The sequence below is a fragment of the Streptomyces bauhiniae genome, assembly GCF_004784475.1.
GTDB lineage: Bacteria > Actinomycetota > Actinomycetes > Streptomycetales > Streptomycetaceae > Streptomyces > Streptomyces seoulensis.
The window spans coordinates 287,017-400,826 of the sequence record NZ_SRRT01000006.1 but is presented as its reverse complement, the minus strand read 5'-3'; the positions used below and the strand labels follow the sequence as shown (position 1 = coordinate 400,826).

The 113,810-nt window shown below is 71.0% G+C and carries 95 protein-coding genes, 1 tRNA gene and 2 pseudogenes (1 of these 98 running past the window's edge); 41 read left to right on the top strand and 57 right to left on the bottom strand.

Annotation, left to right across the window (positions count from 1 at the left end; translation table 11 throughout):
• Positions 1 to 335 precede the first annotated feature (335 nt).
• Positions 336 to 1,762 (top strand): annotated as a pseudogene (locus E5083_RS21600) (glycosyltransferase family 39 protein).
• Positions 1,763 to 1,777: 15 nt separating this feature from the next.
• A complete protein-coding gene (locus E5083_RS21595) occupies positions 1,778 to 2,197 on the top strand; it encodes a DUF3151 domain-containing protein (protein WP_135787337.1) in 420 nt (139 codons plus the stop codon).
• Between the two features lie 205 nt (positions 2,198 to 2,402).
• Here E5083_RS21595 and E5083_RS21590 read toward each other — a convergent pair whose 3' ends face one another.
• The 10 genes from E5083_RS21590 to E5083_RS21545 form a co-directional block, all read right to left on the bottom strand.
• Positions 2,403 to 4,733, bottom strand: coding sequence for a tetratricopeptide repeat protein (locus E5083_RS21590; RefSeq protein ID WP_135787336.1), 2,331 nt, complete (start codon positions 4,731 to 4,733; stop codon positions 2,403 to 2,405).
• On the bottom strand, positions 4,730 to 7,165 hold the full coding sequence (locus E5083_RS21585) for a tetratricopeptide repeat protein (RefSeq protein WP_167513597.1): 2,436 nt from the start codon (positions 7,163 to 7,165) through the stop codon (positions 4,730 to 4,732). The genes E5083_RS21590 and E5083_RS21585 overlap by 4 nt, the downstream gene beginning before the upstream one ends.
• A 28-nt stretch (positions 7,166 to 7,193) precedes the next feature.
• On the bottom strand, positions 7,194 to 7,703 hold the full coding sequence (locus E5083_RS21580) for a hypothetical protein (protein WP_135787334.1): 510 nt from the start codon (positions 7,701 to 7,703) through the stop codon (positions 7,194 to 7,196).
• Between the two features lie 124 nt (positions 7,704 to 7,827).
• Complete coding sequence (locus E5083_RS21575) at positions 7,828 to 9,300, bottom strand: MFS transporter (protein ID WP_135787333.1); 1,473 nt, start codon at positions 9,298 to 9,300, stop codon at positions 7,828 to 7,830.
• A gap of 85 nt (positions 9,301 to 9,385) precedes the next feature.
• Positions 9,386 to 10,408: a class II fructose-bisphosphate aldolase gene (gene fbaA / locus E5083_RS21570; RefSeq protein WP_135787332.1), complete on the bottom strand. Its 1,023-nt coding sequence runs from the start codon at positions 10,406 to 10,408 to the stop codon at positions 9,386 to 9,388.
• A gap of 151 nt (positions 10,409 to 10,559) precedes the next feature.
• Positions 10,560 to 11,108, bottom strand: coding sequence for an orotate phosphoribosyltransferase (gene pyrE / locus E5083_RS21565; RefSeq protein WP_135787331.1), 549 nt, complete (start codon positions 11,106 to 11,108; stop codon positions 10,560 to 10,562).
• A gap of 10 nt (positions 11,109 to 11,118) precedes the next feature.
• A complete protein-coding gene (locus E5083_RS21560) occupies positions 11,119 to 11,907 on the bottom strand; it encodes an aldose epimerase family protein (RefSeq protein WP_135787330.1) in 789 nt (262 codons plus the stop codon).
• 670 nt (positions 11,908 to 12,577) lie between these two features.
• A complete protein-coding gene (locus tag E5083_RS21555) occupies positions 12,578 to 13,888 on the bottom strand; it encodes an SRPBCC domain-containing protein (protein WP_135787329.1) in 1,311 nt (436 codons plus the stop codon).
• 586 nt (positions 13,889 to 14,474) lie between these two features.
• The gene (locus E5083_RS21550; protein ID WP_135787328.1) at positions 14,475 to 16,121 is read right to left on the bottom strand and encodes a polyamine aminopropyltransferase; all 1,647 of its coding nucleotides are present in this window, start codon (positions 16,119 to 16,121) and stop codon (positions 14,475 to 14,477) included.
• Between the two features lie 80 nt (positions 16,122 to 16,201).
• Complete coding sequence (locus E5083_RS21545; RefSeq protein WP_135787327.1) at positions 16,202 to 16,729, bottom strand: DUF2617 family protein; 528 nt, start codon at positions 16,727 to 16,729, stop codon at positions 16,202 to 16,204.
• 1,281 nt (positions 16,730 to 18,010) lie between these two features.
• Here E5083_RS21545 and E5083_RS21535 point away from each other — a divergent pair.
• Both E5083_RS21535 and E5083_RS21530 read left to right on the top strand, forming a co-directional pair.
• Positions 18,011 to 18,484 carry an RICIN domain-containing protein gene (locus E5083_RS21535; RefSeq protein WP_135787325.1) on the top strand — a complete coding sequence of 158 codons (474 nt, stop codon included), beginning with the start codon at positions 18,011 to 18,013 and terminating at the stop codon, positions 18,482 to 18,484.
• Between the two features lie 384 nt (positions 18,485 to 18,868).
• Positions 18,869 to 20,056, top strand: coding sequence for a pyridoxal phosphate-dependent aminotransferase (locus tag E5083_RS21530; RefSeq protein ID WP_135787324.1), 1,188 nt, complete (start codon positions 18,869 to 18,871; stop codon positions 20,054 to 20,056).
• 88 nt (positions 20,057 to 20,144) lie between these two features.
• Here E5083_RS21530 and E5083_RS21525 read toward each other — a convergent pair whose 3' ends face one another.
• The 4 genes from E5083_RS21525 to clpB form a co-directional block, all read right to left on the bottom strand.
• Positions 20,145 to 20,675 carry a type III secretion system chaperone family protein gene (locus E5083_RS21525; RefSeq protein ID WP_135787323.1) on the bottom strand — a complete coding sequence of 177 codons (531 nt, stop codon included), beginning with the start codon at positions 20,673 to 20,675 and terminating at the stop codon, positions 20,145 to 20,147.
• 134 nt (positions 20,676 to 20,809) lie between these two features.
• Positions 20,810 to 21,400, bottom strand: a complete 591-nt coding sequence (locus E5083_RS21520) for an RloB family protein (protein ID WP_135787322.1) — start codon at positions 21,398 to 21,400, stop codon at positions 20,810 to 20,812.
• Positions 21,378 to 22,664, bottom strand: coding sequence for an AAA family ATPase (locus E5083_RS21515; RefSeq protein WP_135787321.1), 1,287 nt, complete (start codon positions 22,662 to 22,664; stop codon positions 21,378 to 21,380). The genes E5083_RS21520 and E5083_RS21515 overlap by 23 nt, the downstream gene beginning before the upstream one ends.
• A gap of 151 nt (positions 22,665 to 22,815) precedes the next feature.
• Positions 22,816 to 25,413: an ATP-dependent chaperone ClpB gene (gene clpB, locus E5083_RS21510; RefSeq protein WP_135787526.1), complete on the bottom strand. Its 2,598-nt coding sequence runs from the start codon at positions 25,411 to 25,413 to the stop codon at positions 22,816 to 22,818.
• A 115-nt stretch (positions 25,414 to 25,528) separates the two neighbouring features.
• Between clpB and E5083_RS21505 the strand changes: the two genes are divergently transcribed.
• Complete coding sequence (locus tag E5083_RS21505; protein ID WP_135787320.1) at positions 25,529 to 25,942, top strand: pyridoxamine 5'-phosphate oxidase family protein; 414 nt, start codon at positions 25,529 to 25,531, stop codon at positions 25,940 to 25,942.
• Between the two features lie 139 nt (positions 25,943 to 26,081).
• Here E5083_RS21505 and E5083_RS21500 read toward each other — a convergent pair whose 3' ends face one another.
• Positions 26,082 to 26,417: a Rieske (2Fe-2S) protein gene (locus tag E5083_RS21500; RefSeq protein WP_030816552.1), complete on the bottom strand. Its 336-nt coding sequence runs from the start codon at positions 26,415 to 26,417 to the stop codon at positions 26,082 to 26,084.
• Between the two features lie 349 nt (positions 26,418 to 26,766).
• Here E5083_RS21500 and E5083_RS21490 point away from each other — a divergent pair, with 349 nt between their 5' ends.
• Positions 26,767 to 27,780, top strand: coding sequence for a helix-turn-helix transcriptional regulator (locus E5083_RS21490; protein ID WP_167513596.1), 1,014 nt, complete (start codon positions 26,767 to 26,769; stop codon positions 27,778 to 27,780).
• Between the two features lie 9 nt (positions 27,781 to 27,789).
• Here E5083_RS21490 and E5083_RS21485 read toward each other — a convergent pair whose 3' ends face one another.
• The 6 genes from E5083_RS21485 to dnaK all read right to left on the bottom strand — a co-directional run bounded on the left by E5083_RS21485 (position 27,790) and on the right by dnaK (position 34,627).
• Positions 27,790 to 28,818 (bottom strand): helix-turn-helix transcriptional regulator, encoded by a 1,029-nt coding sequence (locus tag E5083_RS21485; RefSeq protein ID WP_135787318.1) that lies wholly within the window; start codon positions 28,816 to 28,818, stop codon positions 27,790 to 27,792.
• A gap of 219 nt (positions 28,819 to 29,037) precedes the next feature.
• A complete protein-coding gene (locus E5083_RS21480) occupies positions 29,038 to 30,144 on the bottom strand; it encodes a sugar ABC transporter substrate-binding protein (protein ID WP_135787317.1) in 1,107 nt (368 codons plus the stop codon).
• Positions 30,145 to 30,447: 303 nt separating this feature from the next.
• Entirely contained in the window at positions 30,448 to 30,906 is a 459-nt protein-coding gene (locus tag E5083_RS21475) for a heat shock protein transcriptional repressor HspR (RefSeq protein ID WP_030816557.1), read from the bottom strand.
• A 5-nt stretch (positions 30,907 to 30,911) separates the two neighbouring features.
• A complete protein-coding gene (dnaJ, locus tag E5083_RS21470) occupies positions 30,912 to 32,093 on the bottom strand; it encodes a molecular chaperone DnaJ (RefSeq protein WP_130338079.1) in 1,182 nt (393 codons plus the stop codon).
• A gap of 45 nt (positions 32,094 to 32,138) precedes the next feature.
• Positions 32,139 to 32,789 (bottom strand): nucleotide exchange factor GrpE, encoded by a 651-nt coding sequence (gene grpE, locus E5083_RS21465; RefSeq protein WP_130338077.1) that lies wholly within the window; start codon positions 32,787 to 32,789, stop codon positions 32,139 to 32,141.
• Positions 32,786 to 34,627, bottom strand: coding sequence for a molecular chaperone DnaK (dnaK, locus tag E5083_RS21460; RefSeq protein WP_086692773.1), 1,842 nt, complete (start codon positions 34,625 to 34,627; stop codon positions 32,786 to 32,788). Before dnaK ends, grpE begins: the two co-directional genes overlap by 4 nt.
• Before the next feature lie 296 nt (positions 34,628 to 34,923).
• Between dnaK and E5083_RS21455 the strand changes: the two genes are divergently transcribed.
• Positions 34,924 to 37,206, top strand: a complete 2,283-nt coding sequence (locus tag E5083_RS21455) for a (Fe-S)-binding protein (protein WP_135787316.1) — start codon at positions 34,924 to 34,926, stop codon at positions 37,204 to 37,206.
• A gap of 97 nt (positions 37,207 to 37,303) precedes the next feature.
• Here E5083_RS21455 and E5083_RS21450 read toward each other — a convergent pair whose 3' ends face one another.
• Positions 37,304 to 37,630, bottom strand: a complete 327-nt coding sequence (locus tag E5083_RS21450) for an antibiotic biosynthesis monooxygenase family protein (protein WP_030816562.1) — start codon at positions 37,628 to 37,630, stop codon at positions 37,304 to 37,306.
• 205 nt (positions 37,631 to 37,835) lie between these two features.
• On the opposite strand from E5083_RS21450, the gene E5083_RS21445 reads away from it, so the two are divergent.
• Positions 37,836 to 39,320 (top strand): FG-GAP and VCBS repeat-containing protein, encoded by a 1,485-nt coding sequence (locus tag E5083_RS21445; RefSeq protein WP_135787315.1) that lies wholly within the window; start codon positions 37,836 to 37,838, stop codon positions 39,318 to 39,320.
• A 157-nt stretch (positions 39,321 to 39,477) separates the two neighbouring features.
• Positions 39,478 to 40,362: a Yip1 family protein gene (locus tag E5083_RS21440; RefSeq protein WP_135787314.1), complete on the top strand. Its 885-nt coding sequence runs from the start codon at positions 39,478 to 39,480 to the stop codon at positions 40,360 to 40,362.
• 83 nt (positions 40,363 to 40,445) lie between these two features.
• Here E5083_RS21440 and E5083_RS21435 read toward each other — a convergent pair whose 3' ends face one another.
• A complete protein-coding gene (locus E5083_RS21435) occupies positions 40,446 to 40,892 on the bottom strand; it encodes a hypothetical protein (protein WP_135787313.1) in 447 nt (148 codons plus the stop codon).
• 167 nt (positions 40,893 to 41,059) lie between these two features.
• Between E5083_RS21435 and E5083_RS21430 the strand changes: the two genes are divergently transcribed.
• Entirely contained in the window at positions 41,060 to 42,028 is a 969-nt protein-coding gene (locus E5083_RS21430; protein ID WP_135787312.1) for a hypothetical protein, read from the top strand.
• The gene (locus E5083_RS32050; RefSeq protein ID WP_135787311.1) at positions 42,028 to 44,616 is read left to right on the top strand and encodes a helix-turn-helix transcriptional regulator; all 2,589 of its coding nucleotides are present in this window, start codon (positions 42,028 to 42,030) and stop codon (positions 44,614 to 44,616) included. Before E5083_RS21430 ends, E5083_RS32050 begins: the two co-directional genes overlap by 1 nt.
• 342 nt (positions 44,617 to 44,958) lie before the next feature.
• On the opposite strand, the gene E5083_RS21420 is transcribed toward E5083_RS32050, so the two are convergent.
• From E5083_RS21420 to E5083_RS31260, 3 genes are all read right to left on the bottom strand, one after another.
• Complete coding sequence (locus tag E5083_RS21420; protein ID WP_135787310.1) at positions 44,959 to 45,468, bottom strand: phosphoribosyltransferase; 510 nt, start codon at positions 45,466 to 45,468, stop codon at positions 44,959 to 44,961.
• A 13-nt stretch (positions 45,469 to 45,481) separates the two neighbouring features.
• Positions 45,482 to 46,057 carry a dCTP deaminase gene (gene dcd / locus E5083_RS21415; protein ID WP_135787309.1) on the bottom strand — a complete coding sequence of 192 codons (576 nt, stop codon included), beginning with the start codon at positions 46,055 to 46,057 and terminating at the stop codon, positions 45,482 to 45,484.
• An 83-nt stretch (positions 46,058 to 46,140) separates the two neighbouring features.
• Positions 46,141 to 46,299 (bottom strand): hypothetical protein, encoded by a 159-nt coding sequence (locus tag E5083_RS31260; protein WP_165507348.1) that lies wholly within the window; start codon positions 46,297 to 46,299, stop codon positions 46,141 to 46,143.
• A 184-nt stretch (positions 46,300 to 46,483) separates the two neighbouring features.
• Between E5083_RS31260 and E5083_RS21410 the strand changes: the two genes are divergently transcribed.
• Positions 46,484 to 46,557: transfer RNA gene (locus E5083_RS21410), tRNA-Gly, on the top strand.
• Between the two features lie 77 nt (positions 46,558 to 46,634).
• Here the strand turns inward: E5083_RS21410 and E5083_RS21405 are convergent.
• Positions 46,635 to 46,844, bottom strand: a pseudogene (locus E5083_RS21405) (tyrosine-type recombinase/integrase); the annotation flags it as partial.
• A gap of 267 nt (positions 46,845 to 47,111) precedes the next feature.
• On the opposite strand from E5083_RS21405, the gene E5083_RS21400 reads away from it, so the two are divergent.
• Complete coding sequence (locus E5083_RS21400) at positions 47,112 to 47,411, top strand: hypothetical protein (RefSeq protein WP_135787308.1); 300 nt, start codon at positions 47,112 to 47,114, stop codon at positions 47,409 to 47,411.
• A gap of 148 nt (positions 47,412 to 47,559) precedes the next feature.
• On the opposite strand, the gene E5083_RS21395 is transcribed toward E5083_RS21400, so the two are convergent.
• On the bottom strand, positions 47,560 to 48,162 hold the full coding sequence (locus E5083_RS21395) for a hypothetical protein (protein ID WP_135787307.1): 603 nt from the start codon (positions 48,160 to 48,162) through the stop codon (positions 47,560 to 47,562).
• A 76-nt stretch (positions 48,163 to 48,238) separates the two neighbouring features.
• Positions 48,239 to 48,508, bottom strand: coding sequence for a barstar family protein (locus E5083_RS21390; protein ID WP_135787306.1), 270 nt, complete (start codon positions 48,506 to 48,508; stop codon positions 48,239 to 48,241).
• A gap of 138 nt (positions 48,509 to 48,646) precedes the next feature.
• Between E5083_RS21390 and E5083_RS31785 the strand changes: the two genes are divergently transcribed.
• Positions 48,647 to 50,044: a PA14 domain-containing protein gene (locus E5083_RS31785; protein ID WP_244317597.1), complete on the top strand. Its 1,398-nt coding sequence runs from the start codon at positions 48,647 to 48,649 to the stop codon at positions 50,042 to 50,044.
• A gap of 70 nt (positions 50,045 to 50,114) precedes the next feature.
• Here E5083_RS31785 and E5083_RS21375 read toward each other — a convergent pair whose 3' ends face one another.
• Positions 50,115 to 51,176 carry a helix-turn-helix domain-containing protein gene (locus E5083_RS21375; protein WP_244317596.1) on the bottom strand — a complete coding sequence of 354 codons (1,062 nt, stop codon included), beginning with the start codon at positions 51,174 to 51,176 and terminating at the stop codon, positions 50,115 to 50,117.
• A 239-nt stretch (positions 51,177 to 51,415) separates the two neighbouring features.
• Here E5083_RS21375 and E5083_RS21370 point away from each other — a divergent pair, with 239 nt between their 5' ends.
• The 3 genes from E5083_RS21370 to E5083_RS21360 all read left to right on the top strand — a co-directional run bounded on the left by E5083_RS21370 (position 51,416) and on the right by E5083_RS21360 (position 53,397).
• Positions 51,416 to 51,934, top strand: a complete 519-nt coding sequence (locus E5083_RS21370; protein ID WP_167513595.1) for a DUF4232 domain-containing protein — start codon at positions 51,416 to 51,418, stop codon at positions 51,932 to 51,934.
• Positions 51,935 to 52,063: 129 nt separating this feature from the next.
• Positions 52,064 to 52,822, top strand: coding sequence for a polysaccharide deacetylase family protein (locus tag E5083_RS21365; protein ID WP_135787303.1), 759 nt, complete (start codon positions 52,064 to 52,066; stop codon positions 52,820 to 52,822).
• Positions 52,823 to 52,857: 35 nt separating this feature from the next.
• The gene (locus tag E5083_RS21360) at positions 52,858 to 53,397 is read left to right on the top strand and encodes a hypothetical protein (protein WP_135787302.1); all 540 of its coding nucleotides are present in this window, start codon (positions 52,858 to 52,860) and stop codon (positions 53,395 to 53,397) included.
• A 19-nt stretch (positions 53,398 to 53,416) separates the two neighbouring features.
• On the opposite strand, the gene E5083_RS21355 is transcribed toward E5083_RS21360, so the two are convergent.
• The 3 genes from E5083_RS21355 to E5083_RS21345 all read right to left on the bottom strand — a co-directional run bounded on the left by E5083_RS21355 (position 53,417) and on the right by E5083_RS21345 (position 57,042).
• On the bottom strand, positions 53,417 to 54,796 hold the full coding sequence (locus E5083_RS21355; protein WP_135787301.1) for a phosphatase PAP2 family protein: 1,380 nt from the start codon (positions 54,794 to 54,796) through the stop codon (positions 53,417 to 53,419).
• 168 nt (positions 54,797 to 54,964) lie between these two features.
• Entirely contained in the window at positions 54,965 to 56,011 is a 1,047-nt protein-coding gene (locus E5083_RS32045; RefSeq protein WP_135787300.1) for an LAETG motif-containing sortase-dependent surface protein, read from the bottom strand.
• Positions 56,012 to 56,169: 158 nt separating this feature from the next.
• Positions 56,170 to 57,042 (bottom strand): PhzF family phenazine biosynthesis isomerase, encoded by an 873-nt coding sequence (locus tag E5083_RS21345; RefSeq protein ID WP_135787299.1) that lies wholly within the window; start codon positions 57,040 to 57,042, stop codon positions 56,170 to 56,172.
• Positions 57,043 to 57,134: 92 nt separating this feature from the next.
• Here E5083_RS21345 and E5083_RS21340 point away from each other — a divergent pair, with 92 nt between their 5' ends.
• Positions 57,135 to 58,019 carry a LysR family transcriptional regulator gene (locus E5083_RS21340; protein ID WP_135787298.1) on the top strand — a complete coding sequence of 295 codons (885 nt, stop codon included), beginning with the start codon at positions 57,135 to 57,137 and terminating at the stop codon, positions 58,017 to 58,019.
• Positions 58,020 to 58,036: 17 nt separating this feature from the next.
• On the opposite strand, the gene E5083_RS21335 is transcribed toward E5083_RS21340, so the two are convergent.
• Positions 58,037 to 59,971 (bottom strand): TerD family protein, encoded by a 1,935-nt coding sequence (locus E5083_RS21335; RefSeq protein ID WP_135787297.1) that lies wholly within the window; start codon positions 59,969 to 59,971, stop codon positions 58,037 to 58,039.
• 380 nt (positions 59,972 to 60,351) lie between these two features.
• Between E5083_RS21335 and E5083_RS21330 the strand changes: the two genes are divergently transcribed.
• On the top strand, positions 60,352 to 60,999 hold the full coding sequence (locus tag E5083_RS21330; RefSeq protein ID WP_244317595.1) for a GltA: 648 nt from the start codon (positions 60,352 to 60,354) through the stop codon (positions 60,997 to 60,999).
• Positions 61,000 to 61,042: 43 nt separating this feature from the next.
• Here E5083_RS21330 and E5083_RS21325 read toward each other — a convergent pair whose 3' ends face one another.
• The 5 genes from E5083_RS21325 to E5083_RS21305 all read right to left on the bottom strand — a co-directional run bounded on the left by E5083_RS21325 (position 61,043) and on the right by E5083_RS21305 (position 66,678).
• Positions 61,043 to 63,088, bottom strand: a complete 2,046-nt coding sequence (locus E5083_RS21325; RefSeq protein ID WP_341869879.1) for an AAA family ATPase — start codon at positions 63,086 to 63,088, stop codon at positions 61,043 to 61,045.
• Positions 63,089 to 63,486: 398 nt separating this feature from the next.
• Positions 63,487 to 64,494 (bottom strand): MIP/aquaporin family protein, encoded by a 1,008-nt coding sequence (locus tag E5083_RS21320; protein ID WP_135787294.1) that lies wholly within the window; start codon positions 64,492 to 64,494, stop codon positions 63,487 to 63,489.
• A 135-nt stretch (positions 64,495 to 64,629) separates the two neighbouring features.
• Positions 64,630 to 65,289 (bottom strand): DUF4328 domain-containing protein, encoded by a 660-nt coding sequence (locus tag E5083_RS21315; protein ID WP_244317623.1) that lies wholly within the window; start codon positions 65,287 to 65,289, stop codon positions 64,630 to 64,632.
• 138 nt (positions 65,290 to 65,427) lie between these two features.
• Positions 65,428 to 65,847 (bottom strand): DUF7144 family membrane protein, encoded by a 420-nt coding sequence (locus E5083_RS21310; RefSeq protein ID WP_135787292.1) that lies wholly within the window; start codon positions 65,845 to 65,847, stop codon positions 65,428 to 65,430.
• A 144-nt stretch (positions 65,848 to 65,991) separates the two neighbouring features.
• The gene (locus E5083_RS21305) at positions 65,992 to 66,678 is read right to left on the bottom strand and encodes a DUF6445 family protein (RefSeq protein WP_135787291.1); all 687 of its coding nucleotides are present in this window, start codon (positions 66,676 to 66,678) and stop codon (positions 65,992 to 65,994) included.
• A 303-nt stretch (positions 66,679 to 66,981) separates the two neighbouring features.
• Here E5083_RS21305 and E5083_RS21300 point away from each other — a divergent pair, with 303 nt between their 5' ends.
• Positions 66,982 to 67,728 (top strand): DUF4142 domain-containing protein, encoded by a 747-nt coding sequence (locus E5083_RS21300; RefSeq protein ID WP_244317594.1) that lies wholly within the window; start codon positions 66,982 to 66,984, stop codon positions 67,726 to 67,728.
• Here E5083_RS21300 and E5083_RS21295 read toward each other — a convergent pair.
• Both E5083_RS21295 and E5083_RS21290 read right to left on the bottom strand, forming a co-directional pair.
• Positions 67,725 to 69,371, bottom strand: coding sequence for a glycoside hydrolase family 13 protein (locus E5083_RS21295; RefSeq protein ID WP_135787290.1), 1,647 nt, complete (start codon positions 69,369 to 69,371; stop codon positions 67,725 to 67,727). The two genes, E5083_RS21300 and E5083_RS21295, sit on opposite strands and share 4 nt — an antisense overlap.
• A gap of 73 nt (positions 69,372 to 69,444) precedes the next feature.
• On the bottom strand, positions 69,445 to 70,392 hold the full coding sequence (locus E5083_RS21290; RefSeq protein ID WP_244317622.1) for a nucleoside hydrolase: 948 nt from the start codon (positions 70,390 to 70,392) through the stop codon (positions 69,445 to 69,447).
• A gap of 348 nt (positions 70,393 to 70,740) precedes the next feature.
• Between E5083_RS21290 and E5083_RS21285 the strand changes: the two genes are divergently transcribed.
• The gene (locus E5083_RS21285) at positions 70,741 to 71,529 is read left to right on the top strand and encodes a hypothetical protein (RefSeq protein ID WP_135787288.1); all 789 of its coding nucleotides are present in this window, start codon (positions 70,741 to 70,743) and stop codon (positions 71,527 to 71,529) included.
• Here E5083_RS21285 and E5083_RS21280 read toward each other — a convergent pair.
• On the bottom strand, positions 71,526 to 72,869 hold the full coding sequence (locus E5083_RS21280) for a helix-turn-helix domain-containing protein (RefSeq protein ID WP_135787287.1): 1,344 nt from the start codon (positions 72,867 to 72,869) through the stop codon (positions 71,526 to 71,528). The genes E5083_RS21285 and E5083_RS21280 overlap by 4 nt on opposite strands.
• 110 nt (positions 72,870 to 72,979) lie before the next feature.
• Here E5083_RS21280 and E5083_RS21275 point away from each other — a divergent pair, with 110 nt between their 5' ends.
• The 3 genes from E5083_RS21275 (at position 72,980) to E5083_RS21265 (ending at position 77,131) form a co-directional block, all read left to right on the top strand.
• On the top strand, positions 72,980 to 73,183 hold the full coding sequence (locus E5083_RS21275; protein WP_135787286.1) for a hypothetical protein: 204 nt from the start codon (positions 72,980 to 72,982) through the stop codon (positions 73,181 to 73,183).
• Between the two features lie 272 nt (positions 73,184 to 73,455).
• Positions 73,456 to 75,003, top strand: coding sequence for an LCP family protein (locus tag E5083_RS21270; protein ID WP_208754116.1), 1,548 nt, complete (start codon positions 73,456 to 73,458; stop codon positions 75,001 to 75,003).
• Positions 75,004 to 75,166: 163 nt separating this feature from the next.
• On the top strand, positions 75,167 to 77,131 hold the full coding sequence (locus tag E5083_RS21265; protein WP_135787521.1) for a YncE family protein: 1,965 nt from the start codon (positions 75,167 to 75,169) through the stop codon (positions 77,129 to 77,131).
• 2 nt (positions 77,132 to 77,133) lie between these two features.
• Here E5083_RS21265 and E5083_RS21260 read toward each other — a convergent pair whose 3' ends face one another.
• Positions 77,134 to 78,186: a hypothetical protein gene (locus E5083_RS21260; protein WP_135787285.1), complete on the bottom strand. Its 1,053-nt coding sequence runs from the start codon at positions 78,184 to 78,186 to the stop codon at positions 77,134 to 77,136.
• An 81-nt stretch (positions 78,187 to 78,267) separates the two neighbouring features.
• Complete coding sequence (locus E5083_RS21255; RefSeq protein WP_244317621.1) at positions 78,268 to 79,455, bottom strand: PP2C family protein-serine/threonine phosphatase; 1,188 nt, start codon at positions 79,453 to 79,455, stop codon at positions 78,268 to 78,270.
• 211 nt (positions 79,456 to 79,666) lie between these two features.
• On the opposite strand from E5083_RS21255, the gene E5083_RS21250 reads away from it, so the two are divergent.
• The 7 genes from E5083_RS21250 to E5083_RS21220 all read left to right on the top strand — a co-directional run bounded on the left by E5083_RS21250 (position 79,667) and on the right by E5083_RS21220 (position 88,558).
• Complete coding sequence (locus tag E5083_RS21250; RefSeq protein WP_208754114.1) at positions 79,667 to 80,134, top strand: hypothetical protein; 468 nt, start codon at positions 79,667 to 79,669, stop codon at positions 80,132 to 80,134.
• A gap of 66 nt (positions 80,135 to 80,200) precedes the next feature.
• Positions 80,201 to 81,124, top strand: a complete 924-nt coding sequence (locus E5083_RS21245) for a hypothetical protein (protein ID WP_135787283.1) — start codon at positions 80,201 to 80,203, stop codon at positions 81,122 to 81,124.
• 92 nt (positions 81,125 to 81,216) lie between these two features.
• A complete protein-coding gene (locus tag E5083_RS21240) occupies positions 81,217 to 83,148 on the top strand; it encodes an FUSC family protein (RefSeq protein WP_135787282.1) in 1,932 nt (643 codons plus the stop codon).
• Positions 83,149 to 83,615: 467 nt separating this feature from the next.
• Positions 83,616 to 84,977, top strand: a complete 1,362-nt coding sequence (locus E5083_RS21235; RefSeq protein WP_341869878.1) for a VWA domain-containing protein — start codon at positions 83,616 to 83,618, stop codon at positions 84,975 to 84,977.
• Between the two features lie 119 nt (positions 84,978 to 85,096).
• Positions 85,097 to 86,812, top strand: coding sequence for a methionine--tRNA ligase (metG, locus tag E5083_RS21230; protein ID WP_135787280.1), 1,716 nt, complete (start codon positions 85,097 to 85,099; stop codon positions 86,810 to 86,812).
• A gap of 136 nt (positions 86,813 to 86,948) precedes the next feature.
• The gene (locus tag E5083_RS21225) at positions 86,949 to 87,845 is read left to right on the top strand and encodes a hypothetical protein (protein ID WP_244317593.1); all 897 of its coding nucleotides are present in this window, start codon (positions 86,949 to 86,951) and stop codon (positions 87,843 to 87,845) included.
• A gap of 32 nt (positions 87,846 to 87,877) precedes the next feature.
• Positions 87,878 to 88,558 (top strand): nucleotidyl transferase AbiEii/AbiGii toxin family protein, encoded by a 681-nt coding sequence (locus E5083_RS21220; protein ID WP_135787279.1) that lies wholly within the window; start codon positions 87,878 to 87,880, stop codon positions 88,556 to 88,558.
• A gap of 50 nt (positions 88,559 to 88,608) precedes the next feature.
• On the opposite strand, the gene aspS is transcribed toward E5083_RS21220, so the two are convergent.
• Positions 88,609 to 90,372 carry an aspartate--tRNA ligase gene (gene aspS / locus E5083_RS21215; RefSeq protein ID WP_135787278.1) on the bottom strand — a complete coding sequence of 588 codons (1,764 nt, stop codon included), beginning with the start codon at positions 90,370 to 90,372 and terminating at the stop codon, positions 88,609 to 88,611.
• Between the two features lie 176 nt (positions 90,373 to 90,548).
• Between aspS and E5083_RS21210 the strand changes: the two genes are divergently transcribed.
• A complete protein-coding gene (locus tag E5083_RS21210) occupies positions 90,549 to 92,738 on the top strand; it encodes an ATP-binding SpoIIE family protein phosphatase (RefSeq protein WP_135787277.1) in 2,190 nt (729 codons plus the stop codon).
• Here the strand turns inward: E5083_RS21210 and E5083_RS21205 are convergent.
• From E5083_RS21205 to E5083_RS21190, 4 genes are all read right to left on the bottom strand, one after another.
• Entirely contained in the window at positions 92,735 to 93,778 is a 1,044-nt protein-coding gene (locus tag E5083_RS21205) for an AI-2E family transporter (RefSeq protein ID WP_135787276.1), read from the bottom strand. The genes E5083_RS21210 and E5083_RS21205 overlap by 4 nt on opposite strands.
• 171 nt (positions 93,779 to 93,949) lie before the next feature.
• Positions 93,950 to 94,927 (bottom strand): pirin family protein, encoded by a 978-nt coding sequence (locus tag E5083_RS21200; RefSeq protein ID WP_135787275.1) that lies wholly within the window; start codon positions 94,925 to 94,927, stop codon positions 93,950 to 93,952.
• A gap of 112 nt (positions 94,928 to 95,039) precedes the next feature.
• Positions 95,040 to 95,510 carry an SseB family protein gene (locus E5083_RS21195; RefSeq protein ID WP_135787274.1) on the bottom strand — a complete coding sequence of 157 codons (471 nt, stop codon included), beginning with the start codon at positions 95,508 to 95,510 and terminating at the stop codon, positions 95,040 to 95,042.
• Positions 95,511 to 95,546: 36 nt separating this feature from the next.
• On the bottom strand, positions 95,547 to 95,975 hold the full coding sequence (locus E5083_RS21190; RefSeq protein ID WP_135787273.1) for a BP74-related protein: 429 nt from the start codon (positions 95,973 to 95,975) through the stop codon (positions 95,547 to 95,549).
• Positions 95,976 to 96,238: 263 nt separating this feature from the next.
• Here E5083_RS21190 and E5083_RS21185 point away from each other — a divergent pair, with 263 nt between their 5' ends.
• The 3 genes from E5083_RS21185 to E5083_RS21175 all read left to right on the top strand — a co-directional run bounded on the left by E5083_RS21185 (position 96,239) and on the right by E5083_RS21175 (position 99,802).
• The gene (locus E5083_RS21185; protein ID WP_135787272.1) at positions 96,239 to 98,065 is read left to right on the top strand and encodes an acyl-CoA dehydrogenase; all 1,827 of its coding nucleotides are present in this window, start codon (positions 96,239 to 96,241) and stop codon (positions 98,063 to 98,065) included.
• Between the two features lie 86 nt (positions 98,066 to 98,151).
• Complete coding sequence (locus tag E5083_RS21180) at positions 98,152 to 99,462, top strand: M18 family aminopeptidase (protein WP_135787271.1); 1,311 nt, start codon at positions 98,152 to 98,154, stop codon at positions 99,460 to 99,462.
• 94 nt (positions 99,463 to 99,556) lie between these two features.
• On the top strand, positions 99,557 to 99,802 hold the full coding sequence (locus tag E5083_RS21175; RefSeq protein ID WP_135787270.1) for a DUF6458 family protein: 246 nt from the start codon (positions 99,557 to 99,559) through the stop codon (positions 99,800 to 99,802).
• A gap of 1 nt (position 99,803) precedes the next feature.
• Here E5083_RS21175 and E5083_RS21170 read toward each other — a convergent pair whose 3' ends face one another.
• The gene (locus E5083_RS21170) at positions 99,804 to 101,642 is read right to left on the bottom strand and encodes a thioredoxin-like domain-containing protein (RefSeq protein WP_135787269.1); all 1,839 of its coding nucleotides are present in this window, start codon (positions 101,640 to 101,642) and stop codon (positions 99,804 to 99,806) included.
• 31 nt (positions 101,643 to 101,673) lie between these two features.
• Positions 101,674 to 102,069: a cupin domain-containing protein gene (locus tag E5083_RS21165; RefSeq protein WP_135787268.1), complete on the bottom strand. Its 396-nt coding sequence runs from the start codon at positions 102,067 to 102,069 to the stop codon at positions 101,674 to 101,676.
• 52 nt (positions 102,070 to 102,121) lie between these two features.
• Here E5083_RS21165 and E5083_RS21160 point away from each other — a divergent pair, with 52 nt between their 5' ends.
• Entirely contained in the window at positions 102,122 to 103,111 is a 990-nt protein-coding gene (locus tag E5083_RS21160; RefSeq protein WP_135787267.1) for a helix-turn-helix domain-containing protein, read from the top strand.
• 32 nt (positions 103,112 to 103,143) lie between these two features.
• A complete protein-coding gene (locus E5083_RS21155) occupies positions 103,144 to 103,638 on the top strand; it encodes an LURP-one-related/scramblase family protein (RefSeq protein ID WP_135787266.1) in 495 nt (164 codons plus the stop codon).
• Positions 103,639 to 103,669: 31 nt separating this feature from the next.
• Here E5083_RS21155 and E5083_RS21150 read toward each other — a convergent pair whose 3' ends face one another.
• Complete coding sequence (locus tag E5083_RS21150) at positions 103,670 to 104,464, bottom strand: carbon-nitrogen family hydrolase (RefSeq protein WP_135787265.1); 795 nt, start codon at positions 104,462 to 104,464, stop codon at positions 103,670 to 103,672.
• A gap of 199 nt (positions 104,465 to 104,663) precedes the next feature.
• On the opposite strand from E5083_RS21150, the gene E5083_RS21145 reads away from it, so the two are divergent.
• A complete protein-coding gene (locus tag E5083_RS21145) occupies positions 104,664 to 105,488 on the top strand; it encodes a maleylpyruvate isomerase family mycothiol-dependent enzyme (protein ID WP_135787264.1) in 825 nt (274 codons plus the stop codon).
• Positions 105,489 to 105,555: 67 nt separating this feature from the next.
• Positions 105,556 to 106,281 (top strand): SAM-dependent methyltransferase, encoded by a 726-nt coding sequence (locus E5083_RS21140; protein WP_135787263.1) that lies wholly within the window; start codon positions 105,556 to 105,558, stop codon positions 106,279 to 106,281.
• A gap of 7 nt (positions 106,282 to 106,288) precedes the next feature.
• Here E5083_RS21140 and E5083_RS21135 read toward each other — a convergent pair whose 3' ends face one another.
• Positions 106,289 to 107,593 carry an MFS transporter gene (locus E5083_RS21135; protein WP_135787262.1) on the bottom strand — a complete coding sequence of 435 codons (1,305 nt, stop codon included), beginning with the start codon at positions 107,591 to 107,593 and terminating at the stop codon, positions 106,289 to 106,291.
• A complete protein-coding gene (locus E5083_RS21130) occupies positions 107,590 to 108,240 on the bottom strand; it encodes a GntR family transcriptional regulator (protein WP_130337965.1) in 651 nt (216 codons plus the stop codon). The genes E5083_RS21135 and E5083_RS21130 overlap by 4 nt, the downstream gene beginning before the upstream one ends.
• A 212-nt stretch (positions 108,241 to 108,452) precedes the next feature.
• On the opposite strand from E5083_RS21130, the gene E5083_RS21125 reads away from it, so the two are divergent.
• Both E5083_RS21125 and E5083_RS21120 read left to right on the top strand, forming a co-directional pair.
• On the top strand, positions 108,453 to 109,349 hold the full coding sequence (locus E5083_RS21125) for a D-alanyl-D-alanine carboxypeptidase family protein (RefSeq protein WP_135787261.1): 897 nt from the start codon (positions 108,453 to 108,455) through the stop codon (positions 109,347 to 109,349).
• A 206-nt stretch (positions 109,350 to 109,555) separates the two neighbouring features.
• The gene (locus E5083_RS21120) at positions 109,556 to 110,446 is read left to right on the top strand and encodes a BRO-N domain-containing protein (RefSeq protein WP_135787260.1); all 891 of its coding nucleotides are present in this window, start codon (positions 109,556 to 109,558) and stop codon (positions 110,444 to 110,446) included.
• A gap of 85 nt (positions 110,447 to 110,531) precedes the next feature.
• Here the strand turns inward: E5083_RS21120 and E5083_RS21115 are convergent, their stop codons facing one another.
• The 3 genes in view from E5083_RS21115 to pdhA are tightly spaced (at most 10 nt apart) and all read right to left on the bottom strand, a layout consistent with a single transcriptional unit that may run on beyond the window.
• On the bottom strand, positions 110,532 to 111,917 hold the full coding sequence (locus E5083_RS21115; RefSeq protein ID WP_135787259.1) for a dihydrolipoamide acetyltransferase family protein: 1,386 nt from the start codon (positions 111,915 to 111,917) through the stop codon (positions 110,532 to 110,534).
• Between the two features lie 10 nt (positions 111,918 to 111,927).
• On the bottom strand, positions 111,928 to 112,905 hold the full coding sequence (locus tag E5083_RS21110; RefSeq protein WP_135787258.1) for an alpha-ketoacid dehydrogenase subunit beta: 978 nt from the start codon (positions 112,903 to 112,905) through the stop codon (positions 111,928 to 111,930).
• 1 nt (position 112,906) lies between these two features.
• A protein-coding gene (gene pdhA, locus E5083_RS21105; protein WP_135787257.1) for a pyruvate dehydrogenase (acetyl-transferring) E1 component subunit alpha crosses the window boundary here: on the bottom strand, positions 112,907 to 113,810 show its 3' portion. The gene runs 287 nt beyond the window's last position; 904 of the gene's 1,191 nt are visible here — the last part of the coding sequence; the start codon falls outside the window, past its right edge; it ends in the stop codon at positions 112,907 to 112,909.

The window sequence follows — 113,810 nt, the reverse complement described above, 5'->3', positions numbered from 1 at the left end:
GGGGGCCCCGGTCCCCACGCTGAATCCTCCGCAATCCCATGGGATACGGCAAGCGGCGACGCTGCGCCGGCCTTGGCGGGGGGGGGTGGGCTCAGCGGGGTGCCGGGCTGATGACCGTAAGCGACCGTTCTCTTCCTGGGTGAGATCACCTAGGGTCGCCCGTGGGGCGTGAGTGACCGTTGGTGTCATGGGGGCACGGGGGATTGCGGGCTCGCGCGTATCGGGGGAGGGGTGCGGGCTGTGCTGTGCGCGTTTTCGGGGGCGGGGTCGTGACCTCGGTGGAGGTCCGGGCGCGACTTACGGGGGTTCCCGTACGGGCCCCTAGGGGTGGGCCCCTGTGGGTCGTGCCAGTGGTGTGGACCGTCGGGCTCGGGCTGTGGGGGCTGTCGCGGGAGAACAGCGTGTGGCGGGACGAGGCGGCTACCTGGCAGGTGGCCCGGCGTTCCACGGCCGACATATGGCATCTGCTCGGGCAGGTCGACGTCGTGCACGGCCTGTACTACCTGCTGATGCACGCCCTCTTCACCTGCTTCGGCGCCGGCACCACCACCCTCCGCCTGCCCTCCGTACTGGCCGTCGCGGTCGCCGCGGGCTGCGTGACGGTCATCGGACAACGCCTTGCCGGGAACTGGGCCGGCCTGGGCGCCGGCATGGCCCTCGGGCTGCTTCCGGCCGTGCAGTTCCACCTCCAGGAGGGCCGGCCGTACGCGCTGGTCATGGCGGGCGCGGCGGTCTCGACGCTGCTGCTGGTCGTACTGCTGGAGCGCCCCGCCTCCTGGCGCTGGGCCGCGTACGGCGTGACGGTACTGCTGGCCGCGCTGCTGAACTGGTTCGCGCTGCTGGTGCTGGTCGCACACGCGGTGACGCTGTGCTGGACGCGGGCCGGGCGGGGTACGTGGGTCCGCTGGGCGTCGGCTGCCGGGGGCGCCGTCGCGGGTACGGCACCGCTGATCCTCTTCAGCCAGGGCCAGTCCGAGCAGATCTCCTGGATACCGCCCCTGACCTGGCACATGCTGATCGGTCCGGCGATCCTGCTGGCGATCGGCACCCTGGGGGCCCTACTGGACCGCCCCCTCCCCGGCAGCCCCTCACTCGCCTCGGTCGCCCTCCCCCTACTGGCGGTCCCCCTCCTGGCCCTGACAGGGATATCCCTGATCAAGCCCCTCTTCCTGGACCGCTACATCCTCTTCGGCCACCTCGGCCTGACCCTCCTGATCGGCACGGCACTGGGCCGGGCGATCACCGCCACGGCCCCCCGCTTCCCGAGGACCGCCCGCCTGATCCTCCCCCTGGCACTCCTGTCGGCCCTGGGCGCCCTCCTCCCCAATCCCTGGCCGAACGCTCCCCCGAGAGCCGCGTCGACGACGTCCTCTCGGCCGCCGACCGGGTTCACCACCTGAAGCACCCCGGCGACGCGGTCCTCTTCATCCCGTCCGCCCGCCGGGACACGGCCCTGGTCTCCCCCGACGCGTTCGCAGGGCTGCGGGACGTAGCGCTGACGGAGACCCCGGTGTCCTCCGGCACCCTCAAGGGCGTGGAATCCGAGCCCGCCGCCATCACGGCCAAGATCCCGCACTGCACCCGAATTCTCCTGGTCACCGACGCGCCAGGCGTGGCCAAGCGGGACTCGGCCCACCGCGACAAGGCCAAGAGGGCCGCCCTGCGGAGGTACTTCACCCCGGTCGCGGACGAGACGGTACGGGGCCGCCGGGTGACGGTGTACGAACGCCTCCCGGACCCCCGTCCGGGGCCCAACCCCTAGTGGCAGACTTCACCCATGACTACGCACAAGAACCTGCTCGGCGGCCCGGACCCGACGCTCCTGCCCGAGAACGAAGAGGCGTACCGCCTGCTGGGCGAGGACTCCCAGGCCCCGGCGGAGGTCGTGGCGAAGTACCCCACGTTCTCCCTGGCCTGGGCGATGCTCGCGGACGACGCCTTCGAGGCCGGCCGCGTGGTCGAGTCGTACGCCTACGCCCGCACCGGCTACCACCGCGGCCTCGACGCCCTGCGCCGCGCCGGCTGGAAGGGCCACGGCCCCATCCCCTGGTCCCACCGCCCCAACCAGGGCTTCCTCCGCTGCCTCGCCGCCCTCGCCCGAGCGGCCGACGCCATCAACGAAAAGGCAGAGGCCGACCGCTGCTGGCAGTTCTTGCAGGACAGCAGCGAAGAGGCTTACGCGGAGCTGCGCCGCTAGGTTCTGCCGGGCCGGCCGGGGGGAATCCGGCCGGTGGGCTGGCCTCCGGCCGGACGACGGGATGTGTAACCGAGTGGGTCGGCTTCAGCCGGAGCGTCCTATGGGGCCGACCCCGGCTGGACGGCTCGGCCACCCCTTGAGGAAGTCGAAGCCATGCGCGTTGACGGACTGCATGCGCCGACTCGCCCCTGCCGACGTAAGGCTGTCAGCCGACACCCGGCCTCAAGCGCTCTGCGGGTAGGCGCATGTGGTCCCAGTCTTGCGATGAATGTACGAACGCCAACTTCGAAGCGCTCACAGCCCGCTTCTGCCACGCCGAGGTATAGGCACGTTGACTCTTTGCGGTCAGCCGGTGATCGGGCCCAAAACGCTCGAGACCTAGAGCTACGTTCTGCCGGAGCAACGTAACGGCGTGATCAAGGTTGCCTACGAGGCGGTGTACGTAGGCCAGGTTGTTACGGGTGGTAAGGGTGTTCGGGTCGTCCGGACCGAGGACCCGGGAGCGGACATCGAGAGTCTCTTCGAGCAGCGTGACGGCGCGGGCAAGGTCGCCAGCCGTCAGGTAGGCGCCAGCAAGGTTGTTGCCGGTGGTAAGGGTGTTCGGGTGGTCGGGACCGAGGACCCGAGTACGGTCCTCCAGGTTCTGCTGATGCAAGGAGATGGCACGGGCAGCGTCGCCGGCAGCCAGATACGCGCTGGCAAGGTTGTTCCGGGCGGTGAAGGTGTTCGGGTGGTCCGGGCCAAGGACCCGAGTACGGTCCTCCAGGTTCTGCTGATGCAAGGAGATGGCACGGGCAGCGTCGCCGGCAGCCAGATACGCGCTGGCAAGGTTGTTCCGCGAGGTGAGGATGTTCGGGTGGTCCGGGCCAAGGACCCGGATACGGTCCTCCAGGTTCTGCTGATGCAAGGAGATGGCACGGGCAGCATCACCGGCAACCAAGTACGCGCTGGCAAGGTTGTTCCGCGAGGTGAGGGTGTGAGGGTGGTCGGGACCGAGGACCCGGATACGGTCCTCCAGGTTCTGCCGATGCAAGGAGATGGCACGGGCAGCATCACCGGCGACCTGGTACGCGTTGGCGAGGTTGTTGCGGGCAGTGAGGGTGCTCGGATCATCGGGGCCCAGAGCCCGTTCAGAGCTGGTGTGGGCACGTTGAAGAATCCAGAGGGCGCGCGCAATGAGGCCCTGATCCTTCAGGTAGTTCCCGGTTTCGTTGAAAATACGGCCGGTGATGGCTGTGTCGGTATCCTCGTTGGCATGTTGGGCGAGGGCCTCGATGTGAGCAAGGAGAGCACGCCAGCGGGGCCAGCTAACCGGGTCGTCTCCCTGCTGAGGCAAAGCGGCGTTGAGGTTGGCGGTAGCTCTCTCGCGAGCCTGGTCGATCAGGTCGGTGCGGCGGTGGGGGTTGGCCGGGTCGGGGGTGCGAGCAAGGGCTTGGACCAAGCGGTGGACGGCGATCGTTCCAGTGGCCGGGTCCAGGGTGGTCATGCTGTAGGCGCTGAGTAGGCCCAGTGCCGTGTCCAGGGCGAGTTGATCCGCGAGGCCCGTGCACAGGTGGAGGGGGATGTCCTCGGGGGCGTACCAGGCAAGGGCGCGCAGGAGGTCGATGGCTTCGGGCTGTTGGGTGGCGATGCGGTCGAGGGTGATGTCCCAGACCCGGGCCACGGTGCGTTCCGCGCGGGTGGTCACGCCTCCGCGCTCGTACATCTTCGCGGGGTGATCGGCGAGAAGTTGGAGGTAGGTGCGCGGGGTGGTGAAGGGGTTTTGGGCGATGTAGGCGCCGGCCTGTTCGACGGCCAGGGGGAGATGCCCAAGCTCCTCGCACAGCTCCGCGGCGCCGTCCAGGTCGCGCGGCCCCTTGCGAGTGATGATCGAGGTGATCAGGTCCAGGGATTCGTCGGCGTCCAGGACATCGAGCCGGACCAGGGCCACGTCCCCTTCCCATCCCTCGGCGAGTCGGCTGGTGATCAGGAAGCGTCCGCCCGGTACCCGGTCGAGCAAGGGGGCTATGTCGGCCGGGTCGTTGACGTTGTCGAGGACGACCAGCCAGCCGGTGTGGCTGGCCAGCCACTGCAACCCCCACTCGGCCAGCGCTTCGACCGGCAGCACCTTGGACGCCGGCTGGAGAGACACGGCCAGTTCCACGAGCCCCTGCGCGACACCGGCGGGGCTGTCGGCGGTGAACCAGCGCACCGGCTGACAGCCGTGCTCGCGGGTCTCCGCCCAGTACGCGGCGAGCGTGCTCTTGCCGACCCCGCCCAGCCCGTGCAGGGCCTGCACCAGCACCGCGCCCGGTCGGCTCAAGGCTCCGTCCAGGCGGTCGAGTTCATCCTTACGTCCGACGAAGCTGGTCCGGTGGCGGGGGAGGTTACTCATCCCCTCCTGAGCCGGCACCTGCGACGGCGGGCGCAGCGCGTCGGCCGGCAACTCCACGCGGGGGGTGTAGTTACCGGAGACGGCCATGCTGTGGGGCCCGATTGCCGTGGCGTCACCGGTGCCCGAAGCGACCGGTCCCGCGCCGTCGAAGTCCGCGCTCATAAGCACCCCCCCTTGTGGCCTGTGGCCGCACGTCCGAACTCCAGCTTCGGTCCGCTCACAGCCCGCTTCTCCCACGCCAGGCTGTAGACACGCTGAGCCTTTCTGGTCAGCGGGTGGTCGGCCCCGAACCGCTCCAGGCACAGCGCCAAGCTCTCGTGGAGCAGCGTGACAGCGTGATCCAGGTCGCCCATCAAGCGGTGGGCGAACGCGAGGTTGTTGCGGGTGGTGAGGGTGTTTGGGTGGTCGGGGCCGAGGATCCTCGCGGAGGCATCAAGGGTTCGCTGCATGAGAGGAATGGCGCGTCTGAGGTCGCGGGCGTTCACATACGCACCTGCGAGGTTGTTATGGGTGATGAGGGTGTCGGGGTGGTCGGGACCGAGGATCCGAACGCGATCCTTGAAATTCTGCTCGTGGAGAGTGATGGCGCGAGCGGATTCACCGATGGCCTGATAGGCGCTTGCAAGGTTGTTGCGGCTGGTGAGGGTACTCGGGTGGTCGGGGCCGAGGATCCTTACGTAGTCATCAAGGGTCTGCTCCATAAGAGGAATGGCACGTCTGGGGTCGCGGGCGTTCACATACGCACCGGCGAGGTTATTGCGGCTGCTGAGGGTATCGGGGTGATTAGAACCGAGGATCCGGTTGCGGTCCTCGAGATTCTGCTCGTGAAGGGTAATAGCGCGCCCGGGGTCACCGACGTCCTCGTATGCTCCGGCGAGGTTGTTGCGAGTGGTGAGGACGTCGGGGTGATCATTGCCGAGGAGCCGGATGCGATCCTCGAGATTCTGCTCGTGGAGGGCGACGGCGCGAGCGGGGTCGCCTGCAGCCTGGTAGGCACTGGCTAGGTTGTTGCGAGTGACGAGGGTATTCGGGTGGTCGGGGCCAAGGATCCGGACTCGGTCCTCGAGATTCTGCTCGTGGAGGGTAATGGCGCGGGTCGGATCGCCGACGGCCTCGTAGGCATTGGCAAGGTTGTTGCGGCTGGTGAGGGTGCTGGGGTCGCTGTCTCCCAGGATCCGTTCATAGCCGGTGTAGGCCCGTTGGAGAATGTGGATCGCGCGCGCGACGAGGCCCTGGTCTTTGATGTAGAGCCCGATCTCGTTGTGAATGCGAGCGGTAGTGGGAGTATCGGTGGCCGGGTCGGCATGCTGGCTGAGGGCGTCGAAGTGTGGGAGGAGCGCGCGACAGCGGGGCCAGGTCACGGGGTCGCCCCACCGCTGCGGCAGGGCGGCGTCAAGGTTGGCGGTGGCGCTCTCACGAGCCTGGTTGATGAGATTGGACGCCCGGTGCGGATTCGTCGGGTGCGGTGTGCGGGCAAGCGCCTGGACCAAGCGATGAACCGCGATCGTCTCCGTTGCGGGGTCCGGGGTGATCATGCTGTACGCCGTCAGCAGGCCAAGTGCCTGGTTCGTCTGGACCGCCCTGCCCTCGGGGAGCGCGGCCAGGAAGGCCGGAATAGCTTCGGGGGCGTACCAGGCCAGGATGCGGAGCAGGTCGACGGCCAGGGGCTGGCGGGATGCGATGTGGTCGAGGGTGATGGTCCAGACCCGTGCCACGGTCCGTTCATCCGGGGTCGTGGCACCCGCCTGCTCATACATCTCCGCGGGATGTTCGGCGAGGAGTTGGAGGTAGTTGCGGGGAGTCATGAAGGGGGTCTGGGCGATGTAGGCGCCAGCCTGCTCGACCGCCAGAGGTAGATGCCCCAGTTCCTCGCACAGTTCCGCGGCCCCATTCAGGTCGCGAGGGCCCTTGCTCGTGATGATCGACGTGATCAGGTCCAGGGACTCGTCCGGTGCCAGGACGTCGAGGCGGACCAGCGCGACGTTGCCGCCCCAGCCGTCCCCGAGTCTGCTGGTGATCAGGAAGCGTCCGCCCGGTGCCCGGCTGAGCAGCGGAGCGATGTGCGCGGGATCGTTGACGTTGTCGAGGACGACCAGCCAGCCGGTGTGGCTGGCCAGCCACTGCACCCCCCACTCGGCCAGCGCGTCGACCGGCAGCACCTTCAGCGCGGGCTGCAGGGCTACGGCGAGGTCGGCGAGACCCTGCTGGACACCGGCCGGGCTGTCGGCGGTGAACCAGCGCACCGGTCGGCGTCCGTGTTCGCGAGTCGCGGCCCAGTGCGCGGCAAGGGTGCTCTTGCCGATGCCGCCCAGGCCGTGCACAGCCTGCACCAGCACCGCCCCCGGCCGGCTCAACACGCCGTCCAGCCGGTCGAGTTCGTCGTCCCGGCCCACGAAGTGGTCGGGTCGCCACGGCAGGTCGTCCAGCCCGTCGCGGACGTCCACCTGCGACGGAGGCCGCAGCGCGTCGGGCGGCAGCTCGGTGCGGGCGTTGTAGATGCCGGCCACGGCCACGCTGTGCGGCGCGCTGGCCGTAGCAGTCCCCGTATCGCGGGCGAGCTGCCCGAACCCCAGCTCGCCGACCCCGTCGTCCACCTTCGCTCCCGCCCCCGCCACCTGTACCTCAGCGCTCGTGAACGATCCCCGAAACCGCACTGGAGCCCGCCCCGGTCGCTTCCGCGTCACCGGTGTTCGCCGCCCGCGCCGGTCCTCCCGCCGCTTCGCCGGACCGCTTGATACCGGTCACCGCGCTGCCCCCCTCCCGCGCGGTCGCCTTGCCCGTCCCCACGACCGCGTCGCCCGTCGTCTCGGCGACGAATGCCAGGAGCGACCGCAGCTCGCCCACCACCTGATCGCGCTCCGCCTCGTCGAGGTTCTCCAGCAGTCCCTCGAAACGGGCCGCCCACGCACCCTCCTGGCGGGCCCGCTGCGCCGGCGCTTCGTCGCCTGCGGCGGTCAGGGCCTGGGCGGTGTGGTCCAGGCGTTCCAGCTCCGCCGCCTCACGCCGGGCGTCGCCCCGGCCGAACAGCGCCGCCACCCGCCCCCGGAACCCGTTCCACGCGTCCGTACCCGCCGCCTGCACCACCGCACTGCCACCGGCCGCAGCCAGCGCCGTCATCGCCTCGAACAACATGATGGCGTTCCCCCTCGTCGTGCCCACCGTGGTTTCGTGGGCTATCACGCTAGACACTCGCCCACAGTTGCGGCAGTCCGTTGAAGCAACCCGATCGAGTGCGGTGACCCCACCCCGTCGCCCCTCACCCCCGCGAAGCCGGCTCCACCTCCCCCGTCTCCAGCGGCGGAGTCGTGATGCTGCCGTGGGTGCGGCACTCGGGGTGGGGGCAGTCCGGGGTGGGGCGGTGGCGGATCAGGGTGGCGGAGAGGAGGGAGGCCAGGACCAGGACTGCCGCGCAGATCGGCATCGCCTTGTCGAAGGACGAGTTGAAGGCCGCCGGGAGGCGGTATGCCTCCGGGCCCATGCCCGTCAGCAAGGGGAGGGCGGCTACCGCTACCAACCCCGCCGCCCGCGCCGCCGCGTTGTTGATGCCGCTGGCCAGACCCGCTCGGGCCGTGTCGACCGAGGCGAGGACCGTGGCCGTCAGGGGGGCCACCAGGGTGACCATCCCCGTGCCCATGACGAGGAGGGCGGGGAGGACGTCCGTCAGATAGTTCGCGTCCGGGCCGACCCGGAGCATCAGGAGCATCGCCGCCGCGCAGAGCAGGGGGCCGATAGTCAGGGGGAGGCGGGGGCCCGTGCGGTCGGCGAGGGCGCCCGAGCGGGAGGAGAACAGGAGCATCAGGATCGTCGGCGGGAGCAGGGCCGTACCCGCCGCCAGGGGTGAGTAGCCCGCCACCACCTGGAGCTGCAGCGCCGTCAGGAAGAAGAAGCCGCCGAACGCCGCGTACACGCACAGCGTGACCAGGTTGACGGCCGTGAACTGCCGCGAGGCGAAGATGTCCGGCGGGAGCATCGGGTTCGGGCGGTGGCGCTCCACGTACACGAAGGCCACCGCCGCCGCCACGCCCGCCACCGCCGTCACCCACACCGCGACGGACGCGGAACGGGCCTCGATCAGCGCGTACGTCAGCAGCGCGAGCGCCACCGCGCCCAGCACCGCCCCCAGCACGTCGAACCGCCCGCGCGCGGGCCCCGCGTCCGACTCGGGTACGTGCCGCAGCGCCACCGGTACGCAGATCAGGGCGAGCGGCACGTTCAGCAGGAACACCCAGCGCCAGCCCGGCCCCTCCACCAGCCAGCCGCCGAGGAACGGCCCGATCGCCGCCCCGACCCCGCCGAACCCGGACCACAGCCCCACCGCGCGGCTGCGGTCGTCGGGGTGGAAGGACGCCTGGATCAGCGCGAGCGACCCCGGTGTGAGCAGCGCGCCGCCCACGCCCTGGAGCGCACGGGCGATGATCAGCACGTTCGGGTCGGGAGCCAGCCCGCACATCAGGGAGGCCGCCGCGAACCAGATCACGCCGATCACGAAGACGCGGCGCCGCCCGTACCGGTCCCCCAGCGAACCGCCCAGCAGGATCAGCCCCGCCAGCGTCACCATGTACGCGTTGACCGTCCACTGGAGCGCCGCGAGGCTCGCGTCGAGGTCGCGGCCGATGCGGGGCAGCGCGACGTTGACGACGGTCGAGTCCAGCAGGGCCATGCTGGAACCGAGCACGGTGGTCAGGAGAATCCACCGGCCCTTGGGGGACGCCAGCCGGACATCGGGCATGTCCCCAGGTATACCCCGGATGGCCAAAGGGGGCCCGGCCCTGTGGATAACAGGTGCCGGGCCCCCTGAGGGAGACCACGGAGGGTCACTTCATCTTGTTGCCCGCCGACCGCAGGTTCTTCGCGGCGACCACGACACGCTCCGCCATGCCCGCCTCGGCCAGCTTGCCCCAGGTGCGCGGGTCGTACTGCTTCTTGTCACCGACCTCGCCGTCGACCTTCAGCACACCGTCGTAGTGACGGAACATGTGGTCGGCGACCGGACGGGTGAAGGCGTACTGGGTGTCCGTGTCGATGTTCATCTTCACGACGCCGTTCTCCAGCGCGGTACGGATCTCCTCCTCGGAGGAACCGGAACCGCCGTGGAAGACGAAGTCGAACGGCGACTGCTTGCCGAACTTCGCGGCGACGCCGTCGTTCAGCTCCTTCAGCAGCTCCGGGCGGAGCACCACGTTGCCCGGCTTGTACACGCCGTGCACATTGCCGAACGACGCGGCCAGCAGGTAGCGGCCCTTCTCGCCCAGGCCGAGGGCCTCGGCGGTACGGATCGCGTCGTCCACCGTGGTGTAGAGGGAGTCGTTGATCTCGTGCGAGACGCCGTCCTCCTCACCGCCGGTCGGGGTGATCTCGACCTCGAGGACGATGTTCGCGCGGCGGGCCTGCTCCAGCAGCTCCTGGGCGATCGAGAGGTTGTCCGCGAGGGTCTCGGCGGAGCCGTCCCACATGTGCGACTGGAACAGCGGGTTGCGGCCGGCCTTCACGCGCTCCTCGGACAGCGCGAGCAGCGGGCGTACGTAACCGTCCAGCTTGTCCTTGGGACAGTGGTCGGTGTGCAGCGCGATGTTGACCGGGTACTTCTCGGCGATGATGTGCGCGTACTCCGCGAGCGCGACCGCGCCGGTCACCATGTCCTTGTTGTACTGGCCGCCGAGGAACTCCGCGCCGCCGGTCGAGATCTGGATGATGCCGTCGCTCTCCGCCTCCGCGAAGCCGCGCAGGGCCGCGTTCACGGTCTGGCTGGAGGTGACGTTGATGGCCGGGTAGGCGAACTTGCCTGCCTTCGCCCGGTCGAGCATCTCTTTGTAGACCTCGGGAGTTGCGATGGGCATCTGTCCGCTCCTCGTGTTGCGGGTTGGCGTTCTGCGATATGCGGCCCTGACCTGGACCCTGGGGGGCGACATCGGCGTCGGCCCCATCTTTCCAGACCTGCCCTGCCGGACGGTCTGGCGGCCGGGGAGAAGTCCAGCCCCCGGCGGCCCGTCAGTCCAGCCCCAGTTCATCCTTCGAGAAGGCGAACCGGTACGGAACGCCCGCCCCGGCCTCGATCTTCTCCGCGGCGCCGGTCGCCCGGTCCACGATCGTGGCGACGCCGACGACCTCCGCGCCGGCCTCCCGTACCGCCTCCACCGCGGTCAGCGGGGAGCCGCCGGTGGTGGAGGTGTCCTCGACGACCAGCACCCGGCGGCCCGCGATGTCCGGACCCTCGACCCGGCGCTGGAGCCCGTGCGCCTTCGCGGCCTTGCGGACCACGAACGCGTCGAGCTTCTGCCCGCGCGCGGCGGCCGCGTGCAGCATGGCGGCGGCCACCGGGTCGGCGCCCATGGTCAGGCCGCCGACCGCGTCGAAGTCCAGGTCGGCGGTGAGGTCCAGCAGCACCTGGCCGACCAGCGGGGCGGCCTCGCCGTCCAGGGTGATGCGGCGCAGGTCGACGTAGTAGTCGGCCTCCAGACCCGAGGAGAGGGTCACCTTGCCGTGCACCACGGCCTTGTCCTTGATCTGCTGGAGCAGTTCACCACGTACATCCGTCATACGGCCCAGCTTAGAGGCGGCGCCAGGTCCAGGTCGTGGACGCCTCCAGCGGCTCCAACGGGGTGACCAGGCGCTGGGCGGTGTTCAGGCCGTTCGGCGGTCCGGTCTGCGGCTCGACGCACACGGCGGCGTCCTGCTCGTCGTACACGACGGCCCACTGTTCGCGGCTGGCCACCTTGAGTTCGAGCTGTCCGGGCCAGGTCAGGGTGACGTCGACACCCTCGGGCATGCCGAAGCAGTCGTCCCAGGGGCCGGGCTTGGGCTCTACGCGGTTGCCGGTCGGCAGGTGGTCCTCACCGCGCTCCTCCTGCCACGCCGGGTGGAAGTCGATCCGCACGTCCTCGCCGCCCAGGTTCCGGTTGAACCAGGGGTGCCAGCCGATCTGCGCCGGGAACGAATCCTCGTACGTCTCCACGGACATGCTCAGCGTCAGGCTGTCCTCGCCGAGGCTCACGATCTGCGTGATCTTGCCGGAGTGCGGCCAGGGGTCGGTCAGTTCGTACGTCAGCACCGCCTCGTCGGCCGACGTGCGCGCGGTGCGCCAGGCGCCGTCGCGGGCGGTGCCGTGGATGGCGTGCGGCGGGGAGTTCAGCGGCATCTGCCGTACGACTCCGCCGTCCAGGAACTGCCCGTCCCTGATCCGCCCGCACCAGGGGACCATCGGGAAGCACCCGAACCGCTCCCCCTGCCGCAACAACTCGCTGCCCCCGACAAGCAGCCCCCCGATGCGCCCGCCGTTCCCGGGCAGCACCCTTACCTCCGCGTCACCCGCGGCCAACGTGATCTCTCCGTTACTCACGCTGCCGACCCTACTGGTCCCTCCGGGGGTGGGGCGGGGGGTGGTGTCAGGGGGCTGCGAGGTTCTCGGGGTACGGGGGTGTCGGGGGCGGGGGGTCAGGGGGCTGCGAGGTACGGGGGCGTCGGGGGCGGGGTGCTTCACCTCGGCTTTCGGCACCGCTCGCTCCGCGCCGGGCGGAGTCGACGGTGCCGGGCACGACCGGCGGCTGGTTGCCCTGCGCGGCCGCGCCCCCTAAGGCTGGGGCGGAAGGGGCCTGCGGGTCGCTGCACTCGGCCTGGGCGGCTCCGCGCGGCCTTGCCCGCGCGGGGGACGGCCGACACAGGATGGACGCGGCTCCTACTGGGCGCTCGGTGCGGGAGCCGTGCTGCTCAAGTGGGGGTGGCACGCGGTGATGATCCTGCGGGTCGCTGCACTCGGCCGGGACGGCTCCACGTCCGGCCTGGCCCGCCCGGGGGTGGCCGAGACAGGGTGGACGTGGCCGCTACTAGGGCCGCCCAGTGCGGGGGCCGCGCTCCTCAGGTGGGGGACTCCGGCGAGTTGCTCTACGCGCCGGGCGGCTCCGTGCGCGGCCGCCCCCGACCGTGGTTCGGCCCGCTCGGGGCCCGACAGGGCAAAGCCACTCAGGGCTGACGGGCGTTTCGGCCCGGCGGTCGCCCTCGCCGCGGAGCGGTCAGTGGCGCTTGCGGAGGGCCCGTGCGACCACGATCGCCGAGGCGACCGCCACCGCCGCTGCCGGGGCGGCCCAGCGGAGGGCCGGGTTGGCGGTCACCGTCTGGGGGGCCGGTACGGGGGCGTAGCGGCCACGGGGTGGGGCGTGGTCGACCTCCTCCGCGCTGCGGCCGATCATCGTCCGGCGGGCGTGGGCGGCCTCGGCGGGGGGTTCGGCGCGGACCTCCAGGCCGTCGGGGACGGTGTCGGGGATGGCCGCGTCCGTCTCGGGGTCGAGGGAGGGCGGGGGGACTTCGGCGTCGAAGACGGAGGGGGGCGGGGGGCTGGGCTGGTCGTCACCGGGCTCGGCGTCGGCCTGCCGGCCTGGCGCGGACTTGTCGTCCTCGGCCTCTGCCTGCTCCGGCCCGGCTGCCTTGCCCGCTGCCTCCTGGCGCGGCTCGGTCGACTCACCCTGTTCCTGCTCCCCCGGTTCAGACGCGCCTTCCGCCTGCGCCTGCCTGGCCGCCTCGGCCTCGGCCTCCGCCCGCTGCCCCGGCTCGGCCGAATCGCCCTGCTCCGGCCCGGCTGCATCGGCCGCTGCCTGCTGGTCCGGCTGCCCCGGCTCAGACGCGCCTTTCGCCTGCCTCCGCTCGGCTGCCTCGCTACCTGCCCGCTGCCCCGGCTCGGCCGAATCGCCCTGCTCCAGCCCGGCTGCATTGGCCGCTGCCTGCTGGTCCGGCTGCCCCGGCTCAGACGCGCCTTTCGCCTGCCTCGGCCCGGCTGCCTCGCCACCTGCCCGCTGCCCCGGCTCGGTCGCCTCGGCCGGCGACTGTCCCGGCCCGGTGCCCTTGGGCTCTGCCTGTCCCGACCCGGTGTCCCCGGACGCGCCCTGAACCGACCCGGTGCCCTCAGCCGCGCCCGCCGCCAACGTCTCCAACGTCCGCGTCAGCAACCGGTTCGCCGCAGTCGTCACCGCGTCCGCAGGGAGTTCCGCGAGGCGGCCGTCCGCCTTGGCTGTGCCGCCCACGGTGACCGTCGTGCCGCCCTCGGTGGGCAGCAGGGCCAGGGTCAGGGACAGCGTGACCGTACCGGCGCCGCGCGACTCCGTACCGTCCGCGCGTACCGCGTACGTACCGTCCGCCCGGCCACTCACCGCCAGCGTGCCCCGGTACGTCACCGAATGCCCGCCGACCCGCAGCTTCAGTCGCCCGGCGACGGGAGCCGCGCCGGCGTCCTGCTGGAGTCCCGGCACCGCGCGGGCAACCCTCACGGCGTCCGCGAGGGCCTCCCTGAGCCGGTCGGCCGGAACCGGAACGAAGACCTGAAGCTCCATGTTGGCCGAGCCTACCCAGTACCCCCCGAAATGCACCTGCCCTCGCGGCGAACGGGAGCCCAGGACCCTGTCGGGGAGCGAGGAACGGGGCGCCGCAGACCCCCCGGCCTCGGAGGGACAGACACCCGCAGCCCTACCGGGAAACTCCCACCCTGTGAGCCCCGGCCCCGCCGAGGCCCCGGACCCGCAGCGGGACCTACCCCGCGTGGGCCGCAACGAGAACCCCACGGCCCAGACCCGCAAGGGCCCCAGACCCACAGAGGTTCCAGCCCCGTAGGGGAGCCAGACCCGCAGGGGCCCCAGACCCGTACGGGTCCCAGACCTCGACTGCTTCCGCCCCCACCGGCCCCCGAGGCCCCCGCCCTCAGGCCCTGAACCGCAGGTACTTCGACCCGTCCGAGCCGGGCCCCTAGGGGTTCACGAGCGCAGCGGTCCCCCTACAGCCGACCCACCCCCAGGCCCCCGCCCGCAGCGCCCAACGCGGAGGTGCCCCACCCGGCGCAACACCACAGAGGGCTCCTGGCCCCGTGTCCGACTCGGGCCCCCACAGCCGGCCAAACCCGTAAGCCCCCGCCTCAGAACCCCCTCAGTACTGCGGACGCGCCAGCGTGGACGGGCGTAGGCCCGGTACGCGGGTGAGGCGGGCTGCCGCTACGTCCACTCTGAGGTCCGAGTCGGTCAGGGTGGCGGGGTAGAAGTCGAGGTGGGGGTGGGGAGCGTGACGGCCGGGCGCCGCCAGGAGGAAGCCCCAGTCGTGCGGGGTGCGGGAAGACCCCGCCGAGCGGTCGGGGCCCGTGGCGAAGCCGGTGTCGTGGCCGAGGACGCGGTAGGGGGTGGCGGAGAAGCCCGCCGCGCGCAACGTCGCCTCGACCGTCCAGAAGACGCGGGGCCGCGCCGACAGCGGGCCCGCGTGGACCGCGAGGCGGCCGTCAGGGGTGAGGACGCGGCGGGTGAGGCCGTAGAACTCCTGGGAGTACAGCTTGGTGCTCGCGGTGATGCCGGGGTCGGGGAGGTCCGCGAGGACGACGTCGTACCGGCCGGCCGGCGCCCGCCGCAGCCAGCTCAGCGCGTCCGCCGTGGTGACGTGGACGCGCGGGTCGTCGTACGCGTGCGCGTTGAGGGCGGAGAGGCCGGGGTCGCGGCGGGCCAACCGTACGAGCCCGGCGTCCAGTTCGACCACGTCCACCCGCGAGACTCCCCGGTGGCGCAGCACCTCGCGCGCGGCCAGCCCGTCCCCGCCGCCCAGGATCAGTACCCGCCGGTGCGGACCGGACAGCGCGGGGTGGACCAGCGCCTCGTGGTACCGCCGCTCGTCCCGGCCGCCGACCCGCAGCCGCCCGTCGAGGAAGAGGTCGAGCGGCTTGCCGTCCGTACCGCCGGCGAGGACCACCTCCTGTACGTCCGTCTGCGCGGCCACCCGTACGTCCGGCCCGTACACCGCGCGCCGGGCGGCCGCCTCGAAGTCGCCGGCGAGCACGGCGGCGGAGGCAAGCACGCCGAGCACCGCGAGCCCGGCGACGAGCAGCGTCCAGCGGGCGCGCCGGGTGAGATCGCGGCGAAACAGCCCGAGCACCAGCGCGCTGCCCGCCACCACGTTCACCGACCCGGTGAGCAGCGCGCCGGTCAACTGCCCCAGGAACGGGAGGAGTAGGAAGGGAAACGCCAACCCCCCTACCAGCGCGCCCACATAGTCCGCGGCGAAGAGATCCGCCACCGCCCCGCCCGCGTCCTGCCGCCGGATGCGCTGGATCAGCTCCATCAGCAACGGCACCTCGGCGCCCACCAACAACCCGATGGCCAGGGAGAATCCGACCAGCAGACAGCGCGGCCCGTCCGCCCAGATCCCGCCCCAGCCGCCGGTCCACGCGAACACCGCGTACAACGCCATCGCACTGCACCCGCCCACCAGCGCGAGCGCGGTCTCGATCGCGCCGAACCCCACCGCCGCGTGCCAGCGCAGCCGTTTCGCGCCGAGCGAGCCGATGCCCATGGCGAACACCATCACCGACAGCACCACGGACGCCTGGGTGACCGAGTCACCGATCAAGTACGAGGCGAAAGCGACGAGTTCGAGTTCGTACACCAGCCCGCAGGCCGCGCAGACGAAGACGCACGCGAGCACCAGGAACCGCCCGGTCCCGGGCTCGACGGGCAGCCGCGCGGGCTCGGTCCAGGGCGGGGCACCCGAGGACAGCGGGGCACCCCGGGACACGGGGGCGTGCGGATCGATCACGCTGCGACGTTACGTCACCACAGCGGGACGCTTCGTCACCCACACGTGTGGAAACTCCCCGTCAACCTGGCCCTGTTGGTTTACCAGGCACCCTGCCCGGCCGGGACTCTCACCCCGACGCGGGTGCGGGTCGCCACCAACTGCCCGTCCTGCGGGTACGCGTGCCAGGTACGCCACCGCACCTGGCCGTCGTGCCGCTGGGCGAGCATCGCGGTGAAGGCGTGCGGGCTGCCGGGGAAGACCCCGGCGAGTCCGTGCGGATGATCGGAGACCAGTGCGAGCAACTCCTGGGCGCGGCCCGCGAAGGAGCCCGGCGTGAGCATCTCCACGCGCGCCGCGAACTCGTACTCCCAGTCGCCGACGCGCTTGGCGACGCCGAGCGGGAGCGGGGTCGAGGAGCCGGGGATGCACGCGACCGTCTCCGAACAACTGCCCAGGTCCTCCTCCAGAAGGACCTGGTGCGAGGCGCCGAGCAGCCTCAACTGCATCTTCGCGCCGCTCAGTTCGAGGTCGAGGGTGGCCAGGGCCGGAAGCGGTTCGCGGCCGAGGGCCCAGGCGAGGTCGGCGGCTCGGGTGTCGGTGTAGGACGTGTTCAGGGTCGTGAGCATGGATCGGCTCCGCTAACACACAAGGAGAGGGGCGGCACACCTCGGTGACACCGGGCGATTCGGCCAGGTCGGCCCGGCTGGAGAAGCGGTGTCCTGAGGACGTCCGAGGGCTTGAGGTGGTGTTTTAGAGGGAATCACGAACACTGGCCCTGCCACAGCGTTTTTACCCAAGTTCGGAGGGTTTCCATCCCTCAGAGGGCTCCACAGCTCAACTGTTCAACTACGGCGTACGCCCCGCGCGGAGCGAGCGGCTCCGCCGGATCACGCGCCCTGGGCGCCGCCCCGTGGGCGTTTCCGCCACGCGGAGTCGGCCGGGGGCGGCCGGAAATCGCCGCCGAGCGGGCCGTCGGCCGCCGCGCCCGCTCGAACACGCGGAGCGGGCGGGCGCGGGCGTGCTACCGCTCCGCCCGCGCCCGCCCCGGTCCGGCCGGCTCAGCTACCGCCCCCGCAGCCCCCGCCACCTCCGCAGGAGGACCCGCCGCCGCAGGACGAACCGCCTCCGCAGGACGAGTGGCCGCCGCCCCCGCAGGACGAGTGACCACCGTGCCCGCTGTCCCCGCCGTGGTGACCCCCGTGATGGCCCCCGTGATGCCCGCCGGAGGAGCCCCCGGACTCCCCGCCCCAGACCCACCAGCTCGACCCGCCGTCGTACGCCGACGACGACGAACCCGAGGACCGGGACGACCCCGAACCACCCCGCAGCGAGCGGGCCGTCCCCGGCGAGACCCGCTGCCGCCCCCACCTGCGCCGCCGCCGGGACCGCCGCACGGCCAGGCCCACCACGATCACCACGACAAGGACGATGCCGACAACCATGGCGTCCCCCTCCTTCCGTTCCCCCGAAGCGACCCCCCGTGGGCCCCTCGTCCAACCCCGCGCACCGCGCGGTGACCGGGGAATGCCCGCCCGCGAAGAACCCCAAAGCCGAGTTGAGGAACTCCAGAGGGTTCTTCAGGATGGTCGACCTGGCCTGCACCGGGAGGGAGATCAGGAGCCGTCCGTCTGTGGGCCGTTTCCCTCGGAACCACGCTGAAACACCGAGTCCACAGCGCGGGCCTTGCATGCCGTACGTGCGTGCCGCGTTTCTATTCGCCGTCTCGTCCGCTGACGGCATGAGTCCCGCGACGGCTAGAGCCAATCGACTTGAAGTCGGCACCCAGGCACCCCTCAGCATCGCGGGCTCAGGTTTCCCTCAAATCGCTTCCTCCACACAGTCGCCGGCAGTCATGATCTGCACACACAAAGCAAACGGGGATACCCGCTGAGAGATCGGCAGTCAGGGTGAAACTCTTCAACAAGACCACGTCGACCATCGCAACGGGCGCCATGGCGCTCGCGCTTGGATTCACTGCGTTCGGTCCGACACAGCCGGCCAGCGCCTCTTGGCCCCTCATTTGGCATCTCAAGAGCGCCACCACGGGAAAGTGCCTCCAGTGGAACGGAGTCGGCAAGAACGTCACATTCGCCAATTGCCAGAAGAAGTACTCCCAGTACTGGGCAGCCGAGGGTACGAAAGTCGCCAGCCTTGCCAATCAGCTCGGCGGGTGGTGTCTGAGTGCGCCCACGCGGTCCGAGAAGGCCCCCCTGGGCACGACCTGCGACAAGGCAACTGTCATCACGATGAACGACAAGCGCCTCAATCACACCACATACATGTCCGCACCAGGAAAGTACTTCAAGACGGTGAGCGGGAAGCCCCTCTGCGGCAAGAGGACCAGCAACACAAAGTACATGCAGTGGAAGCTCACCCCGTGATGCACTGTGCCCGGCCAGCACGGCACTCATTGGCTTGAACGGCTGAGATAAGACCGGCCACCGTCGGATGAATGCTCATGCGTCATCGCCAACCGTGGTTGCGGGTGGTTTCCGACATACGCTCGGCCAGGAATCCCTGGCCGAGCGTCTTGCGTAGGGTTGTCCAAATCTTTGAGCCATATCGGCCTCGGGCGATGACAGGTCCCATTACGGTGCGTCGCACCTGCGCCCCTGTGGTTCCGACCGAGCCGTCCGAGGGCAGCCCACGCCGACGGATGACAACAGTTGCCGACAGCACTCCCCCAGCTCAGACAGGGTGGAGGAGATGTCGGCACAGGTGCTCGTCAGCGACAGTGTTGAGAACCTCCAGAGCTTGGGCGGAGGATGGCCGGCATGACCTCCACCGCACGTCCGTACCTCAACCGCCGGCTCGCCGAGTTCGGGACGACCGTCTTCGCCGAGATGTCCGCGCTGGCCACGGCCACCGGCGCGATCAACCTCGGCCAGGGTTTCCCCGACACCGACGGCCCCGAGGAGATCAGGGAGGCGGCGGTACGGGCGCTGCGGGACGGGCGCGGCAACCAGTACCCGCCGGGTCCGGGCGTGCCGGAGCTGCGGCACGCGATCACCGCGCACCAGCAGCGCCGGTACGGGCTCGCGTACGACCCCGACACCGAGGTGCTGGTCACGGCGGGCGCCACCGAGGCCATCGCGGCGACGCTGCTCGCGCTGGTGGAGCCGGGGGACGAGGTGGTGGCGCTGGAGCCGTACTACGACTCGTACGCGGCGAGCATCGCCATGGCGGGCGGGCGGCGCGTACCGGTGACGCTGCGCCCGGACGAGGACCGCTTCCGTCTTGACCTGGACGAGCTGCGCGCGGCCGTCACCGACCGCACCCGGCTGCTGCTGATCAACACCCCGCACAACCCGACCGGCACGGTCCTCACCCGCGAGGAGCTGGCCGCGATCGCCGGGCTGGCGGTGGAGCGGGACCTGCTGGTGGTGACGGACGAGGTGTACGAGCACCTGATCTTCGACGACGCCGAGCACCTCCCGCTCGCGAGCTTCCCCGGCATGCGCGACCGCACGGTGACGATCGGCTCGGCCGGCAAGACGTTCTCGTTCACGGGCTGGAAGGTCGGCTGGGTGACGGCGGCTCCCGCCCTGGTCAGCGCGGTCCGCTCGGCGAAGCAGTACCTCACCTACGTCTCCGCGGGCCCCTTCCAGTACGCGGTCGCCGAGGCCCTCGCGCTCCCCGACTCCTACTTCGACGACTTCCGCCGCGACATGCTCGCCCGCCGCGACATCCTCGCCACGGGCCTCGCGGAAGCGGGCTTCGGCGTCTTCCGCCCGGCCGGCACCTACTTCATCACCACCGACATCCGCCCCCTCGGCGAAAAGGACGGCTTCGCCTTCTGCCGCGCCCTCCCCGAACGCGCCGGCGTCGTCGCCATCCCCAACGCCGTCTTCTACGACGACCGCGAGGCGGGCGCCCCGTTCGTACGGTTCGCGTTCTGCAAGAAGCCGGAGATCCTCCAGGAGGCCACGGACCGCCTGCGCCGCATGGCGTGACAGCCGCATGGCGTGACAACGTAAACGGCCGAGGGCCGGGGCAGCGTGAAGCGCCCCGGCCCTCGGCCGTGTACGGATCAGGGGTGGACTACTCCACGTCCCCGCCCGAGTCCTCCGCGTCGTCGATCTCCTGCTCCAGGCCGAGCTGTTCGGCGAGCCACTTGTCGAACTCGATGGCCGCGCGGACCCAGCTCACGACGGAGGAGACGAAGTGGTTGAGGTCGACGCCCGTGCCGATCAGCATCTGGGCCTCGCCGATGAGGCGGACCGTGCCGTCGTCGTGGGTGTGGGTGTAGACCTTGGGCCACAGCGTGCGCCGGTTCCAGTCGTCGACGGACTCCAGCAGCCGCGTCTTCTCCTCGATCTGGTGCGGACGGTCGTAGAAGGTCCGCACGGAGAAGACGGCCTGCTCGTCCTCACCGCGGAACATGAAGTACGTACGGAACTGCTCCCAGGGCGCCGCGAGGTCGCCCTCCTCGTCCACGACGTACTTCAGCTCCATCTGGTCCAGGAGCTGCTTCACCAGGTCCTGGTCCGGGAGGACGGGGCCCGTCGGCCCCTCCGGCTGCTGCTCGGGCTGGCCCCCGAAGTTCGGAATCGAGGACGGGTCGATGCTCACCGTGGTTCTCCTTCGTACGGAATCCCGCCATCCTCCCCCAGAGGGGGAGGTCCGTGGCAAGCCCCGACGCGGCCTGTCAGCCACGGGCGGACAGCCCTGCGCCGTACGGGGCTCTCAGCGGCGAGTACCCACCCTCAGCGCTCTTCCATCCGTTCCACGAGCTGCCATACACCGGTCGACGGATTCCGGGCGTAGTCCTGCCCGCTGGAGTCCAGCTTGCGGGCACGTTCCATCGCGTCGGTTCGGCCGTCTCGGTACACAGCGAAGTCGATGCGCGTCTTGTCGTACTCCGGCACATGCTTGCGCAGGATCGGCAGCAGGGCCTTGTACGTCGCCGCGTGGGCCGTGTGCGCGGTGAAGTGGAGCAGCAGCCACAGCTCGAAGCACGGGTGGGAGACCGCCACCCGGATGCCTGCGCGGCGTGCGGTGGCGACGGCCGTCGACACATCGGGGAACTGGTCCACGTCGAAGACGCACCAGACCTCGTCGAAGCTGTCCTTGCCCAGGCTGCGCTGGGTCTTGGCGTAGGCGACCAACTGCGTAGGGGAGCACGCCTTACCTCGCACGACGACGGACACAGCGGGATTTCGCAACTGTTCGCGCAGGCCCTGGAAGTACTGGCGCTCGGTCTCCTTGCTGCCGCAGACGATCAGGAGCGTGCGCGCCGAGCGCCGGACGGGACCGCGTCGGCGGCCCGACCCCTCACGCGGAAACGGCCTTGCCACGTGCCCCCCAGTACTGCTTGACCATGTCCTCGAAGGCCCCGTCGGGGAGCAGCGGCACCGCGCCGTAGCTTCCCGCGAGGTAGCGCCGCTCGAAATTCTCCCCCTTGCGCGGCTTGAAGTCACTCAGCGGGTACAGCTCCGAAGCTCCGGTCGCCGCGTCCTTCTCCACGAACCAGATCTGGTCGCGGCGCAGCACCTCTTCGCCGAGCATGGTGCCGAGGAGCGAGGCGTCGTGTGTGGTGAAGACCAGCTGGGCGCCGAGCGGGTTCATTTCGGCGCTCTGAAAGAGCTTGACGAGCTTGGCGGTCAGCAAAGGGTGCAGGCTGACATCGACCTCGTCGATCCACAGTTGCGAGCCACGGCCGATCGCGAGAAGCGAGAAGGTGACCAAGGTGAGCCAGGTCTTTGTTCCGGCGGACTCGTCCTCGGCCGTCAGCAAGAACTCCTCGTCTTCGACCCGGTGGACGAATCGAAGCGACTTGCTCATGGACCGCGTGAGCGATGCCGTGAACTCGTCGCTGAGGCCCGCCTGAGTCTGCAGTCGCATGAACTCGGCGGCGTAACGCTGGAGTCCTGGATCGTCCTCCTGGCTCGGCCGCACGCCGTGCACTCCGAGATCCGCAGCCGCCAGCAGTTCCTCGGCCCGCGCGATACCCATCCTCTCGAAGAAGTCGAACACTTCCGCGGTGATGGAGCCTGCCGTCGGCAGCGCCTGCCGCATCTTGTCATCGACAACCGCGACCGCCTGCAGGGCCTCCCACACGGCACTCAACCTCGCGTGTCCGGACTGCGCGGCGGCGGAAAGGTACAGACTGTTGGCCCGCATGATCCGCTCAGCAGCGACCCGCTCGCCGGTAAGCGAGGCTCCGAACGTCACCGCGCCGCCCTTGCGCTCGAAGAGGACGCGCTTGCGGGCCTTCGGGTAGGAGTAGAGCCATTCCTCCTCGATAGCCCCGTCACCGGCGCTGAAGCCGTAGACATGGCGGACCCCGTCGATCAGTAGATCCACCGCGTAGCTCGACGGTTCGCGCCTGCTGTCGTGATCCAGGAGGAAGGGACGGCGCTTCACCGGCTCGTCCGGAAGCCAGCGGGCCTGGGAATCCCGCACGGCGCGCAGGAAGAACTGGTACGCGTTCATCACCGTCGACTTACCCGAGGCGTTGGCACCATAGATCGCCGCCACGGGCAGTGCGGGGCGGTCAGCGTCATAAGCAGGAACGAAGTTCAACTCCTGCGCATCACGCAGCGAGCCGTGATTGGCCACTCTGAAACTCAAAAGCACGTCATGACCCCCACTTCCCGCTTTGTGAACAAGTGAATCTCACATCTGCCACTGAACAAATGCTAGCTTCTGGCTCTCCATGCGAAAAGGCCCGCCACCCAAACGGGGAAGCGGGCCTTTTCACGCCATCCGGTCAGAGCGACTTACCCGTCGCCGGGCCCACCCTCAGGCCCTCCTCCGCGCGGGCCACGCGGACCGTGTCGCCGTCCTTGATCTCGCCGGAGAGGATCTCCTTGGCGAGGCGGTCGCCGATGGCCGTCTGGACCAGGCGGCGCAGCGGGCGGGCGCCGTACGCCGGGTCGTTGCCCTCCGCCGCGAGCCAGGCCAGCGCCTCGGGCGTGACGTCGAGAGTGAGGCGCCGCTCCGCCAGCCGGCGGCCGAGGCGGTCGATCTGGAGGCGGGCGATCCGGGCCAGCTCCGCCTCGCTGAGCGCGGAGAACACCACGAGGTCGTCCAGCCGGTTCAGGAACTCCGGCTTGAACGAGGCCCGCACCGTGTCCAGCACCCGCTGCCGCTTCGTAGCCTCGTCCAGCGCCGGGTCGACCAGGTACTGGCTGCCCAGGTTGGAGGTGAGCACCAGGATGGTGTTGCGGAAGTCGACCGTACGGCCCTGACCGTCCGTCAGGCGGCCGTCGTCCAGCACCTGGAGCAGGATGTCGAAGACCTCGGGGTGCGCCTTCTCCACCTCGTCCAGCAGCACCACGCTGTACGGGCGCCGCCGCACGGCCTCGGTGAGCTGGCCGCCCTCCTCGTACCCCACGTAGCCGGGAGGCGCCCCGACCAGGCGGGCGACGCTGTGCTTCTCGCCGTACTCCGACATGTCGATGCGGATCATCGCCCGCTCGTCGTCGAAGAGGAAGTCCGCGAGCGCCTTGGCCAGTTCGGTCTTGCCGACGCCGGTCGGGCCGAGGAACAGGAAGGAGCCGGTGGGCCGGTCCGGGTCCGCGACCCCGGCGCGCGAGCGGCGCACCGCGTCGGAGACGGCCTGTACGGCCTCGCTCTGGCCGATGAGCCGCTTGCCCAGCTCGTCCTCCATGCGCAGCAGCTTCTGCGTCTCGCCCTCCAGCAGGCGGCCGGCCGGGATGCCGGTCCAGGCGGCGACGACGTCCGCGATGTCGTCGGAGCCGACCTCCTCCTTGACCATGGTGTCCTTCGCGGCCTCCTCCTCCGCCTCGGAGGCGGCCTCCAGCTCCTTCTCCAGCTCGGGGATCTCCCCGTACAGCAGCTTGGAGGCGGTGTCGAAGTCGCCGTCGCGCTGGGCGCGTTCGGCCTGGCCGCGCAGGTCGTCCAGGCGCTCCTTCAGCTCACCGACGCGGTTGAGGGACTGCTTCTCCTTCTCCCAGCGGGCGGTGAGCCCGCGCAGCTCCTCCTCCTTGTCGGCGAGGTCGCGACGCAGCCGCTCCAGGCGCTCGCGGGAGGCCGGGTCGGTCTCCTTGCCGATCGCCAGCTCCTCCATCCGCAGCCGGTCGACCCCGCGCTGCAGCTCGTCGATCTCGACGGGCGAGGAGTCGATCTCCATGCGCAGCCGGGACGCGGCCTCGTCGACGAGGTCGATCGCCTTGTCGGGCAGGAAGCGGGAGGTGATGTACCGGTCGGACAGGGTCGCGGCGGCCACCAGCGCGCTGTCCGCGATCTGCACCTTGTGGTGCGCCTCGTACCGCCCCTTCAGACCGCGCAGGATCGCGATGGTGTCCTCGACGCTCGGCTCGGAGACCAGCACCTGCTGGAAGCGCCGCTCCAGCGCCGGGTCCTTCTCGATCCGCTCGCGGTACTCGTCCAGCGTGGTCGCGCCGACCATGCGCAGCTCGCCACGGGCCAGCATCGGCTTGAGCATGTTGCCCGCGTCCATCGCGGAGTCGCCCCCGGCGCCCGCGCCGACGACGGTGTGCAGCTCGTCGATAAAGGTGATGACCTGCCCGTCGGAGTCCTTGATCTCCGAGAGCACGGCCTTGAGCCGCTCCTCGAACTCACCGCGGTACTTGGCGCCCGCGACCATCGCGCCGAGGTCCAGCGAGACCAGCCGCTTGTCCTTCAGGGACTCCGGCACGTCGCCCTTGACGATGCGCTGGGCCAGCCCCTCGACCACGGCGGTCTTGCCGACGCCCGGCTCACCGATGAGGACGGGGTTGTTCTTGGTGCGGCGGCTCAGCACCTGCACGACCCGGCGGATCTCCTGGTCCCGGCCGATGACCGGGTCGAGGCGGCCCTCGCGGGCGGCGGCGGTGAAGTCGGTGCCGAACTTCTCCAGGGCCTTGTACTGACCCTCGGGGTCGGCGGTGGTCACGCGGCGTCCTCCTCTGGCCTTCTGAAAGGCGTCTTGCAGCTTCTTGGCGGTGGCTCCCTGCTCCCGGAGCACCTCCCCGGCGGCACCGCCCTTCGCGGCGAGACCGGTCAGCAGGTGTTCGGTGGAGAGGTAGTCGTCCCCGAGGTCCCCGGCGCGCTCGTCGGCGTCCGCGAGGACGGCGAGCAGCTCCCGGCTGGGCTGCGGGGGCGCGACGGTGGAGCCGGTCACGCTGGGCAGCGCGGCGAGCGCGCGCTCGGCCCCGGCGCGCACGGCGGCCGGATCGGCGCCGACGGCGGCGAGCAGGTCGGTGATGTTCTCGTTGTCCTGCCCCGCGAGCAGCGCGAGCAACAGGTGAGCGGGCGTCAGGTCGGGGTGCCCCTCCGTCACGGCCCGCTGACTCGCGGCGTTGATCGCGTCCCGGCTCCTGTTGGTCAGCTCGGCGTCCACGTGCGTGTTCTCCCCTTCCGCCACTACTCCACTGATGACTTGACCAGTGTACACAAACTTGAGTCAGGTGCGCTCAATTAAGCGCGGGGAACTTCAGATTGGCTAGGTTTCGGCCATGCCCTCATACTCCGTGGACCTGGACGCACCGGACGAGTCGTACGTCGCCTTCTGGCGGGAACGGCACCTGAGCACGCTCACCACCCTGCGCCCGGACGGCAGCCCGCACGTGGTGCCGGTGTGCGTGACCTGGGACCCCGAGGCCGGGATCGCCCGTGTCATCACCAGCGGCACCAGCACCAAGGCGGCGCTGGTGCGCGCGGCCGGGGAGGAAGGGGCGCGGGTGGCGGTGTGCCAGGTGGACGGCCGGCGCTGGGCCACGCTGGAGGGGCGGGCGCGGGTGCGCGAGGACCGGGAGGCGGTCGCGGAGGCGGAACGCCGCTTCACCGAGCGGTACGGCCGCGAGCCGCGGGAGAACCCGCTGCGGGTCGCCCTGGAGATCGAGGTGGAACGCGCGCTCGGGCACGGCTGAAGAATTCCGGCCACGTGGCCGGAGTGCCGAAACCCCGAAATATGCGCAGAAACTGCAGCGGCGTCACCGTGTTCAGGTCACGGTGACGCCGCTGCGGGGGGAAGTACCTGAGGCGATCTTTTACGACGGGGGAATCGCGTCAGGCACTGCGGGGGGTGGCAGTTGTGGTCCTGAGGTCGGCGACCTCGGGCTCCGCGAGACGGTGGTCCCGCTGGTCCAGATTGACGAAGATCATGCCGTACCGGACGGCACACCGCACCGGCTGCGGCGCGCCGCGTGGCTTGCGCAGGCAGCGGTACGCCCGTACGTCCTCGTCCTCGTCCCGGGTGACCACCACCGGCTCGCCGAACACCGTCACCATCAACGAGTCGCCGCTGTGGGGGATGGCGGTGACCAGGTCGATGAAGTGCCAGCCGGAGCGGTAGGCGGTGGCCATCTCACGACGGAAGGAGCGGTCGTCGGGAGGCGTGGTCATGGTGATCAGTCCCACCGCGTGTCGAGCGGGGCGACGTCCCACCTCGTGTCCGCGGGTGTGGTGTCCCACCTGGTGTCCGCCGGCACGGTGTCCCACCGGGTGTCCTGAACGCCCGCCGCTGTCGCGGCCCCCCCGTCACCCGGCGAGTGCGCGCTCGTCGCACCGGAGAGGCCCGCCAGTGTTCCGACGGCCGCAACGGCGGAGAGAGCGGCAACAAGCGCCGAGCGAAGCATTCTGTTACGCATGGTCGGCTTCGTCCTCACTTGAAAGTCCCCTCTTCCCCCGTCGAGTTAGACGATGGCTCATTCAGGCACATCATCGCCACACGATCGGTGCATCATGTTCCTGCATGTTCAGGACCCTGGGGGGTGGAGATTTGGCAACAAACGGGACAGAGGCGACACATCCCCACGCGGTGACAGAGATGTGCGCGGAAGGAAGCCGCCTCTACGCGAGCGCGCTGCGCACCGGCCGCATCCCGCGCGCGGACGCCGAGGCGGCTCCGTGCCTGATGGAGTTCGCCCTGCTCCACCCCGACCCCGACGATCCGGGCTGGCTGCGGCCGGTGGCGCCGGCCGTCGCGCTGGCCCAGCGGCTGACCCCGATCGAGCGGGAGATCGCCGAGCGGCGGCGCCGGTCCATCGTGCTCTCCGAGATCTTCGAACCCTTCATGACGCTGAGCGCCCGCGAGGACGCCCCCACGCACGCCATCACCGTCCTGGAGGGCCTGGACCGCATCAACGCGGCCCTGGACCTCGCCACCGGCCAGTGCCGCACCGAGGTGCTCACCGTGCAGCCCGGCGGCCGCCGCAGCCCCGAGAACCGTCTCCTGGAGGCGCTGGAGCGCGATCGCCCGCTGATCGAGCGCGGGGTGCGCATCCGCACCCTGTACCAGCACACCGCCCGTTACAGCGCCGACCGCCTCGCCTACGTGGACCACTTCACCGACGGCAAGGCCGAGTACCGCACCATCGACGAGCTGGTCGAGCGGCTGATCATCTGCGACGAGACGGTGGCCTTCATCCCGGTCCAGGAGGACCGCCAGGTCGCGCTGGAGCTGCGCCACCCCGGCCTGGTGCGCTACCTGGTCAAGGTCTTCGAGTTCATGTGGAGCCGCGCGGTCCCGCTGAGCGCCGGCACGCCCTACGAGACCGCCGCGGACGGCATCACCGACATCCAGCACTCCATCGCCAAGCTGCTGGTGGAGGGGCATGTCGACGAGGCCATCGCCCGGCGCCTGGGCATGAACGTCCGCACCTGCCGCGCCCACATCGCCAAGCTGGCCACCGCGCTGGGCAGCGGCAGCCGGGCCCAGCTCGGTTACCTGATCGCCCGCTCCGGGATGCTCAACGAGGCGGACTAGAGCGGGAGTTCAGGTCGCTGGCACGCCCTCGGCGGGCGCGGGCGCCGGTCCGTGCGAGGGGCCGTCCAGCCCCACCTGGGCGATGCGGACGCCGAGTTGGGTACGGCTGGTCGCGCCCAGGGTCTCCGAGAGCCGGGCGATGTGCGCGCGGCAGGTGCGCACGCTGATGCCGAGCCGCTCGGCGATCACCGCGTCCTGGTGGCCCTCGGCGAGCAGCGCGGCGATGGCGCGTTCGCGGTGCGAGATGCCCTCGATGCCGGTGTCGGGCAGCGGGGCGGTGAGCGGGATCGCCAGCCGCCACAGCCGCTCGAAGACCGTCACCAGGTACTCCACGAGTGCCGGGTGGCGCAGCTCCAGGGCCATGGTGCGGTCGGTGTTGGCGGGGATGAAGGCCACCGTGCGGTCGAAGAGGATGAGCCGGTCGATGACCTCGTCCAGCGTGCGGGCCTCCACCGCGTCGCCCATCAGCTCCAGGTAGGTCATCAACCCCTGGCCGTGCCGGGCGACATGGGTGTACAGGTCGCGCATCCGGACGCCCCGGCCGCGCAGTTCGAGCGCCCGGTGCAGGCCCTCGGTCAGCTCGGCCTCGCGCCGGATGCCGCCGGGCTGCACGGTGAGCACCTCGGTCGCGCACCGCTCGGTCGCCTCGTCCATCGCGGCCTGGATACGGGTGAGTCCGTCCAGCACCCGGATCGCGGAGCCTTCACCCGGTGCGCCGAGGGCGGGCAGTTGACGGCCGAGCCCGGCGTACCAGTCGAACGCGGCGACCGCCGAGCCCATCCGGCGCCGGCTCTCGTTGACCTCGTCGTAGACCCCGCGCAGCAGCCGGGTCATCACCTCCTGCGGGGAGGTGGGGACCAGCCAGTCCATGTCGTCGGGGTCGGGGTGCAGCAGGGCCAGCTCCAGCAGGCAGGGCACCGGCTCCGCGTCCGCGCGGGGCACCCGGCCCCGGCGCACGGCACGGGAGTACACGCGGTCCCCCTGCCCGCACAGCCGGTCGGCACCGTGGGGATGCTCCTCCGTCGCGTGCCCGGCCATCGCCCATTCCACCCCCGGTCGCCGCCACTTCGCAGCGCAACTATGCGCGGCGCCGCCCGCCTCCGCAACACGGCTCCTCCTGCCCCGAGAACCGCGAAACACCGGTATGCCCGGATCGCCGGGGGCGGCACGGCATACGAAAAGGGAGGCGGCCCCGCCGTCACCGGGGCCGCCTCCCTCACCTGTCTCCGGGTCGCTCCCCGGCCGCGTATCGGCGCGTCAGCGCAGGCCCACGGCGGCGCAGGCCGACTTGTAGGGGGCGGTGCAGATCTGCTCGACGGTGTAGATGCCGTCCTCGACGACCGTGTCCTTGATCTTGCTCTTGGTCAGCGCGGTCACCTGGACCAGCTTGGCCGGGATCTGCTTGTCGGTGGGGCTGTCGACGCGGTCCTGGGTGAGGGCGTCGAACTGGATGTCCTTGCCCTGCACCTTGGCGACGGCCATCTGGGCGGCGGCCTCGGCCTCGTCCGGGTAGGACTTGTAGACGCTCATGTACTGCGTGCCCGCCAGGATGCGCTGCACGGCGTCCAGTTCGGCGTCCTGGCCGGTGATGGGCGGCAGGTTGGTGACGCCGGCGTTCTTCAGCGCCTTGATGATGCCGCCGGCCATGCCGTCGTTGGCGGAGTAGACGGCGGCGATGTTGTCCTTGCCGATCCGGCCTATCGCCTCGGTCATGTTGGCCTCGGCGTTCTCCGGCTTCCAGTCCTTGGTGTCGAAGCTGTCCGCGATCGTCACCTTGCCGGTCAGCTCGGAGAGCGCGCCCTCCTTGAACTGCTTGGCGTTGGGGTCGGTGGGCGAGCCGTTCATCATCACGATCTTGTCGGAGAGGCCCGCGCCCGACCCCAGCCGCTCCAGCAGGGAGCGGCCCTGCACCTCGCCGACCAGCTCGTTGTCGAAGGAGATGTACGCCTGGATCGGGCCCTCGGCCAGCCGGTCGTAGGCGATGACCGGGATGCCCGCGTCCTTGGCCTTCTGCACGGCCGGCGCGATCGCGTGCGCGTCGACGGCGTCGAGCAGGATGACGTTGACCTTCTCGTCGATCATCCGCTGCATCTGCTCGGCCTGCTGGCCGGCGTCCGCGTCGGCGTTGGCGTACTCGACCTTGCCCTTCTTGTGGGTCAGTTCGGCCACCTTGGACTTGATGATGGGGTAGTCGAACTTGTCGTAGCGGGTGTTCGCCTTCTCCGGCAGCAGCAGGCCGACGGTGACCTGGTCGCCCATGGTCGGGCTCGCGCTCGCGTCGTCTCCCGCCGCGTTCAGGACGCCGCAGCCGGCGAGCGGGAGGACCATCGTGGAGACGGCCACGGACATGGCGATACGACGCATTCGAGGGCTCACTTCAGGTGCGTTCCGACGGGGTGCTGCGTGCGACCCAGGTGTCTGAAAAGACAACTTGGCGGCGCCCCACGGCGTCAAGCAAAACAACTTAACGAGATGGCAACACCACGCTGCGTTCAGCCGGTGAAGACCTGGCGGAACCTTGCGCAACCCGCTGTAAACACCCTTCACAACCTCCCCGCGTGTACCGCGTGTTACGTACACACAGGCGAATGAAGTCAGCCACGGTGTGAAAACCCGAAAGGGCCGGGAGACTTGTGCCTCCCGGCCCTTCGAGGGTGCTCGGTCACGTCAGTCCGCGGACTGCTGCCGCTTCGGCCGCCACACCACCAGCGCGCTGGTCTGCTGGACCTCCTGGTACGGGACCAGGTCGCGCCGGTAGGAAGCGTGCACCGCGGCCTCGCGCTGACGCATCGTCGCCGCCGCGCCGTCCAGCGCCGACTCCAGCTCTGCCACGCGGGACTGGAGGGCCGCGACGTGGTTCTCCAGTTCGATGATGCGCTTGATGCCGGCCAGGTTGATGCCCTCGTCCTGCGACAACTGCTGCACCTGGCGGAGCAGTTCGATGTCACGGGCCGAATAGCGCCGCCCGCGCCCCGCCGTACGGTCCGGGGAGACCAGACCGAGGCGGTCGTACTGCCGGAGCGTCTGCGGATGGAGTCCGGAGAGCTGCGCGGCGACCGAGATGACGTAGACCGGGGTCTCCTCGGTCAGCTCGTACGGGTTGCGCCGACGACCTGGTGTGTCCATCGGGCTCATTCTCCCTTCGCGGCCTCGAACAGCTCCGCCCGCGGGTCCTCGTCCGCGGTCGCCTCGCGATACGCCTCCAGCGCGTCACGAGCCTTCCCCGAGAGGTCCTTCGGGACACTCACCTCCACGGTGATCAGCAGATCGCCGTGGCTGCCGTCCTTGCGCGCCGCGCCCTTGCCCCGCGCCCGCATGGTGCGGCCGTTGGGCGTGCCGGGCGGCAGCTTCAGGGTGACCGGGGACCCGCCGAGGGTGGGCACCCGCACCTCGCCGCCGAGGGCCGCCTCGGTGAAGGTGACCGGCACGGTGACGGTGAGGTTGTCGCCCTTGCGGCCGAACACCTTGTGCTCGCCCACGTGGACGGTGACGTACAGATCGCCCGCCGGACCGCCGCGCTCGCCGGGCGCGCCCTTGCCGCGCAGCCGGATGCGCTGCCCGTCGGTGACGCCCGCCGGGATGCGGACCTGCATGGTGCGCGAGGACTTGGCCCGGCCGCTGCCGCTGCACTCCGCGCAGGGGTGCTCGGCGATCAGGCCGCGGCCCTTGCAGTCGGGGCACGGGTCGGTGAGCGAGAAGCCGCCGCCGGAGCCCCGCGCGACCTGTCCGGTGCCGACGCAGGTCGGGCACACGCGCGGTGTGCCGTTCTTGTCGCCGGTGCCCGAACACGCCTTGCAGGGCGCCTGGGAGGTCATCCGGAGCGGTACGGTCGCGCCCTCGATCGCCTCGGTGAAGCTGAGCGTCACCTCGGTGTCGACGTCCTGCCCCCGGCGCGGCTGGGTACGGGTGGTACCCGCGCCGCCCCGGTTGAACAGGCCGCCGAAGACGTCGCCCAGGCCGCCGCCGAAGCTGCCGCTCTGCGCGCCGCCCGCACCGCCGGCGCCCCCGAAGAGGTCGCCGAGGTCGAAGTTGAACTGACCGCCGCCCGCGCCCGGCCCCGGCCGGAAACCGCCGTTGCCGAACAGGGCCCGCGCGTCGTCGTACTCCTTGCGCTTCTTGGGGTCGCCGAGGACGTCGTTCGCCTCGGAGATCTCCTTGAAGCGCTCCTCGGCGCGGGTGTTGCCCTTGTTGGCGTCCGGGTGGAACTCGCGGGCGAGCTTCCGGTACGCCTTCTTGATCTCGGCCTCGGTGGCGTCCTTGGGGACGCCGAGGACCTTGTAGAAGTCCTTCTCGATGAAGTCCTTGGTACTCATCCCCGACGTCCCTCCTTCCGGACCTGCATGATTTCCGTGATTACGTCAGCCCTCCTCCGGGCCACCGTTCTCCTTGTCGTCGGCCGCGCTCTCCTCGGCCTCCTCCGCCTTGACGGTCTGCGCGCCGGGCTGCGGCTCGGCGACGGCCACCCGCGCGGGGCGGATGGTGCGCTCACCGATGCGGTAACCGGGCTGGAGGATGGCCACGCACGTCGTCTCGGTGACGTCGGGCGCGTAGGAGTGCATCAGGGCTTCGTGGATCGTCGGGTCGAAGGGCTCGCCCTCCTTGCCGAACTGCATGAGGCCCATCTTGGCCGCCACGGTCTCCAGCGACTCGGCGACCGACTTGAAGCCGCCGAGCAGTTCGCCGTGCTCCCGCGCGCGGCCGATGTCGTCCAGCACGGGCAGCAGCTCGGTCAGGAGGTTCGCGATGGCGACCTCCTTGACCGCGACACGGTCGCGCTCGACGCGGCGGCGGTAGTTCTGGTACTCGGCCTGGAGCCGCTGGAGGTCGGCCGTGCGCTCACCGAGCGCCGTCCGCACCTGGTCCAGTTGCGCCACCAGACCGGCGTCCGCAGTTGCGTCCCCAGCCGGGGCCGCCTCCTTCTCGGAGGCGGCCTTCGGCTCGGCGTCGTCGGGGTTCGCGCCGGAGGGGACGTCGGGCTTCTCCTCGAAGCCCGGGGTCTCCTCCGTCACGCGGCACCGTCCTTGCGCTCGTCGTCGACGATCTCGGCGTCCACGACGTCGTCGTCCTTGGCCTCACCGGCGTCGGCGGACGGACCGCCGGCGGCCTGGGCGCCCTGGGCGTCGGCGTACATGGCCTGGCCGAGCTTCTGCGAGACGGCCGCGACCTTCTCGGTGGCCGTACGGATCTCGGCGCTGTCCTCGCCCTTGAGCTTCTCCTTCAGCTCGGCGACAGCCTCCTCGACCTCGGTCTTGATCTCGCCCGGGACCTTGTCCTCGTTGTCCTTGAGGAACTTCTCGGTCTGGTAGACGAGCTGCTCGCCCTGGTTGCGGGACTCGGCGGCCTCGCGGCGGGCGTGGTCCTCCTCCGCGTACTTCTCCGCCTCCTGGCGCATGCGGTCGACCTCGTCCTTCGGCAGCGAGGAGCCGCCGGTGACGGTCATCTTCTGCTCCTTGCCCGTGCCCAGGTCCTTCGCGGTCACGTGCATGATGCCGTTGGCGTCGATGTCGAAGGCGACCTCGATCTGCGGGACACCGCGCGGGGCCGGCGGCAGACCGGTCAGCTCGAACATCCCGAGCTTCTTGTTGTACGCCGCGATCTCGCGCTCGCCCTGGTAGACCTGGATCTGCACGGAGGGCTGGTTGTCCTCGGCGGTGGTGAAGATCTCGGACCGCTTGGTCGGGATCGTCGTGTTCCGCTCGATGAGCTTGGTCATGATGCCGCCCTTGGTCTCGATGCCGAGGGACAGCGGGGTGACGTCGAGGAGCAGGACGTCCTTGACCTCGCCCTTGAGGACACCGGCCTGCAGGGCGGCGCCGATGGCGACGACCTCGTCCGGGTTGACGCCCTTGTTGGCCTCGTTGCCGCCGGTCAGTTCCTTGACCAGCTCGGCGACGGCCGGCATACGGGTCGAACCGCCGACGAGGACCACGTGGTCGATCTCGCCGAGCTGGATGCCCGCGTCCTTGATGACGTTGTGGAACGGCGTCTTGCAGCGCTCCAGGAGGTCGGCGGTGAGCTGCTGGAACTGGGCGCGGGTGAGCTTCTCGTCCAGGTGCAGCGGGCCCTCGGCGGACGCCGTGATGTAGGGCAGGTTGATCGAGGTCTCCGTGGAGGAGGACAGCTCGATCTTGGCCTTCTCGGCGGCCTCGCGGAGGCGCTGGAGGGCCATCTTGTCCTTGGCGAGGTCCACGCCGTGGCCGGCCTTGAACTGCTGGACCAGGTAGTCGACGACGCGCTGGTCCCAGTCGTCACCACCGAGGTGGTTGTCGCCGTTGGTGGCCTTCACCTCGACGACGCCGTCACCGATCTCCAGCAGCGACACGTCGAAGGTGCCGCCACCGAGGTCGAAGACCAGGATGGTCTGGTCGTCCTTGTCGAGGCCGTACGCGAGGGCGGCGGCGGTCGGCTCGTTGACGATGCGCAGGACGTTCAGACCCGCGATCTCACCGGCCTCCTTGGTCGCCTGACGCTCGGAGTCGTTGAAGTACGCCGGGACGGTGATGACCGCGTCGGTCACCTTCTCGCCCAGGTAGGACTCGGCGTCGCGCTTCAGCTTCTGCAGGATGAACGCGGAGATCTGCTGCGGGTTGAAGTCCTTCCCGTCGAGCTGGATCTTCCAGTCGGTGCCCATGTGGCGCTTCACCGAGCGGATGGTCCGGTCCACGTTCGTGACCGCCTGGCGCTTGGCGACCTCGCCGACGAGCACCTCACCGTTCTTCGCGAAGGCGACGACGGACGGCGTGGTCCGGGCACCCTCGGCGTTGGTGATGACGGTGGGCTCGCCGCCCTCCAGAACGCTGACGACGGAGTTAGTCGTGCCCAGGTCGATGCCGACCGCACGTGCCATGGTTGATTCCTCCAGAGGACTTGAGTGGGACTGGCTCAAGTGTGCCACTCCGATCGCACTGGGTCAACAGACATGAGCCGAGTGGGCTCAACTCTTATATGGCGCTTATATGCAAGGCAGTGCCCGTCGGGCAACTCGCCCTCTTATGGGCACCGTTCCGCCGTCCCGGCGAAGGCAACCCTCAGCGACTCATCTCACCCCGCGCCGTGCTGCGTCACGCAGGAGGATGGGGGTAGTCTCAGACGGACTGCATAAGTTACCGCTTAGTAATTTCGAGGCCGCCTCAGGAGCCCCTCATGCAACTCGCCGCGATCATCGTGTCGCTGGTCCTGACCGTGGTCGGTGTCGCGCTGCTCGCCCGGGCCATCGGACAGTTCGTCCGGTACTTCAAGCTGGGCCAGCCCGTCCCCGCCGGTACCCGGACCGACAACCCGTACCAGCGCAGCGTGACCCTGGTGCGGGAGTTCCTCGGCCACACCCGGATGAACAAGTGGGGCATCGTCGGTGTGGCCCACTGGTTCGTGGCCGTGGGCTTCCTGACGCTGCCGCCGACCCTGGCCCAGGCGTTCGGCCAGCTCTTCAAGGCCGACTGGACCTTGCCCTTCATCGGCGAGTTCCTGCCCTTCGAGCTGTACATCGAGTTCATCGGTGTGATGACCGTGCTCGGCATCGCCGTGCTCATGGTCATCCGGCTGCTGAGCCTGCCCAGCCGGCCGGGCCGCAAGTCCCGCTTCGCCGGTTCCAAGGCCGGCCAGGCGTACTTCGTCGAGTACGTCATCCTCACCATCGGTCTGGCGATCTACACCCTGCGCGGCCTCGAGGGCGCCCTGCACCACGTGGACCACTACGAGGCGGCCTACTTCGCCTCGTACCCGCTGGTCCTCGCCTTCAAGGCGCTCAGTGTCAGCACGCTGCAGAACCTGGTCTACCTGGTCGCCATGATCAAGATCGGGACCTCGTTCATCTGGATGATCGTGGTCTCGCTCAACACCAACATGGGTGTGGCCTGGCACCGCTTCCTGGCGTTCCCGAACATCTGGTTCAAGCGGGACGCGGACGGCGGGGTGGCCCTCGGCGCGCTCCAGCCGATGACCTCCGGCGGCAAGCCGATCGACTTCACCGACCCCGGTGAGGACGACGTCTTCGGCGTCTCCCAGGTCGAGCAGTTCTCCTGGAAGGGCCTGCTGGACTTCTCCACCTGCACCGAGTGCGGCCGCTGCCAGTCGCAGTGCCCCGCGTGGAACACCGGCAAGCCGCTCTCCCCGAAGCTGCTGATCATGTCGCTGCGGGACCACGCCCACGCCAAGGCGCCGTACCTGCTCGCGGGTGGCGGCAAGACCATGGAGGGCGACGAGAAGGCGTCCGAGGAGCAGCTCGCGAACGTGCCCGCGGGCGCGCTGGCCGAGGCCGAGCGCCCGCTCATCGGCACCGCCGAGGAGAACGGCGTCATCGACCCGGACGTCCTGTGGTCCTGCACCACCTGCGGCGCCTGTGTCGAGCAGTGCCCGGTGGACATCGAGCACGTCGACCACATCGTCGACATGCGCCGCTACCAGGTGATGATCGAGTCCGCGTTCCCGTCCGAGGCGGGCACGATGCTCAAGAACCTGGAGAAGAAGGGCAACCCCTGGGGCCTGGCCAAGAAGCAGCGGCTGGAGTGGACCAAGGAGGTCGACTTCGAGGTCCCGGTCGTCGGCAAGGACATCGAGGACCTGTCCGAGGTCGAGTACCTCTACTGGGTCGGCTGTGCCGGTGCCCTGGAGGACCGCGCCAAGAAGACGACCAAGGCGTTCGCCGAGCTGCTGCACATCGCGGGCGTCAAGTTCGCCATCATGGGCGGCGACGAGAAGTGCACCGGTGACTCCGCCCGCCGCCTCGGCAACGAGCCCCTGTTCCAGGAGCTCGGCATGGAGAACGTCATGTCCCTCAACGCCGCCTTCGGCGAGGAGATGGACGACGACGGCAAGGTGGTCCCCGAGTCGGCGAAGCCCAAGTCGGCCAAGAAGATCGTCGCCACCTGCCCGCACTGCCTCAACACGCTCGGCAACGAGTACCCGCAGCTCGGCGGCGACTACGAGGTCATCCACCACACCCAGTTGCTCCAGCACCTGGTGGACGAGGGCAAGCTGATCCCCGTCACCCCGGTCGAGGGCATCATCACGTACCACGACCCCTGCTACCTGGGCCGGCACAACAAGATCTACACGCCGCCGCGCGAGATCATCGGCAAGGTTCCCGGTCTGCGGAACGAGGAGATGCACCGTCACAAGGAGCGCGGCTTCTGCTGTGGCGCCGGTGGCGCGCGGATGTGGATGGAGGAGCGGATCGGCAAGCGCATCAACAACGAGCGCGTCGATGAGGCCCTCTCCCTCAACCCCGACATCGTCTCCACCGCCTGCCCGTTCTGCCTGGTCATGCTGACCGACTCGGTCAACGGCAAGAAGAACGACGGGAAGGCCAAGGAGTCCATCCAGGTCGTGGACGTCGCCCAGCTCCTGCTGGACTCCGTCCGGACCCCGGCGGACCCCGCGGACGAGGGCGAGCCGGCCACCGAGCCGGAGCCCGAGCCGGTGAAGTAGCGCACCGCCTGCGCACACGACGGCGCCCCCCGGTCCACGAGGCCGGGGGGCGCCGTCGTACCCGTAAGGGGCCGCGTCGGGGGTTACCTGTCCGGGGTTACTTCGGGGACGCCTGCTGGACGACCTCGAAGGACCACAGGGTGGAGCCGGCCGCCGCGGGCCGCTGCTTCTCGCCGCCCTCACCGCCGCCGGTGCCCTGGTGGGCGGCCTTCATGGGGCCCTCCATCCACGCCTGGAAGGCCGCGTCGTCGCGCCAGCGGGTGTAGACGAGGTACTGGTCGGTGCCCTCCACCGGCCGCAGCAGCTCGAACCACTCGAACCCGTCCGAGCTCTCCACCGTGTGCGCCCGCGAGGCGAACCGCTTCTCCAGCACCTCCCGCTGCTCGTCGGGAACGGTCAGCACATTGATCTTCACTACGCTCATGCCCCCATCCTGCCCCCACCGGCCGGACGCCGCCCGCCCCGGAAGTTTTCCGGGAAGCCGCACAACCGTTCCCCACCGGTGTCGGTCTGATGATCGCCAACCGCTTCGCGGCCCCCTGGACGACCAGGGCCCCCGCGGGCTGTCGGCCCCACACCGACTCGCGGACGCCGCTCCCGGCATCCCCCGTACGCCGCAGGAGAACCCCATGCGCGCGCACCACAGAATCGCCCTGGCGACGGCCACCGCGGCCGCCCTCACCGGCGGACTGCTCGGCCTCACCGCCGCCCCGGCCACGGCCGCCGACTCCACCACCGTGGCCAAGGCCGACTTCAACGGCGACGGCATCGGCGACCTCGCCACCTCGGCCGGCGACGCCTATGTGAACGGCCGCAAGGGCGCCGGCCAGGTCGTCGTCCTGTACGGCACGAAGACCGGCGTCTCGGGCACCAAGCGCACCACCCTCAGCCAGGACACCCCCGGCGTCCCCGGCGGCGCCGAGACCGGCGACACCTTCGGCAACTCCCTGGCGTACGGCGACTTCAACGGCGACGGCTTCGACGACCTCGCCGTCGGCGTCCCGCACGAGAAGCTCGGCAGCGACACCGACGCCGGTGCCGTCGCCCTGCTGTGGGGCTCCAAGAACGGGCTGACCGGCAAGAGCGTGGACCTCCCCGACCCGGCGCAGTCCTCCCACGACTTCTGGGGCCGCGTCATGGCGGCCGGCGACTACGACGGCGACGGCCGCACCGACCTCGTCGTGGGCGCGTCGACCTCCACGCTCTACCTCTACAAGGGCGGCTTCAGCTCCACCGGCACCACCCCGAGCCGCACCGCCATCAACCCGCCGATCCAGTCCGGCGACGACACGTACCCCTTCGGCCCGCTGAACCTGACCGCGGGCGACGTCAACGGCGACGGCCGCACCGACCTGGTCGTGGACGGCTACGAGACCAAGACCCGCTACGGGTGGAACACCAACTACTGGCTGCCCGGCACCGCGAACGGACTCAGCACCGCCGCCGCCAAGAAGCTCAAGTCCGGCATCATCACCGGCATCGGCGACATCAACGGCGACGGCTACGGCGACATCGTCAGCGGCGCCATGTGGGACGCCGGCAAGCTGGAGGACGGCACCGCGGTCCCGGACGCCTCCACCGGGGGCCGGGTCAACATCACCTACGGGTCCGTCTCCGGGCCCAACCGCACCGCCGCGATCAACCAGAACACCGGCAACGTCCCCGGCGGCTCCGAGAAGGGCGATGGCTTCGGGGCCGAGCTGGACCTCGGCGACATCAACGGCGACGGCTACCAGGACCTCGTGATCAGCAGCATGTTCGAGGACCTCGGCAAGGTCTCCGAGGCCGGCATGGTCACCGTGCTGTACGGCTCCGCGAGCGGCGTGAACACCACCACCCGCGCCCAGTCCTTCGCCCAGAGCAGCACGGGCGTCCCCGGCGGCGACGAGAAGGCCGACCACTTCGGCGCCGACGTCAAGCTGGACGACTTCACCGGCGACGGCCGGGCCGACCTCCTGGTCGGCTCCGACGAGGACGGCGGCGACGGCGCCCTCACCTACCTGCCCTCCGACGGCACGAAGATCACCACGAAGGGGGCCCGCTTCGTCAACGCGGCCTCCGTGGGCGTCTCCACCTCCGGCACCCCCCGCTTCTCCAGCATCTTCGGCAACTGAGACCCGTACCGCACCAGCGGCGACAGCTTCGCGGCCGCCGCCCGACCCCGACGCGCACCCTGACGGTCCCTTAGGGGATGTCACAGGATGGCCGCAATGCCGGGCCCGACCCCCCGGGCCCGGCACGCGGGCGGCCGGGAGCAGGTACGTTCGACGGGTGGCTGGATTCAGGATGGGACGCGGGGACCGGGACAACCGCACCGCGCAAGGACAGCAGGCGCACGCACCCCAGGGCCCGTCGTACGGCGGCCGGGCCCCGCAGCACGGGCAGCGGGGGCCCGCCTACGGCTACCCGCAGGGGAACCAGTACGGGTACCCGGGGCCGGCGAACGAGGGCCCGGAGTACTTCGGCGACCCCGGTCGCGCGGGGCACGGCGGGCACGACCCGTACGCGGCGAACCAGCCGGGCCACACGCAGGCGTTCTCCATCGACGAGGCGTCCGCCTACTCCCGGGGCGAGACCTACCACGCGGGCTCGGCGCAGCCCCCCGGCCCGTCCGGCCCGCCGCTGCACTGGAAGGAACTGCTGAAGGGGGTCGTGCTCAACCCGAACCCCACCTTCCTCCGCATGCGGGACTACACGATGTGGGGCCCCGCCCTGATCGTGACGTTCCTCTACGGCCTGCTCGCGGTGTTCGGCTTCGACGGCGCCCGCGCGGACGTGATCGGCGCGACCTTCACCAACGCGGTGCCGATCGTGCTGATCTCGGCCGTGGCGATGGTGCTGAGCGCGTTCATCCTGGGCGTGGTCACCCACACCCTGGCCCGCCAGCTCGGCGGCGACGGCGCCTGGCAGCCTACGGTCGGCCTGTCGATGCTGATCATGTCGCTGACGGACGCCCCGCGTCTGGTCTTCGCCATGTTCTTCGGCGGCGACGCGAGCTTCGTGCAGGTCATCGGCTGGATCACCTGGCTCGGCGCGGGCGCCCTGCTCACCCTGATGGTCTCCCGCTCCCACGACCTGCCCTGGCCGAAGGCGCTGGGCGCGTCCGCGATCCAGCTCATCGCGCTGCTGTCGATCGTGAAGCTGGGGACGTTCTGAGTCCTTGAGCCGAGAAAGGGGCCCCCGGAGCTTGCTCGCTCCGGGGGCCCCTCTTGCATACGGTCGCCGCGGCAGTGGTCTCGTCAGTTGTTCAGACCGTCACTGATCAATTCGAAGGTGCGCGTCGTAATCTTTTTCGCCGCGTCCTCGGTGCCTCGCGTGATGCCGCCCTGAGTGTTGTCGGTTCCGCTCTGCGTGCCGCCCTGAGTGTTGTCGGTACCGCCCTGCGTGCCGCCCTGGGTGTTGCCATTGCCGGCGCCCTGGACACCGCCCTGGGTGTTGCCCTCGCCGCTCTGCGTGCCGCCCTGGGTGTTGCCGATACCGCCGCCCTGGACACTGCCCTGGGTGTTTCCGGTACCGCCCTGAGTGTTGAAGACATTGCCGTAATACCCATTGTTGAAAACAATGGTGACTTCTGCGGGGTACCCCGGATAGTCGCGGTTTTCCGCGGAAGCCTGGCTCGCCGTTACGCCTGTCAGTGCCATGGCGGCGGCAAAAGACAGGGTTGCATAGATTCCGACCCGCTTCACAGTAGGCCCTTCTTGCGGTAGGCAGGAGATAGGACTTCTTGCGGACCAAATTTGCCGCAACTTCTCACCGCATTACTACAGCGACACAGGCAATGTCACCCGTACAGAGTGTCGGCGGGCCGCACCGTGCCAGAACGGCATCACCCCGCAGAGGTTTCCTCCGCGGGGTGATGATCTCCGTCTATCGATTAACCCTGGACTCCGCCCTGGGTATTGCCGGTCCCGCCCTGGACTCCACCCTGGGTGTTCCCGGTGCCGCCGCCCTGGACCCCGCCCTGGGTGTTGCCAGTGCCGCCGCCCTGGACCCCGCCCTGGGTGTTCCCGGTGCCGCCGCCCTGGACTCCACCCTGGGTATTGCCAGTGCCGCCGCCCTGGACCCCGCCCTGCGTGTTGCCAGTGCCGCCGCCCTGGACCCCGCCCTGCGTGTTCCCGGTGCCGCCGCCCTGGACCCCACCCTGGGTATTGCCGGTGCCGCCACCCTGGACCCCACCCTGGGTATTGCCGGTGCCGCCACCCTGGACCCCACCCTGCGTATTGCCGGTACCGCCACCCTGGACCCCACCCTGCGTATTGCCGGTACCGCCACCCTGGACCCCACCCTGCGTATTGCCGGTCCCGCCACCCTGGACCCCACCCTGCGTGTTCCCGGTGCCACCACCCTGGACCCCACCCTGCGTGTTACGGCTCGGGGTAGTTCGGTTGATCTTGCAGTTCTTCTTGTGGCACGGCTTGTCCGGCGTCGACGCGTGTGTTCCTGTGGGCGCCGGGGTGGCGAAGGCGGAGGGCGTGAAGGCACCCCCAGCAGCCAGGGCAGCCGATGCGGTCACCAGCGCCGCGCGCTTCGCGAAGTTCTGCATGATGATTCCTTTCCGGTGAATACCGGGACCGCCCTGTTCGCGGCCCCGATTCGATTACGGAAGGCGTTCTCCGTAGCCCTGGGCTCCAACCGCCTGGAATTCCTCGACCAGCATGCGCCGCTGTCTTCGGCCGCGCATCGGGCGGACACCCCAAGTTCCACCCCGGGCACACCCCAGGTCCCGGCGCGGCACCCGGGCATTACCGCCCGGACGGCCTACCTGCTGGGATCGGCCGGATCTTTTGCGCGGCTCCGGCCACGGAGAGAAACTGACGTGTGATGGACCTGCTAGAGCGAGAGGCCGTTCTCCAGGACCTCTCCGGCCACCTGAAAGTGGCAGTGGGCGGCCTCGGACGCCTGGCCCTTGTACGTGGCGAGACCGGCATCGGCAAAACCGCCGTTGTTCACCGGCTGGCCCGGCTGGCCGATCCCCACGTCCGGGTTCTGTCGGGCGCCTGTGATCCACTGGCCACTCCCCGCCCGTTGGGCCCCCTGATGGACCTGGCCCCGCACTTGGGTGCCGCGGCGCGCACCGCCCTGACCGGCGCGCGGGCCGGCACCTGCCGTTCCGACGAGGTCTTCGACTGCCTGCTCACCGAGCTGAGCGCCTACCCGAGCCTGCTGGTCGTGGAGGACGTCCACTGGGCCGACGAGGCCACGATGGATCTGCTGCGCCATCTGACCCGGCGCCTGCCCAGCATTCCGGCGCTGGTGGTGCTCACCTACCGCGACGACGAGATCGGCCGGACCCACGACCTGACCGCCCTCCTGGGCACCCTGGCCGGTTATCCGTGGGTGTACCGCCACGACCTGCTCCCGCTGAGCCGCCGCGCCGTGGCCCTGCTGGCCGCCGGCCACGCCGTGGACGCCGAGCAGGTGTACCGCGTCTCCGCCGGCAACCCGTTCCTCGTCGCCGCGATCCTGGCCGCCCCCGCCGAGCCCATCCCCGCCACGGTGCGCGAGGCCGTCGCGGGCCGCCTGGCCGGCCTGTCGGCCCCGGCGCGCCGGGTGGTCGACGTGCTGGCCGTCCTCGGACGCCGGGTCTCGCTGTCGCTGCTGGCCGGCATCCTGCCGGCCCCGGAGGAGGCTCTCGACGAGGCCGTGGCCTGCGGCATCGTACGCACCGAGGGGCGCACGACCGAGTTCCGCCATGAGCTGACCCGGCGGGCGGTACTGGAGGCCGTACCCGAGGCCCACCGTCTGTGCGTACACCGGCAGGCACTGGCGTTGATACGGTCCGGGCCGGTCGCGGCGGACGACCTGGCGCTGCTGGCCGATCATTCCGAGGGCGCCGAGGACGCGACCGCCGTGCTGGAGTACGCGCCCGCGGCAGCCGCCCACGCCGCCGCGTCGGGCGCGCACCGGGAAGCGGCCGCCCAGTATGCCCGCGCCCTGCGGTACGCCGACGACCTGCCGGCCGACCGGCGGACCTCCCTGCTGGAGGGCCACTCGCAGGCATGTCTGCTGTCCAGCCGACTCGATGAGGGGGTGGCTTCTGGCCGTACGGCGGTGCGGCTGCGCCGGGCACTGGGTGACCGGCTTCACGAGGGGGAGGACCTGCGCTGGCTGTCGTGCTGGCTGTGGCCGGCCGGGCGCACCGCCGAGGCCAGGCAGACCGGCCTGGAGGCAGTGCGGGTACTCGAAGGGCTGCGCCCGAGCCGGGAGTTGGCGTGGGCGTACCTGAACCTCTGCCAGTTGGCCTGTCACGAGCATGAAGGGGTCGCGGTGGCCGCCGCCTACGCCGAGAAGGCGGCCGCTCTGGGCGAGCGATTCGGCGATGCGGGGGTGGCCGACCAGGCGCACTTCCATGCCGCGGCGGCACGCGTGCTGTGCGAGGGGGCGGGGTGGGAGGACTGCGAGCGGGCGGTGTCCTGCGCGATGGGGCGGGATCTTCCGGTGGACGCGGGCTTCATGGCGCTCACCCTGTGCTGGCTCGCCGCGTTGCGGCATGATGCCGCCCGGACCACCGCGGCCGCGAGCCGGGCCGAAGCCTACTTCCTCGATCACGACCTGCTGCCCCACCTGCTGTGCGCGAGGGCCTGGGAGAGCTGGGGACTGCTCAACCGGGGTCTGTGGAGCCAGGCCGCCGACACCGCGCAGGAGGTCGTGTCCCACCCCGGCGCGCTGCCGGTCGGCGAGGCCCTGGCCCTGACCGTCCTGGGCCTGGTGCGGGCCCGCCGGGGCAAGGACCAGGTGTGGCCGCTGCTGGAGCAGGCGGCGGGCCTGGTCGACCCGGACTGCCTGCTGGACACGGGTCTGGGGTGGGAGGCCCGGGTCGAGGCGGCCTGGCTGGCCGGTGACCACGAGCTGGTACAGACGGAGGCACGCCGTGGGCTGGCCGCGCTGGCGGAGCGTACGCACCCCTGGCTGTCCGGCCCCCTGGCCTGCTGGATACGCCGCGCCGGCGGGACGCCCCCGCAGGTGCCGGCCGCCGAACCCTACGCGCTGGAGCTGACCGGCGACTGGGCGGGCGCCGCGGCCCGCTGGGACGGGCTCGGCTGCCCGCACGACGCGGCGCTGGCCCGCCTGTCCGGCGACGCACCCGCGCTGCAGCAGGCCCTGGCCGCCTTCGAGGCCCTGGACGCCCGGCCGGCTGTGGCACGCACCCGCGCCGTGATGCGCGCCCGGGGGGTCCGCCCGATCCGGCGCGGCGCACGGGCGGCCACCCGGGCCAACCCGTACGGGCTGACCAACCGGGAGCTGGACGTGGTCAAGCTGCTGAACGAGGGTCTGTCGGACGCCGAGATCGCCGCGCGCCTCTACATCACGCCCAAGACCGCCGGGCATCACGTGGGCGCGGTGCTGACCAAGCTCGGCGTCCACACCCGTCACGACGCCGCCCGCAAACTGCACCCTCCCGAGCCGTGAGAGGGGTTCCGTGATGAGCATCAGGAAAGCGGCGTGCCGGACTGCCGGTGCGGTGGCCGCGGCCTTCTGCTTCTGCTGCGTCTCACTCGGTGCGTGGGGTGCACCAGGCGCATCAGCGCAGACCGCGTCCACGAAGTCGGTACCCCAGTGCTATGCGACGCGCGATGCTCCGCAGGAGATCGTGTGCTACCGGCATTCGTGGAAGGCCGAGTACAGGCATGGCGACGTGGTCTACGTGCCCATCCTCATCCAGGTCCCCAGGCCCACACATCTGTCGTCCGTGGTGATCGTCGACGGCTTGGACGACATTCGCCCGAGCGGCACCTGACGCGGCATGCGGTCCTACAGCGCGTCCTTCGAGGGCGTGACCGGAGTGCCCGCCTTACGGCAGGGCGGCAGAACGGACCACGGGAAGTTGATCCAGTCCTCGGTGCGCTTCCAGACGTACTCGCACTTCACGAGGGAGTGGGACTTCTCGTAGATGACGGCGGAACGCACCTCGGCGACGGTGTCGAGGCAGAAGTCGCGCACCAGCTTGAGCGTCTTGCCGGTGTCGGCGACGTCGTCGGTGATGAGCACCTTCTTGTCGGAGAAGTCGATGCGGTCGGGGACGGGCGCCAGCATCACCGGCATGTCGAGCGTGGTGCCGACGCCGGTGTAGAACTCCACGTTGACCAGGTGGATGTTCTTGCAGTCCAGGGCGTAGGCGAGGCCGCCGGCCACGAAGACGCCGCCGCGGGCGATGCTCAGCACGATGTCGGGCTCGTAGCCGTCGTCCGCGATGGTCTGCGCCAGCTCACGGACGGCCGTGCCGAAGCGCTCGTAGGTCAGGTTCTCCCGCACGTCGCTCATATCGTCGTCGCTCTCAAACCTGGGTCCGGTGGAAGTTCAGGAAGGACCGCGAGGCGGTCGGGCCGCGCTGGCCCTGGTAGCGGGAGCCGTAGCGCTCGCTGCCGTAGGGGTGCTCGGCGGGGGAGGACAGCCGGAACATGCAGAGCTGGCCGATCTTCATACCGGGCCAGAGCTTGATCGGCAGGGTGGCGAGGTTGGACAGCTCCAGGGTGACGTGGCCGCTGAAGCCGGGGTCGATGAAGCCGGCGGTGGAGTGGGTGACCAGACCGAGGCGGCCCAGCGAGCTCTTGCCCTCCAGGCGGGAGGCGAGGTCGTCGGGGAGCGTGATGACCTCGTACGTGCTCGCCAGCACGAACTCACCGGGGTGCAGGATGAACGGCTCGTCGCCCTCGGGCTCGACCAGCCGGGTGAGGTCCGGCTGCTCCACGGAGGGGTCGATGTGGGGGTACCGGTGGTTCTCGAACACCCGGAAGTAACGGTCCAGCCGTACGTCGATGCTCGAGGGCTGCACCATGGAATCTTCGAAGGGATCGATCCGGACCCGCCCGGCGTCGATCTCGGCCCGGATGTCCTTGTCTGAGAGAAGCACGCCCCGAGGATACGCAAGGGGCGCGGACCGCCGACAATCGCGACGGGCCCGCGCCCCTGGTGGTGGCGGGTGGCTGTCGCTTCTTACCGCTTCTGCAGTGTGACCGGCACCGCGCTGCGCAGCCGCGCGCAGCGGGGGCACCGGACGAGCCGGCCGGGGCCGAGGCGCTCGGCCTGCTGCATCGGGAACGTAGCGGCGCTGAAGACGTGCCCGTCCGCGCAGCGGACGACGGTGCGTTCCATCAAGTCCCTCAAGTCCCTTCCCCAGGAGCCGCGTCGGGCTCGCTCCCCCGACGCCGAATGCCACATTACGGGACCAACCGGAAGCTGATCCACGCGGCACTCCGGGGCCCGAAGCCCCCACCGTAAGGTACAGTGAGCGAGCGTTCGGACGCCGACTGCACCCCAGTCGATATGTCCGTATTGCGCGGGTGTAGTTTAATGGTAGAACATCAGCTTCCCAAGCTGAGAGCGCGAGTTCGATTCTCGTCACCCGCTCCACGACAAAGGCCCAGGTCATCGACCGGGGCCTTTTTGCTGTTCGGGTCCGCTCAGTCCTCGCGTGCCACATCCGTGCGCATCGCGGCCTTCTCCGACGACTGGCCGGCCCGCGTCATCGTGTCCTTGAGGCTGGCGCCCGAACGGGGCAGGTCGTAGAAGCGGAAGTTGTCGGGAAGCCCGACCACCGCACGAGCTTTCCGCCAGTACCGGCCGAAGGTACTGCGCCGGAAGGGAGCACCACGTTCCCCGACGAAAACCAACACATCAGGTCCTTCCTCGGCGAAGAACGCACTCAAGAAATGAGGGCAGGTGGATCGTGCCTGCAGGGTGAGCCAGCCGTGACCACGAAGCCTTCGGAGTCGTCTGGCGGTGCGTTGCTCACCTTTGAGCCAAGGCAATGCCTCCGGCAGGGGATCGGCCGGCACCGGGGACGGGCGGGATGGGAGCTGGGAAGGTCGTGGTTCCTGCCGGAAACGGCAGTTCAGGGCGGTATCGGATCCGTGCTCTGTGAGGCTACGGCCGCGATACGGTGCAACCTCCATGAAGGGGCAGTGATGGAAGATCAGGTCTGGCAGTTGCGTCGAGGTCGTGAAGTCGTCGGCGTTCTCACACTCGAAGCCGTCGACATGTTCTGGACCGACTGCCGGTTCGAGCCCTCATCTGGCTGGCCGGCCCTCAAGCCGTTCGTTGACGCATCTCGGACTGCATGGGAGCGGAAGGACCAGGACGCGGCCATCGAGGCTGACGAGGCGATCTACGCGCTTGGCCTCGAATTGGTGCCCGAGAGTGGGGGCGAGGTCATCAGAGACTTCCTGTTGCGGATCGACGGTGATACCGCACGCTTCCGATACTGAGTCGTTGGGCCGTCCCTGGGCCGTCCGAGACTTGGCGGCGGGTGGAGGGGCTTTGGCAGGACCTTGTGAGGCGGGCCGAGCTCTTGGCGGTGGGGCAGCCTTTGGCCCAGGTCAGTGACCTGGGCTTTTTTGTTGCCCGAGTGCTCCTTCAGAGAAGGTCCATCCAGAATGGGGCCGTCGCTCGGGGGTTCCAGGTCTCGTCGACTTCGCCTCGGGTCTCGTCGAACTCCTGGTGCATGTAGTCGGTCAGGTCCAGGCCGTAATAGATGATGTCGGTCTGCCACATCGAGAGCACTGGGTGCCCAAAGCTTCCCCGGCCGGCGGGGAGGTAGCGGTGTGCGTAGACGGGCACCAGCACGGGCGCCGTCGCCAGATGATGCCGCGCCGCGGCCAGGGCCGCCGGTCCGTCGGCCGGTCGCTCGCCCCAGTTCTCGTACCAGAACCGGTTGTGCTCGACATCGAGCAGGACACCCTCGACCGGCCAGTCGAGCTGGCGGCGCAGGCTGTCCAGATCGCCGCCCCGCCACTCCGGCCAGGGCCTGGACCAGGTCTGTCCGTCCTCGGGAGGGATGTTGACCGGGAGGCCGGCCGCGAGAAATGCCCGGTGGTCGTCCGCGAACTCGAAGCCGTACTGCCGCTCGATGCGCGTGAATTCGGCGGGCGTCAGGCCCGGTTCGAACTCGTAGAGACCTGTCTGCGCCAGTCGGCGTGCGGCCTCCGCCCCAAGGCGCAGTCCCTCATTGCTGATCACCGCCGCACGCTAACGCCGACCGCGGGCGGCAGGCACCCGAGTTTCTCGCGGGCTTCGTCTCGGTTCGAGTACCTGGCTACTCGAACTCGACGACAAGCTCCGGGCGATACGTCGCTCGGTAGTTGTCCAGCGCGCGTCGGAGCATGGTGGCTCCGTGGGGGACGTTCTTCGTCAGCTGGTCCCAGGACAGAAAGCGGAGGTGGTCCGGGAGCCAGACCAGGGCGGTGATCGCGTCCCAGAAGGCGGTCCAGTTCTTTCCGTAGAAGTCCGGGAATCCCAGCTCGCGCTGCAGCAACAGATGCAGGGCGCGCTCGTCGGGGAGTCCGCTGACGTCGATGGTGATCACGACTGCATGGTGTCACTCCGGTCCTCGTGCAACCTTCCGCCCACCCCGGAGGTCTTCACGCCGTACGTTCTGTTCAGCGCAGTGTGAAAGGCCCCCGTGCGTCAGAAGAAGTTTGTTGCCGCTGTGAGTGGTGGTGTCATGTCGGCCGTCGTGGTGGGCGGCATGGTGGTTGTCGCGCCGGAGGCGGTGGCTGCCGGTGTCACCTGTTCGGCGAATGTCTATACGCGGGCGTTCTACAAGAACACCTCGTTCTCGGGCTCGCCGGTGAAGACCGACTGCGACAGTGCCGTGGACCAGAGCTGGTCCGGCAAGCCCCTGGCCGGCATGCCGTCGGACAACTTCGGTGTGCGCTGGTCGGTGAAGCGGGACTTCGGCTCCGGCGGGCCCTTCACGTTCGCGGTGTCCGCCACCGATGGCGTCCGCGTCTACCTGGACGGCGTGCGGAAGATCGACCTGTGGTCGGGTACGGGGGACAGCGCGCGCTCCAAGAGCGTCAACCTGACCGTCCCGTCCGGCACGCACACCCTCCGCGTCGACAGCGTGAACTGGAGCGGCGCCGCGAAGGTCAAGTACAGCTACACGCCGCGCACTTCGGCCCAGTACGACAAGACGAAGCCGCTCGCCCCCACCGGCGTCAAGACCGCCTACAACACCTCCACTCGCAGGACGGCCGTCTCCTGGACCGCCAACAAGGAGATGGACCTGGCGAGTTACTCCCTCTACCGGCGGCCCGAGGGGTCGAGCACCTGGACGCGGGTGACCACGACCACCGCGCGCAGCTACACCGACCCCCTGGTCAACCCCGACGACCGCACGCCGTACTTCTACGAGGTCCGCGCGAAGGACAAGGCGGGCAACACCTCGTCGGGCAGCACGGACACCGTCGTCCGGCCGCTGCCGGTCGTGCCGTCCCTCACGGGTACGTACGACAAGGCGACGGGCAAGGTCACCCTGAAGTGGCCGCAGAACGCGGAACCGCAGTTCGACCACTACACGGTCCTGAGCAACGACCTGGTGGACGGCTCCTACGTCTGGGTCCCGCTCGGCACCACCACGCGCAGCACCTGGACCACCGGCCCCGTCACCGCCGACGGCGAGTGGCGTCACTACCGCGTCCTCGTCACCAACGACGGCGGCACCACCACCTACAGTCCGAAGTGGCTCGATGCCAGTGCCACCAACGAGCTGTGGCTGGAGATCCCCGACGGCATCGCCCCCGAGCGCGCCCCCGACCTGACCCTGAGCCCCTGCACGGGCGGCATCCGGGCGACCGCCTCGGACTCCACACCGGCCCCGATCCGCGACTTCACCGGCTTCGAGATCGAGCGCCGCGAGGCGACAGCGGGTACCTGGGCGCCTGTCCTGCATCAGGGCTACGACCCGCGTACCGATCCCGCCACGGCCGGCGTCTGCGACCCGCTGCCTGCCGACGGGCACACCTACGAGTACCGGGCCCGTTCCTATGACGCGGCCGGGAACTACTCGCCGTACAGCGCGGTCCAGGCCGTGACCGTGCCGGTCGCCCAGCGGTCGTAGTGAGCGCGCGGCAGCCGCGCTGTTGAGGGGCCCAGGTCGTTGACCTGGGCCTTTCTCCTTGGCCGGGATCTCACGCGTCCCGATACCAGTGCGTTCCGCCCACCAGGAACTCGTACACCGGCCGCCCCCGGCTCCCGCTGGTGCGGAACGCCTCGCCGTGGTCGTTGATGCGGATCGTGCCCTGGCGGCCGGCGCTGTTCCACTGGAGGTCCACGTACCAGTGGACGTCGTGGGTGTCGGCGTGGGCGGTGAGGTAGAGGACCTCGGGGTCGGTGCGGCTGACCTTGTAGGGCAAGCCGCGCTGGCCGGCCTTAGGGGTCAGTACGGGGTGGGGAGCGTCGAGGTCGGTGTCGAAGGACCTCGTCCCGACGCCTCCGCCGCAGCCGGAGGAGCCGAGGTAGGCGTTCCAGGCCGGGGGTGGGCCGGAGTCGGCCACGCCTACGTGCAGGGACTCGATGACTACGGCCTCGTCGCCGGTGCCCTGGACGGTCAGTGCCACCCGTTGCTCGTCGGCGGCGACGGCCCGGTGGGCCTTCACCCAGCCCGGTACGTGCTGCCCCATCACCGGCGGGGCGACCTCGGCGGGCGGCCGGTCGACGAGGTACTTCCCCTCGCACTGGGGGTCGTCCCAGGCGTAGGTGCGGGTGCTCACGGTGAGGGGGGCGGCGGTGGCCCCGCCGGGGGTGGCGTCGTGTGCCGGGGTGTCGTCGCGGTTGAGTGTCAGCGCGGTGGCCACCGTGACGACGAGGGCGACGGCGGCTGCGATCAGGGGCCAGTGCTTGTGGTGGGGGCGGTCTTCCACCGAGGTGGGGGCTGGGGAACTCTCCTCCGGCTCAAGGGTGCCTCCCTCCGGCCCCGGCACAACCCCCCGCCGCCCCCGCTCCCGCGCCGCCCCCGCCAGCACCCACCGCCGGTGCAGCTCCACCAGCTCCTCCGGCGTCGCCCCGCACAGCCGCGCCATGCGGGAGACCACCGCGTAGTCGGCCGGTACGCCATCCCCGCGGCAGTACCGGTGCAGGGTCGAGGTACTCATGTGCGCGCGCTTCGCCAGCGCCTCGTAACTCAGCCCGGACCGCTGCTTCAACTCGCGTAACAGCGCCGCGAATTCGGCGATGTCATCAGCCGCCCCCACCAGTCCCCCATCCCGCCCGGCATCCCATGCCGCACGCCTTTCACCAGGTAAGAGCCGGTGCGGGCATCCCAGCGTTCCAAAAATCCCGATGGAATGGCGGGCGGAAGGCGGGGTGGCACAGGCTGAGGTCATCCAAGCACGGCACCCCACCGGTCACCGTGCTGGCCCAGCTTCCCTTGCGCCCAAGGCGCGTTGAACCGGCGGAAGCTCAACTCACTGACAGACAGGGCACCTCACTCATGCGTATCTTCACCCGCACCGCCACCGCCTCCTCCCTGGTGGCCCTCACCGCACTCGCCCTCGTCGGCGTCCAGGCCGGCGCGGCCACCGCCGCCACCACGGCCTCCTGCACCACGACGAACACCAGGCTGACCGTCACCGAGGTGTCCCGCCCGATCAACCACCTGCTGCTCAAGGCCACCAACACCGGCACCACGACCTGCGACGCCCACTACGCCCCCTACCTGCGCGCCGGTGCCGACGCGCAGGCCCCGCTCGCCTGGGTCGAGGACAGCAAGCCGCAGGCCGTGGTCACGCTCAAGCCGGGCGAGTCCGCGTACGCCGGCATCGGCACGTACTCCCCCGACGGCGAGGGCGGCGCCACCGAGAAGACCCTCGGCGTCCTCTTCACCGACCGCAACGCGGGCAGCACCGGCAAGGAGAAGACGCTGAACCTGCCGAACGGCGGGGTCTTCTTCAACAGCGCGGCTGCGGTGACTTATTGGCAGTACAGCGCGGCCGACGCCCTTATCTGGTAGGCACGTTGTCCGGGAACTCCCCCGGAATTGTCCGTGATCGGTAACACGCGCATCCCCCCGCTCCCACCCTCCGTCCTGACAAGTGGTCGCGACGCGGCCGGAATTCAGCGGGCGAGAGTGGGGGCGGGCATGGCGCGGCACAACGGGACTCGGGGCTGGTACGGCAAGGTGGTCGGGGCGGCGCTCGGGGTGACGATGCTCGCGGTCGGGGCGTCCATATGGACCGCGCAGGCGGACACCTCGGGCGGGCCCGCGCCGAAGCCCGCGGCGAACAGCGTCAAGCCGGTCGACGTGACCATCGCGCACTCCTCCGACCGGGGGGCACGCGGCGTCAACATCACCATCGACGACGGCCCCGACCCCACCTGGACGCCCCAAGTGCTGGCCGTGCTGAAGGAGTACGGGGTGAAGGCCACGTTCTGCATGGTCGGCACCCAGGCGCAGGCGCACCCCGGCCTGGTGAAGCAGGTCGTCGCGGCCGGACACCGGCTGTGCGACCACACGGTGTCGCACGACACCGCGATGGACAAGAAGCCCGTCTCCTACCAGTCGCAGCAGATCCTCGACGCCGAGCGCATGATCACCGAGGCGTCCGGGGGCGTACGCCCCCTGTACTACCGCGCCCCCGGCGGCGCCTTCACCCCCGCCAGCCGCAAGCTCGCCGCCTCGCGCGGGATGCGTCCGCTGGGCTGGAACGTCGACACCAAGGACTTCGAACGGCCGGGCACGGACGCCATCGTGGCCACGGTCGAGCGCGAACTGCCGAACGGCCCGACCCTGTTGTTCCACGACGCGGGCGGCGACCGCTCGCAGACGGTCGAGGCGCTGCGGCGGGTACTGCCCGAACTCAAGCAGCAGGGTTACTCGTTCGGGTTCCCGGTGCGCTGAGTCCGTTGGACCCACACTTCGAAAGGCACCCCCTTATGAACCTCCATCTGCGCAAGGCCCTTGTCGCCGCTGTCGCGCTCACGGCCGGGCTGCTGATGACGGCGTGCCAGAGCGGCTCGGACTCCGCCGCCGACTCCGGTACGAGCACCGCGTCCGTCGCCGGTACGGCCACGCAGTCCCCCAAGTCCCAGGACGTCGGCGGGTCGGAGCGGCCGGCCGCGCAGCAGGGGTCCGGCTCGGATTCCGCAAGCGGCACCGTCTCCCCCTCCCCTTCCCGCGACACCGCCGTCGAGGGCATCGACAAGGGCCAGGGGGTCAACGGCACCTGGTTCGGCAACGTCTCCTACCTCGCCCCCGGCAAGTACACGGTCAGCGGCCTCAAGGGAAGCGAGCAGGAGTTCCTCGTCGCCGACGACACCGAGATCACCGGCTACGACGACATCTGCGGCGACCCGGGTGCGGCCGGCGGCACCCAGTGCACCGAGGCCCAGCTCGAGACGGCCGCGAAGAAGGGTGTCTCAGCCGAGGTCGTGATCAGGAACGGCATCGCCACGAGCGTCCGCGACGACCACTGAGCCCGATCGATACGACGCCTTACGCCGGTTCGAGCTGCGGCTCCGGGCGGGGCGCCTTCGGCACGGGGCTCGGTTCCCAGCGGGCGGTGGTGCGTACGTAGCCGTAGATCACCGCCGCCGTGGCCAGGAGGATCAAGGGGCCGGCCGTCCACGGGTGGTGGGCCATCTGGACGGGGGCGAAGCGGACCGCGAGGAGGAGGGTGGTGAAGAAGGCCGTTCCGGCGGCGACCTGTTGGACGGCCGGGCGGTCCCAGCCGTGGTCGAGGGCGCGCAGGGTGGTCTCGATGGTGAGCGTGAAGACCACGCCGGCGACGAGGTCGATGCCGTAGTGGTAGCCGAACCCGAGGGTCGCGGTGAGGGTGGCCAGGAGCCAGAAGGTGCCCGCGGCGCGCAGGAAGCGCGGGGCTCTGCGGGAGTGGATGAAGATCGCGGTGGCCCAGGCGGTGTGCAGGCTGGGCATGCAGTTGCGGGGCGTGATCGCGTCGTAGACCACCGAGTGCGGGGAGCCGACCGGGGGCGGGGTGTGCGGCCAGAGTTCGGCGACGGCCCAGTGGGCGCTGCCGGTGCCGAACGCGCCGGTGCCGTAGGCGAAGACGGGGCCGACCACGGGGTAGATCATGTAGATGGCCGGTCCGAGCAGGCCGATCACCAGGAACGTACGCACCAGGTGGTGGGCCGGGAAGCGGCGCTCGGCCGCCACGTTGCGGAGCTGGTACAGCGCCACGACGACCGCCGCCACCGCGAGCTGGCCGTAGACCGCGTCGAGGATGTGGGAGCCGACCGGGCCGGTGGCCTCGACGATCCGGCCCGCCACCCACGACGGGTTGCCCAGCGCGTGATCGGCGGTCGCCACGTACGGGTCGAGCACCTGGGGGCGGGACTTGGAGGTGATCAGCAGCCAGGTGTCGCCCGTCTTGCGGCCGGCCACCAGCAGCAGGCCCAGGCCGACACCCTTCAGCAGCAGGGTGCGCTCCGGGCCGGTACGGCGGGTGAGCGCGATGACCCCGCAGCCCAGCACCACCCACAGCGCGCCGTTGCCGAACGCGCGGCCCTCGTTCCCGCCGACCCCGCCGATGTCGAACACCCAGCGCGTCAGCGCGAGGACGGCGTCGATGCCGAGCGCCACTCCCACCGCGATGAAGCGCTGCCGCCAGGTGAGCACCACCAGCGTCAGCGCCAGGCCGGCGTACAGCAGGGCCCCCGACTTGGGCCGGTACACCAGCTCCGCGGCCTGAGTGGTGAGCGGCCCCGGCAGGCCGTAACGACGTGCGGCCAGCTCCAGTACGACGAGGAACACGAGGGCTGTGACACCCGCCGCGGCCCAGAGTCCCGTCCGTGACCGGCCCTTGGAGGTGGACGCGGTCGAGCCGGATATTCGCGAAAACCCCCGTGACAGCATGCGCCTCAACTTATCGGCACAGGGCACGGAAATGCGCCCCTATGGACAGAACTGATCAACAACGGGCTGACCTGGGCGGGTGGCGGCACGTGAGCAGGCCCGGACGGAGATCGTCCGGGCCTGCTCGAGGTGTACGGGCCACCCTGTCGGCTATCGCCTCCGGCCTTGTCAGACCGCGACGTTCCCGCCCTCGTTGCGACGGCGGCGGACGACGAAGACCGCGCCGAGGCCGAGCGCGACGGCAGCGCCACCGGCGAGGGCTATCGCCGGGAGGGCCGAGCTCGAACCGGTCTCGGCGAGGTGACCCTGGGGCACGACCTGGGTGTTGCCGGCGGGCTTGGTGCTCGGCAGCGGCTTGCTGCCGCCCTGCGGCTTCGGGGTGGAGTCGTCGACCGGGCCGGGGGTGGTGCCGGCGGCCAGGATGTCGAACTCGTAGAAGTCGTCGTCCGAGGCGTAGACGCAGTTGCCCTCGTCGTCCACGTACGAGCCGATGCTGATGGCGAAGCCGGCACCCGCGGGGGCCTTCTTGTCCACCGACAGGCGCAGGTCGATGGAGAACGACTCCTTGGCCTTCACGTCGGTGTAGCCGAGGTAGCCGGCGGCCTCGTCGTCGAGGTCGACGGAGATGTCGTTCCACTTGCCCGAGGTCGGGTCCTGGTACTGCAGGGTGAGGTACTGGGTGGCGTCGGAGAAGTCGTCCTCGCCCATCGCGGCGGCGAAGACACCGAGGTCTACCCGCTTGTAGGCGTGCTTGCCCGAGTTCTTCACGTTGAGCTTGAAGCCGTGGAACCCGCTGCCCGCGACGATCTTCGACGGGAGCCCGGAGAGGCTGGTGGTCAGCTCCTTGTCGAGCTTCGGGTCGGTCTCGTCGCAGTCCTGAGGACCGGTGGACGCGGAGGCCGACGCGGAGGCGGAGGCGGAAGCGCTCGGCGAGGTGGAAGCGCTCGGCGAGGCAGAGGTGGAGGTGGAAGCCGAGGCCGAGGTGGAGGTCTCGGCGGGCGGGGTGGAGGTCTCCGCCTCGGCCGAGGTGGAGGTCTCGCCGGCCGGGGTGGAGGAGGTGTTGCCCTCGGGCTCGGTCTCGCCCGTCGAGGCGGACTCGGTGACGGTGGGCGACGAGGGGTTCTCCTCCGCCTGCGCCACCGAGGCCGTCATGAGCACGACCGGAGAGAGGACGGCCGTCGCAGCAGCGAGGGCCAGGGAACGACGCAGCTTCATCACGAACCTCTGGGCAGCAGGGATCAACGTTTTCGCATAGCTGACTCACATGGGGGAAAAAGGGTTGCCCAAAAAGTTTCGAAATCTCTACGCGAACTGCCCGAGTTCAGCACACAGATGGGGCATGGCTGATCATTTACGGATGAGACGGACGGGGCTCAGGAGGCCGACGCGGGGATCGGGACGGCCTTCCCCGTGACCCTTACGGGAGTCTCGTACGGGTCCACCTCGATGGTGAGGTCGCTCGGGCGCCCCATGTCCTCGCCCTGGCGGATGGTGATCGTGCTCGGGGCGGTCACCAGGCCGACGGTGCGCAGGTAGCCGCCGAACGCTGCCGCCGCCGCGCCGGTGGCCGGGTCCTCGACGACGCCACCGACGGGGAAGGGGTCGCGGGCGTGGTAACTGCCGTCGTCCTCCCGCCAGACGAGGTGGACGGTCGTCCACCCATGGGTGCGCATGACAGTGGTGAGGGCGTCGAAGTCGTAGGCCAGGTCGGCCAGTCGGGCGCGGGAGGCGGCGGCGAGGATCAGGTGGTCGTTGCCCGCGAAGGCCACGTGCGGCGGCAGGGCCGGGTCGAGGTCGGCGGCGTCCCAGCGCAGGGCGGCGAGCGCGGCGGCCAGCTCGGTGGCGTCGGCCGGGCGGGAGCGGGTGGGGACGCTGGTGAGGGTGGCCCGTACGGTGCCGTGCTCGTCGGCCGTCGTCTCGACCCTGATCTCCCCTGCGGGGGTGTCGAAGAGGAGCGCGCCGGTGCCGATGCGTTCGGCGAGGGCCACCGAGGTGGCGACCGTGGCGTGGCCGCAGAAGGCGACCTCGGCGAGGGGGCTGAAGTAGCGGAGTGTGAACCGGCGTCGGTCGTCGGCCCGCTCGGTGACGAAGGCGGTCTCGGAGTAGCCGACCTCGGCGGCGAGGGCGAGCATCTCCCGCTCGTCGAGGCCGGTCGCGTCGAGGACGACCCCTGCGGGGTTTCCCCCATGGGGATCGGGGGTGAAGGCGGCGTAGCGCAGGACATCGGGTGCCGTGGTGTGAGCCATGCCCTCATGCTGGCGCCCGCTGGGGCATCATCACCAACGATTGTTTTTCATACGAGCCATCGGCATTCTCGATGGCTGGCTACCCTTCCGCCATGGAAACCCGGCTCCTCCAGACCTTCGCCGCGCTGGCCAGAACCGGCAGCTTCACCGCCGCCGCGACCGAGCTGCGGCTCGCGCAGTCCACGGTGACCGTGCAGATCAAGGCACTGGAGAAGGCGCTGGGCACGCGGCTGTTCGACCGCCTCGCCAGGGGGGCGCTGCTCACCGAGGACGGGCGGCGGCTGCTCGGGCCGGCCGAGGAGGTGCTGGAGGCGGAGTCCCGGCTGTTCGCGGCCGCCGCCGAGGAGGGGCCCGTCACCGGGACGGTGGTGGTGGGCGCGGGTGAGACCCTGTGCTCGGCCCATCTGCCGGTGATCGTCGCCGCGTTGCGCGAACTCCACCCCGAGGTGGAGGTCCAGCTCGAACCCCGAGGCACCTCCGCCGCGCTCACCGGCCTGCGCTCCGGGCAACTGGACCTCGCCCTGCTGCTGGAGGAGCGCGTCGACCACGCGGACATCAGGGCCGAACGCATCGCCGCCCAGCCGCTGGACCTGCTGTGCGCCCCCGGCCACCGCCTGGCGGACCGCACGGCGACCTGGGAGGAGCTGGCCAAGGAGGACTTCTTCCTGCACGAACAGGGCTGCTCCTACAGCGACTGGCTCGCCGACCAGCTCCAGGCGGTCCCCGGCGCCCACCCCCGCATGACCCGCTTCGGCAGCATCGAGGCGGCCCGCTCCTGCGTCACCGCGGGCCTCGGCCTGACAGTCCTCCCCCACGCGAACGCGTCCCGCGCGTTGGAGGAGGGCCGCCTGACCCTGGTCACGGGCCCACCGCTGCCGGACGTGCCGATCCACTTGGCCCACCACCGACGCCGGCAGCCGACTCGGGCGGCTCGGGCGGTGGTGCAAGCGGTCGTACGGCACTTCGAGCAGACGTAACCCCCTCCGGAGCCCCCTCACTCAAGGTGCGCCACCACCGACCGGTGGAACCGATGCACCGCCTCGTCCACGCTGCGGATGAAGCTGGACTCGGCGTTGCCCCGGGTGCTGCCCATGGTTTTGAGGAGGGAGAGGCGGAAGGCGGTGACCGGGGTGTTGGTGGTGGGGAGCATGTTGCCGGGTTCGGGGCGGAGGCGTTCCAGGGTGCTGCGGGGGCCGCCGGCGCCGCCCTCCAGCAGGGTTTCGACGTGCAGGTCGGCGGGGGCCTCGGCCAGGCGGCGGACGAGGCGCTTGGCCCAGCTCAGGGGGTAGCCCTGGGTGGGCGCCGGGATCTCGATCGAGGTGCGCAGGCGGCCCGTACGGAGGTCGGCGGTGAGGGCCAGGACGCCCGGCGTGCCCTCGATGCGCAGCTCGGCGCCGAGGCGACCGTCCGCGCAGAGCTGGTCGGCCAGCAGGGCGCGCCGTGCCGCCGGATCGGTGCCCCGGCGGGTGCGCTGGACGGGCAGTACCTTGTGGCCGAGTTCGCCGCCCAGGCGCAGGCAGACCTGGCGCACCAGCCGCTCCCAGCTCTCCACCACCTCCAGCGCGCGCGGGTCGCCCTGGCAGAGGGTCTCGTCGTCGATGCCGTTGCGTACCGGAACCCAGGCCGCGCCCATGTTCTGGAAGCCGTGGCAGCCGGAGTTCTCGTGCTGGAGGTAGTGCAGCAGCTCGCGGAGCAGCCAGGCGTGCGCGGCGTCGTTCACGCCCTCGTGCTGGATCAGCATCTGCGCCTGGTGCGCGACCTCGGCCCAGGACAGGTGCCGCAGCGCCACCTTGTGCTTGCGCCGCCCGTCGATCTTGACGTCGACCAGCGGGCTGCCCTCCAGCTCGACGTCGTTCGTCAGCGTGATCACGGCCTCGTACCCTCGGCGCGCGGCGATGTCCATGTACGCCTGGACCTGCTCGCCCTTGACCGCGTTGCCGTTGGTCTTCGTCTCGACCAGGGCCGTCCACAGCTTGCCCGCGCGCTCGACCCGGATCACCCCGTCCGGGCGGCGCGGGGTGTCGCCGTGCGGCAGCGTGACCTCGGTGAACGTCTCCATCCGCCCGGCCGGGGCGCCGAACGCGGCCGTGAGCCGCCGGCCGAACTCCGGGATCTGCGCCATCACCGACAGCAGCACCGAGGTCGCCCGCGCCTCCCGGTCCCGGTCGCTCTTGAGCGCGGACACCGGGAACAGCCGGGCCTCCCGCCAGGAGTCGTTGTCCGCCAGCGACCGCCGGGGCGCCTTCGGCAGGGTGACCTTCTTCTTCGCCGTACGGGGACGGGCGGGCGCCTTCGCGGACGGGGCGGAGCGGGGCGCGGGGACCTGCGCCCGCACCAACTCCTCCGGCGTCTGCTCGACAGGTGCCGGAGTCTCCTCCTCGGCGGCGTCGTCGATGTCCACGCCGAAGTCGGTGGCCAGGCCCGCGAGTCCGGAGCCATAACCCTGGCCCACCGCGCGGAACTTCCACGCCCCGTCCCGCCGGTACAGCTCGCCGAAGATGAACGCGCTCATCGGGCCCGTGTCGGTGATGGTGAAACCGACCAGGTCCGTGCCGACGCCGTCCGCCAGCGTCAGACGCAGATTCTCCAGCTCCCCGAAGTGCGCGCCCTCGTACCGGCTCGCCGCCACCACGATCCGGGTGACCTCCGCCGGGATCGCGGTCAGGTCGAAGCCGATGCGGTCCTGACTGCCGTCCCCCGTCGGCGTCTTGCCGAGCAACTGCACGCTGCCGTCCGGCGCGACAGGGTTGTTGTAGAAGTAGAAGTCGGCGTCGCTGCGTACCTTGCCGTCGGAATTCAGCAGCAGTACGGAGACGTCCGCGTCGCCCTCGCCCGTGGGGCTCGTCCAATTCAGGCCGACCACCACGGAATCGACGCTCTCGCTCAGCGCCGCCAGTGCCGCATTGGCTCCCTTGGCCAACTCCTGCATGACCCAACCCCCCAAGTAGTGCCCTGCGGACGCGCCTCCCCCCGGCCTCGACCTGCGCCGATGACACCGTGCGACGCGTCGCGCACTCAGTGCCCGAGAACGTTAATACGCACCGGGCATAACCGCGCCCGTCCGGACGGAAGAAGTGCTGCCGGGGAATGCGGTTTGGGAAGCCTTTTACAGAGTCGGCCCGGGTGGATGGGTCCCCGTTAGGGTTGCAGGACTTCGGGGCAGGGCCTCGGTTGTCGATGGGGAGCGCGTTTCATATGCCAACGCTCAGTGTCCTGACGCCCGTTCACGACGGTGGGCATGGTTATCTGCGGGAGTTGTACGACTCGTTGTGTGCGCAGCGGTTGCCCCAGGGGTGGGGGCTTCAGTGGGTGGTGCAGGAGGACGGGGAGACAGGGCGGCCGGCGGGGGTGTTGCCGGAGGAGGGGTGGATCTCGACCGGGGGCGGGCGGCGCGGTGGGGCCGCGCGGGCTCGGACGCTCGGGCTGGCTCGGGTCAGTGGGGCGCTGCTGCGGTGCGTCGATGCCGATGATCTGCTGCCTGATGCGGACACGCTTGCTCGTGACATCGAGGTGCTGGCCGCCAACCCCGGCTACGGGTGGACCGTCGCTCCGTGTCTCGACCTGCATCCTGACGGGCGGCTCGAACCCGGACCCTACGACCCCGCGCCCGGTCCGCTGCCCGCTCGGACCCTGCTGGACGGGGCCGCGCGGGGGGCGATGCCGGTGGTCGGGACGACTCAGACCGTTCATACCGAACTGGTCCGGCTGCTGGGCGGCTGGCCCGCGCTGCCCGCGTTCGAGGACGGGGCGCTGCTGCTGAGCTGCGAGGCGGTCAGCCCCGGCTGGATGCAGGAGGAACCCGGCACGCTCTACCGCAAGCACCCCACCCAGCACACCGCGTCCGAAGCGTTCCGGGACCGGGCCGAGGCCCGGCTCCGCGTTCAGATCGCGGTTCAGCGGGCGGAGGCCCTGCTCGCGGCGGGGTGGCGCTGGCGGCCCCCGGCGCTCAAGGGCTGACCCGGTCGCCGTCGTGTTTCACGTGAAACCACCCGATTGCCCCTCACCTACGGCTGGACGTTCTGCTCGGCATCGCCGTGTCCGTCCGAGGTGCCGGCACCGTGGCGCGCGGGGTGCGGGGGGACTCGATGTCGGCGAGCAGGCGGTGCAGGGAGGCGCGTACGGAGGGGAGGTCGGGGGAGTCCGGGGTGCCCGGCAGCGGGACGCGGGCGTCCAGCGTGGCCAGGGCGCGGTGGGCGCGGTGCCAGGCGCGGGCGGTGTGGCCCTGGTGGTGGTCGGTGTAGGCGCGGGCGTAGCGGGCCAGCGCCGTGGCCCAGGCGTCGTCGCGTACGCCGGGGGAGGACAGCGCCCGGCGCGCGCTGCGGCCCGCCGCGCCCGGTGAGGTGCGGGCCTGCGCCACGGCCAGCGCCGCCAGGCTGACGGCGGGGGCCGGGCCGCCGGGGGCGAACGCCGGGACGGTGTCGGCGGCCTGCCGGAAGCACTCCGCGGCGGTACGGGCGTCCCCCCGCTCCCAGGCCAGTACGCCCTGCACGTGCGCGACCCAGCCGATCAGCGCGTCGTCACCGGCGAGGACCGCCGTCGGCCAGACCTCGCCGAGCAGGGCGCGGGCAGTGGCCGGGTCGCCGGGGGCGTGCAGCCAGGCGGCGAGCCAGCGGGCGCGGGCGGTGAGGTGGTCGTCGGCGGTCGCGCGGGGCAGCAGGCGGGCGAGATGGGCGCGGCCCTCCTCCCCGTGGTCGTGCACCGTCCACCAGAACCACAGGTCGGCCACCGTGGCCAGCGCCGCCGTCACCTGCGCGGCCGGGGCCTCGGGGCGGGAGGCGTACTCCACCAGCGCCGTCAGGTCGGCCGCGTTGTCCCGGACGAGACGGGCCGCCTGGCGCTGGTCACCAGCGTGCCACAGGTGCTCGGCGACCTCCGCGAGGCGGCGGTGGTGCAGCACATGGCGCTCCACGGCCACCTCGAACTCACCGGCCGCGCGCAGGCGTTCGGCACCGAAGTCGCGGGCGGCACGGGTCATGCGGTAGCGGGGCGGGCGCAGACCACCCGGTTCGTCCAGGGTCTCCAGCACCCCGGCGGCGGCCAGTTGGGCGAGGCAGGTCGACACCTGGTGCGGGGCGACGCCCGCGCCCGCGCACAGGTAGGCCGCCGTCGGCTCGGTGAACGCCCCCTCGAAGACGCTGCTCCGGCTCCACACCGCGCGCTCCGGCCGCTCGCACAGCAGATACGCCGCGCCGACGGCCGACCGCAGCGAGCGGTGCCGGCGCAGCGCCGGTCCGGGGGCGGCCAGCCAGCACTGGCCCTGCTCCAGCCGGTCGGCCAGCGCCCGGGCGGAGGGCTCGGCGTCCAGTTGGCCGGCGGCCAGCTCCACGGCGAGGGGTACGCCCTCCAGCACCCGGCAGATCCGGGCCACAGCCGCCGAAGCGCCCTCCGCGCGGAAACCGGGGGCGGCGTCGCGGGCCCGCGCGAGGAACAGCTCCACCGCCGCGTCCGGGGCCAGCGGGGCCAGCCGCAGCACCCGTTCCTCACCGAGCCCGAGCGCCTGGCGGCAGGTCACCAGCACCCGCACACCGGGTACGTCCATCAGCAGCCGTTGCACCAGCCCCGCGCACTCGGTGCGCACCGCGTCGGCGTCGTCGAGCAACAGCAGTACGGGCCGCCGCCCGGCCGTGCCCCGCAGCGCCGCGACCAGGTCGGCGAGGGCGGGCCGGGCCTTCGTACGAGCACCGCGCGCGTCCGGTACGGCCCCCGCGCCGACCGTCCGCCGCCCACCCGCTCCCGCACCCCGCGACCCCAGCACCGCCTCCGCCACCCGAGCGGCGAGCGCCCCCACGGCGACGGGCCCACCCCCGCCGGGGCACCGCACATAGATCACCCGAGCCCAGGGGGATGCGCCCTCTGCACCCGCCCCCGCCCCGACAGCGGCCAGCGCGCTCTTCCCCACCCCCGCGGCCCCCGTCACCGTGACCAGCCGGTTCCGGGCCAGCCCCTCCCGGAGGGACACCGTCTCCTCCCCCCGCCCGATCAGCCCGTCCGGTCCGCAACGCCCCGCGGCGGACGCCCACTCGGTGTCCTCGGCGTATGCCCACACTGTTCTGCGCTCCGTAGCTCGCGGCGGTGCGGCACCCCGTGGCCGCACGCTCAGAGAGGGCAGCCAAATCGTTCCTGCACCAAGCCGCCCCAACGCAGAGTCCAACGGCCGCCCGCGACCTCGGGTGCGGACGCGGGCCAGGGATCACACCCCGCACTGAACCCTCGTACACAGGTGCACATAGCGGTGGGCGGCCCGGAATCCGAGCCGCCCACGCCTCCAGCCTGCCGGGGGAACTAGGGCCTCTCGTTTGGATCAGGCCGGGCTCGCGTGCCCCGGCACCGCGCCTCGCCGCGTTGTCGTCGGTCGCCATGGCTCCGCCATGACTCCCTCCTCCGCCTTGCGATCCACGGCACCGGACCCCGCTCCCTGATCCGGCCTGATCCAAACGAAAGACCCTAATACTCGTCGTCCTCGTCCGGCCCCTTCCGCTTGTCGCCGCCGCGGCCCTTCTCGTCCTCCTGGTCGATCGTGCGGACCGGGCGGGTACGGCCGGGCTCGGGGAGTTCGCCCAGGTGGCTGCGGAGGTAGAGGACGTCGCCGACGAAGAGGTCGTAGAGGAAGATGCCGACCAGGCCGCCGATCAGCGGGCCCACGATGGGAATCCACCAGTAGCCGCTGAACTGGCCCGGCACGCTGCCCGGGAAGGCGAGGCTGCCCCAGCCCGCCGCCCAGGTGAACAGCCGGGGACCGAAGTCACGGGCGGGGTTGATGGCGTAGCCCGCGTTGGCGCCGTAGGACATGCCGATCGCGGCGACCGCGAAGCCCACGATCAGCGGGGCCAGATTCGCCTTCACCGCCTGGTTGCGCAGGTCCAGGATGGCGACCACGAACATCACCAGGAAGCCCGCGCCGACGATCTGGTCGATCAGCGGGCCCCAGATGCCGCCGTGGAAGTAGGGCGCCGGGAAGGTGGCGAAGATCGAGAACGAGGCCAGGGTGTGGCCGTCGGTCTTGGGCCCCTTCACCGAGGCGTCGAAGGTGTCGATCGCGTTGTGGTAGACGAGGTACACCAGCGCCGCCCCCGCGAACGCGCCCGCGACCTGCGCGAACCAGAACGGCAGCACCTTCAGCCAGGGGAAGCCCCGGCGTACGGCCATGGCGAGGGTGACCGCGGGGTTGAGGTGGGCGCCGCTGACGCCGCCGGCCACGTACACGCCGAAGGTCACGGCCAGGGCCCAGCCCCAGGCGACCAGCAGCCAGTCACCGGCGGCGAGGAAGATCGTCGTGGTGGTGGCGGCGCGGCCGGAACCCGGCAGCGCGGCGACCGCCATGGCGACCACACCGCAGCCGAACGAGATGAGGACGAAGGTCCCGATGAACTCCGCCATCAGCTCGCCCGCCAGACCGCCCCGGTGCCGGAGCCGGGACGGCTTGATGAGCGGGGGAATGTCTACAGCAGCCATTGAGGCCCCCTAGCAGAGGAGCGGTAGGGCAAACATCCTCATATTCACCCACTCCGCCCCCGCCCGCAGGACGGGAAACCCGTCTGGCCTAAGGGTTCTTGCCGCAGGACCACCAGGGAAATCCCCTACGGGACGTCAGACTCCGGCGAGCCGCGCTGTCTGGGCCGCCGTCACCGTACGCACCATCAGCGCCCCCGCCACGGCCGCGCCCGCCACCGCCAGGTCGGCCGCCAGCAACGGGCCGATCCCGGAGTAGGCGCGGGCGATGACCGAGTCGGCGTCGCCCTGCTGGAGGACGCCGCCGAGCAGCCCGGCCAGCCACAGCCCCCACCACACGTTGACCACGGCCGGCAGCCGTTGGTCCGGCGCGCTCGCCCGGTAGGCGTCGGCCACGATGCCGCGCGGGAACCAGAGGTTCACCACCGGCACCACCCAGCCCAGGTACACCCAGATCCCGGCGTACTTCGGCGGGCGTCCCGACAGCGCGCGGGCGTTGTCCCGGACCCGCCACAGCCACATCAGGAAGGCCGCCGCGCACAGCAGGGTGAGCACGGAACCGGCCGTGCTCACCAGGTGGTACGAGTTCTCCAGGGAGGTCAGCGGGCGGTGCACCCCGTCACCCTGGTCCGGGAGCCCGGAGGCGGGCTCGCCCGCGCGGTACAGCCGTACCTCCCACACCGCCCGCGCCAGCCAGCCGGCCCCGGTCAGCAGCAGCGCCCCGGCGGCCAGCCGGGAGAGGGTGTCCGAAGCGCGGGAGTCGGGGGGCGCGGCAGGGGTGTCGAGAACGTCGTCCATGGTCATGGACCCCATCCTCGCCCGGCCGACCGGCCTCATGACAGGGACTATCGAGCCCGAAAGACCATGAAACCCGGACAAGAGGCCGGTGCCGCGCGGGAGAGCGTCGCGGCACCGGCCCGTAGGGGGAGGCGGCGGTCAGACGGCCGGACGGCCCTCCGGGTGCCAGGTCGCCAGCGCCCAGATGATGAAGAAGTCGAGGGCGATCAGGATCAGCGACCAGATGGGGGCGTAGGGCAGGAACAGGAACTGCAGGATCAGGCCCAGCGAGGTGATCACGATGCCGACCACCCGCGCCCAGGCCGCTCCCATCAGCACCCCGGCGCCGGTCGCCACCACGATCACGCCGGCCACCAGCAGAATCCAGCCCCAGCCGGTCAGGTTGATCCTGTAGACGTAGGCGTTGATCCGCGCGTACACATCGTCCGCGGCGATCGCCGAGATGCCCTGGAAGATGTGGAGGATGCCGTTCACCAGCATCAGCACACCCGCGAAGATCGCGCCTCCCTCGGCCAGCCCGCTGTGCTCGGGTCGCACCGACTGTGTCTGCTGGGTCATGGCCGTTACCTCCGACGTCTCGTCCCCCGTGAACCCCGAACGGGGCCGTAGGTACGACGATCCGGCGCGCGGCGCCCGGCGACCACGGGTGCTAGGCCGTACGGGTGACGCCCCGGCCGCCCGCGCCCTCCAGAAAACGGCCGCTCACGCCATCCAGAAGAACACCGCCGTCATCCGCTTCTCCGCCAGCGTGCGGCCGGTGTAGGCGGTCGCGCTGTGCACCAGGTTGGCGTTGTAGAGCAGCAGCCGGTTGGCGCGGTGCGGGACGCGGACGTCCTCCTCGAAGGCGTCGGGGGCGACGAAGCGGGTGCCGAGGGCGTCGACGAGGTTGTTGTGCGGGGCCTGCACGACATTGCCGCCGAGCCGGCCGCCGGGCAGGGACTGGCGGTAGAAGCTGGTGCCGCAGGACTTCGGCACGGCGGGGTTGAGGTAGAGCACGGCGGCGTACCGGCACAGCGCGCGGGAGTCGGTGTGCGGGCGGGGCTCGCTCTCGCCCTCGCCGACGACCTGGACGCAGTTGTGATTGAGGGTGCCGCCGCCGGGCGCCCGCTGCACCCACAGCTCCTTCGCGCCGGTCGCCTTCTTCACCAGCCGCTCCACGCGCGCCAGTTCACCGGGTTCGAGACCGGGCATCGCCCGCAGTCCGGGCCAGGTCTCCGAGGTATACGGGTATCCCTTCGCCCAGTCCTCCTTGGCGAGACACCGCTCGCGCACCGCGCCGGCGTCGGGCAGGGCGTCGTCCAGCACCCAGTAGTCGCGGCCCTCGGTGGGCTTGCGGTACGGCAGGACGGGCAGGGCGGCGGGCGTTCCGGTCGGTGGCTGTGGGGGCATGCGGCGAAATCTAGGCTTCCGGCCTGGGCCGCTTCGCCCGAGGAGAGGTCAACCTTTGGCCAACGTCCGCTCATACACTGGTTGTCGGCGGGCCAAGGACGCCCCCGCCGCACAGCACGGGAAAGCCTCCGCCGCACAGCACGGAGAACCGGTGCGGAATCTTCACGGCGGATGTCGAGACGAATCGGCTCCGCGTCCGTACTGCTGTGTGTCTGAACCGCCTGTCGGCGGAACCACGACCGGGCAGGAGGAACGGTGCGCTTTTCGCGGAACGCGACGGGAACTCTCTTCGTGGGCGGTGCCATGGCACTGACCCTCGCGGCGCTGGCCTACCCGAGCATGCTCGGGCTGAACACCGTCTCCAGTTCACAGACCCGCATCGTCGCCAACACCCAGTGGGGTCCGCTCACCGAGCAGGACCGGGACTTCGTGGTGAAGGTGCGCGCGGCCGGGCTGTGGGAGTACCCGCTGGGGCAGATCGGGCTCCAGAAGGGCTCCTCACCAGGGGTCAAGGAGGCGAGCAAGCACCTGATCGACGGGCACGCCGCGCTGGACGCCTCCTGCCGCAAGATCGCGCCGATGCTGAACATCACGATCCCCAACGTGGCGAGCCCCCAGCAGGAGGGGTTCGTGACCCAGCTCAAGGGCGAGACCGGCAAGGCGTTCGACACCGACTTCGCCAACATCCTGCGGATGACGCACGGTTCGATCTTCAACGCCATCGCGAAGATCCGGTCCACGACCAAGAACTCGCTGATCCGCTCGCTGGCCGACCAGGCCAACGACACCGTGCTCGACCACATGACGGTGATGGAGAAGACCGGCCTGGTCGACTTCGACCAGACCATCTTCCAGCAGACCACCCCGCCCAAGCTGCCCTCGGACAACCTCACCCCGCCCGCGCCGGACCCCGGTCAGCCGCAGGTCGTGCTCACCCCGCCGCCGAACGCCACCTCGACCCCGCTGGCCATCCCCGGCGAACCGGACTCCAACAGCACCCGCGAGGACCCGGCCCCGGCCCAGCCGAGCCCCACGCCGACGATCGGCTAGCCGAGCCACACGGTGGTGTCCGGCGGGAGTACGTCCGGCTCGGTCAACGGCGTGCTGGACAGCAGGAGTTCGCCCGCCGGACGGGCCACCGGCTCGGCGGTGAGGTTGGTCAGGCAGCGCCAGCCGGGGGCGCGGGTGAAGTCCAGGACGCCGGGCGGCGCGGCGGGCGTCCAGGTCAGCTCCTCGCCCTGGAGCAGCTTGCGGCGCAGGCGCAGCGCGGTGCGGTACAGCTCCAGCGTCGAGCCCCCGGCGCCGGCCTGCGCCTCGACGGCGTACCGGGCGAAGGACTCCGGCTGCGGCAGCCACGCCGGTCCGGGCCCGAAGCCGTACGAGGGTCCGGTGACCGTCCAGGGCAGGGGTACGCGGCTGCCGTCCCGGCCCTTACGGGTGTGCCCCGACTGTTCCCAGACCGGGTCGCGCAGCGCCTCGGGGGGCAGGTCGGCGACCTCGGGGAGGCCCAGTTCCTCACCCTGGTAGAGGTAGGCGGAGCCGGGCAGCGCCAGCATCAGCAGGGTCGCGGCGCGGGCCCGGCGCAGTCCCGCCTCGGGGTCGGTCTCGGGGTCGATGCCGCCCGAGCGCAGCCAGGCGTCCAGGTCGGTGCCGGGCGGCAGGATGAGGCGGGAGGCGTGCCGGACCACGTCGTGGTTGGAGAGCACCCAGGTGGCCGAGGCGCCGACGGTGTGCGCCTCCGCGAGGGAGGCGGTGATGGCGCGGCGGAGCCGGTCCGCGTCCCAACCGGTCTCCAGGTACTCGAAGTTGAACGCCTGGCCGAGTTCGTCGGGGCGGGCGTACAGGGCACGGCGGGTGTCCGGGACCCAGGCTTCGGCGACGGCGGTGCGGGGCGGGTCGTAGGCGTCCAGGAGGGTGCGCCAGTCGCGGTAGATCTCGTGGACCTCGTCCCGGTCCCAGTAGGGGTGGCTGCCGGGGGCGATCAGGGGCAGGGCCTCCTCGCCGGTGGCGCCGATGTCCCCGACGTCCCGCAGGGGTTCGCTGAGGTCCTTGGCCAGGCCGTGGGCGACGTCCACGCGGAAGCCGTCCACGCCCCGGTCGGACCAGAAGCGCAGGGTGGTGCGGAAGTCCTCCCGGACCTCGGGGTGCGACCAGTCGAGGTCGGGCTGCTCGGGGGCGAACAGGTGCAGGTACCAGTCGCCGTCCGGCACGCGGCTCCAGGCGCTGCCGCCGAACACCGACTGCCAGTCTGTGGGCGGGAGTTCGCCGTACGTGCCCCTTCCGGGGCGGAAGACGTAGCGGGCGCGGGCCGGTGAGCCGGGCGCGGAGAGCAGTGCTTCCTGGAACCAGGGGTGGCGGTGCGAGGTGTGGTTGGGGACGAGGTCCACGATGACCTTCAGGCCCAGCCGGTGGGCCTCCGCGGCCAGGGCGTCGAAGTCGTCCAGGGTGCCGAGGCGGGGGTCGACGCCCCGGTGGTCGGCGACGTCGTAGCCGCCGTCGGCCAGTTCCGAGGGGTAGAAGGGGCTGAGCCACAGGGCGTCGATGCCGAGCGTGGCCAGGTGGTCCAGGCGTGCGGTGACGCCCGCGAGGTCGCCCAGGCCGTCGCCGTCGGCGTCCGCGAAGCTGCGGGGATAGACCTGGTAGATGACGGCCTGCCGCCACCAGTCGGGGTTCCTGGACGAGAGGTCCGCCATGCGGGCTCCGTTCGGTTCACCTAGGGGGTGTCGACAGAAAGCTGTCCAAATCGCCCGGCGGGGGAAACCTCGGTCAGGGCCGCTCCACCGTCTTCAGGTACAGATCCACGTACCGATCCACGTCCACGTCCAGCGCCACCTCCACCAGCGGCCGTGCGCGAGCACCCCCGTGGATCTCCGCCTCGCCCGGCCGGGGCCGGCGGTCCACGATGGTCTGGCCGCGCGCCGGGCCGGGGGCGAGGCTGACCTCGACCGGGAGCGGGCGGGTGGTGAGCCCGGCCGGGTCGGCGACCGCGCAGACCGCGCCGGCGTCGCCGAGGCCGCCCGCCTCCTCGTCGTCCGGGGTGGTGCCGGGGGCGCTGGGGCGGTGGGCCAGCAGGTCGCCGGCGAGCTTCGCGCCGGGCTCGGCGGAGGCGCGCAGCCGGCGCACCTCGGTGCCGGGGACCACCACGCGGGTGAACACGTCCAGGCCGTACATCGTGATCGGTACGTCCGCGCCGAGCAGGATCGCGGCCGCCTCGGGGTCGTGCCAGACGTTGAACTCCGCGACCGGGGTGGCGTTGCCGACGCCGACCGCGCCGCCCATGAAGACGATCCGCTCGATGTTGCGCGTGACCTCGGGGTGGGTGCGCAGCAGCAGGGCGATGTTGGTCAGGGGCGCGGTGGGGATCAGGGTCACCGGGCGCGGGGAGGCGAGGATCTCCCGGCGCAGCAGGGTGACGGCGTCCACGGCGGCCGGGGCGCGGGTGGGGGCGGGCAGGCCGAGGTCGCCCATGCCGTCGCTGCCGTGGACGTGGCGGGCCGAGCGGGCGGGCTCCAGCAGCGGGCGTTCGGCGCCCCGGGCCACCGGGATGTCGGGGGCGCCGGCCCGCTCCAGCACGGTGAGGGTGTTGCGGACCACGCCGTCCACGTCGGTGTTCCCGGCCACGCAGGTCACCGCGCGCAGGTCGAGGCCGGGGTGGCGGACGGCGAGGAGCAGGGCCAGGGCGTCGTCGACGCCGGTGTCGCAGTCGATGATCACGGGCACCACGGGCTGCACGGCGGCCTCCTGCCGGGCGTCGCTGCGTACGGACGCCTCGACCCTAGGGCCTCTCGTTTGGATCAGGCCGGGCTCGCGTGCCCCGGCACCGCGCCTCGCCGCGTTGTCGTCGGTCGCCATGGCTCCGCCATGACTCCCTCCTCCGCCTTGCGATCCACGGCACCGGACCCCGCTCCCTGATCCGGCCTGATCCAAACGAAAGACCCTAGACGAGCGGCCATCCCCCGGTCCCGACGCCCTCACCCGAACGGACCGGAGCGCTGGTGGGCCGTGATCGCCGGTGGTGCCGTAGGAGCAGGCAGCGGCCCGCGCGATCAGGAGGCACACCCGATGACCGGAGGCATACGTACCCGCGGCGCCCGTGTCCTCCTGCCGCTCGGCTCCCTGCTCGCGCTGAGCGGCTGCGCGACCCTCGGTCTGGAGCATCCGCCGACCGCGACGTACTCCCTGCCGACGGTCGAGAAGCCCTCGGCCACCTCCAAGGCACCGGCCGCCGGGGACTCCGCGCTCACCGACGCGCAGGCGCAGGCGGCGCTGGTCACCGAGTCCGACCTCGGCTCGCCGTGGGCGGCGGCGGACTCCATCGCGACCTGGCGGGACGGCCTGCTCAAGGCCAGGTCGGAGGTGGCCGAGTGCCAGCGGCTGCTGGACGCGCTCTACTCCGACCAGGTCCTCGGCGCCCCCGCCCGCGTCGCGGTCGCCCTGGACGACCCCGGCACCCAGGCCCAGCTCCGCTACCAGATCGGTGCCCGCCGCCCCTCCGACGTGGACGCCGACCTGAAGTGGCTCGGCGAGATGCCGGCCAAGTGCGCCCGCTTCACCGCCACCACCCAGACCGGCTGGACCGAGGACGTCCAGGTCTCCGGCCTCGCCCTCCCCGAGGTCGGCGACAAACGCCAGGGCCTGCGCGTCACCCTCACCGCCAGCGACCCCGAGAACCCCGACGCCGACGAACAGGGCCTCACCCTCGAACTCGCCGCCGCCCGCGTGGGCGAGGACGCCTTCGCCCTCACCAACGGCGGCCAGGGCGACGTCCCGAACGACGCGACGCAGGCGGCGGTACAGATCGGCGCGCTGCGGCTGGCGGACGTACGGCGGCAGGGGCGGGCGCAGGTCTAGAAGGGCGGGGCCGCCGGGGCCGGCCCCAGTGTGGTCGTACCCGGTGTCGTCCGGTGGCCCAGGCCCGTCCGGTACGCGTCCAGAGCCGCTTCCGTGCGCCCCGTCCGGCGGAGGAGGTCGCCCAGGAGACGGCAGAGGTCGGCCAAGTCGCCTGCCGCGCCCGCGCGTTCGAGGAGGCTGAGCGCGCGTACGTAGTGCTCCTCGGCCGCGTCCGTCTCCTCCGCGTCCTCCGCGATGATGCCGAGGAGGCGGTGGGCGGCGGCCGCGTGGACGGCGCCGCGTTCGGAGGAGAAGTCGCCGAGGACGCCGTCGAGGAGGGCGGCGGCCTCGGTGGGTCTGCCCCGGCGGTGCAGCACGTCGGCCAGCTCGACCGCCGCCTGGCTGCGGTACAGCGCGGCGCGGGTCTCGGCCAGCATCTCCAGCGCCTGGCGCAACTCCCTTTCGGCGCGGTCCAGTTCGCCTGCCTGGGCGTGGACGTAACCGCGCATCCAGTGGCAGTTGGCCAGCTCGGTACGGAGCCGGAGCTGGCGGTAGAGCCCGGCCGCCTTGGCGAGGGAGGCGTCCGCCTCGGCATGCCGGCCCTCGGCGAGCAGCGTACGGGCGACCGAGCGGTGCATGCGGGCGATCAGCGCGGGGTCGGCGGCGCGTGGGGCGAGGGCGAGCGCGAACTCGGCGGCCTGGGCGGCGCGGGCGTGGGCGCCCATGTCCATGTAGGGGCCGATGACGGCGGTGTAGAGGTGCAGCAGGGCATCCGGGTCGTGCAGGCCGCCCCGGTTGAGTTCGTCGAGGGCGGTCTCCAACAGGTAGACGGCGTAGCGGAGTTCACCGGCCAGGTAGTGCGCCACGGCCCTTCCGCGTACGGCGGGTACCCGCACCGGGAGGGTCTCGCCGGACAGCAGTTCCTCGGCCTGCTCGAAGTGGCCGCGTGCCGACCCGAGTTCACCGGTCTCCAGCGCGCTTTCGCCAAGTCCCAGCAGGGCGGCGGCCTGTTCGGGGACGAGGCCGTGTTCCGCCGCCTCGGCCAGCAGGGCCGCGTACCGCTCGCCGGCCTCCTCGGCGCGGCCGTCCGCGAGCACCCGCTCCGCCTCGGTGAGCCGGAGCCGGAGGGCGGTGGCGAGTCCGGCGGGGCGGCCGGAGGCCAGTTCGTCGTAGGTGACGCCGAGCCGGTCCGCGATGTGCCTGAGGGCGTCGTCGGAGGCGCGTACCCGGCCCGCCTCCAGGGTGGAGATGTAGGCGGGGGTGTAGGCGGGCTCGGCCAACTGTCGCTGTGTCATACCGCGTTCGGCGCGCAGCCGTTGCACGCGCCGCCCGACCACCTCCGGACCGTCCCGCTCCGGCATGCCCGCGCCTCCCCAACTCCCTTGGGTCCCCTTGTCGTTGGGGTCCCGCAGCCCTAGGTTAAACGGCGGCTCAAGTCCGCTTGACCCGTCGCTGATGTTGCGAGGTAGCCGTGCCAGGTCGCACCCCCGCCCCCGTCGCACGCCCCCATGCTCCCGCCCGCGCCCGGCTCCGCCTCGCGGACGCCGGCCCGTTCGCCAGAGGGGTCGCGGCGGCCGTCGTGGCGGTGACCGCCCTCGTGCTCGCCGGCCACGCCTGCCCGGCCCGCGCGGCGGACGCCGCACCCCAGCCCGTCGCCCGGCACGCCCAGCCCTGACAACCCCCGACAACCCGCCCGCGCAAGGGGGTTTCTCGCCCAACCCCGAGTAAAACCCACCCCAAGCCGCGCGGCGAATCCCCCCAAACCCCGCCAAGAGACCGGTTGTACGGGAGTGGAATATCTCACCGTCAACAGTTGACAGCGGACCCCGCCGTTAGGGTGAGCCACGATCCGGCCAGGCCCTTCACGAAGCGCGAACCGCCTTGCCGCTGAACGGGGTTTCTTTTCGGTGGCCGGGGTCGGGGGGCCAGGGCGGAAGGGCACGGGGGATGACGAGCAGCAGCCTGCGCACGGAGGACACCGGGGCACCGGACACCACCGGCGAGACCGTACGGCCACCCCGCAGACGCACCACCCGCGTCCTGCGCTGGACCGCCCTCGCGCTGGCCCTGCTCCTGCTCGGCACCGCCGCCGCCGGCTACCTCTACTACCGGCACCTCAACGGCAACCTCGCCAAGGCCCCGCTCAACCTCGGCGACAGCCCCAACCCCTCGTCAACGCCGGACGCGGCGGGCCGTACCCCGCTGAACATCCTGCTGATCGGCTCGGACAGCCGGAACACCGCCGACGACCTCGAACTCGGCGGCTCCAAGGGCGATGTGGGCCGGCCCCCGCTGGCGGACGTACAGATGCTGCTGCACGTCTCGGCCGACCGGAACGACATGTCGGTGATCAGCCTGCCCCGCGACACCATGGTCCCGATCCCCCGCTGCACCGACCCCGTCACCAAGAAGGTGTACCCGGAGCTGAGCCTGGCGATGGCCAACGAGTCGCTGGGCCGGGGCGGACCCGGCTGCACGGTCGCCACCTGGATGCGGCTCACCGGCATCCCCGTGGACCACTTCATGATGGTCGACTTCTCCGGCGTGGTCTCCATGGCCGACGCCATCGGCGGCGTCCCGGTCTGCGTCGAGCAGAACGTCTGGTCGCACACCGCGAGCGGCCACGGCTCCGGCCTCAAGCTGCGGGCGGGCACCCACCCGGTCAAGGGCAAGCAGGCCCTCCAGTGGCTCCGCACCCGCTACGGCTTCGAGGACGGCACCGACGTCGGCCGCACCCACGCCCAGCACATGTACATGAACTCCATGGTCCGCCAGCTCCGGGCGAACGCCACCCTCGGCAACCCCGCCGAGATGCGGCGCCTGGCCGAGGCGGCGACCAGCGCGCTCACCGTCGACGAGGGCCTCGGCACGGTGAAGAAGCTGTACGACCTCTCGATGGAGCTGCAGAAGGTCCCCACCGAGCGGATCACCATGACCACCCTGCCCACCACCCCCTGGTCGCAGGACCGCAACCGCCTGGTGCCCGCCGCCGACGACGCCGACAAGCTGGTCTCCATGGTCCGCGACGACGTCCCGCTGGACGGCCGCGGCACCAAGGACCCCGGCCCCAAGGCCACCGACCCGGCCGCGCCCGCCGCCGAGATCACCGTCCGGGTGAAGAACGGCACCGGCGCCGGCCTGGAGTCCCCCGCGCCCGACCGCGCCGGGGCGGTCGCCGGCATCCTCCGCGACCACGGCTTCACCCACGCCCTCGACGAGAAGACGGCCGCCGACGAGCCCGGCACCTCCGTCCTCTACTCCGGCACCACGCTGCGGGGCGACGCCCTCGCGGTCGCCAAGGAGCTGAACATCCCCGCCGCCCGGGTCCGTTCGGTGGACGACGCCCGGGACATCACCCTCGTCGTCGGCGCCGACTGGCCCTCCGGCGACCGCTTCCCGGAACCCGCCAAGCGCGAGGTCCCCAAGTCGGCGGCCGTACTGAAGGGCGACAAGACCGACGCCTGCATGAAGATCCAAGATGGCTTCACCTGGTGATTACCGCGTGACGCTGTCAGCGGCATGACCTACTCTTTGCTCACTCGCCGCACGAGGCACACAGGTCACACACACCACAGGCGCACCGGGGACTCTCCGCGCCGTGCCCTCCGTCCGGCTCCCACTTCAGCATTCGTTCCGGGGGGTTCGAATCAGCGTGCGTATGCGCACCCGCTCCACCGCCACCGCTCTCGCGGTGCTCTTCAGCTCGGCGGCCCTCGCGGCCGCCCCCGCCCACGCCGACACCACGCAGCCGCTGCCGGTCAGGTCGACCGGTTCGATCGTGGTCGACGGCGTCCACCAGCGGGTGTTCCTCAGCGACCCGTCCGGCGGAAAGATCGTCGTCACCGACTACCGGGGCACGGTCGTCAAGCAGCTCACCGCCCTGCCCGGCGTGCTCGGCCTGGAACTCTCCGCCGACTCCGCCACCCTGTACGCGGCGGTCCCCGGCGGCACGGACGCGATCGTCGCCTTCGACACCGCGACCGCCACCGAGTCCGCCCGCTATCCGGTGGGCGACATCGACCCGAAGTACCCGGCGATCGCCGGCGACAAGCTGTGGTTCGGCTACGACTCCGACGCCACCGGCATCGGCGGCAACATCGGCTCGATCGACGTCACCGCGCCCGAGCCCACCGTCGCTCTGGCCCAGGACCCGCAGAGCCCCTGGTTCGCCGCGCCCATGCTCGACGGCGCGGGCGGCACCCTGGCCGTCGGCATCCCGTCGCAGAGCCCGACCGAACTGGGCGTCTACGACGTCTCGTCGGGCACCCCGGTCCGCACCGCGCACCGCAGCGTGGACGGCGGCAACCTGCGCGACCTCGCCGTCACACCGGACGGACAGCGGCTCGTGGTGGCCAGCGGCTACCCGTACCACCAGGCGGTCTACAGCACGGCCGACCTGTCGGACGACGGCTCCTACCCGACCGACGCCTACCCGAACGCGGTGGACATCGCCCCGGACGGCTCGGTGGCGGCGGGCATCGACGGCGCGTACGAGCCCGACGTGTTCGTGTTCAAGCCGGGGCAGCGGACCTCGGTGCGGGAGTACGACTTCGGGGCGAGCGACCAGCTCCTCGCGGACGCCGGGCTCGCCTGGGCACCGGACAGCTCCCGCCTCTTCGCGGTCAGCCACGACTACGACGGCGCCTACCGGCTGCGCGTCCTGGAGGGCCCCACCAAGGCCGTCACCAAGGTCACCGCCGACGCCCCGGCCACCGCGACCCGCGCCAAGAAGCTCACCGTCAAGGGCAAGGTCACCTCCAGGGCCGCCCTCCCGGCCGGGACCCGGCTCACCGTGACCCGCACCGACCTGGAGTCCCCCAAGGGCAAGGCGCTGCCCCAGGTCAGCACGAAGGCCGACGGCAGCTACTCCTTCACCGACACCCCGCCGGCCGGCGGCAAGGTCACGTACAAGGTGTCCTACGCGGGCGACGCCGCCCACACCGCGGCCTCCGGCAGCGACAGCGCGACCGTCTCCCGGAGCAAGGCGTCGCTGTCGCTGAACAACAACGGCAAGGTCTACTCCTACGGCAAGGACGTGAAGTTCACGGCCCACCTGGGGAAGACCTACAAGAACCGCGCGGTGGAGATCTGGGCCGACCCCTACGGCACCGACAAGCCGAACAAGCTGGTGAAGTCCGGCAAGGTCAACTCCCACGGCGACCTCGCCGTCACCCTCGACCTGCGCCGGGACACCAAGCTCACCGCGAAGTTCGCCGGTGACGCGCGCACCGCGACGGCGAGCGCCACCAGCACCGTCTGGACCCGCGTCAGCGTGTCCCTGACGACCGCCAAGCAGTACAAGTCGGTGAAGGCGTACGGCCAGACCTACGCCTACTTCCACAAGTCCACCGACCCGCGCTTCATCACCAAGATGCCCTACTACAAGGGCCGTTCGCACCGGCTGGACATCCAGGTGTACTACCAGGGCACCTGGTACGACGCCGGGTCGGAGTACTTCGGGCTCGGCACCAACGGGGTCTCCGAGGTGCGGTACACCGGCGACCACGGCCAGGAGGTCGGCTACCGGCTGCGGGTGCGCTCGTCGTACATCAACGGCAGCTCCGGTGACAGCGTGAACTCCACGACGTACGGCTCCTGGAAGTACTTCCTGTTCACCAAGTGACGTCAGCCGTCCCGAAGTTGCTTCAGCCGTTCCCGCACGGCGTCCAGGGCGCCCTCCCGGCGTCCTGGTACGCGGGCCCGCAACTCCGCGAGCTTGTGGCCCAGTTCGCGGACCCGGTCCGCGTCCTCGATGCGGCCCCACTGGTGGTGGGCGCGGTCCACCGCGGACTCCACGGCGGGGGCGTCGGGGGCGTGGCCGGAGGCGAGGCGGAAGCCGGCCACGCCGAGCCAGGCGCGGCAGCTACGCACCGGGTCGCCCGCGAACATCGCCAGGTCGGCGCGGACCTCCGCCCAGTGCAGGGCGTCCTCCGAGGCGGGCCCGTGGAGCCGTACCGCCGCCTCCTGGTGGCGGGCGGCCAGCCGGTCGGCGTCGGCATGACGGCCGGCCCGGACGGCGGCGCTCAGCGCGGCGTGCGGGTCGCCCTCGTCGTCGGGGGCGGTGAGCACCAGGTTGGACGGCAGCTCGGCCGCGATCCGGTCCAGCGCTCGCCGGTGCAGCTCCGCGACCGGCGGCCGGTGCCCGCCGCGCAGCAGCGCCCCCACCGCCCGCATGTACGTCGGCTCCGCGATCCGGCGCCGGCCCGGCGGCGGCGCGATCCGGCCGTGCACGACGGCCGTACGGCCCGAGTCCAGCGGGCGTTCCGCCAGGCCGGCCCAGGTCTCGGCGTCCGCGTGCAGGTCCAGCAGCAGATGGGTGGTCCCGGCCGGGCGGAGCCGCAGCTCGTCCTTGAGCCAGTGCCAGGGCAGCGCGGTGTAGCGGGCGGTGGCCGGGGTGGTGCGGGCCAGCGCGAGATGGGGGAGCCGCTGGCGGCGGTCCAGCAGCAGTTGCCCGGTGACGTACACCGTCAGCGGGCCGGACGCGGCGGCGGCCGCGCGCAGCCGGGTCAGCACGCCCTGCGGGTCGAGCGGGTCGGCGAGTTCCACCACGTGCGCGGTGTCGGTGCCCGCCAGCACGGACGGCGCGACCGCGCCCAGTACAGGCAGCACGGCCGCCGCGTCCACCAGGCGCCCGCGGCCCAGCGGCGCGGCCGCGAGCAGCAGCACGGTTCCGGGCATGGCGCCTCCCCCTGTCCGCCGGCCGTGGCCGGGTACGCCGGTCAGCCAGCACCGTAACCGCTGGACGCGGGCGGGCGCGGCTCAGGACGGCGAAGGTCGCCCGGTCGTGGACGTGTGCCGTGGCTCGGACTGCGGCTCGGGGAGCCTGCGCAGGGCGAAGACGGTGGTGTCGTCGTCGAGCCGGCCGCGGGTGTGCCGCAGTACGCCCTCGCGGACCAGGCGGACCAGCCGCCGGGGCGCGGCCCGGCCGGGGTCGGCGGCCACCGCGCGGGCCACGTCGTCCAGCAGCGGGTAGAACACGTCGGCGCGGTCGCGGGCCTCGGTCACGCCGTCCGTCACCATGAGCAGCGTCTCGTCCTCGTCCAGCCGCTCCCGGCTGGCGGGCGGCCCCGGCCCGTCGTCGGGTGCCGTCTCCCCCGTGAGGTCCCCGAAGCCGATCGGCAGCCGCTCCCCGCCGGGCAGCGGGCGCACTCCGCGCGGGCCCACGGCGAGCGGCGGCTCATGGCCGAAGTTGATCACCTCGACGGCGTTCCGGTCGTCCTTGGGAAAGCCCAGCAGCAGCGCGGTGGCGAACCGGTCGCCGTCGTACCGGCCCAGCGCGGCGGTGTGCCCCCGGTGGCGGCACATCCGCACCTCCAGCCGGTCGGCCACGGTCACCAGGTCGGGCTCGTGGTACGCCGCCTCGCGGAAGGTGCCCAGCAGGGCGGCGGCCGTCTCCACCGCGCCGAGGCCCTTGCCCTGCACGTCCCCGAGGAGCACCCGGGTGCCGTTGGGGCCGGGCTGGATGTCGTAGAAGTCGCCGCCGACGCGCGCGTCCATGTCGGCGGCCAGGTACACGCCCGCGTGCTCCAGACCGGCCCAGTTCGGCGGCAGCGGGCGCAGCACCGTACGGCGGGTGGTCTCGGCGATGTCCCGCATGTGCAGGCCCTGCCGCTCCCGGCGCCGCCGCACCACGGAGGCGATCACGGCGAGCGCGCCGCCGAGCGCGACCAGCACGAAATCGGCGGTGCCCGCCCGGTAGCGCTCGGGGAAGGCGGTGTCCACGGCGAGGTAGGTGACCAGGGACAGCAGGGCGAACGTGATGGTCGGGCCGACCCCGCAGATCGCGGCGGCGATGCTCGGCACCAGGATGATCCAGGAGACGACGCGGAACTTCTCCCCGGTCTGGAAGTCCACCGTCACGATGGCCGCCAGCAGCACCAGCGGGACCAGCCAGGCGGTGCCCCGGCCCACGATCCGCCGCTGCTCGCGCCGGTCCCGGTACTCCATCTCGGTCACGAGCCCCATCTCCGTCCCGAGACCGCGCGAAGGTCGCGGCGGGCCGCCGTCCTCAAGAAACCTCAGGGGAACACGGGCCGGTTCCGGCCGCATCCGGGCCCCGTCACCCGCCCGGCCGAGTTGCCGGGCCGTCGCCGCAGGTGTGCCCTGGAAGCCGGGCCGTCACGTCATGGCCCGAAGCGGCGAGAGAAGGAGCGCTCTCATGGCTCACGCGGCACCCGCGCCCGGCACGCCGATCCGAGGCGGCCGCAAGGACGCCCCGAAGGCGATCACCCCGCCCCCCGACATCTTCGACAACCGCACCCACCGCATGGCCAGGGTCGCGGTACCGGTGCTGCTGGCGCTGGTCTACGGCTACTGGGCGGCCGCCAACCGCCGCTCCGGCGGGCCGATCACCGGCTGGAACCTGCTCTTCGGGTTCCTCACCGCGCTGGTCTTCGCGGTCGTCCTCTTCGCCGTGCTGACCGTCGCGCCCCGGCTGCGGCGCGAGGTGCACGCGCTGCTGTGGGCGGTGTTCGTCGGCGCGTCCTTCGGCTTCCTCTACAACCAGGCGGGGGCCTCGCTGGTGCGGTCGGTGGGGATTCCGCTGATCGTGGCGGCGGTGACGTTCATCGTGTTCTTCTACCGCTTCTACACGCGGGAGGACGCGGCGGGGCACCGGGTGAGCTGAGGGGCTGTCCCTCGAACGCACCCCCACCGCTCGCGCCGACGGCCCGGCGGGACTTGCCTGTAAGACGTGCACCCCCGACTGAGGAGTGCCCTGTCGGCCGCGCTGATCGTCCTGGCCTGCCTCCTCGTGCCTTTCGGCGCACCGGCGGCCTGGGCGGCGTACACGCTCACCGACACGGGCCGGTACGTCACCACGATGGCCCCGCTCGCCGCCGACCCGGCCGTGCGGGACGCCGTCGCGGACACGGTCGGCGACGGCATCCTCCGCGAGGTCGACCAGCACGCGGACATGACGCCGGTCCGCGGCTCGGTCGGCCCCTTCGTCCGGGACGCGGTGCGCTCCTTCACCCACACCCGCGCCTTCCGCCTCGCCTGGGACACCGGCAACCGGGTCACCCACGACGCGGTGCTGCGCGCGCTGCGCGAGGACGCCCCGGCGGGCGGCGCCCCGCGCGCGGTCACCGTCGACCTCGCCCCGGTGACCGCCGAGGTCAAGGCGCAGCTCGCCGAGGACCACATACCGCTCGCCGCCCGCATCCCGGTGCGCCACACCGAGGTCCCGGTGCTCCCGGCAGGGGAGCTGACCCGGTACCGCAAGGGATTCCACATGCTCGAAGTCGCCGGTCTGTGGCTGCCGGTGGCAGCCGTCCTGTTCGCCGCCGCGGGCATCGCGCTGGCCGTACGCCGCCGCCGCGCGATCGTCGCCACCGCCCTCGGCACGGCCCTGGGCGGCGCCCTCCTCGGCCTCGCCCTCACGGCGGGCCGCGCCCTCACCCTCTCCGACCTCCCCGCCGACGTCCCCCACCCGGTCGCCGCCGCCGTCTACGACACCCTCACCTCCGGCCTCCGCACGGTCTCCTGGCTCCTGCTGGCCCTGGGCCTGGCGGTGGCCCTGACGGCCTGGCTGACCCGGCGGCGGTCGGCGCGTCGCCGGGGGGCGGGAGGCGGGAAGTCCACGGGCTCGCCCACACGGACGCGGGCACGGGTCTGAGGTTTTTGGCCGCCCCATGGTGAGTACCACCAACCGTTCTGCCGGGCGGGCCGGTTGAGGGGCCCGGCGGGCACAGTGGACATAATGGGCGCATGTTCCGAGAGTTGCCCATCGGCCTCACGCCGCCCGACTGGCTGGTCCGGAACCTGCGGCCGCAGCCCGCGCCGGTCAACTGGGCCGCTGTCGCGCGGGCCGCCGTGGCGATGGCGTTGCCGCTGGCGATCGGGTTCGCGGCCGGGGAGCCGGCGCTCGGGGCGCTCGCGTCGATGGGCGCGCTGAACGGGGTCATCGGCGACACCGCCGACGCGTACCGGATGCGGGTCATCACCATCGCCGTACCCCAGCTCACCGGCGCCGTCGGCGTCATCCTCGGGCAGCTCGTGTTCGGGCAGGGGTGGTACGCCGTCCTCGTGGTCACCGGGGTCGCGCTGGTCTCCGGGATGATCTCGACCATCGGCGCGGTGGCCTCCGTCTCCGGACTGCTGCTCCTGCTCAACTGCGTGGTCGGCGCCGGGCTCCCGCTGCCCCACCCCTGGTGGCTGGCGCCGCTGCTGATGACCGGGGGCGGCCTGCTGGTACTGGCCCTCGCCCTGCTGGCGTGGCCGCTGCGGGCCGGAGTCCCGGAGCGGGCCTCGGTGGCGAACGCCTACCGCCGGGTCGCCGACCTCCTGGACGACACCAGCGACGAGGACCGCTACATCGGCGCCCGCTTCGACGTCACCCGCGCGCTGAACCAGGCGTACGACCTGATCCTCGGCCACCGCGCCCGGCACCACGGCCGCAGCGAGGAACTCACCCGGCTGCTGGCCCAGTTGAACGCCATCACCCCCGTCGTCGAGGCCGCCCCCGCCGTCCACCTCACCGGCCGCCCGCTGCCCCCCGAGGTCCCCCGCGCGGTACGGGAACTGGCCGACGCGGTCGAAACCGGCGACACCTCCGCCCTGCGCCTCCCCAAGCTGCCCCTCGCCCTCACCGAGACCGAACGCGCCGTCGACCACGCCCTCCGCCACACCGCCGAGGTGGTCACCTCCCCCTCGGTGGACCCGCGCGGCGTCGACGAACGCACCGTCGCCCTGCACGTACGCATCGCCCGTGCCGCCCGGGACGCGGTGCTCTCGGCGGGCTCCTGGCGCTACGGGCTCCGCCTCGCCGTCTGCATCGGCATCGCGCAGGCCCTGGTCTCCCTCGTCCCGGTCCCGCGCTCGTACTGGGTCGCGCTGACCATCACCTTCGTCCTCAAGCCCGACTTCGGCTCGGTCTTCTCCCGTGCGCTGCTGCGCGCGCTGGGCACGGTGGTGGGGCTGGCGATCGCCGCGGCGGTGCTGGCGGAGGTGCCGATCGGCTGGTGGGACGTACCGGTGATGGTGCTGCTCGCGCCGCTCGTCCCGGCGCTCACCCCGCGCGGCTACGGCTTCCAGACGGCGGCCATCACCCCGGTGATCCTGCTGCTCTCCGACATCCTCAACCACCAGGGCACCGGCCTGCTGCTGCCCCGGCTGCTGGACTCCCTGATGGGCTGCGGGATCGCCCTGGTCGCGGGGTACCTCCTCTGGCCGGAGAGCTGGCACACCCGCGTCGGCGACCGGCTCGCGGACGCGGTCGAGGACACGGCGGCGTACGTCGGGACGGCGTTCGGCACCGACACCGACCCCGTCCGCCGCACCCGGATGCGGCGCCGCCTCTACCGCGACCTCTCCACCATCCGGACGGAATTCCAGCGCGCGCTCACCGAACCGCCGCCCACCGGACGGCGCGCCGCGGCATGGTGGCCGCTGGTGGTCGCCGTGGAGCGGATCGTCGACGCGACGACCGCGGCACGCGTCCGCGTCCACCACGGCGCACCGCCCCCGTCCTCCGCCGAGGTCCGTCAAGTGGTGCGCCAACTCGGTGAATTGGCGGAGGGGGTACGGGAGGCCGACATCCTCACCGCCTTCCCCACCCACCTGACCGGCCCGGCGGGCAGCGTGCTGGAACCGGTACGACAAGAAGTGGCGGCCGCGAGAGCCATCGCCACACCGCACTGACGGGCCGCTAACCTAACGTGGCCGTCCTGGCCAGGGATCTACGGCGACAACTCACGCGAAGGGGTGCGCACATGGGCATTCTCACTCTCCTGCGGAACGCGTTCGGCCGAGGACGCAAGGGGCGTCCCGCCGAGGCGGAGAGTGCAGACCACCTCCCGACCCCCCGCCAGGAACACGACCTGGTAACAGAGGCGTTCGACACTCCCCGGGTCCCACCCCAGGGAAGCTCGGAGTCCCCGAAGGCGGAAACGGCGTCTGCGACGAAGCCACCGGAGACGGAAGCTGCACCGGAAACCCCGGCTGAGGTGGAGCCGCCGGAGGCGGACGGCGCGGCTACGCCGGAGTCGCCCGAGGCGGAGGCTGCGGCTGCACCGGAAACCCCGGAGGCAGAGGCCCCCGTCTCGGAGGAGCAGGCGGAAGCGGCTGCGCCGGACACGGCAGCGCCGAAGGCCGATACCGCACCCGCGGTGGAAGCCCCCGCCACGGCGGAGACGCCGAAGGCGGAATCCGCACCCGCGACGGAGGCACCGGAATCGACGGAGCCGGAAGCTGCCGCTGCGCCGGAGGCGGAGACCGCACCCGCGGCGGAAGCCCCGGTCACCCCGGAGCCTGATGCTCCGGAGGAGAAGGCGGCGGAGCCGGACCCCCTGGCCACGACGGCCCCGGAGATCGAGCCCCTGCTGATGGAGCCGGCCATCCTCGACGCGGACCCGGAGGTAGTGGTCCCCCAGCAGCGCACCGAGCCCCTCCCCGAGGCCGAGGCGGAGCACGACCAGCCGGCCATCCCCGAACAGTCCACGGAACCCCCCACCGACACCTCGGCGGAGCCCGACACCACCCAGGACACCACTCCCACCCCGGCGGCAAAGGCCGCCACCGAGCCCAAGCCCACCCCGTCCCCGAAGGCGGAGCCCAAAACCGAGCCGAAGGCCGAGCCGGACGCGGACGCGAAGACCACCCCCCAGCCCGATACGAAGGCCGAGCCGGACGCCGACACCAAGCCGAAGGCGAAGGCCGAGGCCAAGCCGAACGCCGGCTCCGAGCCGGAGGCCGGGACCGCCCCCGCCCCCGAGGCCGCCGACGCTCCCGCGCCCCCGCCGGTGGCACCTGCAGACGACAGCGCGTCCCGCACGGGTGGTGCGGGTGGGAGCACGGTCGGGGCCGAGGGCGTAGCCGAGGCCGGGCGCCTCCGCAGCACACCCTCCCTCACCACAGCCCACGCCGCCGCAGCAGCAACCCTCGCCAACACCAACCTCACCGGCACAGCAGCGAAGCTCTACCTCGTACTCGACCGCTCCGCCAGCATGCGCCCGTACTACAAGGACGGCTCAGCCCAGGCCCTCGCCGACCAGACCCTCGCCCTCGCGGCCCACCTGGACAAGGACCCCACCGTCCACGTGGTCTTCTTCTCCACCGAGGTAGACGGCACGACAGACCTCACCCTCACCGAGGACCACGCCACCAAGATCGACGAAACGCACGCGGATCTCGGCCGCATGGGCCGCACCAGCTACCACGCCGCCGTGGAAGCCGTACTCGCCCACCACGACAAGCACCACACCCCCGACGACAACGTCCTGGTCGTCTTCCAGACCGACGGCGCCCCCGACGCCAAGACCCCCGCCACCCAGGCCCTCACGAACGCCGCGAAGACCCACCCCAACGTCTTCTTCTCGTTCGTCGCCTTCGGTGAGCCGGACAACAAGGCGTTCGACTACCTCCGCAAGCTGAAGACCGGAAACACGTCCTTCTTCCACGCGGGCCCCACCCCCCGCGAGCTGACGGACACCGAGCTGTACGAGGGCGTACTCGCCACCTGGCGCCCGTAACCCCCCGCAGCCCCCTGATGCCGCCCGCGTCCCACCCCGTAAAACGGGAGGCGGGCGGCATACACACGTCGGCTACGATTTCAAGGTTCGTACCCGTAGCGACCTGGGAGCAGCCCCCGATGGCTCGACACCTCATCACCAGCGCCCTTCCGTACATCAACGGGATCAAGCACCTGGGCAACATGGTGGGGTCCATGCTCCCGGCGGACGTGTACTCCCGGTACCTCCGCCGGCGCGGCCACGACGTCCTGTACATCTGCGCGACCGACGAGCACGGCACCCCCGCCGAGCTGGCCGCGAAGGAGCGGGGCCTGCCGGTGGACGAGTTCTGCGCCCAGGCGCACGACGCGCAGAAGGCGGTGTACGACGGCTTCGCGCTGGCCTTCGACTACTTCGGCCGCAGCTCCTCCGCCGAGAACCGCGACATCACCCAGCACTTCGCCCGGAAGCTGAACGAAAACGGCTTCATCGAGGAGCGGGCGATCCGCCAGGTCTACTCCCCGGCCGACGGCCGCTTCCTGCCGGACCGCTACGTCGAGGGCACCTGCCCGCACTGCGGCTACGACAAGGCCCGCGGCGACCAGTGCGAGAACTGCACCCGCGTGCTGGACCCGACCGACCTGATCGAGCCCCGCAGCGCGATCTCCGGCTCCACGGACCTGGAGGTCCGCGAGACCAAGCACCTCTTCCTGCTGCAGTCCAAGCTCCAGCAGGAGGTCGAGGAGTGGGTGGCGCGGCACGAGCAGGACTGGCCGCAGCTCGCCTCCTCCATCGCCCGCAAGTGGCTGACCGAGGGCCTGCACGACCGCGCGATCACCCGTGACCTGGACTGGGGCGTGCCGGTCCCGGCCGACACCTGGCCGGAGCTGGCCGCCGAGGGCAAGGTCTTCTACGTCTGGTTCGACGCCCCGATCGAGTACATCGGCGCGACGAAGGAATGGGCGGATCAGGACCCGGAGAACCGGGACTGGAAGTCCTGGTGGTACGAGGCGGACGACACCGTCCGCTACACGCAGTTCATGGCGAAGGACAACGTCCCGTTCCACACGGTGATGTTCCCGGCGACCGAGCTGGGTGTGCGCGAGCCGTGGAAGAAGGTCGACTACGTCAAGGCGTTCAACTGGCTGACGTACTACGGCGGCAAGTTCTCCACCTCGCAGAAGCGGGGCGTCTTCACCGACCAGGCGCTCGACATCCTGCCGGCGGACTACTGGCGCTACTTCCTCATCGCCAACGCCCCCGAGTCGGACGACTCGTCCTTCACCTGGGAGCACTTCACGGCCACGGTGAACAAGGACCTGGCGGACACGCTGGGCAACTTCGTCAACCGCGTCCTGTCCTTCTCCCGCAAGCGCTTCGGCGACGAGGTCCCGGCGGGCGGCGAGCCCGGCGAGGCGGAGACCCGCCTGGGCGAGGAGATCGCCCGTCTCCTCGCGGAGTACGAGACCCAGATGGAGGCGCTCCAGTTCCGCAAGGCGGCCTCCGCCCTGCGCGCCCTGTGGTCGGCCGGCAACTCCTACCTGGAGGAGAAGGCCCCCTGGCTGGAGATCAAGACCGACAAGGACGCGGCGGCCTTGACCCTCCGCACCGCGATGAACCTGATCCACCTCTACGCGGTCGTCTCGGAACCCTTCATCCCGTCCTCGGCGGCCGCGATGCGCGCAGCCTTCACCCTCCCGGACGACACCGCCACCTGGACCACCCCCGAAGAGGCCCGCACCCTCACCACCCTCCAGCCCGGCATCCCCTTCACCGTCCCCCCGGTCCTCTTCGCCAAGCTCACGGACGAGGACCTGGAGACCTACAAGGCCCGCTTCGGCGGCCAGCCCGCCTGACGCACCCCCTCTCACTGGCGCCGACCCCTCAGGGGCCGGCGCCAGCCGCATGCTGGAACGTTCCCTCGCCCCTCGAACGAGTGAACGTCACGCATATGCCAGACGCATCTGACATCCACGCCCCTAGCGTGCACACATGGTCACATCAGCCCATGAGGGCATGCACCGCATCTTCGAGGAACGCCCGGAAATCCTGGCGCCCGTCTTCGGAGCGCTGGGCATCCCCTTCCCAGAGAAGGCGGCCGCCTACGCGGTCACCTCCGACGCAACGGAGACCCGCCCACTCGTCCGGCACGTGGACACCGTGCTGCGCATCGAACCGTCCGACGGCGACGACTTCTTACTCGCCGTCGAGGCCCAGGAACGCCGCGACCCGGCCAAGTCCGCGAGCTGGGCGTACTACATCGCCTATCTCCAGTCGAAGTACCGGCTGCCGGTGCTGCTGCTCGTCGTCTGCCGGGACCGGGCCACGGCCAAGTGGGCCGCCGGTCCCTTCGACTGCGGGGCGCGCGGCTGGACCGTGCAGCGCACCCACCCGTTGGTCGTCGGACCGGACAACCTGCCGGCCGTCACCGACCGGCGCACGGCGGCCGAAAAGCCCGCCATGACCGCGTTCTCCGCCCTGACTCACGCCAACAGCGCGGTCGGTGACGCCATACTGGACGTACTCGGCCACGCCCTTGCGGGCATGGAGCAGAGCGCCGCCCAGTACTTCAGCCAGTTCTTGGACACCACCCTCGGGACGACTCCCGCGGGCGAAAAATGGAGGAACATCGTGTCGTTCGTCAACTACTTCCCCGGCCGAGGCACCCTGCTGGAGCGCACCTTCAACGAGGGCACGGCGACGGGAGAGGCCAAGGGTGTAGTGCGGGTGCTGGAAGTGCGCGGCATCTCCGTAACGGACGAGACCCGCGAGCGGATCACCGCCTGCACCGACCTGGCTCGCGTGAGCGAGTGGCTCGACCGGGCCGGGACCGTCGAGCGCGCCGAGGATCTCTTCACCGACACCCCGGAGGCACCGGAGTCAGTCTGACCTGGGGTCTGGTCTGGCAGAGTACGGGTGCCGTGAGCATCAGTGAGCCCCACCAGCGCCTCTTGGCCGACGTCGTCAGTGCGGGGGGCCCGTATGGGCTGGTGCTGGCCGGGGGGTATGCGCTGGAGGCGCATGGGGTGGTGGGGCGGGAGCATGGGAATCTCGACTTCGCCACCGAGAGTGGCGAGGTGATGGAGCGGATCACCCGGGGGCTCGGGGCCGCGTTGGAGGCTCGGGGGCGGCCCGTAAGGGTGGCGGGGGTCGGGGTGCTCTCCGGGCAGCTCGTCGTCGGTGATCCGCGGAGCGGGGAGGACGGCGGCCTCGCGCTGCACAAGGAAGCCTTCTGGCAGCCGCCCGAGCTGACCGCGTACGGGCCGACCTTGTCGCGAGCGGACGCCGTCGGGACGAAGATCCGCGCGCTGTACGACCGGGGCGCGGCCGTCGACCTGATCGACGCCCGCGCCGCCGCCGAGCACTACTCGCTGCCGGAGCTGGAGGAGCTGGGCCGCAGGCACGCGTACGACGCCTTCGACCTGCCCACCCTCCAGTCCCGCCTCACCGGCACCGACTTCTACTCCGACTTCGAGTTCCGCCGCTACGGCCTTCCCCGCGAAGAGGTCGGGCCCCTGCGCGCCTGGGCCCAGCACTGGTCCGACGACATCGCGGAACGCCTGCTGGAGGACGGCGCCGATCCGGATGAGGACGAGGAATAGGAACGGCCCGGCTCCCCCAGGGGGCCGGGCCGTTCCACACGTACCGCTTACTACTTCGGCTGCGGCTTCCTGATGTTCAGGTGCAGCTCGCGCAGGCGGGACTCGTCCAGCTCGGTCGGGGCGCCCATCATGAGGTCCTGGGCGTTGCCGTTGAGCGGGAAGGCGATGGTCTCGCGGATGTTGGGCTCGTCGGCGAGGAGCATGACGATGCGGTCCACACCGGGGGCGATCCCACCGTGCGGCGGGGCGCCGAAGCGGAACGCGCGGAGCATGCCGGCGAACTTGTCCTCGACCGTGTCCCGGTCGTAGCCCGCGATCTCGAACGCCTTGAGCATGATGTCCGGCTCATGGTTCCGGATGGCGCCGGAGGACAGCTCCACACCGTTGCAGACGATGTCGTACTGCCAGCCCAGGATGTCCAGCGGGTCCTGGGTCTCCAGGGCCTCCAGGCCGCCCTGCGGCATCGAGAACGGGTTGTGGGAGAAGTCGAGCTTCCCCGTCTCCTCGTCCCGCTCGTACATCGGGAAGTCGACGATCCAGCAGAACCGGAAGACGCCGTCCTCGAACTGGTCCGCCCGCTTGGCCGCCTCGACGCGCACCGCGCCCATGATCTTGGAGACCTCGTCGAACTCGCCCGCGCCGAAGAACACCGCGTGGCCGGGGGCCAGCGACAGGCGCTTGGTCAGCTCGGCGACATTGTCCTCGGTGAGGAACTTGGCGATCGGGCCGGTCAGCGAACCGTCCTCGCCGACGCGCACCCAGGCCAGGCCCTGAGCACCCTGCGAGACGGCGAACTCGCCGAGGCCGTCGAAGAACTTGCGGCTCTGGCCCGCGACGTCCGGCACCGGCAGCGCCCGCACATGCTTGCCCGCGAACGCCTTGAACGCCGAGCCCTCGAAGACATCGGTGATGTCCACGAGCTCCAGCTTGGCGCGCAGGTCCGGCTTGTCGGAGCCGTACTTGAGCATCGCCTCGCGGAACGGGATGCGCGGGAACGGCGAGGTGACGTGGCGGCCGCCGCCGAACTCCTCGAACAGCTCGGTCATGAGCTTCTCGATCGGCTGGAAGACGTCCTCCTGCTCGACGAAGCTCATCTCGACGTCGAGCTGGTAGAACTCACCCGGCGAGCGGTCGGCACGCGCGTCCTCGTCACGGAAGCAGGGCGCGATCTGGAAGTACCGGTCGAAGCCGGAGATCATCAGCAACTGCTTGAACTGCTGCGGCGCCTGCGGCAGGGCGTAGAACCGGCCCGCGTGGACGCGCGAGGGCACGACGTAGTCGCGGGCGCCCTCGGGGGAGGTGGCGGACAGGATCGGCGTGGCCATCTCGTTGAAGCCCATCGCGGACATCTTCTGCCGCATGGCGGAGATGACCGCCGTGCGCAGCATGATGTTGCGGTGCATCCGCTCACGGCGCAGGTCCAGGAAGCGGTACTCCAGGCGCCGCTCCTCGTTGACCCCGTCCTCGGCGTTGATCGTGAAGGGCAGCGGGGCGGCGGCGCCCAGCAGCTCGACCTCCGCGACCTCGACCTCGATCTCGCCGGTGGGCAGCTCGGGGTTCACGTTCTCGGTTCCACGTGAAACAACGCGGCCGTCGATGCGGACCGTGGACTCCTTGGTGATGGAGTCCAGCGCCTCGTACGCGGGGGTACCGGGACGGGCCACGAGCTGCGTGATGCCGTAGTGGTCACGCAGATCGATGAAGAGGATGCCGCCCAGGTCGCGCCGATTGTGCAGCCAGCCACTCAGCCGGACGTCGGTACCGACGTCGGAGGCGCGGAGCTGGCCGCAGGTGTGGGACCTGTACCGATGCATCGTCGTTCATCGTCCTTCGTTGGGGGTTCTTCGCCGGGACTGTGCTCTCCCCGGCCAGAACGGGCACGGGGCCCGGACCCATCAAGGGTACCGGGCACCCCATGATCGCCTCCCCACCATTACCACCGGCCGAACCAGGGTGGCAGTAGTGGGGACGACCTTCTTAAAGTGGGGCAATGCGCACAGGTGAGCCACTGCCGTCCCTGGGGGATGTCCTCGTCTCCCTCGCCACGGGGATCTGGCAGTGGGACACGGCCACGGAGCTGGTCACCGTGGACGCGGAGGCGGCGCGGCTGCTGGGCCTGCCGGCCCGTCCCACCACCCTCACCGAGAACCAGGCCCGTGCCCGGATGCACCCCTCCGACTGGCACGAGATCACCGGCGTCATCCCGCTCGCCGTGGCCCGCGGCACGCTCGCCGAGGTGCGTATCCGGGTGGTGGACGCGGAGGGCCGTACCGTCCGGGTGGTGCGCAGCCGCTCCAAGCCTGCCTACGACCGCGAAAAACGGGCGTACGAACTGGTCGGCACCCTTCAGGAGGTCATCGAGCCGGCGCCGGGCACGTCCTCGGCGCGCAGCGCGATCACCGGCGACTGGCGGCGCTCCCGCGAGGCGTTCCTGCTGGACGCGGGCCGGGCGCTGGCCGAGGCCCGGTCGACGGCGGAGGTGCTGCGGGTCGCGGCCACGCTGTCCATGCCGGGCTTCTCCCCGGACGGGCTCGCGGTGTTCGGGGTGGAGGGCGACCGGCTGACGATCATCGGCCACCACGGCTACCTCCCCGGCGACGACGGCCCCTTCACCCAGATGCCGCTGACCACGGACTATCCGGCCGCCGAGGTGGTCCGTACCGGCCAGGCGGTCTATCTCTCCACGCCCGGCGAGTACCGGGACCGGTATCCGACCACCTGGCCGCTGGCCGAGCGGTTCGGGCGCTGCTCGTGGGCCTTTCTGCCGCTGACGCTGGGCGGGCGGACGCGGGGCGCGTGGATGGCGGCGTTCAGCGACCGGGTGGCGTTCACCCCCGACGAGCGGGCGGTGCTGACCACGGTCGCCCGGATGCTGGCCCAGGCGCTGACGCGGGCGAGCGACGCGGAGACCCAGCGGGAGCTGTCCGAGGGGCTCCAGCGGTCGATGATGCCCTCGCTGCTCCCGGAGATCCCCGGCATGGGTGTGGCCGCGCGCTACATCCCGACCGGCGGCGGTCTCCAGGTGGGCGGCGACTGGTACGACATGATCCCGCTGCCCGGCGGGGTCTCCCCGACCACGGCCCAGGGCGGCAGGTTCGCGCTGGTCATCGGGGACGTGCAGGGGCACGACGTACGGGCGGCGGGCCTGATGGGCCAGCTCCGGATCGCGCTGCGGGCGTACGCCGCCGAGGGGCACCGCCCGGACGCGGTGCTCTCCCGCGCCTCCCGCTTTCTGCACGGGATCACGCACGACGAGCACATGACCGACCTGCGCTTCGCGACCTGCCTGTACGCGGAGGCCGACCCGGCGACCGGGCGCCTCGAGGTGGCCCGCGCCGGGCACCCGGAGCCGGTGATCCGGCTGCCCGACGGCACGGTGGTGCTCCGGCCGACCGCGGGCGGGCTGCCGCTGGGCGTGGACCCGGACGGGGACTATCCGACGACCCGGTTCACGCTGGAGCCGGGCGAGACGATGATGCTGTGCACCGACGGTCTGATCGAGACCGGCGGCCACGACATGGAGAGCGGCTGGCGGCGCATCCGGGCGATCCTGGAGGAGTTCGGCGCCAAGGAGTCGGAGCGCGAGAACGGTCTGGAGGGGCTGGCGGACGCGCTGGTGCAGGGGGTGCACGGGCCCTCCTCGCACCACACCACCGGCCCGCTGACCGACCGCCGCGAGGACGACATCGCGGTGCTGCTGCTGTTCCGCACCGGGGAGAGCTGGGGGCTCAGCGGCCCGGCGGCCACGGCCCGGACCCGGGTGCGCAGCACGCTGCTGTCGGTGGCGCAGGACGAGCCGGAACGGATCGCGGAGGCCCGCCAGCACCTGCGCGAGCTGCTGCACGACTGGACCCCGGCCGAGCAGGTGGACGCGGCGGTGCTGCTGGTCTCCGAGATGATCACCAACGTGCTGGTGCACACCGACGCCGACGCGCTGCTGCTCGCGGAGATCTTCGGCGAGCACGACCACCGCCGGCTGCGCGTCCAGGTCACCGACGGCGGCGACGACCTCCCGCACAAGCGCCGCCCCGGCGAACTGGCCTCCTCCGGACGCGGCCTGATGCTGATCGAGATGCTCGCCGACGCCTGGGGGGTCGAGCCGCGCGGCGAGGGCAAGAGCATCTGGTTCGAGCTGTACGAGCGCCCCGGGGAGGAAGAAGGGGACGAGATCGGGATCTAGGGCTGCTCGTGCGGGGTGCCGTAGCGCTCGCGGAGTTCCTGGACGACGCCGAAGACGGCCGCGGTCAGGGGGACGGCGAGGAGCATGCCGAGGATGCCCGCGACGGAGGCGCCCGCGGTGATCGTCAGCATCACCACCGCCGGGTGCATCTGTACGGTGCGGCTCTGGATGGCCGGCTGGAGTACGTGCCCCTCCAGCACCTGGACCGCGAGCACCACCCCGAGCGCCCACAGCGCGATCACGAAACCCCGGTCAGCGAGGGCGACCAGGACGGCGACCGCGCCGGAGAGGAAGGCGCCGAGGTAGGGGATGTAGGCGGCGACGAACACGAGCGCGCCGAGGCCCACCGCGCCGGGTACGCGCAGGATCAGCAGGCCGACGGTGATGCAGACGGCGTCGATGAGCGCGATGATCGTCGTCCCGCGCATGAACCCCTCGACCGCCTCGAAGGCCCGGCGCGCCATGGCCTCCACGACGTCGGCGGTACCGGCGGGGGCGAGGCCGCGCAGGGAGCGCAGGGCCCGCTGGGAGTCGCGCAGGAAGAAAAAGACGAGCAGCAGGGCGAGTACGGCGATGGCTACGGACTCGCCGACCACGCTGACGCCGCTGATGACGTTGGATACGGCGGTGCCGCCGAACTTGCCCAGCAGCTCGCGGGCGTTGCCGGCCAGGTCGTCCAGGCCGGTGCCGGCGGCGCCGAAGTGCCTGGCGACTGCCTTGGCCGCCTCGCGGAGGGAGGCCACGATCTCGTCGCCGGTGTCCACGAGGGCGGCGACCACGATGTAGACCGCTCCGCCGACGACCGCCACGACGGCCACGCAGGTCAGGGCGGCGGCGAGGCTGGCGTTCAGCTTCATCTTGAGCAGCCAGCGGTACAGGGGGCCCAGCAGGGCGGTGCCGAGGAGGGCGAGCAGTACGGGGGTTACGGCGGTGCGCAGCTCTCCGCACAGGCGGATGCCGACCCAGCCGAGGGCTGCCGCCAGGAGCAGCACGGCACACCAGGCGGCGAAGCGGCGCACGGGTACGGGGAGAAGCGGCACGCTCCCAGCGGAGCACGCCGTGGGTTCGGGTGCCCTGCTGTGGCGGGCCGGGTGGGTGAGTGAACCGGTGCCGGGGATGCCGTCCCAGGGGGCTCCCGCCCCCTGGACCCCCGGCCTATGCCCACCCACCACCCGAAACTGTCGGCCGAGTGGTGGGCGAACAGATCCCCGTCAGCCCTGCGGGCCCTTCTCCGTCATGCCGTGCACCGCCGGCACCGTGCCCAGGCGGCCCTTCTGGAAGTCCTCGAAGGCCTGCATGAGCTGGTCCTTGGTGTTCATGACGAACGGGCCGTAGTGGGCCATGGGCTCGCGGATGGGCTGTCCGCCGAGGAGGACGACCTCGAGGTCCGGGGTGTGGGAGTCCTGCTTCTCGTCCGCGCGGACGGTCAGCGCGGACCCGGCGCCGAAGACCGCGGTCTGCCCGGTGCGCACCGGACGGCGCTCCGCGCCCACCGAGCCGCGCCCGGCGAGGACGTAGGCGAGGCCGTTGAAGTCCTCGCGCCACGGCAGGGTGATCTCGGCGCCCGGCGCCACCGTCGCGTGGATCATGGTGATCGGCGTGTGGGTGATGCCGGGACCCGCGTGCCCGTCCAGCTCACCGGCGATGACCCGCAGCAGCGCGCCGCCGTCGGGAGTGGTGAGCAACTGGACGCTGCCGCCCCGGATGTCCTGGTAGCGGGGCGCCATCATCTTGTCCTTGGCGGGGAGGTTCACCCAGAGCTGGAGCCCGTGGAAGAGACCGCCCGACATGACCAGGTGCTCCGGCGGGGCCTCGATGTGCAGCAGGCCCGAGCCGGCGGTCATCCACTGGGTGTCGCCGTTGGTGATGGTGCCGCCACCGCCGTTGGAGTCCTGGTGGTCGAAGATGCCGTCGATGATGTAGGTGACGGTCTCGAAGCCGCGGTGCGGGTGCCAGGGGGTGCCCTTGGGCTCGCCCGGCGCGTACTCCACCTCGCCCATCTGGTCCATCATGATGAACGGGTCGAGGTGGCGGTAGTTGATCCCGGCGAAGGCGCGGCGCACCGGGAACCCCTCGCCCTCGAAGCCGCTCGGCGCGGTCGTCACGGTGAGCACCGGACGCGACACGGCGTCGGCGGACGCGGTCACACGGGGCAGCGTCAACGGGTTCTCGACGGTCACTGCAGGCATGGTCGGTACCTCCTTGTGGACCCAGTTTAGTTGAGCGTTGAACTTTCCGCCAGCCACAACACAGGAGGCCCGGAGGTAATTCCCTCCGGGCCTCTGAACCGATGAGCTGGGGCTAGCCGTACATCCGGCGCATCGCGAAGTCGACCATCTGCTCCACCGCCTTGGCGTCGAACACCATCCGGTGCTCGCCCTCCATGTCGACCACGAAGCCGTAGCCGGTGGGGAGCAGGTCGATCACCTCGGCGCCGGTGATCACGAAGTACTTGGACTCCTTGCCCGCGTACCGGCGCAGCTCCTTGAGCGAGGTGAACATCGGGATCACCGGCTGCTGGGTGTTGTGCAGGGCGAGGAAGCCGGGGGTGTCGCCGCGCGGGCAGTACACCTTGGACGTGGCGAAGACCTGCTGGAAGTCCTCGGCGGGCATCTGCCCGGTGGTGAAGGCGCGCACCGCGTCCGCCAGCGAGGGCGCGGACGGCTCCGGGTAGAGCGGCGGCTGCTGGCCGTACCCGCCGACACCACCCGGCTGCTGCTGCGGCGGCACGTACTGCTGCTGGGCGCCCACGTTCTGGTCGTAGCCGTACATGCGCGCAAGAGTACCGAGCCGCCCCGCCCGTGTGACCTACGGAGCCGGAACCTCCCGCGTGAGACGGGAAGTCCAGGGACACCAGAACAACCCCGGCAGGAAGGCGCCGCCCGCCTCGTCGAGGTGGTCCTCGACATAGGGGAGGGGGGCGTCGCAGACCTCGATGGCCACGTCGAAGAAGTCGACCGTCGAGGGGTCGTAGTGGAAACTCCACCTCGGGTTGTACGGAGCCTCGCGCTTGACGATCCGTCCGAAGAGGTGGGGACGGTCGGTCGTCCCGCCGCTGAGCAGTTGCCGCGCGTGAGCGATCTTGGCCGGGTCGTCGATCCGCACGACCGCCGTCTGACGGGTCGCGTCCGTGAATTCGAAGTACGCCGGGTCCGCCGCCTGCGAGGGATGGGCCAGTCCGACCGTCAGCATCGCCGCCGCCGCGAGGCCGCCGAACCTGGTCAGAAGTCGTCGCACGTGTGCCTCCGAGCACAGAGAGGGTAGGAATCGCGACGGAGAGTACACAGCACGTCACTTGGAGTGCTCGCCACGGAAGCGGGGAGTCACCCGACCGGGCGGGCGCACGGGGAGGCACGGCGGAGAGCGCGGGGGCGGTAGAGGCTTCTCACACCCGCCGGGGTTGCGTCTTATTACCGACGGGTAGCATCATCGTAGCCACTTGTTGGTACGTGATCAGCCGCGAGGAGTCAGTGCCTCGCCGAGTCCGTGATGGAGTCACCATGGGGCACTACAAGTCCAACCTGCGCGACATCGAGTTCAACCTCTTCGAAGTCCTCGGCCGCGAGAAGCTCTACGGCACCGGCCCGTTCGAGGAGATGGACACCGACACCGCGAAGTCCGTCCTCGCGGAGCTGACCCGTCTCTCGGAGAACGAGCTGGCGGAGTCCTTCGTGGACGCCGACCGCAACCCCCCGGTCTTCGACCCCGAGACCAACACCGCGCCGGTCCCGGCCTCCTTCAAGAAGAGCTACAAGTCCTTCATGGACTCGGAGTACTGGCGGCTCGGCCTGCCCGAGGAGATCGGCGGCACCAACACCCCGCCGTCCCTGATCTGGGCGTACGCGGAACTGGTGCTCGGCGCCAACCCGGCCATCTGGATGTACTCCTCCGGCCCGGCGTTCGCGCGCATCCTCTTCGAGGAGGGCACCGAGGAGCAGAAGCAGTGGGCGAAGATCGCGGTCGAGAAGACCTGGGGTTCCACCATGGTCCTCACCGAGCCGGACGCCGGCTCGGACGTGGGCGCCGGCCGCACCAAGGCCGTGCAGCAGGAGGACGGCTCCTGGCACATCGAGGGCGTGAAGCGCTTCATCACCTCCGGTGAGCACGACATGGAGGAGAACATCCTCCACTACGTCCTCGCCCGCCCCGAGGGTGCCGGCCCCGGCACCAAGGGCCTCTCCCTCTTCCTCGTGCCGAAGTACCACTTCGACGGCGAGACCGGCGAGCTGGGCGAGCGCAACGGCGTCTACGCCACCAACGTCGAGCACAAGATGGGCCTCAAGGCGTCCAACACCTGCGAGATGACGTTCGGCGACCGCCACCCCGCCGTGGGCTGGCTGATCGGCGACAAGCACGACGGCATCCGCCAGATGTTCCGCATCATCGAGTTCGCCCGCATGATGGTCGGCACGAAGGCCATCTCGACCCTGTCGACCGGCTACCTCAACGCGCTGGAGTACGCCAAGGAGCGCGTCCAGGGTCCCGACCTCGCCAACTTCATGGACAAGAAGGCGCCCAAGGTCACCATCACCCACCACCCCGACGTGCGCCGCTCGCTGATGACGCAGAAGGCGTACGCGGAGGGCATGCGCGCCCTGGTGCTGCACACGGCGTCCGTCCAGGACACCATCGCGGTCAAGGAGGCGAACGGTGAGGACACCTCCGCCGAGCACGCGCTGAACGACCTGCTCCTGCCGATCGTGAAGGGCTACGGCTCCGAGAAGGGCTACGAGCAGCTCGCGCAGTCGCTCCAGACCTTCGGCGGCTCCGGGTTCCTCCAGGAGTACCCGATCGAGCAGTACATCCGCGACGCCAAGATCGACACCCTCTACGAGGGCACCACCGCGATCCAGGGCCAGGACTTCTTCTTCCGGAAGATCGTCCGCAACCAGGGTGCCGCGCTGAACGGTCTGGCCGAGGACATCAAGAAGTTCCTGGCGCTGGCCACCGGCGGCGAGGAGCTGGCGGGCGCCCGCGAGCACCTGGCCAAGGCGGCCGTGGAGCTGGAGGCGATCGTCGGCCTGATGCTGACCGACCTCGCGGCCACCGAGCAGGACGTCAAGAACATCTACAAGGTGGGCCTCAACACCACCCGCCTGCTGATGGCCTCCGGTGACGTGATCGTCGGCTACCTGCTGCTGCGCGGCGCCGCCGTCGCCGCCGAGAAGCTGGAGACGGCCTCGGCGAAGGACAAGGCGTTCTACACCGGCAAGATCGCGGCGGCGAAGTTCTTCGCGGCCAACGTCCTGCCCGGCGTCACCCTGGCCCGCAAGGTCGCCTCCGGTGTCGACCTGGACCTGATGGAGCTGGACGAGGCCGCGTTCTAGTCCTCATCCATACGTAAAGACCCCCGGCGCGGGCCCGCTTCCTCCTTCCGGAGAGCGGGCCCGCGCTCGTCGTTAAGGTAAACGCCATGAGCGCACCGTCCCGTTTCGACCGCGGCCACACCGACGACCTGATGGCCTTCCTGGCGGCGAGCCCGACGCCGTACCACGCCGTGGCGAACGTCGCCGCGCGGCTGGAAGAGGCAGGCTTCACCCGGGTCACCGAGACCGAGGCGTGGGACACCCCCGCGGGCACGGGCAGCGGGGGACGGTATGTGCTGCGCGGCGGCGCGGTCATCGCCTGGTACGTCCCCGAGGGCGCCACCCCGCACACCCCGTTCCGTATCGTCGGCGCGCACACCGACTCCCCGAACCTCCGGGTCAAGCCCGAGCCGGACAGCGGGGCGCACGGCTGGCGCCAGGTCGCGGTGGAGATCTACGGCGGCCCGCTGATGAACTCCTGGCTCGACCGCGACCTGGGCCTGGCCGGCCGGCTCACCCTGCGCGACGGCACCTCGGTCCTGGCCGACATCGACCGTCCGCTGCTGCGGGTGCCGCAGCTCGCCATCCACCTGGACCGCTCGGTCTCCGTGGACGGCCTCAAGCTCGACAAGCAGCGCCACCTCCAGCCCGTCTGGGGCCTCGGGAACGATGTCCACGAGGGTGACCTGATCGCCTTCCTGGAGGAGGAGGCCGGTCTCGAGCCCGGTTCGGTCGCGGGCTGGGACCTCATGACATACCCCGTCGAGGCGCCCGCCTACCTGGGCCGGGACCGCGAGCTGGTCGCCGGGCCCCGGATGGACAACCTGCTCTCCGTGCACGCCGGTACGGCCGCGCTGATCGCCGCCGCCACCTCCGGGGAGTCTCTCCCTCACATCCCCGTCCTGGCCGCCTTCGACCACGAGGAGAACGGCTCCCAGTCCGACACCGGTGCCGACGGCCCGCTGCTCGGCAGCGTGCTGGAGCGCTCGGTGTTCGCGCGCGGCGGCTCCTACGAGGACCGCGCCCGTGCCTTCGCGGGCACCGTCTGCCTCTCCTCCGACACCGGGCACGCCGTGCACCCCAACTACGCGGAGCGGCACGACCCCACGCACCACCCGCGGATCAACGGCGGCCCGATCCTCAAGGTGAACGTCAACAACCGCTACGCCACGGACGGTTCGGGCCGCGCGGTGTTCGCCGCCGCGTGCGAGCGGGCCGGGGTGCCGTTCCAGACGTTCGTCTCGAACAACTCGATGCCCTGCGGCACCACCATCGGCCCCATCACCGCCGCCCGCCACGGCATCAGCACCGTGGACATCGGCGTGGCGATCCTCTCCATGCACAGCGCGCGCGAACTCTGCGGCGCCGACGACCCGTTCCTCCTCGCCGAGGCCCTGACGGCCTTTCTGGAGGCGTAGTCGACAACGGGGTTGGGTGGCTAACCGGCCGGATGGGGGGTACCCGCCGAACGGGACCGGAGATTCCGGAACCTATTAGGGGAGGCAGGATCTCATGGGCCTCGGCGGATGCATCATCCTCATAGCCGTGGGAGCGATCCTCACATTTGCCACCGACTGGCACATGAGCGGCGTCAACCTCGACCTGGTCGGCGTCATCTTCATGGCCGCCGGCCTCATCGGCCTGGCGACCTTCAGCGGCATCGCCCGGCGCCGCCGCGTGGTCGTCCCGCCCACCCGGGTGGTGGAGGAGGAGCGGCCCGCACCGCGCGACGGCTACTCGGACGGCTACGGCGTCTGATTCAGCTTCCGTCGCCCGCGGCGCCCTCATCCAGGCCCGCAAGCACCAAAGGCAGCCGGTCCGCCGCGCCCGCGACGAGGCGCACCGGAACACCCCAGTCCTGCTGGTGCACATGGCAGGCCGGGTACTCGTTCGCGGGGTCGTCGTCGCAGGATGCGGCCATCGCGGAGACGTGCAGCACGCCCTCGGTGACGGCCGGGTCCAGCTCCAGCTCCCGGCTCAGGTCGCTGTCCGCGCCCTCGCCCTTGAGCAGCAGCTCGGGCGGGGTCGCGGAGACCAGCAGCCGGGTCGAGGGGCCGTAGCGGGTGTCCAGCTTCTGGCCTGCGGGCGCCTGGAAGATCACGTCCAGCCGCAGCCGGCCCGGGGCCACCTCGGTGGCCGCGCGCTGCGTGCGGTGGGCGACCGCCTCCACGCGGACCGCCTCCTCGGGCAGCCGCAGCCGGGTCAGCCGGTGGCGGGCGGACTCCACCACCACGATGTCGTCGCCGACCAGCACCGCGTCACTGGGCTCCCGCAGATCGGTGGCAAGCGTGGTGACCTCGCCGGTGGCGGGGTCGAAGCGGCGCAGCGCGTGGTTGTAGGTGTCCGCGATCGCGACCGAGCCGTCCGGCAGCGCGGTGACGCCCAGCGGGTGCTGGAGCAGCGCCTGCCCGGCCTCGCCGTCCCGGTGGCCGAAGTCGAACAGACCGGTGCCGACGGCGGTGTGCACGGCGCCGTCGAGGTCCACCCAGCGCAGCGCGGAGGTCTCGGAGTCCGCGAGCCACAGCCGCTCCTCCGTCGCCGCGAGCCCGGAGGGCTGCGCGAACCACGCCTCGGCGCCGGGCCCGTCCACCAGACCCTCGTTGGTGGTACCGGCCGCGACCTGGACGGTCCCCGCCTCCGGGTCGTACGTCCAGAGCTGGTGCACGCCCGCCATGGCGATCCACACCGTGCCGCCGAAGAGGGCCACGTCCCACGGTGAGGACAGCGCGACCTCGCGGGCCGGTCCCGAGGTGGGGGCGCCCTGCATCCACTGCCTGCCGGTGCCGGCCAGGGTGGTGACCGCGCCGGAGGCGAGGTCCAGGCGGCGCAGGGCGTGGTTCACGGTGTCGGCGACGACCACGGAGCTGTCGTCCAGCAGCGCGAGACCCTGCGGCTCGTTGAAGGACGCCTCCTCGGTCGAGCCGTCCGCGAAGCCGCGCTCACCGGTGCCGATCCGGCGTACGACGCTCTCGCCGTCCTCGGCCAGCTCGACCAACTGGTGCCGGGTGGTGTCGCTGACCAGGAAGTTCCCCGAGGGCAGCAGCAGCGCCTTGCCGGGGAAGCGCAGCACGGTCGGCTCCGGCTCCGGCGCCACATAGGGGCCGTCGCCCCGGCGCAGGGTGCCCTTGGCCTCGTGCTCGGCCTCCAGCTCCTCCACCAGCCGCTCGATGGCGTGCACATGCCCCTCACCGGCGTGCTGGGCGACCACGTACCCCTCCGGGTCGATCACCACGAGCGTCGGCCAGGCGCGTACCGCGTACTGCTTCCAGGTGGCCAGCTCCGGGTCGTCCAGTACGGGGTGCTCCACGCCGTACCGCTCGACCGCGTCCACGACCGCCTGGTGCTCGGCCTCGTGCACGAACTTCGGGGAGTGCACGCCGACCACGACCACCGTGTCCCGGTGCCGCTCCTCCAGCTCCCGCAGCTCGTCCAGGACGTGCAGGCAGTTGATGCAGCAGAACGTCCAGAAGTCGAGGATGACGATGCGTCCTCGCAGGTCGGCCAGGGTGTACTGCTGATCGCCGGTGTTCAGCCAGCCGCCCTTGCCGACCAGCTCGGGAGCGCGGACACGGACACGTCGAGAAGCGGAGTCGTTCATGCTTCAAGGGTGCCACCCGGAGGGGCGGGGCTCAGTCCAGGGTGTGCCCGGTGGTGGCGTCCACATGGTCCGGGACGTCTTCGTGTCGGTCGCCCACACTCAGGGTGCCGGTGGGTTCCAGCATCAGGATCTCGGTGGGCACCGGCGCGTACGGCTTGTGCTCGGTGCCGCGCGGGACGGTGAAGACCGAGCCCTGACGCAGGACGACCGTGCGCTCACCGGCCGGCTCGCGCAGCGCGATGTGGAGTTCGCCGGTCAGGACGAGGAAGAACTCGTCGGTGTCGTCGTGCGCGTGCCAGAGGTGCTCGCCCTCGACCTTGGCCACGCGCACGTCGTAGTCGTTGACCGACGCAACGATGCGGGGGCTCCACCGGTCGTGGAAGGAGGCGAGGACGTCGGGGAGGGAGCGGGGCTGTTCGGTTGCCATGTGTTCCATCGTGGGGTGTGTGGGCCGACCACACGAGTGCTAGGAATTGCATATGGCGCAAGAATCCTCGCATGTGCCGCGCACCCACCAGGTCGCCGTTCTGGTGGACGCCGGCACCAACCCGTTCGAGGTCGGTGTCGCCACCGAGCTGTTCGGCCTGCCCCGCCCCGAACTGGGCCTTCCCGCCCCGCTGTACGGGGTCACGGTGTGCGCGCCGACCCGCGAGGTGCGGATGAACCACGGCTTCCTCACCCTGACCGGCCTGGCCGGTCTTGACGCGGTGGACGGCGCGGACACCCTGATCGTGCCGGGCCGCCCGGACAACGTGGTCCCGCGCGAGGCCCCCGTACGGGAGGCGATCCGGCGCGCGCACGCGCGGGGCACCCGGATCGTCAGCTTCTGCACCGGCACCTTCGCGCTCGCCGAGGCCGGGCTGCTCGACGGGCGCCGGGCCGCCACCCACTGGCGGTGGGCCGAGACCTTCCGGCGGCTGCACCCGAAGGTGCTGCTGGAGCCGGACGTGCTCTTCGTCGACGACGGGGACGTGCTCTCCGCCTCCGGCAGCGCGGCCGCGCTCGACCTCGGGCTGTACCTGTGGCGGCGGGACCACGGCGCCGAGATCGCCAACGCGGTCTCCCGGCGCCTGGTCTTCGCCGCCCACCGGGACGGCGGACAGCGGCAGTTCGTGGAACGTCCGCTGCCCGAGGTGCCCGACGGCTCGCTCGGCCCGCTGCTCGCCTGGGCGCAGGAACGGCTCGGCGAACCGCTCACCGTGGCCGACCTCGCCGCCCGCGCGGCCGTCTCCCCCGCCACCCTGCACCGCCGCTTCCGCGAACGCCTCGGCACCACCCCGCTGGCCTGGCTCACCGGCGAACGGGTGGCGCTGGCCTGCCGGCTGATCGAGCGTGGGGAGACCCGGCTGGACGTGGTCGCCGCCCGCTCGGGACTGGGCACCGCGGCCAACCTGCGGGCGCGACTGCGCCGGGAGACCGGACTGAGCCCCTCCGACTACCGCAAGCGGTTCGGACCCGTCCCGCGGTGAGGAACGTCTCCCGCCGGGGAAGCGCTTCAGACATGAGACTCCTCGTGCGCGACCGGCTGCTGGGCATCGGCGACGACTACTGGATCGAGGACGCGGACGGCCGCAAGGTCTTCCTCGTCGACGGCAAGGCCATGCGGCTGCGGGACACCTTCGAGCTGAAGGACACCGCGGGCAATGTCCTGATCGACATCCACCAGAAGATGTTCGCCCTGCGCGACACCATGGTGATCCAGCGGGACGGCGAGGATCTCGCCACCGTCCGCCGCAAGCGGCTCTCCCTGCTGCGCAACCACTACCGCGTCGACCTGGTCGACGGCACCGAACTCGACATCAGCGGCAAGATCCTGGACCGCGAGTTCGCCGTCGAGTACCAGGGCGAACTCCTCGCGGTGATCTCCCGCCGCTGGCTCACCGTCCGCGACACCTACGGGGTCGACGTCGTACGGGACGACGCCGACCCGGCGCTGCTCATCGCGGTGGCGGTGTGCGTGATCCACCTGGCGGAGAAGGAGCGGGAGGACGACTGAGGCCCATCGGCCGAGGTCCAGCGGCCGGGGCTCAGCGGCGGGGCGGTTCCAGGCCGAGGACGCGGTCCTTCAGCGCCGGGAACTGCTCACGGGTCGCCGGGACCCTCGCCGGGTCGAACTCCACCCGGAGCACCTCCTCGTCCGGGCCCGCCTCGGCCAGCACCTCGCCCCACGGGTCCACCACGATCGAGTGACCCGCCTGGGGAACTCCGGCGTGCGTACCGGCCGTTCCACACGCGAGGACGTACGCCTGGTTCTCCACCGCGCGTGCCTGGGCCAGCAGCGTCCAGTGGGCGCGGCGGCGCTCGGGCCAGCCCGCGGAGACCACCAGGGTCTCGGCGCCGGCGTCGGTGAGGGTGCGGAAGAGCTCGGGGAAGCGGAGGTCGTAGCAGGTGGCGAGGCCGACGGTGGTCTCCGGCAGCGGGACGGTGACGGGTGCGCGCCCGGCGCCCATCAGCACGGCCTCGCCCTGGTCGAAGCCGAAGCGGTGGATCTTCCGGTAGGCGGCGGCGAGTTCACCGGAGGGGGAGTAGACGAGCGCGGTGTTGTAGAGGGTGCCGTCGGGGTCGCGCTCCGGGATCGACCCGGCGTGCAGCCAGACGCCCGCGTCCTTGGCCGCGCTCGCCATCGCGTCGTGGGTGGGGCCCTGGAGCGGCTCGGCCTCGGTGGCGAACGTTTCGTAGGCGAACGCGCCGGTGGTCCACAGCTCGGGCAGCACCACGAGGTCCGCATCGGCCTCGGCGCGTACGAGACCCGCCGCGCGCAGGCGCCGTCCGGCCACGGATTCGCCCTCGTCCACACGGATCTGGATCAGCGAGGCGCGCACACTACCACCGTCCTGGCATTCGAGTCGTTCCCACGGGCCTACGATCGTCACACGAAAGCACTGCCGGGGGGTATCGGAGCAGCGTAACTTGGGGGTCCCCCCTCCTCGCGCAAGCCGAGAGCGTGGGGGAGTTTCCAGACACCCGCCCAGTGCAGCCGCCGATTCTGCCCGTGTACCGACCGCCGAGGGGTCCTGTTCCGTGAGTCTGCATCCCACCCTCCAGCCCTACGCCGACGCCTGGAACCACTCGATCGACGCGATATCCGAGCTGGTGAACCCGCTGGCCGAGGCCGAGTGGAACCGGCGTACGCCGTGCCCCGGCTGGTCGGTGCGGGACGTGGTCTCCCATGTCATCGGGCTGGACTGCGAGATGCTCGGCGACCCCCGGCCGATCCACACGCTGCCCCGCGACCTCTTCCATGTCACCAACGAGGCGCAGCGGTACATGGAGATGCAGGTCGATGTACGCCGCCATCACACGGCGCCGGAGATGACGTCGGAGCTGGAGTACACGGTCATCCGGCGCAACCGGCAGATCCGCAACGAGTCCCGGCAGCCCGACACCCTGGTCCGGGGGCCGATGGGCAAGGAGATCACCCTCGAACTCGCCATGCGGATGCGGGCGTTCGACGTCTGGGTGCACGAGCAGGATCTGCGCACCGCCCTCGGGCGTCCGGGCAACCTCGACTCGCCCGGCGCGCTGGTCGCCCGTGACCTGCTGCTGGCCGGGCTGCCCAAGGTGGTCGCCAAGGAGGCCCAGGCGCCGCGCAGTTCGGCGATCGTCTTCGACGTGCACGGGCCGGTGGAGTTCCTGCGCACGATCCGCGTCGACATCCAGGGCCGGGGCACGCTGGAGACGGCACCCGCGCTGGGGCCCGCCGCGAGCTTCAGCATGGACTGGGAGACGTACTTCCGGCTGGCCTGCGGGCGGATCGGTGCGGAGGCGGCGGGCGATCGCATCAAGACCGAGGGCGATCCGGAGCTGACGGCGGCGATCCTGCGGAACTTCGCGGTGACGCCGTGACGTTTTAACCGGGCGCCGACTCTTTAATCGGGTGCCGGTGGGGCGGGCCGCGGTTACCGTCCCCGCCATGACCACCCGGCTCACCTTCCACGGCCCGCTCTCCTCCGCCCGCGCCGACGCGATCGTCGACCGCCTCTCCGCGAACCGCCCCCACACCGTCCTCGACATCGGCTGCGGCTGGGGCGAGTTGTTGCTCCGCGTGCTGGAGGCGGTGCCGGAGGCGCGGGGCACGGGCGTCGACCTCAATGAAGCCGACCTCGCCCGGGGCCGCCGCTCGGCGGAGGAGCGGGGCCTGACGGGACGGGTCGACTTCCTGGCGGAGTCCGCCCGCGACACGGCCCATGGCCCCGCTGACCTGGTCCTGTGCGTGGGGGCAAGCCAGGCCCTGTCCGACGCCGACTGCCCCACGGCGGAAGCCCTGCGCTCGCTGCGGAGGCTGGTGACCGACGGGGGCCGGGTCCTCCTGGGCGAGGGCATCTGGGACCGCCGGCCCACGGAGGCCGAGCTTGCGGGAATGTGGCCCGGCGCCGCGACCTCCGACCACCTCAGCCTTGCTGAACTCCTCGACCTCGCCGTCGCCTCGGGCTTCCGCCCGGAATGGACAGAAACAGCGACTCTCTCGGAGTGGGAGCACTTCGAATCGGGTTACCAGGCCGCCCAGGAGGTCTGGCTGGCCGCCAACCCGGCCGCGACCGAGACCCGCAACCGCCTGGACCGCCACCGCGCCCAGTGGATGAGCTACCGAGGGGTCCTGGGGATGGCGTACCTGACGCTGGTACCGGTCCTGCGCTGAGAGTCGGCTACGCCGCCGGGACGTGCACTGTCTCCACCCTGCTCGCGACCAACCGTTCCCGTTCCCGGCGGGCGGCGCGGGTGCGGAGGCGGAGGATCTGGGTGAGGCCGAGGGTCTGGAGGACGAAGACGGCGCTGAAGGCCACGGAGTAGTCGTCGTCGGTGGCGTCCAACAGGACGCCGATGGCGAAGAGGGTGGTCATGGAGGCGATGAAACCGCCCATGTTGGTGATGCCGGAGGCGGTGCCCTGACGCTCGGGCGGGTTGGCGGGGCGGGCGAAGTCGAAGCCGAGCATGGAGGCGGGGCCGCAGGCACCCAGCACCACGCACAGCACCACCAGCAGCGCCATCGGCGCGTGCGCGCCCGGCCAGGCGAGGGTCAGCGCCCACATGACGGCCGTCGCGGCGACCGTACCGAGGGCCAGCGGGAGCCGGGCCGCGTGGTGCCGGGCGACGACCTGGCCGTAGACGAGCCCGATCACCATGTTGGAGAGCACGACCAGGGTGAGCAGCTCACCCGCGCCGGCCCGGCTGAGCCCCTGCGCCTGCACCAGGAACGGCAGCCCCCAGAGCAGCAGGAAGACCATCGCCGGGAACTGCGTGGTGAAGTGCACCCACATCCCCAGCCGGGTACCGGGTTCCCGCCACGCCTCCGCGATCTGCCGGCGCACATACGCGGCACCCTGGTGCGGGAAGGGCTCCGGCTCATGGCCCTCGGGGTGGTCCTTGAGGAACAACAGGGTCAGCACCAGTACGACCGCACCCGCGAGCGCGCTGCCCGCGAACGCCGGGGTCCAGCCGAGCCCGTGCAGCAGCCGGGCCAGCACCAGGGTGGAGACAAGGTTGCCCGCCATGCCGACCAGCCCGGCGAGCTGCGCGACGAAGGGCCCGCGCCGGGCCGGGAACCACCGGGTACCGAGCCGCAGCACGCTGATGAACGTCATCGCGTCCCCACAGCCCAGCAGCGCGCGGGACGCTAGTGCGGTGCCGTACGAAGGCGAGAAGGCGAAGCCGAGCTGTCCGGCCGTGAACAGCACCGCGCCCAGGCACAGCACCTTCTTCGTGCCGAGCCGGTCGACCAGCAGGCCGACGGGTATCTGCATGCCCGCGTACACGAGCAACTGGAGGATCGAGAACGTCGACAGCGCGGAGGCGTTCACATGGAAGCGGTCCGCCGCGTCCAGGCCGGCCACGCCGAGCGAGGTGCGGAAGATGACGGCGACGAAGTAGACCGCGACGCCGATGGACCACACGGCGACGGCCCGGCGGCCGCCCGGAGGGTCACCCGGCAGGGTGGTCGTGGCCCGGCTCATCGGACCTCCCCGCGCGCCAGCCCGGAGAACCAGCCGACGTGCCGGTGCACCAGCCCGACCGCCGCCTCCGCGTCCCCGGCGCGCAGCGCGTCCAGGATCTCGGCGTGCTCGGTGAGGGTCTTGGCGATCCGGTCGGGGTGGGAGTGCATCACCGCGACGCCCATCCGGAGCTGACGGTCGCGGAGCTGGTCGTAGAGGCGGGACAGGATCTCGTTCCCGCCGCTGCGCACGATCTCGGCGTGGAAGCAGCGGTCGGTGACGGCGGCGGCCGCGAAGTCGCCCGCCGCGGCCTGCTCCCGCTGCCGCTGGAGCAGCTCGGCGAGCCGGTCCAGCAGGGCGGGCGGCGCGGGAACGGCCTTACGGGCGGCGTGCTCCTCGACCAGCAGCCGGGTCTCCACCACGTCGGCGATCTCCTGCGCCGAGACCGGCAGCACCAGCGCGCCCTTCTTCGGGTACAGCCGGATCAGCCCCTCGGCCTCCAGCCGCAGCAGCGCCTCGCGGACGGGGGTACGGGACACCCCCACCGCCTCGGCCAGCTCGCCCTCGGTGAGCAGGGTGCCGCCCTCGTACCGGCGGTCGAGGACGCCCTGCTTGACGTGGGTGTAGACGCGGTCGGCGGCGGGTGGCTGCCTGGTGGCCGTTTGCATGCCCACAGGATAGATACAACAGCCGGGGGTGGGACAGCGCGGTCCAGCATGCGGACCCGGCCGAGGGGGCGTCAGCGGAGCGCCGGAACTTTCCTTCCCCAGGAGTGCAACCATGGGGGCCGTTCACTTGTCACACAGGTGCGGCCCTCCTTTCAGGGCACCTCAACTAGGTCGCATTCCCAGGGCATTTCAGACAATCGAGGTATTTCGCTTTGATTACCGGCATCAAGGGCTCCTCCCTCCGCAGGGCCGCCGCCGTCGCCGTCGCGTCCGGCGCGCTGCTCACCACGAGTGCCCTCACCGCAGCGCCCGCGCAGGCCGCTTCCGCGCCGTCGATCGTGGCCGCGGGCGGCTACGCGATGAACAACTCCACCGGCGCTTCGCTGTACACCAAGGCCGCGGACACCCGGCGCTCCACGGGTTCGACCACCAAGATCATGACCGCGAAGGTCGTGCTGGCGCAGCCGAACCTGAACCTGGACACCAAGGTCACCATCCCCAAGGGCGCCAGCGACTACATCGTCGCCAACAACGCGTCCTCGGCCGGCCTGATCGTCGGCGACAAGGTCACCGTCCGCCAGCTCCTGTACGGGCTGATGCTGCCGTCGGGCTGCGACGCCGCGTACGTCCTCGCGGACAAGTACGGCTCGGGCAGCACGCACACCGCGCGGGTGAACTCCTTCCTCGGCAAGATGAACTCCGCCGCGAAGGCCCTCAACCTGAAGAACACGCACTTCGATTCCTTCGACGGCATCGGCAAGGGCTCGAACTACTCGACCCCGCGCGACCTGACGAAGATCGCCAGCAGCGCGATGAAGAACGCCAACTTCCGGGCGATCGTCAAGACCAAGTCGTACACGGCGAAGACGGTCACCAAGACCGGCAGCACGCGCACGATGAAGGCGTGGACCAACACCAACACGCTGCTCAGCAGCTACAGCGGCACCATCGGCGTCAAGACCGGCTCCGGCCCCGAGGCCAAGTACTGCCTCGTCTTCGCCGCCACCCGCAACGGCAAGACGGTCATCGGCACGGTCCTCGCGTCGTCCTCCGTCAACCAGCGCGGCACGGACGCGACGAAGATCCTGAACTACGGCTTCACCAAGTAAGCCCCGCAGCACTCCAGGGCCCGCCCAACCGGTTCACTCCGCGGGGGCGGGCCCTTTGCGTTGCCTCAACTCACCTTCCCTATACCGGGATCAGCACCCCGAAGTCGGGGAAACAACCGATCTTCCCTCGCAATCGTGAACATCCCAGTTGTCAACTGGCATATGCCGTTTGCCGGGCCCTACGTTCCACGGCGGAGGTGGTTCATATGAACGAGGCGATCGACATCAGCGACTTCGTCTACGCGGCGACCGGAGACCGCGTACGGAGGCTGACGATGCCGGACGGGACGCACTGGTTCCCGGCGGCGGACGTCTGCAAGAAGTTGGGTTACACCACGACCCGTAAGGCCCTTCTCGATCACGTCCCGGAGGCCCATCGAGAGTTTCTCGAGACTGTGACTGGAAGTCACAGTCTCAGCGTTCCCGCAGGTAGGGGGTGGCGCCGAGACTTGCAGATCATTGATCTCCAAGGTCTCATCCTCCTCGTCAACGCCTGCACCAAGCCCGCCTGCGCGCCTTTCAAGCAGTGGGTCGCGGAGGTCATCGAGACGGTCCAGCGGGAGGGGTTCTACGCACTGGAGGAGGCCGAGGTGCAGCCCCTCGGGCCGGGGGCTCCGGTCGCCTACGCCATGCCGGAGCAGGTCGCGGAGGCCATCGTCCGGCTGGAGGCGCACAACCTCAAGCTGGACGAGGAGTTGGCGGGCGTACAGCGTCAATCCCTCGCGCTGCAAAGGGAGATGCTCACCGCGCAGACAGCCATGGCCGAGGCGATGGTGCGTATTGCGGACCGGATCGATGGGTTCAGCCTCCGCCCGGCCATCCCTGTCGGAGGACCCGCCGCCACCGCCTCCCTACTGGCCGGCTGGCGGGAGCGGTTGTCCGTGACCGAGGACGTGTGGACGGTGGCCGTCGTCATCGCGCCGGTGCTCGTGGAGAAGGGCGAGTTGCGGGAGCCGCTCGAGTCGATCGCGGCACGGACCGGATTGACCGTGCGGCGGGGCAATGAATGTCTGCGGATGTTGCGGCGGCACGCCTGCATTCGGTCGCGGGGTGGAGCCGAGGGCGGGGCGCCGGTGTATGTGCTGAACACCGTTTGAGAAAGCGCGTGAGAGATGAACGAGAAATGCTGAGACCCTAACTGGAGGTTAGGGTCTCAGCATTTCTGCAGGTCAAAAGGGCCTACTACGCCCAGGAGAGCAACCGCTTCGGCTGTTCGAGAATTGCCGCCACATCTGCCAGGACCTTGGAGCCGAGTTCGCCGTCGACCAGGCGGTGGTCGAAGCTGAGGGCGAGGGTGGTGACCTGGCGGGGCTTGACCTTGCCCTTGTGGACCCACGGCTGGAGCTTGATCGCGCCGACGGCGAGGATCGCGGACTCGCCGGGGTTGAGGATCGGCGTACCGGTGTCGACGCCGAAGACGCCGACGTTGGTGATGGTCACCGTGCCGCCCTGCATCGCCGCCGGGGACGTCTTGCCCTCGCGGGCCGTGCTCACCAACTCGCCCAGCGCCGCGGACAACTGCGGGAGCGTCTTGTCCTGCGCGTCCTTGATGTTGGGCACGATCAGCCCGCGCGGAGTCGCCGCCGCGATGCCCAGGTTGACGTAGTGCTTGAGCACGATCTCCTGGGCCGCCTCGTCCCAGGACGCGTTGACCTCGGGGTTGCGCTTGATCGCGACCAGCAGGGCCTTGGCGATCAGCAGCAGCGGGTTCACCCGCAGCCCCTGGAACTCCTTGTCCTGCTTCAGCTCCTCGACCAGCTTCATCGTCCGCGTCACGTCCACCGTCACGAACTCCGTGACGTGCGGCGCCGTGAACGCCGAGCCGATCATCGCCTGCGCGGTCGCCTTGCGGACCCCCTTGACCGGGATACGCGTCTCCCGCGCGGAGTCGTACCCCGCCACGGCGGGCGCGGGAGCGGGCACAGCGGCCGGGGCCGGCGCTTCCACCACCGGCTCCGCCGGGGCCACCGCCGCGTGCACGTCCTCACGCGTGATGATGCCGTCCGGCCCGGACGGGGTGACCCGCGCCAGGTCGACGCCCAGGTCCTTGGCCAGCTTGCGCACCGGCGGCTTGGCCAGCGGGCGCTCCTTGACCGGAGCGGGGGCGGGAGCGGCGGCGCCGTGCCCGTTCAGCTCGGCCTGCACCGCCTGCGCGGCGGCCACCGCCACCTCGGGCCCCTTGCGGGGACGCCGCTTGGTGGAGGAGGCGGCCACGCCGTACCCCACCAGCACCGGCGTACGACCCTGCGGCTCGGCCTCGTCAGCGGCGGGAGCGGGCTCGGCCGGCGCCGGCTCGGAGGCGGCCCCGCCCGACACGTCGACCGCGATGATCGCCGTACCCACATCGACCGTCGTGCCCTCGGCGAAGCGCAGCTCGCGCACCACCCCGTCGTAGGGGATGGGGAGTTCGACGGCCGCCTTGGCGGTCTCGACCTCGCACACCACCTGGCCGTCGGTGACCGTGTCCCCGACCTGCACGTACCACTTGAGGATCTCGGCCTCGGTGAGCCCCTCGCCCACGTCCGGCATCTTGAACTCGCGCACGGAAGCTTCCGTCATCGTCGTCACGAAACCTTCCTCAGTACGCAAGGGCGCGGTCGACGGCGTCGAGCACCCGGTCCAGGCCCGGCAGATACTCGTCCTCCAGGCGCGCCGGCGGGTACGGGGCGTGATAGCCGCCGACCCGGAGCACCGGAGCCTCCAGGTGGTAGAAGCACCGCTCGGTGATCCGCGCGGCGATCTCCGCGCCGGAGCCGAGGAACACCGGCGCCTCGTGGACGACCACCAGACGGCGGGTCTTCTCGACCGAGGTCTGGATGGTGTCGAAGTCCAGCGGGGAGACCGAGCGGAGGTCGAGCACCTCCAGGGACTTGCCCTCCTCGGCGGCCGCGTCGGCCACCTGCTGACACAGCTTGACCATCGGCCCGTAGGCGGCCAGCGTCAGGTCGGTGCCCTCGCGGACCACGCTCGCCCTGTGCAGCGGGCCGGGGATCAGCTCGGGGTCGACCTCGCCCTTGTCCCAGTAGCGCCGCTTGGGCTCGAAGTAGATCACCGGGTCGTCGCTCTGGATGGCCTGCTGCATCATCCAGTAGGCGTCCGAGGAGTTGGACGGGCTGACCACCTTCAGGCCCGCCACGTGCGCGAACAGCGCCTCGGGGGACTCGGAGTGGTGCTCGACCGCGCCGATGCCGCCGCCGTAGGGGATGCGGATGACGACGGGCATCTTGACCTTGCCCAGCGAGCGGGCGTGCATCTTCGCGAGCTGGGTGACGATCTGGTCGTACGCCGGGAAGACGAAGCCGTCGAACTGGATCTCGACCACCGGGCGGTAGCCGCGCAGGGCCAGGCCGATCGCGGTGCCCACGATGCCGGACTCGGCGAGCGGGGTGTCGATGACCCGCTCCTCGCCGAAGTCCTTCTGGAGGCCGTCGGTCACCCGGAAGACGCCGCCGAGCTTGCCGACGTCCTCGCCCATGACCAGGACCTTGGGGTCGGTCTCCAGCGCGCGCCGCAGCGATTCGTTGATCGCCTTGGCCAGAGCCATTTTCTCCGCCATGTCAGTTGCCCCCCTCGGCGTCCGTGAACGACGCCTGGTAGGCGGCGAACTGGGCGCGCTCCTCGTCGACGAGCGCGTGCCCGTCCGCGTACACGTTCTCGAAGATGGCGAAGCGGTCCGGGTCCGGCATGGCGCGGACCGCTTCCCGCACTCGCTTGCCCAACGCCTCGGACTCGTCCTCCAGTTCCGCGAAAAATCCCTCGTCCGCGTGGTTTGAGGACTCCAGGTAGGCGCGCAGACGCAGGATCGGGTCCTTCGCCTCCCAGGCGACACGCTCGTCGTCGTGCCGGTAGCGCGTGGGGTCGTCGGAGGTGGTGTGGGCGCCCATCCGGTAGGTGAACGCCTCGACCAGGGTCGGGCCCTCGCCGTTGCGGGCGCGCTCCAGCGCCCAGCGGGTCACGGCGAGGCAGGCCAGCACGTCGTTGCCGTCGACCCGGACGCCGGGGAAGCCGTAGCCCTGGGCGCGCTGGTAGAGCGGGACGCGGGTCTGCTTCTCGGTGGGCTCGGAGATCGCCCACTGGTTGTTCTGGCAGAAGAACACCACCGGGGCGTTGTAGACCGCCGAGAAGGTGAACGACTCCGCTACGTCGCCCTGGCTGGACGCGCCGTCGCCGAAGTAGGCGATCACGGCCGAGTCGGCGCCGTCCTTGGCCACGCCCATCGCGTAGCCGGTGGCGTGCAGCGTCTGCGAGCCGATGACGATCGTGTAGAGGTGGAAGTTGTTGCCGTTGGGGTCCCAGCCGCCGTTGTTCACGCCGCGGAACATGCCGAGCAGGTTGGTCGGGTCGACCCCGCGGCACCAGGCGACGCCGTGCTCGCGGTAGGTCGGGAAGACGTAGTCGTCCTCGCGGGTGGCGCGGCCGGAGCCGATCTGGGCGGCCTCCTGGCCGAGCAGCGAGGCCCAC

What these genes read in the sequence shown, in the direction of transcription:
- E5083_RS21505 (WP_135787320.1), top strand. Translation starts at nt 25,529, where the DNA reads ATGCCCTCATACTCCGTGGACCTGGACGCACCGGACGAGTCGTACGTC.
- E5083_RS21480 (WP_135787317.1), bottom strand. Translation starts at nt 30,144, where the DNA reads ATGCGTCGTATCGCCATGTCCGTGGCCGTCTCCACGATGGTCCTCCCG.
- fbaA (WP_135787332.1), bottom strand. Translation starts at nt 10,408, where the DNA reads ATGCCCATCGCAACTCCCGAGGTCTACAAAGAGATGCTCGACCGGGCG.
- E5083_RS21305 (WP_135787291.1), bottom strand. Translation starts at nt 66,678, where the DNA reads ATGCCCCCACAGCCACCGACCGGAACGCCCGCCGCCCTGCCCGTCCTG.
- E5083_RS21420 (WP_135787310.1), bottom strand. Translation starts at nt 45,468, where the DNA reads ATGAGCGACGTGCGGGAGAACCTGACCTACGAGCGCTTCGGCACGGCC.
- E5083_RS21280 (WP_135787287.1), bottom strand. Translation starts at nt 72,869, where the DNA reads ATGCCGGAGCGGGACGGTCCGGAGGTGGTCGGGCGGCGCGTGCAACGG.
- E5083_RS32045 (WP_135787300.1), bottom strand. Translation starts at nt 56,011, where the DNA reads ATGAAGCTGCGTCGTTCCCTGGCCCTCGCTGCTGCGACGGCCGTCCTC.
- E5083_RS21255 (WP_244317621.1), bottom strand. Translation starts at nt 79,455, where the DNA reads ATGGAGTACCGGGACCGGCGCGAGCAGCGGCGGATCGTGGGCCGGGGC.
- E5083_RS21530 (WP_135787324.1), top strand. Translation starts at nt 18,869, where the DNA reads ATGGCCGGCATGACCTCCACCGCACGTCCGTACCTCAACCGCCGGCTC.
- E5083_RS21225 (WP_244317593.1), top strand. Translation starts at nt 86,949, where the DNA reads ATGGTCACATCAGCCCATGAGGGCATGCACCGCATCTTCGAGGAACGC.
- E5083_RS21180 (WP_135787271.1), top strand. Translation starts at nt 98,152, where the DNA reads ATGAGCGCACCGTCCCGTTTCGACCGCGGCCACACCGACGACCTGATG.
- E5083_RS21315 (WP_244317623.1), bottom strand. Translation starts at nt 65,289, where the DNA reads ATGGACGACGTTCTCGACACCCCTGCCGCGCCCCCCGACTCCCGCGCT.
- E5083_RS21595 (WP_135787337.1), top strand. Translation starts at nt 1,778, where the DNA reads ATGACTACGCACAAGAACCTGCTCGGCGGCCCGGACCCGACGCTCCTG.
- E5083_RS21160 (WP_135787267.1), top strand. Translation starts at nt 102,122, where the DNA reads ATGGCGCAAGAATCCTCGCATGTGCCGCGCACCCACCAGGTCGCCGTT.
- E5083_RS21450 (WP_030816562.1), bottom strand. Translation starts at nt 37,630, where the DNA reads ATGAGCGTAGTGAAGATCAATGTGCTGACCGTTCCCGACGAGCAGCGG.
- E5083_RS21270 (WP_208754116.1), top strand. Translation starts at nt 73,456, where the DNA reads ATGACGAGCAGCAGCCTGCGCACGGAGGACACCGGGGCACCGGACACC.
- E5083_RS21130 (WP_130337965.1), bottom strand. Translation starts at nt 108,240, where the DNA reads ATGCAAACGGCCACCAGGCAGCCACCCGCCGCCGACCGCGTCTACACC.
- E5083_RS21490 (WP_167513596.1), top strand. Translation starts at nt 26,767, where the DNA reads ATGTTCAGGACCCTGGGGGGTGGAGATTTGGCAACAAACGGGACAGAG.
- aspS (WP_135787278.1), bottom strand. Translation starts at nt 90,372, where the DNA reads ATGCATCGGTACAGGTCCCACACCTGCGGCCAGCTCCGCGCCTCCGAC.
- E5083_RS21445 (WP_135787315.1), top strand. Translation starts at nt 37,836, where the DNA reads ATGCGCGCGCACCACAGAATCGCCCTGGCGACGGCCACCGCGGCCGCC.
- E5083_RS21265 (WP_135787521.1), top strand. Translation starts at nt 75,167, where the DNA reads ATGCGCACCCGCTCCACCGCCACCGCTCTCGCGGTGCTCTTCAGCTCG.
- dnaK (WP_086692773.1), bottom strand. Translation starts at nt 34,627, where the DNA reads ATGGCACGTGCGGTCGGCATCGACCTGGGCACGACTAACTCCGTCGTC.
- E5083_RS21300 (WP_244317594.1), top strand. Translation starts at nt 66,982, where the DNA reads ATGGCACTGACCCTCGCGGCGCTGGCCTACCCGAGCATGCTCGGGCTG.
- E5083_RS21500 (WP_030816552.1), bottom strand. Translation starts at nt 26,417, where the DNA reads ATGACCACGCCTCCCGACGACCGCTCCTTCCGTCGTGAGATGGCCACC.
- E5083_RS21575 (WP_135787333.1), bottom strand. Translation starts at nt 9,300, where the DNA reads ATGCCCGATGTCCGGCTGGCGTCCCCCAAGGGCCGGTGGATTCTCCTG.
- E5083_RS21260 (WP_135787285.1), bottom strand. Translation starts at nt 78,186, where the DNA reads ATGCCCGGAACCGTGCTGCTGCTCGCGGCCGCGCCGCTGGGCCGCGGG.
- E5083_RS21475 (WP_030816557.1), bottom strand. Translation starts at nt 30,906, where the DNA reads ATGGACACACCAGGTCGTCGGCGCAACCCGTACGAGCTGACCGAGGAG.
- E5083_RS21110 (WP_135787258.1), bottom strand. Translation starts at nt 112,905, where the DNA reads ATGGCGGAGAAAATGGCTCTGGCCAAGGCGATCAACGAATCGCTGCGG.
- dnaJ (WP_130338079.1), bottom strand. Translation starts at nt 32,093, where the DNA reads ATGAGTACCAAGGACTTCATCGAGAAGGACTTCTACAAGGTCCTCGGC.
- E5083_RS21365 (WP_135787303.1), top strand. Translation starts at nt 52,064, where the DNA reads ATGGCGCGGCACAACGGGACTCGGGGCTGGTACGGCAAGGTGGTCGGG.
- E5083_RS21185 (WP_135787272.1), top strand. Translation starts at nt 96,239, where the DNA reads ATGGGGCACTACAAGTCCAACCTGCGCGACATCGAGTTCAACCTCTTC.
- E5083_RS21340 (WP_135787298.1), top strand. Translation starts at nt 57,135, where the DNA reads ATGGAAACCCGGCTCCTCCAGACCTTCGCCGCGCTGGCCAGAACCGGC.
- E5083_RS21120 (WP_135787260.1), top strand. Translation starts at nt 109,556, where the DNA reads ATGAACGAGGCGATCGACATCAGCGACTTCGTCTACGCGGCGACCGGA.
- E5083_RS21170 (WP_135787269.1), bottom strand. Translation starts at nt 101,642, where the DNA reads ATGAACGACTCCGCTTCTCGACGTGTCCGTGTCCGCGCTCCCGAGCTG.
- E5083_RS21580 (WP_135787334.1), bottom strand. Translation starts at nt 7,703, where the DNA reads ATGTTGTTCGAGGCGATGACGGCGCTGGCTGCGGCCGGTGGCAGTGCG.
- E5083_RS32050 (WP_135787311.1), top strand. Translation starts at nt 42,028, where the DNA reads ATGGACCTGCTAGAGCGAGAGGCCGTTCTCCAGGACCTCTCCGGCCAC.
- E5083_RS21200 (WP_135787275.1), bottom strand. Translation starts at nt 94,927, where the DNA reads ATGCCTGCAGTGACCGTCGAGAACCCGTTGACGCTGCCCCGTGTGACC.
- E5083_RS21485 (WP_135787318.1), bottom strand. Translation starts at nt 28,818, where the DNA reads ATGGCCGGGCACGCGACGGAGGAGCATCCCCACGGTGCCGACCGGCTG.
- E5083_RS31260 (WP_165507348.1), bottom strand. Translation starts at nt 46,299, where the DNA reads ATGGAACGCACCGTCGTCCGCTGCGCGGACGGGCACGTCTTCAGCGCC.
- E5083_RS21555 (WP_135787329.1), bottom strand. Translation starts at nt 13,888, where the DNA reads ATGGAGCTTCAGGTCTTCGTTCCGGTTCCGGCCGACCGGCTCAGGGAG.
- E5083_RS21355 (WP_135787301.1), bottom strand. Translation starts at nt 54,796, where the DNA reads ATGCTGTCACGGGGGTTTTCGCGAATATCCGGCTCGACCGCGTCCACC.
- E5083_RS31785 (WP_244317597.1), top strand. Translation starts at nt 48,647, where the DNA reads ATGTCGGCCGTCGTGGTGGGCGGCATGGTGGTTGTCGCGCCGGAGGCG.
- E5083_RS21175 (WP_135787270.1), top strand. Translation starts at nt 99,557, where the DNA reads ATGGGCCTCGGCGGATGCATCATCCTCATAGCCGTGGGAGCGATCCTC.
- E5083_RS21455 (WP_135787316.1), top strand. Translation starts at nt 34,924, where the DNA reads ATGCAACTCGCCGCGATCATCGTGTCGCTGGTCCTGACCGTGGTCGGT.
- pyrE (WP_135787331.1), bottom strand. Translation starts at nt 11,108, where the DNA reads ATGACGGATGTACGTGGTGAACTGCTCCAGCAGATCAAGGACAAGGCC.
- E5083_RS21140 (WP_135787263.1), top strand. Translation starts at nt 105,556, where the DNA reads ATGACCACCCGGCTCACCTTCCACGGCCCGCTCTCCTCCGCCCGCGCC.
- E5083_RS21155 (WP_135787266.1), top strand. Translation starts at nt 103,144, where the DNA reads ATGAGACTCCTCGTGCGCGACCGGCTGCTGGGCATCGGCGACGACTAC.
- E5083_RS21345 (WP_135787299.1), bottom strand. Translation starts at nt 57,042, where the DNA reads ATGGCTCACACCACGGCACCCGATGTCCTGCGCTACGCCGCCTTCACC.
- metG (WP_135787280.1), top strand. Translation starts at nt 85,097, where the DNA reads ATGGCTCGACACCTCATCACCAGCGCCCTTCCGTACATCAACGGGATC.
- E5083_RS21210 (WP_135787277.1), top strand. Translation starts at nt 90,549, where the DNA reads ATGCGCACAGGTGAGCCACTGCCGTCCCTGGGGGATGTCCTCGTCTCC.
- E5083_RS21400 (WP_135787308.1), top strand. Translation starts at nt 47,112, where the DNA reads ATGGAAGATCAGGTCTGGCAGTTGCGTCGAGGTCGTGAAGTCGTCGGC.
- E5083_RS21360 (WP_135787302.1), top strand. Translation starts at nt 52,858, where the DNA reads ATGAACCTCCATCTGCGCAAGGCCCTTGTCGCCGCTGTCGCGCTCACG.
- E5083_RS21240 (WP_135787282.1), top strand. Translation starts at nt 81,217, where the DNA reads ATGTTCCGAGAGTTGCCCATCGGCCTCACGCCGCCCGACTGGCTGGTC.
- E5083_RS21370 (WP_167513595.1), top strand. Translation starts at nt 51,416, where the DNA reads ATGCGTATCTTCACCCGCACCGCCACCGCCTCCTCCCTGGTGGCCCTC.
- E5083_RS21285 (WP_135787288.1), top strand. Translation starts at nt 70,741, where the DNA reads ATGACCGGAGGCATACGTACCCGCGGCGCCCGTGTCCTCCTGCCGCTC.
- E5083_RS21250 (WP_208754114.1), top strand. Translation starts at nt 79,667, where the DNA reads ATGGCTCACGCGGCACCCGCGCCCGGCACGCCGATCCGAGGCGGCCGC.
- E5083_RS21135 (WP_135787262.1), bottom strand. Translation starts at nt 107,593, where the DNA reads ATGAGCCGGGCCACGACCACCCTGCCGGGTGACCCTCCGGGCGGCCGC.
- E5083_RS21335 (WP_135787297.1), bottom strand. Translation starts at nt 59,971, where the DNA reads ATGCAGGAGTTGGCCAAGGGAGCCAATGCGGCACTGGCGGCGCTGAGC.
- E5083_RS21195 (WP_135787274.1), bottom strand. Translation starts at nt 95,510, where the DNA reads ATGTACGGCTACGACCAGAACGTGGGCGCCCAGCAGCAGTACGTGCCG.
- E5083_RS21320 (WP_135787294.1), bottom strand. Translation starts at nt 64,494, where the DNA reads ATGGCTGCTGTAGACATTCCCCCGCTCATCAAGCCGTCCCGGCTCCGG.
- E5083_RS21545 (WP_135787327.1), bottom strand. Translation starts at nt 16,729, where the DNA reads ATGCTCACGACCCTGAACACGTCCTACACCGACACCCGAGCCGCCGAC.
- E5083_RS21295 (WP_135787290.1), bottom strand. Translation starts at nt 69,371, where the DNA reads ATGGCGGACCTCTCGTCCAGGAACCCCGACTGGTGGCGGCAGGCCGTC.
- E5083_RS21590 (WP_135787336.1), bottom strand. Translation starts at nt 4,733, where the DNA reads ATGAGCGCGGACTTCGACGGCGCGGGACCGGTCGCTTCGGGCACCGGT.
- E5083_RS21310 (WP_135787292.1), bottom strand. Translation starts at nt 65,847, where the DNA reads ATGACCCAGCAGACACAGTCGGTGCGACCCGAGCACAGCGGGCTGGCC.
- E5083_RS21165 (WP_135787268.1), bottom strand. Translation starts at nt 102,069, where the DNA reads ATGGCAACCGAACAGCCCCGCTCCCTCCCCGACGTCCTCGCCTCCTTC.